This is a genomic window from Caulobacter sp. GW821-FHT12D05 (assembly GCF_058807295.1).
On sequence record NZ_JBXAQO010000002.1, the window covers coordinates 684,362 to 799,704 of the forward strand.

The 115,343-nt window shown below is 68.2% G+C and carries 78 protein-coding genes and 1 tRNA gene (2 of these 79 running past the window's edge); 44 read left to right on the forward strand and 35 right to left on the reverse strand.

Features of this window, described 5'->3' with window-relative positions; genetic code table 11:
* Window positions 1-140: the end of a 5-methyltetrahydropteroyltriglutamate--homocysteine S-methyltransferase gene (gene metE, locus AC1RRR_RS10680; RefSeq protein WP_492812880.1), read on the forward strand. Its footprint begins 2,176 nt before the window's first position; 140 of the gene's 2,316 nt are visible here — the last part of the coding sequence; its start codon lies off the left edge, out of view; its stop codon occupies window positions 138-140.
* Between the two features lie 11 nt (window positions 141-151).
* Here metE and AC1RRR_RS10685 read toward each other — a convergent pair whose 3' ends face one another.
* On the reverse strand, window positions 152-1,576 hold the full coding sequence (locus AC1RRR_RS10685; protein ID WP_492812881.1) for a helix-turn-helix domain-containing protein: 1,425 nt from the start codon (window positions 1,574-1,576) through the stop codon (window positions 152-154).
* A gap of 165 nt (window positions 1,577-1,741) precedes the next feature.
* Between AC1RRR_RS10685 and AC1RRR_RS10690 the strand changes: the two genes are divergently transcribed.
* The 4 genes from AC1RRR_RS10690 (at window position 1,742) to AC1RRR_RS10705 (ending at window position 6,600) form a co-directional block, all read left to right on the forward strand.
* The gene (locus AC1RRR_RS10690; RefSeq protein WP_492812883.1) at window positions 1,742-3,361 is read left to right on the forward strand and encodes an isocitrate lyase; all 1,620 of its coding nucleotides are present in this window, start codon (window positions 1,742-1,744) and stop codon (window positions 3,359-3,361) included.
* Between the two features lie 32 nt (window positions 3,362-3,393).
* Window positions 3,394-3,621, forward strand: coding sequence for a hypothetical protein (locus AC1RRR_RS10695; RefSeq protein ID WP_454717421.1), 228 nt, complete (start codon window positions 3,394-3,396; stop codon window positions 3,619-3,621).
* 159 nt (window positions 3,622-3,780) lie between these two features.
* Window positions 3,781-5,358, forward strand: coding sequence for a malate synthase A (gene aceB / locus AC1RRR_RS10700; protein ID WP_492812885.1), 1,578 nt, complete (start codon window positions 3,781-3,783; stop codon window positions 5,356-5,358).
* A 135-nt stretch (window positions 5,359-5,493) separates the two neighbouring features.
* Complete coding sequence (locus AC1RRR_RS10705; protein ID WP_492812887.1) at window positions 5,494-6,600, forward strand: DNA alkylation repair protein; 1,107 nt, start codon at window positions 5,494-5,496, stop codon at window positions 6,598-6,600.
* Between the two features lie 3 nt (window positions 6,601-6,603).
* On the opposite strand, the gene AC1RRR_RS10710 is transcribed toward AC1RRR_RS10705, so the two are convergent.
* The 3 genes from AC1RRR_RS10710 to AC1RRR_RS10720 all read right to left on the reverse strand — a co-directional run bounded on the left by AC1RRR_RS10710 (window position 6,604) and on the right by AC1RRR_RS10720 (window position 11,027).
* Window positions 6,604-7,533, reverse strand: coding sequence for an esterase-like activity of phytase family protein (locus tag AC1RRR_RS10710; protein WP_492812889.1), 930 nt, complete (start codon window positions 7,531-7,533; stop codon window positions 6,604-6,606).
* Complete coding sequence (locus AC1RRR_RS10715) at window positions 7,530-8,531, reverse strand: LacI family DNA-binding transcriptional regulator (protein ID WP_492812890.1); 1,002 nt, start codon at window positions 8,529-8,531, stop codon at window positions 7,530-7,532. The genes AC1RRR_RS10710 and AC1RRR_RS10715 overlap by 4 nt, the downstream gene beginning before the upstream one ends.
* 132 nt (window positions 8,532-8,663) lie before the next feature.
* A complete protein-coding gene (locus AC1RRR_RS10720) occupies window positions 8,664-11,027 on the reverse strand; it encodes a TonB-dependent receptor (protein ID WP_492812892.1) in 2,364 nt (787 codons plus the stop codon).
* A 199-nt stretch (window positions 11,028-11,226) separates the two neighbouring features.
* Here AC1RRR_RS10720 and AC1RRR_RS10725 point away from each other — a divergent pair, with 199 nt between their 5' ends.
* Together AC1RRR_RS10725 and AC1RRR_RS10730 are read left to right on the forward strand one after the other, a co-directional pair.
* The gene (locus AC1RRR_RS10725) at window positions 11,227-12,480 is read left to right on the forward strand and encodes a NupC/NupG family nucleoside CNT transporter (RefSeq protein ID WP_492812894.1); all 1,254 of its coding nucleotides are present in this window, start codon (window positions 11,227-11,229) and stop codon (window positions 12,478-12,480) included.
* Between the two features lie 77 nt (window positions 12,481-12,557).
* Window positions 12,558-12,926, forward strand: coding sequence for a VOC family protein (locus AC1RRR_RS10730; protein ID WP_492812896.1), 369 nt, complete (start codon window positions 12,558-12,560; stop codon window positions 12,924-12,926).
* Here AC1RRR_RS10730 and AC1RRR_RS10735 read toward each other — a convergent pair.
* Entirely contained in the window at window positions 12,907-13,722 is an 816-nt protein-coding gene (locus tag AC1RRR_RS10735) for a PfkB family carbohydrate kinase (RefSeq protein ID WP_492812897.1), read from the reverse strand. The two genes, AC1RRR_RS10730 and AC1RRR_RS10735, sit on opposite strands and share 20 nt — an antisense overlap.
* A gap of 80 nt (window positions 13,723-13,802) precedes the next feature.
* Between AC1RRR_RS10735 and AC1RRR_RS10740 the strand changes: the two genes are divergently transcribed.
* Both AC1RRR_RS10740 and AC1RRR_RS10745 read left to right on the forward strand, forming a co-directional pair.
* Window positions 13,803-14,459, forward strand: a complete 657-nt coding sequence (locus AC1RRR_RS10740; RefSeq protein ID WP_492812899.1) for a phosphoribosylanthranilate isomerase — start codon at window positions 13,803-13,805, stop codon at window positions 14,457-14,459.
* A complete protein-coding gene (locus tag AC1RRR_RS10745; protein ID WP_492812901.1) occupies window positions 14,456-15,349 on the forward strand; it encodes a nucleoside hydrolase in 894 nt (297 codons plus the stop codon). Before AC1RRR_RS10740 ends, AC1RRR_RS10745 begins: the two co-directional genes overlap by 4 nt.
* On the opposite strand, the gene AC1RRR_RS10750 is transcribed toward AC1RRR_RS10745, so the two are convergent.
* From AC1RRR_RS10750 to AC1RRR_RS10760, 3 genes are all read right to left on the reverse strand, one after another.
* Entirely contained in the window at window positions 15,346-15,732 is a 387-nt protein-coding gene (locus AC1RRR_RS10750) for a MerC domain-containing protein (RefSeq protein ID WP_492812902.1), read from the reverse strand. The genes AC1RRR_RS10745 and AC1RRR_RS10750 overlap by 4 nt on opposite strands.
* Before the next feature lie 108 nt (window positions 15,733-15,840).
* Complete coding sequence (locus tag AC1RRR_RS10755; RefSeq protein ID WP_492812904.1) at window positions 15,841-16,596, reverse strand: DeoR/GlpR family DNA-binding transcription regulator; 756 nt, start codon at window positions 16,594-16,596, stop codon at window positions 15,841-15,843.
* 108 nt (window positions 16,597-16,704) lie between these two features.
* Entirely contained in the window at window positions 16,705-19,722 is a 3,018-nt protein-coding gene (locus tag AC1RRR_RS10760) for a TonB-dependent receptor (protein ID WP_492812906.1), read from the reverse strand.
* Between the two features lie 309 nt (window positions 19,723-20,031).
* Here AC1RRR_RS10760 and AC1RRR_RS10765 point away from each other — a divergent pair, with 309 nt between their 5' ends.
* From AC1RRR_RS10765 to AC1RRR_RS10785, 5 genes are all read left to right on the forward strand, one after another.
* Entirely contained in the window at window positions 20,032-22,002 is a 1,971-nt protein-coding gene (locus AC1RRR_RS10765; RefSeq protein WP_492812907.1) for a calcineurin-like phosphoesterase C-terminal domain-containing protein, read from the forward strand.
* Between the two features lie 73 nt (window positions 22,003-22,075).
* Window positions 22,076-22,681 (forward strand): RNA polymerase sigma factor, encoded by a 606-nt coding sequence (locus AC1RRR_RS10770; protein WP_492812909.1) that lies wholly within the window; start codon window positions 22,076-22,078, stop codon window positions 22,679-22,681.
* Window positions 22,647-23,612, forward strand: a complete 966-nt coding sequence (locus AC1RRR_RS10775; protein WP_492812910.1) for a FecR family protein — start codon at window positions 22,647-22,649, stop codon at window positions 23,610-23,612. The genes AC1RRR_RS10770 and AC1RRR_RS10775 overlap by 35 nt, the downstream gene beginning before the upstream one ends.
* Window positions 23,613-23,705: 93 nt before the next feature.
* Window positions 23,706-26,087 carry a TonB-dependent receptor gene (locus AC1RRR_RS10780; RefSeq protein ID WP_492812912.1) on the forward strand — a complete coding sequence of 794 codons (2,382 nt, stop codon included), beginning with the start codon at window positions 23,706-23,708 and terminating at the stop codon, window positions 26,085-26,087.
* Complete coding sequence (locus AC1RRR_RS10785) at window positions 26,087-27,265, forward strand: ComEC/Rec2 family competence protein (protein ID WP_492812913.1); 1,179 nt, start codon at window positions 26,087-26,089, stop codon at window positions 27,263-27,265. Before AC1RRR_RS10780 ends, AC1RRR_RS10785 begins: the two co-directional genes overlap by 1 nt.
* Here the strand turns inward: AC1RRR_RS10785 and AC1RRR_RS10790 are convergent.
* Complete coding sequence (locus tag AC1RRR_RS10790; RefSeq protein WP_492812915.1) at window positions 27,245-28,837, reverse strand: tannase/feruloyl esterase family alpha/beta hydrolase; 1,593 nt, start codon at window positions 28,835-28,837, stop codon at window positions 27,245-27,247. The two genes, AC1RRR_RS10785 and AC1RRR_RS10790, sit on opposite strands and share 21 nt — an antisense overlap.
* Complete coding sequence (locus AC1RRR_RS10795) at window positions 28,834-30,189, reverse strand: MFS transporter (RefSeq protein ID WP_492812917.1); 1,356 nt, start codon at window positions 30,187-30,189, stop codon at window positions 28,834-28,836. Before AC1RRR_RS10795 ends, AC1RRR_RS10790 begins: the two co-directional genes overlap by 4 nt.
* Before the next feature lie 259 nt (window positions 30,190-30,448).
* On the opposite strand from AC1RRR_RS10795, the gene AC1RRR_RS10800 reads away from it, so the two are divergent.
* Window positions 30,449-32,299 carry a cellulase family glycosylhydrolase gene (locus AC1RRR_RS10800; protein WP_492812919.1) on the forward strand — a complete coding sequence of 617 codons (1,851 nt, stop codon included), beginning with the start codon at window positions 30,449-30,451 and terminating at the stop codon, window positions 32,297-32,299.
* A 63-nt stretch (window positions 32,300-32,362) separates the two neighbouring features.
* Here the strand turns inward: AC1RRR_RS10800 and AC1RRR_RS10805 are convergent, their stop codons facing one another.
* Window positions 32,363-34,594: a TonB-dependent receptor gene (locus tag AC1RRR_RS10805; RefSeq protein WP_492812921.1), complete on the reverse strand. Its 2,232-nt coding sequence runs from the start codon at window positions 34,592-34,594 to the stop codon at window positions 32,363-32,365.
* A gap of 30 nt (window positions 34,595-34,624) precedes the next feature.
* On the reverse strand, window positions 34,625-36,181 hold the full coding sequence (locus AC1RRR_RS10810; RefSeq protein WP_492812923.1) for a carboxylesterase/lipase family protein: 1,557 nt from the start codon (window positions 36,179-36,181) through the stop codon (window positions 34,625-34,627).
* Window positions 36,182-36,347: 166 nt separating this feature from the next.
* Between AC1RRR_RS10810 and AC1RRR_RS10815 the strand changes: the two genes are divergently transcribed.
* The 3 genes from AC1RRR_RS10815 (at window position 36,348) to AC1RRR_RS10825 (ending at window position 40,658) form a co-directional block, all read left to right on the forward strand.
* Window positions 36,348-36,959 carry a TetR/AcrR family transcriptional regulator gene (locus AC1RRR_RS10815; protein WP_492812924.1) on the forward strand — a complete coding sequence of 204 codons (612 nt, stop codon included), beginning with the start codon at window positions 36,348-36,350 and terminating at the stop codon, window positions 36,957-36,959.
* A 95-nt stretch (window positions 36,960-37,054) separates the two neighbouring features.
* Window positions 37,055-37,447 (forward strand): hypothetical protein, encoded by a 393-nt coding sequence (locus tag AC1RRR_RS10820; protein WP_492812926.1) that lies wholly within the window; start codon window positions 37,055-37,057, stop codon window positions 37,445-37,447.
* Between the two features lie 7 nt (window positions 37,448-37,454).
* Window positions 37,455-40,658 (forward strand): family 78 glycoside hydrolase catalytic domain, encoded by a 3,204-nt coding sequence (locus tag AC1RRR_RS10825; protein ID WP_492812928.1) that lies wholly within the window; start codon window positions 37,455-37,457, stop codon window positions 40,656-40,658.
* Here the strand turns inward: AC1RRR_RS10825 and AC1RRR_RS10830 are convergent.
* From AC1RRR_RS10830 to AC1RRR_RS10845, 4 genes are all read right to left on the reverse strand, one after another.
* Entirely contained in the window at window positions 40,655-42,442 is a 1,788-nt protein-coding gene (locus AC1RRR_RS10830; RefSeq protein WP_492812930.1) for a glycoside hydrolase family 9 protein, read from the reverse strand. The two genes, AC1RRR_RS10825 and AC1RRR_RS10830, sit on opposite strands and share 4 nt — an antisense overlap.
* A gap of 23 nt (window positions 42,443-42,465) precedes the next feature.
* Entirely contained in the window at window positions 42,466-45,012 is a 2,547-nt protein-coding gene (locus tag AC1RRR_RS10835; protein WP_492812932.1) for a beta-N-acetylhexosaminidase, read from the reverse strand.
* A 75-nt stretch (window positions 45,013-45,087) separates the two neighbouring features.
* Window positions 45,088-47,697 (reverse strand): TonB-dependent receptor, encoded by a 2,610-nt coding sequence (locus AC1RRR_RS10840; RefSeq protein ID WP_492812933.1) that lies wholly within the window; start codon window positions 47,695-47,697, stop codon window positions 45,088-45,090.
* A gap of 230 nt (window positions 47,698-47,927) precedes the next feature.
* Window positions 47,928-49,181 carry an ROK family transcriptional regulator gene (locus tag AC1RRR_RS10845; RefSeq protein WP_492812935.1) on the reverse strand — a complete coding sequence of 418 codons (1,254 nt, stop codon included), beginning with the start codon at window positions 49,179-49,181 and terminating at the stop codon, window positions 47,928-47,930.
* A gap of 250 nt (window positions 49,182-49,431) precedes the next feature.
* Between AC1RRR_RS10845 and AC1RRR_RS10850 the strand changes: the two genes are divergently transcribed.
* From AC1RRR_RS10850 to AC1RRR_RS10875, 6 genes are all read left to right on the forward strand, one after another.
* Complete coding sequence (locus AC1RRR_RS10850; RefSeq protein WP_492812936.1) at window positions 49,432-50,388, forward strand: carbohydrate kinase family protein; 957 nt, start codon at window positions 49,432-49,434, stop codon at window positions 50,386-50,388.
* A gap of 27 nt (window positions 50,389-50,415) precedes the next feature.
* The gene (locus tag AC1RRR_RS10855) at window positions 50,416-51,627 is read left to right on the forward strand and encodes an MFS transporter (protein WP_492812937.1); all 1,212 of its coding nucleotides are present in this window, start codon (window positions 50,416-50,418) and stop codon (window positions 51,625-51,627) included.
* A 208-nt stretch (window positions 51,628-51,835) separates the two neighbouring features.
* Window positions 51,836-54,109, forward strand: a complete 2,274-nt coding sequence (locus AC1RRR_RS10860) for a TonB-dependent receptor (RefSeq protein ID WP_492812939.1) — start codon at window positions 51,836-51,838, stop codon at window positions 54,107-54,109.
* 82 nt (window positions 54,110-54,191) lie between these two features.
* The gene (locus AC1RRR_RS10865; protein ID WP_492812940.1) at window positions 54,192-55,514 is read left to right on the forward strand and encodes a glycoside hydrolase family 1 protein; all 1,323 of its coding nucleotides are present in this window, start codon (window positions 54,192-54,194) and stop codon (window positions 55,512-55,514) included.
* A 41-nt stretch (window positions 55,515-55,555) separates the two neighbouring features.
* A complete protein-coding gene (locus AC1RRR_RS10870; protein ID WP_492812941.1) occupies window positions 55,556-57,754 on the forward strand; it encodes a beta-glucosidase family protein in 2,199 nt (732 codons plus the stop codon).
* Window positions 57,751-59,277: a carboxylesterase/lipase family protein gene (locus AC1RRR_RS10875; protein ID WP_492812943.1), complete on the forward strand. Its 1,527-nt coding sequence runs from the start codon at window positions 57,751-57,753 to the stop codon at window positions 59,275-59,277. Before AC1RRR_RS10870 ends, AC1RRR_RS10875 begins: the two co-directional genes overlap by 4 nt.
* On the opposite strand, the gene AC1RRR_RS10880 is transcribed toward AC1RRR_RS10875, so the two are convergent.
* Complete coding sequence (locus tag AC1RRR_RS10880; protein WP_492812944.1) at window positions 59,274-61,397, reverse strand: beta-N-acetylhexosaminidase; 2,124 nt, start codon at window positions 61,395-61,397, stop codon at window positions 59,274-59,276. The genes AC1RRR_RS10875 and AC1RRR_RS10880 overlap by 4 nt on opposite strands.
* A gap of 95 nt (window positions 61,398-61,492) precedes the next feature.
* Between AC1RRR_RS10880 and AC1RRR_RS10885 the strand changes: the two genes are divergently transcribed.
* From AC1RRR_RS10885 to AC1RRR_RS10915, 7 genes are all read left to right on the forward strand, one after another.
* Window positions 61,493-61,810 carry a hypothetical protein gene (locus tag AC1RRR_RS10885; RefSeq protein ID WP_492812946.1) on the forward strand — a complete coding sequence of 106 codons (318 nt, stop codon included), beginning with the start codon at window positions 61,493-61,495 and terminating at the stop codon, window positions 61,808-61,810.
* Between the two features lie 57 nt (window positions 61,811-61,867).
* Window positions 61,868-62,467, forward strand: coding sequence for a TetR/AcrR family transcriptional regulator (locus AC1RRR_RS10890; RefSeq protein WP_492812948.1), 600 nt, complete (start codon window positions 61,868-61,870; stop codon window positions 62,465-62,467).
* 171 nt (window positions 62,468-62,638) lie between these two features.
* Entirely contained in the window at window positions 62,639-65,422 is a 2,784-nt protein-coding gene (locus tag AC1RRR_RS10895) for a TonB-dependent receptor (RefSeq protein WP_492812950.1), read from the forward strand.
* Window positions 65,410-66,003 carry an RNA polymerase sigma factor gene (locus tag AC1RRR_RS10900; RefSeq protein ID WP_492812951.1) on the forward strand — a complete coding sequence of 198 codons (594 nt, stop codon included), beginning with the start codon at window positions 65,410-65,412 and terminating at the stop codon, window positions 66,001-66,003. Before AC1RRR_RS10895 ends, AC1RRR_RS10900 begins: the two co-directional genes overlap by 13 nt.
* A complete protein-coding gene (locus AC1RRR_RS10905; protein WP_492812953.1) occupies window positions 66,000-66,986 on the forward strand; it encodes a FecR family protein in 987 nt (328 codons plus the stop codon). Before AC1RRR_RS10900 ends, AC1RRR_RS10905 begins: the two co-directional genes overlap by 4 nt.
* Window positions 66,987-67,116: 130 nt before the next feature.
* Complete coding sequence (locus AC1RRR_RS10910) at window positions 67,117-69,756, forward strand: TonB-dependent receptor (RefSeq protein ID WP_492812955.1); 2,640 nt, start codon at window positions 67,117-67,119, stop codon at window positions 69,754-69,756.
* Between the two features lie 106 nt (window positions 69,757-69,862).
* Complete coding sequence (locus AC1RRR_RS10915) at window positions 69,863-70,891, forward strand: phosphatidylinositol-specific phospholipase C domain-containing protein (protein WP_492812957.1); 1,029 nt, start codon at window positions 69,863-69,865, stop codon at window positions 70,889-70,891.
* A gap of 55 nt (window positions 70,892-70,946) precedes the next feature.
* Here AC1RRR_RS10915 and AC1RRR_RS10920 read toward each other — a convergent pair.
* Window positions 70,947-71,036: transfer RNA gene (locus AC1RRR_RS10920), tRNA-Ser, on the reverse strand.
* 152 nt (window positions 71,037-71,188) lie between these two features.
* On the opposite strand from AC1RRR_RS10920, the gene msrA reads away from it, so the two are divergent.
* Complete coding sequence (gene msrA / locus AC1RRR_RS10925; protein WP_492812959.1) at window positions 71,189-71,842, forward strand: peptide-methionine (S)-S-oxide reductase MsrA; 654 nt, start codon at window positions 71,189-71,191, stop codon at window positions 71,840-71,842.
* Window positions 71,842-72,189, forward strand: a complete 348-nt coding sequence (locus tag AC1RRR_RS10930) for an MmcQ/YjbR family DNA-binding protein (RefSeq protein WP_492812960.1) — start codon at window positions 71,842-71,844, stop codon at window positions 72,187-72,189. Before msrA ends, AC1RRR_RS10930 begins: the two co-directional genes overlap by 1 nt.
* A 77-nt stretch (window positions 72,190-72,266) precedes the next feature.
* Here the strand turns inward: AC1RRR_RS10930 and AC1RRR_RS10935 are convergent, their stop codons facing one another.
* Window positions 72,267-72,917: a TetR/AcrR family transcriptional regulator gene (locus AC1RRR_RS10935; protein WP_492812962.1), complete on the reverse strand. Its 651-nt coding sequence runs from the start codon at window positions 72,915-72,917 to the stop codon at window positions 72,267-72,269.
* 367 nt (window positions 72,918-73,284) lie between these two features.
* On the opposite strand from AC1RRR_RS10935, the gene AC1RRR_RS10940 reads away from it, so the two are divergent.
* The 5 genes from AC1RRR_RS10940 (at window position 73,285) to AC1RRR_RS10960 (ending at window position 81,930) form a co-directional block, all read left to right on the forward strand.
* Window positions 73,285-75,777: a TonB-dependent receptor gene (locus AC1RRR_RS10940; protein ID WP_492812963.1), complete on the forward strand. Its 2,493-nt coding sequence runs from the start codon at window positions 73,285-73,287 to the stop codon at window positions 75,775-75,777.
* Window positions 75,778-75,914: 137 nt separating this feature from the next.
* A complete protein-coding gene (locus AC1RRR_RS10945; RefSeq protein WP_492812964.1) occupies window positions 75,915-77,774 on the forward strand; it encodes a glycoside hydrolase family 2 protein in 1,860 nt (619 codons plus the stop codon).
* A 125-nt stretch (window positions 77,775-77,899) separates the two neighbouring features.
* On the forward strand, window positions 77,900-80,185 hold the full coding sequence (locus tag AC1RRR_RS10950) for a glycoside hydrolase family 3 N-terminal domain-containing protein (RefSeq protein ID WP_492812966.1): 2,286 nt from the start codon (window positions 77,900-77,902) through the stop codon (window positions 80,183-80,185).
* Window positions 80,182-81,474 (forward strand): MFS transporter, encoded by a 1,293-nt coding sequence (locus tag AC1RRR_RS10955; protein WP_492812968.1) that lies wholly within the window; start codon window positions 80,182-80,184, stop codon window positions 81,472-81,474. The genes AC1RRR_RS10950 and AC1RRR_RS10955 overlap by 4 nt, the downstream gene beginning before the upstream one ends.
* 330 nt (window positions 81,475-81,804) lie before the next feature.
* Complete coding sequence (locus tag AC1RRR_RS10960; RefSeq protein ID WP_492812969.1) at window positions 81,805-81,930, forward strand: hypothetical protein; 126 nt, start codon at window positions 81,805-81,807, stop codon at window positions 81,928-81,930.
* On the opposite strand, the gene AC1RRR_RS10965 is transcribed toward AC1RRR_RS10960, so the two are convergent.
* The 7 genes from AC1RRR_RS10965 to manD form a co-directional block, all read right to left on the reverse strand.
* Complete coding sequence (locus tag AC1RRR_RS10965; RefSeq protein ID WP_492812971.1) at window positions 81,927-82,823, reverse strand: TauD/TfdA dioxygenase family protein; 897 nt, start codon at window positions 82,821-82,823, stop codon at window positions 81,927-81,929. The genes AC1RRR_RS10960 and AC1RRR_RS10965 overlap by 4 nt on opposite strands.
* A 62-nt stretch (window positions 82,824-82,885) precedes the next feature.
* Window positions 82,886-84,514, reverse strand: coding sequence for a glycoside hydrolase family 43 protein (locus AC1RRR_RS10970; protein WP_492812972.1), 1,629 nt, complete (start codon window positions 84,512-84,514; stop codon window positions 82,886-82,888).
* Window positions 84,511-85,746, reverse strand: coding sequence for an MFS transporter (locus AC1RRR_RS10975; protein WP_492813546.1), 1,236 nt, complete (start codon window positions 85,744-85,746; stop codon window positions 84,511-84,513). The genes AC1RRR_RS10970 and AC1RRR_RS10975 overlap by 4 nt, the downstream gene beginning before the upstream one ends.
* A 150-nt stretch (window positions 85,747-85,896) precedes the next feature.
* Window positions 85,897-86,391, reverse strand: a complete 495-nt coding sequence (locus tag AC1RRR_RS10980) for a low affinity iron permease family protein (RefSeq protein ID WP_492812974.1) — start codon at window positions 86,389-86,391, stop codon at window positions 85,897-85,899.
* 30 nt (window positions 86,392-86,421) lie between these two features.
* Entirely contained in the window at window positions 86,422-86,676 is a 255-nt protein-coding gene (locus tag AC1RRR_RS10985; protein WP_492812976.1) for a hypothetical protein, read from the reverse strand.
* A 333-nt stretch (window positions 86,677-87,009) separates the two neighbouring features.
* Window positions 87,010-88,854 (reverse strand): hypothetical protein, encoded by a 1,845-nt coding sequence (locus AC1RRR_RS10990; protein ID WP_492812978.1) that lies wholly within the window; start codon window positions 88,852-88,854, stop codon window positions 87,010-87,012.
* A 74-nt stretch (window positions 88,855-88,928) separates the two neighbouring features.
* Window positions 88,929-90,140: a D-mannonate dehydratase ManD gene (manD, locus tag AC1RRR_RS10995; protein WP_492812980.1), complete on the reverse strand. Its 1,212-nt coding sequence runs from the start codon at window positions 90,138-90,140 to the stop codon at window positions 88,929-88,931.
* Window positions 90,141-90,311: 171 nt separating this feature from the next.
* On the opposite strand from manD, the gene AC1RRR_RS11000 reads away from it, so the two are divergent.
* Window positions 90,312-91,073 carry a FadR/GntR family transcriptional regulator gene (locus tag AC1RRR_RS11000; RefSeq protein WP_492812982.1) on the forward strand — a complete coding sequence of 254 codons (762 nt, stop codon included), beginning with the start codon at window positions 90,312-90,314 and terminating at the stop codon, window positions 91,071-91,073.
* Here the strand turns inward: AC1RRR_RS11000 and AC1RRR_RS11005 are convergent.
* Both AC1RRR_RS11005 and AC1RRR_RS11010 read right to left on the reverse strand, forming a co-directional pair.
* Window positions 91,070-91,738, reverse strand: coding sequence for a dihydrofolate reductase family protein (locus AC1RRR_RS11005; protein ID WP_492812984.1), 669 nt, complete (start codon window positions 91,736-91,738; stop codon window positions 91,070-91,072). The genes AC1RRR_RS11000 and AC1RRR_RS11005 overlap by 4 nt on opposite strands.
* A 69-nt stretch (window positions 91,739-91,807) precedes the next feature.
* Window positions 91,808-93,076, reverse strand: coding sequence for an alginate lyase family protein (locus AC1RRR_RS11010; RefSeq protein ID WP_492812986.1), 1,269 nt, complete (start codon window positions 93,074-93,076; stop codon window positions 91,808-91,810).
* A 190-nt stretch (window positions 93,077-93,266) separates the two neighbouring features.
* Between AC1RRR_RS11010 and AC1RRR_RS11015 the strand changes: the two genes are divergently transcribed.
* The 3 genes from AC1RRR_RS11015 to AC1RRR_RS11025 all read left to right on the forward strand — a co-directional run bounded on the left by AC1RRR_RS11015 (window position 93,267) and on the right by AC1RRR_RS11025 (window position 100,616).
* The gene (locus tag AC1RRR_RS11015; protein ID WP_492812988.1) at window positions 93,267-94,424 is read left to right on the forward strand and encodes a glycoside hydrolase family 88/105 protein; all 1,158 of its coding nucleotides are present in this window, start codon (window positions 93,267-93,269) and stop codon (window positions 94,422-94,424) included.
* A 439-nt stretch (window positions 94,425-94,863) separates the two neighbouring features.
* A complete protein-coding gene (locus AC1RRR_RS11020; protein WP_492812990.1) occupies window positions 94,864-97,650 on the forward strand; it encodes a TonB-dependent receptor in 2,787 nt (928 codons plus the stop codon).
* A gap of 182 nt (window positions 97,651-97,832) precedes the next feature.
* Complete coding sequence (locus tag AC1RRR_RS11025) at window positions 97,833-100,616, forward strand: M14 family metallopeptidase (protein ID WP_492812992.1); 2,784 nt, start codon at window positions 97,833-97,835, stop codon at window positions 100,614-100,616.
* A gap of 81 nt (window positions 100,617-100,697) precedes the next feature.
* On the opposite strand, the gene ggt is transcribed toward AC1RRR_RS11025, so the two are convergent.
* From ggt to AC1RRR_RS11050, 5 genes are all read right to left on the reverse strand, one after another.
* Window positions 100,698-102,434: a gamma-glutamyltransferase gene (ggt, locus tag AC1RRR_RS11030; RefSeq protein ID WP_492812994.1), complete on the reverse strand. Its 1,737-nt coding sequence runs from the start codon at window positions 102,432-102,434 to the stop codon at window positions 100,698-100,700.
* 59 nt (window positions 102,435-102,493) lie between these two features.
* Window positions 102,494-105,754 (reverse strand): TonB-dependent receptor domain-containing protein, encoded by a 3,261-nt coding sequence (locus AC1RRR_RS11035; RefSeq protein ID WP_492812996.1) that lies wholly within the window; start codon window positions 105,752-105,754, stop codon window positions 102,494-102,496.
* Between the two features lie 103 nt (window positions 105,755-105,857).
* Entirely contained in the window at window positions 105,858-106,853 is a 996-nt protein-coding gene (locus tag AC1RRR_RS11040) for a FecR family protein (RefSeq protein WP_492812998.1), read from the reverse strand.
* A complete protein-coding gene (locus AC1RRR_RS11045) occupies window positions 106,817-107,410 on the reverse strand; it encodes an RNA polymerase sigma factor (RefSeq protein WP_492813000.1) in 594 nt (197 codons plus the stop codon). The genes AC1RRR_RS11040 and AC1RRR_RS11045 overlap by 37 nt, the downstream gene beginning before the upstream one ends.
* An 86-nt stretch (window positions 107,411-107,496) precedes the next feature.
* Window positions 107,497-109,149 (reverse strand): MFS transporter, encoded by a 1,653-nt coding sequence (locus tag AC1RRR_RS11050; protein ID WP_492813002.1) that lies wholly within the window; start codon window positions 109,147-109,149, stop codon window positions 107,497-107,499.
* Between the two features lie 196 nt (window positions 109,150-109,345).
* Here AC1RRR_RS11050 and AC1RRR_RS11055 point away from each other — a divergent pair, with 196 nt between their 5' ends.
* Entirely contained in the window at window positions 109,346-112,036 is a 2,691-nt protein-coding gene (locus AC1RRR_RS11055; RefSeq protein ID WP_492813004.1) for an AMP-binding protein, read from the forward strand.
* A 29-nt stretch (window positions 112,037-112,065) separates the two neighbouring features.
* Window positions 112,066-112,665 (forward strand): peptidylprolyl isomerase, encoded by a 600-nt coding sequence (locus AC1RRR_RS11060; RefSeq protein ID WP_492813006.1) that lies wholly within the window; start codon window positions 112,066-112,068, stop codon window positions 112,663-112,665.
* On the opposite strand, the gene AC1RRR_RS11065 is transcribed toward AC1RRR_RS11060, so the two are convergent.
* Both AC1RRR_RS11065 and AC1RRR_RS11070 read right to left on the reverse strand, forming a co-directional pair.
* Window positions 112,662-114,209 carry a tryptophan halogenase family protein gene (locus AC1RRR_RS11065; protein ID WP_492813547.1) on the reverse strand — a complete coding sequence of 516 codons (1,548 nt, stop codon included), beginning with the start codon at window positions 114,207-114,209 and terminating at the stop codon, window positions 112,662-112,664. The genes AC1RRR_RS11060 and AC1RRR_RS11065 overlap by 4 nt on opposite strands.
* A 10-nt stretch (window positions 114,210-114,219) precedes the next feature.
* Window positions 114,220-115,343, reverse strand: partial view of a tryptophan halogenase family protein gene (locus tag AC1RRR_RS11070; RefSeq protein WP_492813008.1) — the 3' portion only. It continues 397 nt past the right edge of the window; the window shows 1,124 of its 1,521 coding nt (coding positions 398-1,521); its start codon lies beyond the right edge, outside the window; it ends in the stop codon at window positions 114,220-114,222.

Below are 115,343 nucleotides of genomic sequence, written 5' to 3' on the forward strand. Positions count from 1 at the left end.
CCGCCGCCCAGGCGCGGCTGTCGACCGGCCAGCTGTGGGTCAATCCCGACTGCGGCCTGAAGACCCGCAAGTGGCCCGAGACCAAGGCGGCGGTCGCCAACATGGTCGAGGCGGCGCGACGGGCGCGCGAGGCCGTCTAGCGGGCGCCCCCTTATCGAGCAAAAGGAAACGGCGACAGGGACTTGCTGGTCTCCTCGACCAGCAGGGTCCTGTTGATCGGTGCGGCGGCCCGCTGGGGACAGGCGGGCCGTTCGCAGATCCGGCACGAGGGGCCGATCTCGACGGTGATGGGATTGGCGATGTCCAGCCCCCGCGCCTGCACCAGCTTGCCGGCGTATTTCAGCTCGCAGCCCAGGCCGACGACCAGCTCGTCCTCAAGGCCCGAGTGGAGGCCCGACACCCGGCGCACCGTGCGCGACAGGGTAAAGTAGCGCTCGCCGTCGGGGGTCTCAATCACCTGGGTGACGATGCGCCCCGGGGTCTTGAAGCTGTCGTGCACGTTCCAGCGCGGACAGGCCCCGCCGAAGCGCGAGAACGGGAACGGGCCGGACGCGAAGCGCTTGGAGATGTTCCCCGCCGCGTCCAGCCGCATCATGAAAAACGGCACGCCGCGCGAGCCGGAGCGGCCCAGGGTGGTCAGGCGCTGGGCGGCCTGTTCGTAAGAGACGCCGAAGCGCGGGCGGACCCGCTCGATGTCGTAGCCGCTGGCCTCCATGGCGCTGAGGAACGGCTCGTACGGCATCATGATCGCCGCGGCCAGGTAGCCGTCCAGGAACACCTTCAGCAGCTGGCGGGTGGCGCGGTCCGGGGCCTTGAAGCGGTCAGTCAGGTCCGACAACACCTCGCCGCCTTCCATCAGCCCCAGCTGGTAGCACATGCCGAAGATGCGGCTGGCCGGGGCCAGGGTCTCCGACAGCATCAGGCGCTTGCGGTGATGGTCGTAGCGGCGCAGCGAGCCGGTCATCACCTCGACCGGCATCACCCGGGTCTGGACGCCGAACTTGCTCTGCAGCCGCTCGCGCACGGCCGGGCCCAGGTCCTGCGGGTCGGCCTTCAGCTGGGCGACGATCTTCTCGGCCAGGGTCTCCAGCTCGGCGAAGTGGTTGCGCTGGGCGCCGACCAGGTCGCGGACCCAGTCGGTCGGCGACTGCTCCGAGACCGGCCCCGTGCCGTCCGGCCGCTCAAAGGCGCCCAGGTCGATCATGCGGCCGCGATCCAGATAGGCGCGATAGAGGCGGCTGACCGCCTCGGCCAGGCCCGGCGACAGCTCGGCGACCTCGGCCGCCTCATGCCGGCCGATGCCGAGGTCGGCGAACATCTTGTCGGCCAGCACCTCTTCCAAGCCTGCGCCGCCGCCCGGATCGTCAGCCGACAGACTGCGCAGATCCAGGTCATAGGCGTCGGCCAGGCGCAGCAGCAGTTGGGCGGTGACCGGCCGCTGGTTGCGTTCCAGCAGGTTCAGATAGCTGGCGGAGACGCCGAGCTCCTCGGCCATGCGAGCCTGGGTCACGCCCAGGTCGCGCCGCAGCCGCTTGAGCCGTCCACCGAGAAAGAGCTTCTTGTCACCTGTCGCCATTTCGTCAACTTGTCATGACTTTACAGATTTTACAAAGTCGATCTTTGACAAATCACCTTCAATAGGTTCGACCCATCCCGCAGCGCAGCGTTAGCTCACCAGGACGAGTTTTCCTTGGCCCGCAAAGGCGCAACGCCCCGGGCCCCGTAGTGGGATCGAACGACCATGACGCAGCGCAAGACCTATGCCGACCACCGCGACGCCCTGCTGGCGCGCTATCCGAACGGCGTCGCGCCCGGCGGCGTGGACATCGACGACATCATCCAGCTGAAGCTGCAGAACACCTTCCCGACCCACCTGGACATCGCCCGCGCCATGGCCCCGGTCATGCGCGCCGACATGGCCGCCTACGACGCCGACAGCTCGAAGTTCACCCAATCGCTGGGCTGCTGGTCGGGCTTTCACGCCCAGCAGATGATCAAGTCGGTCAAGCGCCTGCGCGGCACGACCAAGGGCGCCTACGTCTACCTGTCGGGCTGGATGGTCGCGGGCCTGCGCAACCGCTTTGGCCACCTGCCCGACCAGTCGATGCACGAGAAGACCTCGGTCGTCGACCTGATCCAGGAGATCTATGTCTCGCTGCGCCAGGCCGATGAAGTCGGCATCAACGACCTCTTCAAGACCCTGAAGGCCGCCCGCGACGCCGGCGACCAGGTCGCCGAGCAGGCCGCGATCAAGGCGATCGACAATTTCGAGACCCACGTGGTGCCGATCATCGCCGACATCGACGCGGGCTTTGGCAACGAGCACGCGACCTATCTACTGGCCAAAGAGATGATCAAGGCCGGCGCCTGCTGCCTGCAGATCGAGAACCAGGTTTCGGACGCCAAGCAGTGCGGCCACCAGGACGGCAAGGTCACCGTGCCGCGCGAGGACTTCATCGAGAAGCTGCGCGCCTGCCGCCTGGCCTTCGAGGAACTGGGCGTCGACGAGGGCGTCATCGTCGCCCGCACCGACAGCCTGGGCGCGGGCCTGACCCAGAAAATCCCCGTGAGCGCCGGCGAAGGCGACCTGGCCGCCGACTACATCAAGTGGCTGAAGACCGAGGCTATCACGCCGGAAAACCCGCTGAAGGACGGCGAGCTGGCGATCATGAAGGACGGCGCCTTCCACAAGCCCGTGCGCATGCCCAACGGCCTGTTCGCCTTCCAGGACGGAACCGGCCGCCAGCGTGTCATCGAGGACTGCATCGCCAACCTGACCCAGGGCGGCGCCGACCTCCTGTGGATCGAGACCGACACCCCCAATGTCGACGAGATCGCTTCGATGGTGGCCGAGGTCCGCAAGGTCGTGCCGAACGCCAAGCTGACCTACAACAACTCGCCGTCGTTCAACTGGACGCTCAATCTGCGCAAGCAGGTCCGTGACCAGTGGATTGCCGAGGGCAAGATCCACAAGGACAGCTATCCGGAAGGCAACTCGCTGATGTCGGCCGAGTACGACAAGAGCGACCTGGGCCGCGAGGCCGACGAGCGCCTGGCCCGCTTCCAGGTCGATATCGCCGCCCGCGCCGGGGTGTTCCACAACCTGATCACCCTGCCGACCTTCCACCTGACCGCCAAGAGCGTCGACGAGCTGTCGCGCGGCTACTTCGGCGAGGAGCGGATGCAGGCCTACGTCAACACGGTGCAACGCGAGGAGATCCGTTGCGGCGTGTCGGCCGTGAAGCACCAGCACGAGGTCGGCTCGGACCTGGGCGATACCTTCAAGGAGATGGTCGCCGGCGAACGCGCCCTGAAGGCTGGCGGCCACGCCAACACCATGAACCAGTTCGCGGCCGAATAGCCGCCATCCCCTAGCAGAAGAGGACCATGACCATGACCGCCTTCGCCCCCGCCGCCATGCCCGACACCGACGCCCAGAAGCGCGCGGTGGACCGGGTCGCCGAGGCCGCCCACCGCCTCAACGACGCCGTGCAGCGCGCCATCGCCGCCGGCTACTCGGTGGAACTGGTGCGCACCTCGCGCCACCACGACGGAACGGGTAACTGGGGCGACCAGATCGTCCCGACCGTCCGCGAAAAGGGCGCCGAGAAGAGCGCTTAAAAAGTCCGACGCCTTGCGTGGTCCTCGTCCTTCGACAAGCTCAGGATGAGGACCATTGCGGGCGCCGCAGAGAAACGCCCCAGCACTTACGCTTGCAGTAGAACCCTCATCCTGAGCCTGTCGAAGGACGAGGGTTCGCCCCACACCGGAAAGCTTCCCATGCCGCTCGACATCGCCGCCAACATCCAGGTCACCGGTCCGGTCGAAGGCCGAGCTGCGGAAGTACTCACCCCGGAAGCCCTCAACTTCGTGGCCGACCTGCACCGCCGCTTCGACGCCCGCCGTCGCGAACTGCTGCAAGCCCGCCAGGATCGCCAGGCTCGCTTCGACGCCGGCGAGCTGCCGGACTTCCTGCCGGAAACCGCCCATGTCCGCGCCGCCGACTGGAGCGTCGCGCCCGTCCCCGCCGACCTGCTGGACCGCCGCGTCGAGATCACCGGCCCGGTCGACCGCAAGATGATCATCAACGCCCTGAACTGCGGGGCCAAGGTGTTCATGGCCGACTTCGAGGACGCCACCGCCCCCACCTGGGCCAATGTCGTCGAGGGCCAGGTCAATCTGAAGGATCGCTGGTCGGGCGAGCTGACCCATGTCGACGCCAAATCCGGCAAGGCCTACGCCATGGGTCCGACCCCGGCCGTGCTGAAGATCCGTCCGCGCGGCTGGCACCTGATGGAGCGCCATATGGAGGTCGACGGCCAGGCCGTGGCCGGGGCGCTGTTCGACTTTGGCCTCTACGCCTTCCACAACGCCAAGGCGACGCTGGAACAGGGCTCGGGCCCTTATTTCTACCTGCCCAAGCTGGAGAGCCACCTCGAAGCGCGCCTCTGGAACGACGTCTTCGTCCGCGCCCAGGAAGTCCTCGGCCTGCCCGTCGGCACGATCAAGGCCACGGTGCTGATCGAGACCATCCCGGCCGCCTTCGAGATGGACGAGATCCTGTTCGAGCTGAAAGACCACATCGTCGGCCTCAACTGCGGCCGCTGGGACTACATCTTCTCGTTCATCAAGCGCCTGGGCCGCACGCCCGCCTTCCTGACCCCGGACCGCTCGGCCATGGTCATGGGCAAGGCGTTCCTGGGCGCCTATTCGCTGAAGCTGATCCAGACCTGCCACCGTCGCGGCGCCTTCGCCATGGGCGGCATGGCGGCCCAGATCCCGGTCAAGGGCGACGACGCCGCCAACCAGGCCGCCTTCGCCAAGGTCAAGGCCGACAAGGAACGCGAGGCCGGCGCCGGCCACGACGGCACCTGGGTCGCCCACCCCGACCTGGTGCCGGTGGCCATGGAGGTCTTCGACCGCCTGATGCCGACCGCCAATCAGCGCGACAAGACCCTGGAAGGCTTGGACATCACCGCCGCCCAGATGCTGGAGCTGCACGAAGGCGGCCGCACCGAGGCCGGCGTGCGCGAGAACATCCGCGTCGGCGTGCGCTACACCCAGGCTTGGCTGGAAGGCCGGGGCGCCGTGCCGCTGTACAACCTGATGGAGGACGCCGCGACCGCCGAGATCTGCCGCACCCAGCTGTGGCAGTGGATCCGCCTGGGCGCGGCGCTCGACGACGGCCGCGTGCTGACCTCGGAGCTGTTCGTCAGCCTGTTCACCCAGGAGATGGCCGACCTGCGCCGCGACTTCGGCTCGCCGCGCCTGGAGGCCGCCGCCGAGCTCTTCACCCGCATGGTTCTGTCCGACGACCTGGAAGAGTTCCTGACCCTGCCGGCCTACGAACTGCTCTGACCGAGAGAGCGCAGGGCGAGACACAACACCAAAAACCATCCGCCCCGAAGGCCTCGGCGCTCCCCCAGCGCGCCGGGGCCTTTGTCGTTGAGGCTCTTGCCATTATCGGGCGCGGCGTCGGATAGCCGGTAAGCCATGACCGACACCCAAGACGCCCCCGCCCCGCTGCTGAAAGAGATCTTCGACCGCGCCCGACTGCGCCACATCGCGGAGGAGACGGCTGCCGTCTATCCGGCCTTCGACGCGGCTCGGTTCCTGGCGCTGGCCAGCCGCGACCTGGACGCGCTGTCGATCATGCAGCGGCTACGCCAGATCGCGCAGGCCTATGGCGAGACCCTGCCGAAGGACTTCGACGCGGCCGTCGAGATCCTCACCGCCCTGATCCCGCGTATCAATCACCGCTTCGTCACGCTGGTCCCGCCTGAGTACGTCGCCCTGTACGGCCTCGACCACTTCGAGACGTCGATGGCGGCGCTGAAGACCTTCACGCCGTACGGAAGCGCCGAGTTCGCCATACGGCCGTTCCTGCGCCAGGACCAAACGCGGGCGCTGACGGTGATGGAGACTTGGACCCGGGACCCCGACGAGCACGTCCGCCGCCTGGCCAGCGAAGGCTCGCGCCCTCGCCTGCCCTGGTCCTTCCGCCTCGACGCGCTGGTCCAGGACCCGACCCCGGCCCTGCCGATCCTGGACGCCCTGAAGACCGACGACAGCGTCTATGTCCGCAAGTCCGTGGCCAACCACCTGAACGACATCACCAAGGACCATCCCGACCGGGTCCTGGAGCACTTCAAGACCTGGCCGCTGGACGACAAGCGCAGCGCCTGGATCGCCAAGCACGCCCTGCGCGGCCTGATCAAGCAGGGCGAGCCGCGCGCCCTGGCCGTGATCGGCGCGACCGAGGGCGCGGACGTGCGGGCCGAGCACTTCACGATCGCGCCCGTCGCCATCCAGCTGGGCGAGGCGATCGCGCTGTCGACGCGCCTGGCCGAGACCGGCGGTCGCGCCCAGACCCTGGTCGTCGACTATGCGATCACCTACCCCAAGGCCAGCGGCCGCGCCTCGCGTAAGGTGTTCAAATGGAAGGGCGTCCAGATCGCCGCTGGCCAGCGGCTGGACCTGTCGCTGCGCCAGACGATCAAGGACTTCACCACCCGCAAGCACGCGCCCGGCCGCCACGCGGTCGAGCTGCTGGTGAATGGCCAGGTCGTGGCGCAGGCGGCATTCGACCTGACGATCTGAACCTTAGCGCACGCCGAGCACCACGACCCGCGTCGGCGCGGCTGGGTTGAAATTGTCGTCCGACATCAGCACCAGGGTCCGCCGACCTTCGCGCACGGGTCCCCAGGCCATGGCCTCCAGATTGGCGGTCGGCACGCCGGCCAAGCGGTCGAAGTTCAGCACCAGGCGCTTCTCCAGCGGCTTTCGCACGTCCACGACATAGAGCCGGCAGTGATAGGCAAACCGTCCGGCCGCGTCCTCGACGCCGGAGCGCTCCAGCACCAGCAGGCGGTGGGCGTCCAGCGCCAGGATCTCGCTGATGCCGTTGTCGCCTCGCCGGGCCGGGGCGGCCTGGATCGGGTCGAGGCGGTAGGCGTACTGCGCCACGACCTTGCCCTGGCGATCCAGCTTGGTGATCCACGTCAGGCCGCGGGCCGCCACGGTGCTGACCGGACCGTCCTGGACACGCGGGGCCTCCATGGAGAGCCACAGCCAGCGACCGTCGGGTGAGAAGCTCAGGCCCTCATAGGTCAGGTTCGGCCGCGCGCCGTCGCGGAAGCTGAACGGCGTCGGGATCGTCCCCTTCGCCCTGCCCTCGCGATCCATGCGGCGCACCGCCGGATCGAAGCCGCGCGGGGCGTCACCTTCGGTGGACCAGACGAGATCGCCGTTCAGCGGATCGATCCGCAGCGCCTCGGCGTCCGGACGCTCCCCCGCCTCGGGCCTCAGCCGGACCTGGCGGGTCAGGCGCAGGCCCTTGTCGTCCAGCCGCCCGACGAAGAACCGCGCCTTGTCCGAACGGTCGTCGGAGATCATCAGCCACTCGCCGGTCCGGTGGTCGTAGTCGATGCCGGAAACGCCGCCGAACGGCGCGCCGTCGACGGCTGTCCCCGCAGGAACCTCGAAGCTCGCCAGCAGCTTCAGCGCCAGGGCGAGGCCGAGCAGCGCGTTCACGTCAGGACGCGGACGCTGTCACGCGAGACCAGCTCGACATTGAACACCACCCGCCGGCGCGGCTCGCCGCGAGCGCTCATCCGGCGGATCAGGGCCTCGACGGCGGCGGCGGCCATGTCTTCGACCGGCATGTCGATGGTGGTCAGGGCCGGGGTGTGGAGTTGGGCCCACGGGATGTCGTCGAAGCCGATCACCGAGACGTCGTCGGGCACCACCAGGCCCATCGACCGGATGTGCCGCATGGCCCCGATGGCGATCAAGTCGGCCCCGGTGATCACGGCCGTCGCGGTGCGGCTCTCCAAGGCCTTGGCGACCTCGGGCTCCAGGTCCAGCGAGTAGGCGTTGTGGACGTGCCAGACCAGGTTGCCGCGCTCACGCACCGTGGCGATGGCGGCCTCGGCGCGTTGACGGGCGCTGGAGGCGGCGTGGGGGCCGGAGATCACCCCGATGTTCACATGGCCCGCCGCCAGCAGATGCTCGGCCGCCAGGCGCCCGCCGTCGGCATAGTCGGCCTGGATGACGTCGTAGCCCGGCAGGTTGCGGTCCAGCACCACGGTCGGCACGCCCTCGATCAGCTTGCCCACCGGACCGTCGTCGGCGATCGGGAACCAGATCACCCCGTCGACCCCGTGGTCGATCATCAGGTTCACCGCGCGTTGTTCCTCCTCGGTCGAGCCTTCGGTGTCGGTCAGGAAGACGCTGTAGCCGTGCGCCCGCGCCGCCTGGATCACCACCTGGGCCAGGCCCGGGAAGAACGGGTTGGTCAGGTCCGGCACGATCAGGCCGATCGCCCCGGTCTTGCCGGTCTTCATCGCCTTGGCGCTCTGGTTGGGGCGATAGCCCAGCTCGGCGGCGACCTTGAGGATGTGCTCGCGCGTGGCCTCGCCCACCGAGCCGGCGCCGTTGATCGCATAGGAGGCGCTGGCCAGCGACACGCCGGCGGCCTTAGCGACCTCCTTGAGGGTCGCTCTGCGGGGCGGGTCTTCGCTCTTGGCCATGCGGGGATTCCGTCGGGAGATAGCCAGGACGTGAAACCTTTCATGGCCAGCGTCAAGGATCGGGGCGGATCCCAAGGACCCGCCCCTTCCGGAAGCGCCTAACAAGGGGAGAAGACGCCCCCGAACCTGGCCCTAGAACCGCGCCCGCACCGAGACGGTGTAGGTGCGCGGCGCGCCGACGAAGTAGCGGTCCAAGGTGCGGGCGTTCGGGGTCGCGGCGGTGTAGCCGAACTCCGGCTGGGTGGCCGTCGAGCCGCTGACCGCGCCGATGTACTTTTCGTCGAACAGGTTATCGACATTGAACTGGAAGCGCAGATCCGGGACCCCGGCGCGCTTCAGGTCATAGGTCGCCGTCAGCCCGACCAGGGTGTAGGCGTCCAGCATCTCGACACCCAGCTCCTGGAAGGTGGTCGGCGCCACGATGTGGCCGCCGACGCGCTTGCCGACATAACGGACATTGCCGTCGATCTTCAGCCCGCTCAGCGGCTTCCAGCCGATCTGGCCGTAGACGCTGTCCTTGGGGATGTCGCGCACGCCCGCCCCGCCGATCACGGCGACGGCGGCCAGGGCCTTGCGGGCGTCGCTGCCGACGGCCGGGTTGTCGTGCTTGGCGTCCTGGTGCGAGTACGAGCCATAGAGATCGACCACGCCGAAGTCGTAGTAGCCGGTCAGCTCCACGCCCTTGGTCTTGATGCCGGCGATGTTGACCGCCTTGGTCGCGACGTTGCCACGGACCACTTCCTGCGGGTCCAGGGTCGCGGTCGGATCGCGCGGCACGATGCCGACATTGTTCTTCAGGTCGACGTCATAGGCCTGGATCGAGAAGGCCATGTTCGGCTTCACGTAGCGCAGGCCCAGGTCGACGTTCTCGGTCGAAACCGGGGTCAGGTCGTTCGGGTTGATCACCGCCGTCGAGCCCAGGAAGGCGTCTTCCGGGATGCCGGCGAAGTTCTTGGCGTAGCCGCCGAACAGCTCCCAGGCGTCGGCCAGCTGGTAGGTCGCGCCGAGCTTCGGGTTGATGTCCGAGTGCTGCGAGAACTTGACGTTGGCCTTGTATTCCAGCGGCGACTTGGCGTCGTACTTCACGTCGTACCAGGTGACGCCCAGATCGACCTTCAGCTTGTCGTCGAAGGCGCGGAACTCGTCCTGGGCGTACAGCATGGTCGTCTCGACCGAGGCGCTGCGCTCGTACTCGACATAGTTCAGCTTGGAGCGGTCATAGGCGATGCTCTGGGCCGAGTTGATGATCGGGTAGAAATTGCGCTTCTCCGTGGAGTCGCCGCCTTCCCACCAGCCGCCGAAACGCAGGTTGTGGGCGCCGAACCTGGCCTTCAGCTCGCCGGTGACGCCGTAGCGATCCCGGTCGCGGGGCGTGACGCGCATGTCGGCCGGACCGCCGACGACGTTGCTGTTGCGGATCGTGGTCAGCGTCGGGCGCACCGCCCCGCCATTGGCGTTGTAGCCGGTCACCGCGCGCGGATCGCCGCCGGTCAGCACCCGCTGGCGGTCCTGATAGCGGAAGGATTCGCCCTTGAGGGTCTGGTAGTACGGATTGACGTCGAAGCTGATCGCGTCGCTGATCACGAAGTGGCTGTTGGCATAGGCCAGCCAGTCCTTGCGCCAGCCGCCCAGGGCGCCACCGAAGTCGATATCCTTGGCCGGGATGCCGGTGATGGCGTCCAGCGCCCGGTCGCTGCGCGGCGCGGCCTCGAACTCGCCCTTGGTGACGATGTTGAAGTCGTTGTCGGTCTGGTCGTTGTAGGACACGCGCCCCTTCAGGAACGAGCCGTTGTCGAAGTCCTTCACGACCTTCAGCTCGTAGTGGTCACGCTCGCTGCCCCGGCTGGCGCGGCCGGCCCAGACGTCGTTCTCCTGGTGCGAGTAGGTGAAGTAACCCGACAGGCCGGGCGCGATCTCGCCGCTGTCGATGCGGCCATAGATGCGGCGGAAGTCGAACGAGCCCAGGCCCGCCTCGACCGTCGCGCCGAAGTCTTTGCGCGGGGCGTCGGTGACGAAGTCGATGAAGCCGCCCAAAGCAAAGCGCGACGGCGCGCCGATGTCGCCGGCGCTCTGCGAGACGGTGATCTTGCCGACGTTGCTGCTCTCGATGAAGCGCTGCGGCGGCGAGCCGCCGTTGAAGCGGCTGTCGCCCGTGGGGATGCCGTCCAGGGTCAGGCCGACCTGCTCGTCCGACAGGCCGCGCATATAGATCTCGAACGAGAAGCTGCCGCCGCGGCTGTCGCCGGTCGAGACCTGCACGCCCGGCACCTTGACCAGGGCCTGGGTGATCTCGGCGCCCAGCGGACGCTCCTGGATGTCCTCGGCGCCGATCGTGAACGTGGCGCGGGCCAGGCCCGAGCCGAAGCGCTCGGCGGTGACCACGACCTCATCGATGGTATCGGTGGCTGGCGCCGGCGCGGCAGCCTGTTGCGCCATGGCGGGCGCGGCCATGATCAGGCAAAGCGCGCTCGAAGCCAGCCAGATGGACGTCTTCATACTCAAGCCCCCTTCAGGCGACCCGCTCTCGGCGGTGTCGGTACGATTTAGTGAAACGTTTCATATTCGAGTTCAATGACATTTTCATCACATTGGCAGCGTGTTCACTCTCTGCCCACGGCTTAGGCAGGGGTGATATGATGCTATTTCCTTGAAACGTTTCACTCTATAAGCTCCCACCATCGCCGTCGGAGGGGACATGCCGGACAACGAAACCGCACGGGCGCTGCTGGGCGTCGTCGCCTTTCTAGGCATCGGCTGGCTGCTGTCGGAGAACAAGCGCGCCCTGCCCTGGCGGCCAGTGCTGGTGGGCCTGGCCTGCCAGATCGCGCTGGCCCTGCTGCTGACCAAGGTTCCGGCCATCACCGCCGGCTTCGCGGCCGCCACCCACGCCGTCGACGCCCTGCAGGCCGCCTCGCGTGCGGGATCCAGCTTCATGTTCGGCTATCTGGGCGGCGGCCGTGCGCCGTTCAGCATGGCCGATCCCAGCGCCGCCTTCATCTTCGCCTTCCAGGCCCTGCCGGCCATCCTGCTGGTCGGGGCGCTGTCGGCCCTGCTGTGGCACTGGAAGGTGCTGATCGTCATCGTCCGCGCGGCGGCCTGGGCGTTCGGCAAGCTGTTCGGCGTCAGTGGCCCGGTCGGGGTCTCGACCTCGGCCTGCGTGTTCCTCGGCATGGTCGAGGCGCCGCTGCTGATCAAGCCGTTCCTGCCCCGCCTGACCCGCGCCGAGATCTTCATCATCATGGTCGACGGCCTGTCGGTGATCGGCGGTTCGATGATGATCGTGCTGGGCTCGCTGATCGCGGCCAAGGTGCCCAACGCCTTCAGCCACCTGCTGATCGCCTCGCTGATCAGCACGCCGATGGCGATCGGCATGGCGAGGCTGATCATCCCCGGCGAGGCCAGCGCGACCAGCGAACCCATCGTGCTGACCAGCCCCTATCGCAGCAGCCTGGAAGCCCTGACCTTCGGCACGCTGGACGCGGTGAAGATGGTGCTGAACATCGCCGGCCTCTTGATCGTCTTCGTCGGCCTGATCGCCCTGATCAATATGGGGCTGGCGGCCGTTCCCCATGCTGGAGCCCCCCTGACGCTGGGCGGAATCCTGGGCTGGCTGCTGACCCCGATCGTCTGGCTGACTGGCGCGCCGCTCGCCGACCTGCAAGCCGTCGGCGCGATCCTGGGGACCAAGGTCGCCGCCAACGAGGTGGTGGCCTACAGCGACATGATGGCCCTGCCGCCCGGCGCGCTCTCGCCCAAGAGCCTGCTGATCCTGACCTACGCCCTGGGCAGCTTCGGCAATGTCGGCAGCGTCGCCATCCTGATCGGTAGCCTGTCGTCCATGGCTCCGGAAAAGGTCGGCGAGGTCGTCGAGCTGGGCTTCAAGGCGCTGGCGGCGGCGTTCCTGACGACGTGCCTGACGGCGACGATCATGGGGGTGATCGCGGGTTAGGCCATCACTCCTGCCAGCAGGCTGTCAGGAGCGGTGTGGAAGGAATGGCGTGTTCAACCTGGAGAGGGAACAAGCCCATGACCGCGCAAATCGTCTTCACCGAAATCCCCGCCTCGGATCCCGAGCGTGCGTGCAAGTTCTACGAGACCCTACTGCAGGGCGAGGTGACCCGAGCCGACGGCGGCCTCAATCCGATCTGGATGCTGCCGCACGCCGAAGGCGGCCATGCGCCGGGCCATATCTATCCCGGACAGCCAGCGACGAACGGCGCCGGCGCGACGACCCACTTCGCCGTGAACGACGCGCTCAGCGACGCCATGGAGCGGGTTCGGAAAGGCGGCGGAGAGGTCGTGTCGGACGTCATCGACATCCCGGTGGGGTCGTTCTTCTACGCCAAGGACACCGAGGGCAACAGCCTGGGGCTCTTCAAGTACAGGACGGCCTAGCCGCCAGCAGCGCGCCCGCCGCCGCGATCCCGGCCTCCGCCGCCGCGCGCGGCGGATCGCCGGCGATCAGCGCCGCGAGGGCCGCGCCGGCGAAGGTGTCGCCGGCGCCGGTGGCGTCGTCCACGGACAGGGGCGTGACGGGCAGATCGAAGGCCTCTCCGCCCGCCTCAACCCGCACGCCGTCCGCGCCGCGCGTTTCGAACAGGACCTGGCCGACCAGCTTCGGTGCTGCGCGGCCGGCCTCCAGCCAGACGCGTTCGCCGGCGTTGCAGAAGATCACCTCCGCCCGCGCCGCCAGTCGCGCGACGAGGTCGGGCGGAAAGCAGGCCTCGTCGTCCTTGGCGATCCAGGCTAGACGCGGGCCTTGGATGTCGAGCAGGCGGGCGGTGATCTCCGGCGGACCGGCGGCGATGATCAGCCATTCGGCGTCGGCGGCGAGGCGCCGTTGGGCTTCGGTCAGTTCGGCGGGTCCCGGTCGCAGCAAGCAGCCATAGGTCCCGTCGGCGTTGTAGATCAGCAGGCAGCGGGTCGACGGTGCGTTCGTCATCACCGCGATGCCCGCATCAGAGACGCAGCTCTCCCGATAAGCCGCGCCATCCGCATCATCGCCAACCCAGGTCAGCGGCGCAGCGGCCACACCCGCGCGCGCCAAAGCCGCGCTGGCGTATAGCGCCGCCCCGCCAGCGCGTGGCCAGACGGCCTCGCGCATCAGCCGCGTGCCGCGCCCGGTGAAGACGCCCTCGACCTGGACCACGTAGTCGATCGTCGCGAAGCCCGCGACCACTGCCCGCACCATCCGCTCACCTCGTTTGAACGACTTGACTGAAACGTTTCACTAGATAGTTTGCAAGGACATTCTGACCTTCGGATCACCCCATGCAGCCGCCTAGTTTCATCGCGTTCACCGGCGTCGATCGCCTCGAGCTGCTGCCCGGCCTGAAGGCGCTGTCGGCCCGTTATCCAATCGAGTGGGGCGTGCTGGTCGATCCGGCCCAGGAGGGCGATAGCGCCCTCTTCCCGCCCGTCGAGATCCGCGACGCCTTGCTGGCCGAGCGCGCGCTGCGCTGGGCCGCCCATGTCTGCGGCGACGCGGCCAAGGCCATCGCCGCCAGCCCTCTGACCGCGCCCCTGCCCCCGGCCGGGATCCAGCGCGTCCAGGTCAATCACAGCTTCAAGGGCAGCACCCCGGCCCAAGTCGCCGCCGTCCGCGACTATGGCCGCCGCCTGGGCGTGCGAGCCGTGCTGCAGTGCTCGGCCGCCTTCCCGCTGAACCAGACCGGCGTCGACTGGCTGTATGATGTGTCGTTCGGCACCGGCGCGCGGCCCGACCGCTGGCCGGCCCCGCCGCCGGCCGAGGGTCCGTTCTGCGGCTATTCGGGCGGCATCGGTCCCGACACCGTGACCGAGATCCTGGCCCGCATCGCCGCGCCGGACGGCGCGCTCTACTGGATCGACATGGAGTCGGGCGTGCGTTCCGACGGCGCCTTCGACCTGGCCAAGTGCGAGGCGGTGTGCCGCGCGGTCTACGGATGAGCTTGCTGATCCTGGACACCGATCCCGGCGTCGACGACGCCCTGGCCCTGCTCTATCTGCGCGCCCGACCGGACCTGAAGCTCCTGGCCATCACCACGGTGTTCGGCAATGCCGATGTCGAGACCACCACCCGCAACGCCCTGTGGCTGCGGGCGCGGTTGGGCCTATCAGCGCCCGTGTATCGGGGCGCGGACAAGCCGCTGGAACGTCCGCGTGGCCCGTCGCCGACGCACGTCCATGGCCAGAACGGGTTGGGCGACATCGACCTGTCCGACGTCATCCTGTCGCCAGCCGCGTCCGGCGCGGCGCACGACCGGATTATCGACCTGGTCCGCGCGCGTCCCGGCGAGATCACCATCGTCGCGATCGGCCCGCTGACCAACCTGGCCCTGGCCCTGCGCGCCGCGCCTGACATCGCCGGCCTGGTCGCGGGCGTGACGATCATGGGCGGAGCGTTCACGGCCGGCAATGTCACGCCCTTCGCCGAGGCCAATATCCACAACGATCCCGAGGCGGCGGCCGAGGTCCTGGCCGCATCGTGGCCCGTCACCCTGGTCCCACTGGACGCGACGATGTCCTGCGTCCTGACCAATGCCGACGCCCGCGACCTGGCCGAACAAGGCGAGGCCGGCCGCTTCGCGCACGACGTCACGCGCGGCTACGCCAAGGCCTATGCCCAGCTGGACGGCTGCGTGTTGCATGACGTTGTGGCCCTGGTCAGCCTGACCCAGCCGGAGCTGTTCGAAACCCGCGCTTCCCCCGTGTCGGTGGCGATCTCGGGCGAGCGCCTGGGCCAGACGGCCTGGGCCGATAGCGGCCCCGCGATCAGCGTGCGCCTGCGGGCCGACGGTCCGGCGCTGGCCCGGCACTTCCGCGAAACGGTAGCCTAGCAGTCCTGGCAGACGTGCCCGCGCCGACGCCAGTTGGCGATATGCGCGCCGGCCAGCAACAAGCCGCCCAGCACTGTCAGCGGGCGCTCATAGCCGGCGACGGGAAACTCCAGCGCCCCGGCCAGCATCAGGGCCAGACCCGCGCCCGCCACCGCTATCATCGGCCCGGAGCGCGGCCGCCAGGTCTTGAGATCGATGAAGGCCAGCACCGCCACCGGCGCGGCCACCAGGATGAAAACGACGTGGACCCACTCGGCCTGCGCCCAGAACCCCAGCACCGGCAATAACAGCGCCAACCCCGGCAAGGCCAGGCAGTGGACCAGGCATAGGGCCGACAGACCGACGGCGGACAGGTCCAGCGCCTTGGCTTGGGACGGGGTCATGGAAAGCTCCGAGTCTACGCTTACGGCCTCGGCAGCTCAGATATTGTTATATTATAACATTGCAAGACCACGTCGGCGATTTTCCGGCGCGACCCGGCGTCGCACGCCTTAGGCGATCACCACCTCGGCATGGGCGAAGCCCTCCTCGAACCCGGGCGTCAGCGGCGCGTCGGTGACCAGAACATCGACGTCCTTGAGCGCCGCGGTATGCACCAGCCCGACCCGCCCGAACTTGCCCTGGTCCACCGCCAGCAGCACCCGACTGGCCGTCGAATAGGCGATGCGGCTCATGAGCGCTTCGCTGGGAGAATGGTCCATCAGGCCGTGCTCCAGGCTCACCGCGCCAACGGTCAGGACCGACAGGCTGGGCCGGAAGCCGGCCACGAAGTCCTGGGCATGGCGGTCGGAGAACGACTGGTAGGCCGCGTTCAGCTCGCCGCCGGCCAGAAACAGCGTGTGGCCCCGGTCCTTGCGGACCGCCTGGGCCACGGCCAGCGAATTGGTGATGATCTTCAGCTGGCGATGCTCGGCCAGGGCCTTGGCCACGAAGCAGGAGGTCGAACCGCTGTCCAGGAACAGGGTGTCGCCGTCGGCGATGAACTTGACCACCGCCTCGGCGATGCGGGTCTTGCCAGCCACGTTCTTCTGCATGCGCAGATCGAACGGCCCTTCGATCTCCTGCGGCGGCAGGCGGACCGCGCCGTGCAGGCGCACGATCGTGCCGTTCTCCTCCATCACCCGCAGCTCGCGGCGGATGGTCTCCTCGGACACCGACAGCGCCTTGGCGATATCGGCGATCGCGCGCGTCTGGTTGGGCTCGAGCAGGTTCAGGATGTCGCGCTGACGATCGTAGCGTTTGAGCATTCTTGGTCCGTCTATGCGGGTCTGACGACAGTATGCCGTGAGTCCCGGTGTATCGAAGTGCGCCCCCGGCCGGCGGGGATGGGGTAACCGGCCGGGGACGAGCGGTCGCTAGAAAGCGACGCGCAGCTGGATCCGCGCATAACGCGGGGTCTGGTACTCGACCGGCTTGCGGAAGTTCGTATCCGCCACGCCGCTGCCGCCGACGTCGCCGAACTCGTGGTAGGCCGTCACGGCGTGCGAGTTGAAGATGTTGAACACGTCCAGGCGCAGCGTGGCGTCCAGGCGGTCGCCCGGCGTCGGGAGGGTCACCACGGCGCTGGCGTTGAACTGGGTGACCCAGTCGCCGTCGAAGGCCGAGCCGCGCTCGACCACCTTGCCCTGGCAGTAGAAGCCGTAGCCCTGGTAGCCGTAGGCGGTGGCGTCGACGTCCTTGGGCACGATGCCCATGCAGCTGTACTTGCGCGGCGACTGGACCAGGCCGTTGCCGCCCAGGGTCAGCCACTTGTTGACCGCGTAGCTGCCATAGGCCTTGAACGTGTGGGCTCGGTGGTTGGGCAGGTAGCCGTCGGCACCGTTCAGGAAGCCCGGCGAGTCGAAGTCGGCGGTGGTGTTGATCGCCGTCTGGCCGTTCTCCGAGCGCACGCCGCCCTCGTAGTTACCCTTCAGGCTGGCCCAGGTGTACGAGCCCGACAGCGACCACTTACCGTCGAAGGCGCGGTCGAAGGTGGCGGTCAGGGCGTTGTAGTCGCGCTTGGGCTTGGGATAGGTCAGGTCCTTGGCCGACAGCGTCACGATCGGCTTGGAGCCGTCCGGCAGGCTGTTGAGACGGATCTTCACGTCCTCGCCCGGATTGACGATCACCCACTGGCGGCCGCCGCCGAAGCTGGACTGGCACTGGGCGGCGCTGAAGCCGGCGCGGACGCAGTAGGCGCGCGCGCCGGTGTCGATGGCCACGTCCTCGACGATGCTGTTCAGCTCGCGGTGGGTGAAGTAGGCGCCCACCTTGATCAGGTCGCCGAAACGACGCTCGTAGCCCAGCACATATTCGTCGGCCGATTGCGGCTTGAGGTTATGGGCAATCGACTCGGCGGTGTCGGCCACCAGGCCCGAGGCCGAGACCAGGCAGTTCGACACGCCCGTATCGGGGCAGGCCGAGACGCCATTGGCCGTGGTGATCGCCGCGCCGATGGTCGGATCGCCGTTGGCGCCGACGCCATCCAGGCGGTTGTAGCGGGTGTAGGTCACCAGCGAGCCGGCGAACTTCAAAGAGAGGTCGCTGGGCAGCGGCAGGTAGTAGCGGCCAAAGAAGCCATAGAGCTTGGACTTGCCGTCGCCGAAGGGGTCTCCGGAGATCGACAGGCGCGGCGCCCACTGGTTGCCCGGATCGTAGAAGGTCGAGTTGTCAGCGTTGCGGTTGTCGAAGCGGTCGTTGCGGATGCCGGCCTCGACCTGCAGGCGGTCGCCCAGCAGCGACCACTGGTCCTGGGCGTAGAACGCCTGGTTGACGGTGCTGAAGCTGCCGCTGTTGCGATAGACGCGGGTGGTCACGTACTCGACGCCGGCCGGCAGGTTGCTCTGGTCCGAACCGGTCGAGCGATACAGCTTGAAGGCGCCCCGGCCGATGGTCTCGAAGAACTGGGTCGCGGTGTTCTCTTCGTGGTCGTAGCCGATCCGCAGGTGGTGGGCGCCGAACAGGTCGAAGTTGAAGTCGGCGTCGGCGCGATAGAACGTGCGCTTGTCGTCGTTGAACGACTGGGCGTCGGTGACCTTGTTCAGGCCGATGTTCACGCCGGCGGTGTTGCTGCGGTAGTCGACGACCTGCTCGTGGGTGGTGTCCAGCGGCAGCTGGCCGTCGCGGAACTTGTTGACGCCATAGGCCGCCGACAGGGTGAACCAGGGCGTGAAGGTGCCGGTATAGCGGCCGATATAGTTCTCGCCGCCCGAGCGTTGGTTGGTGCCGCCCGTCTCGGCGCCGACCGTCTTGGTGGTCGGGTCGTAGTTCAGGCTGCGGTTACGCACGTCCTTGGTGGTGTCGAAATAGGTGAACTCCAGGTGCTGCTTGGAGGTCAGCCAGCCGTCCAGCTTGCCGCCCCAGAACGGCGCGTCGTCGCTGACGCGGGTGGCGTTGTTGCCGGTGGCCTGGGGCGTGAAGGTCTTCAGCTTGCGCTGGTTGTACAGGCCGTAGAAGAACAGGCGATCCTTGATGATCGGCCCGCCCAGCTCGGCCACCCACTCCTCGCGCTCGACCGTGGCGTCCTGGTAGTTGTTGCGGAAGGTGTTGGGCGCGCTGTCGCGCAGGTCGCCCGGCTCCCAGGTCGCGGTCAGGCCGCCGTGGAAGCTGTTCGTGCCCGACTTGGTGATGGCGTTGACGAAGCCGCCGGTCGAGCGACCGAACTCGGCCGGATAGCCGCCGGTCTTCACTTCCACCGACTTGTAGAAGTCGAACGGCACTTCCACGGGCAGCAGGCCCATGCGGAAGTTGGTGATGTTCAGGCCGTTCACGAAGAAGGCGTTCTCGATGAAGCTGGCGCCCGAGATCGAGATCTGGTTGGCGAAGTTGCCGTTGGCCGAGGACGAGCCCTGCACGACTCCCGGCGACATCAGGGCGATGTCACGCAGCGAGCGGCCGACCGGCACGCGTTCGGCCAGCTCGCCGATCTCGATGGCCGCGCCGGTGGTGGTGATCTCGAAGTCCGGCGTGCGCATGCGGCCGGCTTTGATGACCACGGCTTCGACCGAGCCGGCCGGCGCCAGGGTGAACTGGTTCGACGCGCCCGACCGGCTGATCGCCACGCCCTGTTCGGCATAGTCGTCATAACCCGCGGCGGTGACCGAGAAGGCATAGGCGCCCGGGGCCAGCTGCGGGATCACATAAGCCCCGCTGGCGTTGGTGACCGCCGAGCGCTTCACGCCCAGGGCTTCCGAGGTGACCCGCACGGTCGCGCCGGCGATCGGCTTGCCATCGGCGCCCTGCACGCGGCCCGAGGCCTGGACGTTGGTGTAGTCCTCGGCCGCGGCCGGGGTCGCCATCAGGACGACGGCGGGAATGCTCGCGCTGACCAGGGCCAGAGCCCTCAGCGCCATCATGCCGCGCCAGCGACGCCCGGCTGGAATTTGATGCCTCACGACCTGCTCTCCCGAGAAATTGTGCCCGACGAGTCCTGACGCCGCTTCCGCGGTCGCCGCCCCCTCGTCGACGTCTCCCTTAAGCGCAGTTTGTGGATGTGTTGTGACATTTGTGGATTTTATGTTCATGTCACGAGAGTTTCGTTTGCACTATGTGAGCATTTTGACCACAAACTCTCAGAAACCCTCACGGACCCAGGTTGCGGCGCGGTGAAACGCTCACCCCGCGCGGCAGGGCCCGCGGGGTTCATCCAGCTGTGTCAGACGTCGGCCAGAACGGGCCCGACCTCACGGACGAAGGGGCTTCACGTGACCAAGACTTCCCTGCCGATCGCCATGCTGCTGGCGGCCAGCCTGCTGGGCGGCGCGGCCCATGCGCAGAGCGCGGCGTCGCCTTACTTCGCCAAGATCGACGTGCGCCGGGACGGCCGCGTCTCGAGCAAGACCATTGCGGGCGTGGTGTTCGACGACGCCAACCGTAACGGCCGCCTCGACGCGGGTGAGCAAGGCGTGGCGGGGGTCAAGGTCTCCAACAGCCTGGACGTCGTGGTGACCGACAAGGCGGGCCGCTACGCCCTGCCCGTGCGTCCCGACATGGCGGTGTTCGTGATCCAGCCCAGCGGCTGGCGCGTGCCGACCGACGCGCGCTGGGTTCCGCAGTTTGCCTACCAGCACAAGCCGAAGGGCTCGCCCAAGGCGCTGCGCTATGGCGGCCTGCCGCCGACCGGCCCCCTGCCCGTTTCAATCAACTTTCCGATCATTCCCACAGAAACCGGTCAAAACTTCGAATGCGCCGTGCTGGGCGATGTCCAGCCGGCGTCGAACATCGAGGTCGGCTATGTCCGCGACTCCCTGGTGCGCGAGCTGGTCAATGCTCCGAAGAAGCCGGCCTGCCTCTTGGCCCTGGGCGACATCGTCAGCGACGACCTGAACCTGCTGCCGCGCACGGCCGAGGTGATGGGCGTGCTGGGCATCCCGCAGTGGTGGGTGCAGGGCAATCACGACTACGACCACGACGCCGATCACGACATCGACAGCTCCGACACCTGGCGGCGGTCGTACGGCCCCAACAACTACGCGTTCGAGATGGGAGAGGCGCTGTTCATCGTGCTGGACAACGTCTCGTTCCCCTGCGGCGAGGATCCGGACGAGGCGCGCGAGCGGCCGTTCTGCAAGCAGTACTGGAAGACCTATAACGGCCGCCTGCTGCCCGACCAGATGACCTTCATCGCCAATGTGCTGAAGGCGACCGATCCCAAGAAGCTGGTGGTGTTCGCCGCCCACATCCCGTTCGCCGGCTTCGACAACGCCGAGTCCCAGCCGCACCAGACCGACAACATGGACAAGCTCTATGCCCTGGTGAAGGGCCGCCCGGCCCTGTCGCTGACCGGCCACAGCCACACGCTGGAGAACCTGGCGGCCGGCGACTCGATGGGCGGCTGGAAGGACACCATCGGCGTCACGACCATCCCCTTCCGCCACCTGGTGGCCGGCGCGGTGGCCGGCGATTGGTGGGGCGGCGACTATGATATCGACGGCACGCCGATGAGCATCCAGGGCGACGGCTCGCCGCGCGGCTATGTCGACTTCGCGGTTACCGGGACCGACTATACCCTGGACTACCGCGCCAGTGGCCTGCCGCGCGATCGGGCCATGTGGCTGTCGGTCAGCACCCCGCGTTTCCGCGATTGGGCCGACAAGATCTTCGCCTGGCGCGACGCCCCTGAGGATAAGCGTGACCCCGTCCCGCCGCTCAGCGTCCAGGACCTGCCGGACGTGAAGCTGCTCTCGCCCGCTGACCTCCAGGGCAGCTGGCTGACCGCCGACGTCTGGATGGGCGACTCGACGACCAAGGTCATGGTCGCCGTCGACGGCGGCGCGCCGGTCCCGATGACCCGCACCCAGGAGATGAAGGGCGAGCGCGTCCTGAGCGGCTCGGCCTATTCGGACCCCTTCGCCCTGCAGCGCCAGCTGACCATGGCCCGCACGGCGATCCAGAGCCGTTCGGGCGATCCGGAGACGCAGGGCTACGTCCAGGGTCGCCAGAAGCGCCTGCCGCCGATGCCGCCCCAGCCGCGTGGCTCGCGCGCCGACCACTCGCCGCACATCTGGCGCTACGACCTGCCCAAGGACCTGGCCGAGGGCATGCACACGGCGGTCGTGACGGTCACTCGTGACCAGGGCGAACCGGCCCGTGACACCCTGGTGTTCGAGGTCCGCAACGCTCCCCTGAAGCCAACCTTCGACTTCCAACACTGGGACAAGTTCAAAAACCAGTAGCCAAGACGCTGATTTCAACCGACCGGGGTGGTGGGCCTTGATTGTCACAAATCATCGCTACCACCCTGGTCTTATGACCTTGGCCACCCAACAGCGGGCGATCTGGCTGGCGCGCAACGCGCTGCCGCACGAGCCGGCCTTGCGCGCGTGGCTGGCCCGTCGCCCCCTGGCCGGGCTGGAGGTCGACGACATCGTCCAGGAGACCTACGCGATCCTCGCGGCCCTGGAGAGCGTCGACCACATCCTCAACGGCCGCACCTACATGTTCGAGGTCGCCAAGTCGGTGGTGCTGCGGTCCCTGCGCCGCAGCCGCATCGTCGCCTTCGAGGCCCTGGCCGAGGCCGAGGGCCTGGAGCCGCCCAGCGACGAGCCCTCGCCCGAGACGGTGGCCGCCGACCGCCAGGAACTGACCCGCATCGCCGCCCTGATCGCGGGTCTGCCGGCCAAGTGCCGCGAGGCGTTCACCCTGCGCAAGGTGCACGGCCTGTCGCAGCGCGAGGTCGCCCGCCGCATGGGCGTTTCCGAGAACACGGTCGAGAAGCACGTCGGAAAAGGCATCGGCGTGCTGATGAATGCATTGGGACGTGGCGGAAACGGACGCTTCCAGGCATCTAGGACCCGTACCGACCAGGACCAGAGTGAAGTTGAGCACGATCCGAGAGAGCAGCGCCGATATTGACGCCGCCGCGGCCGCCTGGGCCGCGCGCGTCGATCGGGGGCCGCTGTCGGATCAGGACCAGGCCGCCCTCGAGGCCTGGGCGGCGCAGGATCCGCGCCGCGCGGGCGCCTATGCCAAGGCCCTGGCCGTCAGCGCCCACCTGGACCGCGCCGCCGGCCTGGGCGCCGACTTCGCGCCCGCTTCGCACCCCGCCGCCAAGGCCGCTGACCGCCGCCGGCTGCTGGCCACTGGCGGGCTGCTGGCCGCCGCCTCGGTCGTGGGCGCGGTCGGCTATGGCGCGCTCAGCCTCAAGGGCCGGGTGACCACCGCCAAGGGCGATATCCGCCGCGCGCCGCTCGAGGACGGCTCGGCCGTGACGCTGAACACCGACACCACGATCCGCTCGGCCTTCGACGGCAAGATGCGACGGGTCGACCTGCTGCGCGGCGAGGCCCTGTTCGATGTGGCCAAGGACCCGGCCCGCCCGTTCGTCGTGGTGGCAGGCGATGTCCGCGTACGGGCCGTGGGCACCAGCTTCACGGTCCGCACCCATGCCGACGGCCAGGTCGGCGTGATCGTCCGCGAAGGTGTGGTCGAGGTCTGGCGCGGGGCCGAAGGCAAGCCGGTGCGCCTGGCCGCCGAGCACGCCGTGCAGGTGGCCAGCGCCGGCGCCCTGACGCCCACGACCGTCGGTTCCGCCGCCGTCGACCGGGCCATGGCGTGGCGGCAGGGCCAGATCGACCTGGACGGCCTGACCCTGGGCCAGGCCGCCGACGAGTTCGCCCGTTACTCCGACCGCCGCATCGTCATCGACGATCCCACGGTGGCCAAGCTGAAGATGACCGGCCTGTTCTCGGCCAGCGACCCTGACGGCTTCGCCAAGGCCGCGGCGCTGAGCCTGGGGCTGACCGCTTCACCGCGGGCGGACGGCGTCCTTCTGACCCGAGGCTGAAACTTTTTTCGAGGGCGGCATGGCGGGAGTTTCGACATCGAGGCTCCACCCCGATGAGGCCGGCGCGGGACCGGCGACTTTCGGGGCGATCACATGATGCGGAAGACAACCCTGGCCAGCGGCGCGGCCGCCGCCCTGGCCCTCCTGGCCTGCGCCATGCCGGCAGCGGCCCAGCAGCGCGCGTTCGACGTGCCCGCCCAGGGCGCGGCCTCGGCCATCTCGGCCTTCGCCCGGCAGGCCGGCCTGCAGGTCGTGGCTCCGGCCGACGGCCTGGAAGGCGTCCGCACTCAAGCGCTGAAGGGCCCGATGGACGCCCGCGCCGCCCTGCGCAAGCTGATCGAAGGGACGGGCCTGGAGATCGTCTCCGACAGCAACGGCGTCATCGTCCTGCGCCGCGTCGCGACCCCGGCTAGCGCCCCCGTCGAGGCCGAGCCGACCGCCCTGGACACCATCATCGTCACCGCCCAGAAGCGCGAGGAAGCCGCCCAGGGCGTGCCGATCTCGCTGACCGCCTTTTCCGGCCGCGCGGTCGAGACCTATCGCCTGGAAAGCCTGCGCGACATCTCGCGCCTGACGCCGGGCCTGCTGGTCTCGGCGTTCAGCCAGTCCAGCCCGACCATCGCCGTGCGCGGCGCGACCAACACCTTCACCCAGATCGGCGCCAACAAGCCGGTGGCCGTGGTGATCGACGACCTGTTCATCCCTCGCAACAGCGCCGCGACCTTCGAGCTCTACGGCCTGAATTCGGTGCAGGTGCTGAAAGGCCCGCAAGGCACCCTGTTCGGCCGCAACGTCACCGGCGGCGCCATCGTGCTGGACACCGGCAAGCCGGCCTATGGCGACACCTCGGGTTCGGTGCGGATCGGCGGCGGCAATTATGATCTCAAGCAGTTCGACGGCCGCGTCGATATCCCGGTCGGCGAGACCATGGCCCTGCGCCTGGCCGGCTCGCTGAAGCAGCATGACGGCTACGGCAAGGACCGCCTGACCGGCCGCGAGCAGGACGACCTGGACAGCAAGAGCCTGCGCGCCCAGGCCCGGCTGCAGGCCAGCGACGACGTCGAGGTGCTGCTGGGCGCCGACTACAGCGAGGACCACAACGGCGGCCGCACCCTGTCGTCAAAGGCCACCGGTTCGGACGGCGATCGCCGCACCTCGGAACTCGGCTACGTCCAGGGCTTCGCGCGCAACCAGTGGGGCGCTTCGAGCAGGATCTACTGGAACGCCCCAGTCGGCCAGGTCACCGCCATCACCGGCTATCGCTGGTCGCAGTCGGGCGAGGACTATTCAGGCACCGGCGCCAGCTACCGCTTTCTGACCGGCACCAACACCCAGAGCGTCAATCGCGACGTCGACGACGTCGGCCTGTTCTCGCAGGAGGTCCGCTGGGCCAGCCCGAAATGGTCGCGCGGCGACCTGGTGGCTGGCGTCTATTTCGCCGACGAGGACGCCAAGCGCCAGCTGCGCACGCGCGGCCTGGCCGCCGTCACGGGCGTGGCCTCGTCGGACGTGCTGACCGACCAGGCGGTGAAGACCAAGAGCTACGCCGCCTTCGTCGACGGCACGCTGCACCTGCCGGCCGCCTTCGACCTGACCCTGGGTGCGCGCTACACCCACGATGAGAAGACAGCCTCGCTGGTGCGCACCGACTTCATCCGCCCGGCCACCGGCAGCTTCACCGCCCGCGACCTCAAGGCCGACTGGAGCGAGGTCACGCCGCGCGCCGTCCTGTCGTGGACGCCGCGCGAGGACTTCAAGGTCTATGGCAGCGTCACGCGCGGCTACACCGCCGGCGGCTTCAACACCGACGCGGCCGTGATCACCGCCCTGGCCCAGCCTTTCGATCCCGAGACCGTCACCAACTACGAGCTGGGCGTGAAGTCCCAGTGGCTGGCCGACACCCTGCGGATCAACGCCTCGGTCTTCCACATGGACTACAAGGACAAGCAGGAGCTGTTCTTCAACAACGTCACCCGGGTGCTGACCATCACCAACGCCGGCCAGGCCACGGTCGAAGGCGCCGAGGTCGAGGTGGCGTGGCGTCCGCTGCCCTGGCTAAACCTCAGCGCCAACTACGGCCTGCTGGACACCGTCTACGACGACTTCGTCATTCCGGGCGGGGCGGTGAACACCGGCAACCCGCTGGGCTCATCGCCGCGCAATAAGGGCTCGGTGGCCGCCGACGTGCGCTTCCCGCTGAACGGCAAGGGCTACGTCACCGGGTCGGTCAGCTGGGCCTATACCGACAGCTACTACACCGGCGCGACCAAGGACCCGAACCTGCACATCGACAGCTACGCCCTGACCAACCTGTCGCTGGGTTATGAGAGCCAGGACGGCCGCTGGATGCTGACCGCCTGGGCCAAGAACCTGGGCGATGTCGACTTCCTGCTGACCCCGTCCACCCAAGGCGTGCTGGCCGAATATCTGGGCGAGCCGCGCACGGTCGGCGTCATGCTGTCGGCCAAGTTCTGATGGCGGCGGTCGTGACCCGGCGGGGGCTGCTGCTCGGCGCCGCGGCGCTGGGCGCGGCCGCTCCGCTTCCTACCGACGAGGATGTCGTCGGCCAGCCGCTGCGCCCCTGGCGGCGCGGCGGCCTGGACATCCACCACATCAGCACCGGCAAGGGCGACTCGACGCTGATCATCGGGCCGGACGGCTCCAGCCTGATGATCGACGCCGGCGCCTCGACCACGCCGACGCCGGCCAGCCTGGATGCTCGTCCGAGCGCCGACCGCCGTCCCGGCGAGTGGATCGGTCGTTACGCCCGCCGGCATCTGGCCGCGACCGGCGAGCCCAAGCTGGACGCCGTCCTGGTCAGCCATCTGCACCCCGACCACATCGACGGCCTCTACGACGTCGCCAAGGCGCTGCCGATCGGCAAGCTGGTCGACCGCGCCTGGCCCGACTACGCCTATCCCAAGCCCTCGGACGCACCGTTCCTGAAGGCCTATGTCGCTTTCGTCCGTGAACGGATCCAGGCTGGCGGCAAGGTCGAGCGGTTCCGGGTTGGGGCCGCCGACCAGCTCGCCCTGCCCGGCGCCGAGATCCGCAACCTGGCGGCCAATGGCGAAGTCTGGACCGGGCGTGGGACCGAGACCCGCCGCCTCTTCCCGGCCATCGACACGCTGGCCAAGGACGACGTCCCCGACGAGAACGCCTGCTCGGCCGCCATCCGCCTGCGATACGGCGCGTTCGGCTATTTCGCGGCCGGCGACCTGACCAGCAACAGCTTCGACGGGACCCTGCCCTGGCGCGACGTCGAGACGCCCGCCGCTCAAGCCGCCGGCCCCGTAGACGTCGCCGTCGCCGCCCACCACGGCATGTTCGACGCCACCGGCGCGGACGTGGTGCGGGCGCTGAAACCCCGCGCCTGGATCATTCCCGCCTGGCACGTCGCCCACCCCAGCAGCGACGTGCTGGAACGGATGCTGAGCCAGCGGCTGTACCCCGGCCCGCGCGAGGTCTTCGCCACCGGGCTCTCGCCCGCCAATGAGATGGCCCACAAGTGGCTGACCGACCGCCTGGCAGCGCGCGAAGGCCACATCGTGGTTCGCGTCGCGCCCGGCGGCGGCAGCTACCGGATCGTCGTCACCGACAACAAAGACGAGACCGACATGGTGCGCTCGATATCAGGTCCCCTTACGGCCTGACGCCACGCAGCTGAAGCTGGCCGCCGCGTCGGGCGAGCCCTTGCCGTCCCACTGGGCGACCTTGGGATAGGCGCACAGCGGACGGGTGCGCACGGCCTTGGCCGGCATGCCCAGCAGGTCGGCGTAGTCGTTGTCCTTCTTGGACGCGATCACCCGGTCCGGCGCCGCGCCGCCCTCGACCCAGGCGTCCAGCGTCGCCAGCATGTCGAAGCTGTTGGGACCCGGCCCGCCGAAGCAGTGCGACATGCCCGGCACCATGAACAGGCGCGAGAAGCTGTCGGCGGACGTCACGCCCATCTTGCCGCGCACGGCGTCGTAGTACTGGATCGTCGCCAGCGGGGTGATGGCCGCGTCCGACCAGCCGTGGAACAGGATCAGCTTGCCGCCCCGCGCCTTGAAGGCCGAGAGGTCGGGATTGTCCGAGGCCACGGTCGGGGCGATCGCCTTGGCGGCCTTCAGGTCCTTGTCCAGGTTCAGCTGGGCCAACTGCCAGCCGGTGTTGGAATAGACGAAGTTGGCGAAGAACGAGCGCGCGAACGACGGATGCTGGGCCTTCTCGCCGCTGATCCACAACGGCCAGGCGCCGGGCGTGGCTTCGCCGCCGGCCGGATAGCCGGGCAGGATCGACTTGCCCTTCCCGTCGCGTGGCCCTTGGTACAGCTTGCGCAGGCCCGCGACCTGGGCCGGGGTCAGGCACTCCTTCGTCTGGCCATCCTTGCACTGGACCACGACGGGATCGAAGCGGCAGCGGCGGGGATCCTCGATCACGCCGTCGGCGATACCGTCCAGCTTGTCGCACTGGGCCAGGGCGGCCTTCTGGATGACCGGCAGCAAGGTGTCGGGGATGCGGCTCTCGGGGACCTCATGCACGGCCTTCCACGACCAGGCGAAGCTGCCCATCAGGCGGGTCCAGGCATTGGCCGGCGCGCCGGCGACGATCCCGTCGAAGTCGTTCGGGTAGCGCTGCGCCTCCATCAGCGCCTCGCGGCCGCCGTCCGAGCAACCGGTGAAATAGGCTCGGCGCGGACCCTTGCCGTAGTGGGCGGCGATCAGGGCCTTGGCGAAGACGGCGGTCTCGTGGTTGGCGCGATGGCCCCAGTCGACGATCTTCTCAGGCTGGTTCAGCGCCCATTCGGCCGAGCCGCCAGCGCCGTCCTCGGTATGGCCCATGTCGGTGCCGGCCACGGCGTAGCCAGCCTTGACCGCCGGGCGCATGGCCAGGCGCGGTCCGCCCAGCGTGCCGCCATAGCCGCCATTGCCGGTGGCCATGAACTTGCCGTTCCAGGCTGCTTCCACCGGCAACCAGACCTCGACCTTGATCGACGAAGCCGGGGTCGGCGACAGGGTGGCGTTGACCCGGCAATAGGCGGCCGAGGTCGGCAGCGGCGGGATGCCGAACACCTCGATCTCCTGCGACGCGCCGATCGCCATTGCCTTAACGGCGGTGATCTTGGCGCCGTGGATCTGGACCTTGGCCAGGTCGTCGCAGGGCGTGGCGGCGTGGGCCTGGCCGGCCAGGGCCAGCGATCCCAGAACGGCCAGGGGAGCGGCCAGATAAGCGGCGCGGGTCATTGGATCACCGTCTCTTGGAGCGAAAGCTTGGTGGGGGCGACCGGCGCGTCGGCCGAGCGGGCGGCGATCTCGGCCACCATCTTCTCGTGCGACGCGCGGGTGATGGGATAGAGGGCGATCAGGCCCGCCGAGGCGACGCCGCCGACCAGCGGGATCCAGAACATCATCGCCTTGATGCCGGCCAGGGTCTCGGGGCTCTGGGTCGCATTGGGGGCATAGCCGACATGGGTCAGGGCGATGCCGAGGAACCCCGCGCCCAGGCCCAGGGCCGCCTTCTGCCCCAGCACGACCAAGCCAAAGACCAGCGACTCGGTGCGCACGCCGGTGCGCCATTCGCCGTACTCGACGGTGTCGGGCAGCATGCCCCAGAAGCAGACGACGTAGGACGCCAGCCCCATGGCCTGCAGCGCCACGGCGGCGAACAGCAGCGTGACGCCGTGGCCATCGGCCAGGTGCCACATCACCAGGCCCGCCAGGCCCGGCACCGCGCCGATCAGCCAGGCCGCGCGCTTGCCGGCCAGCCGCACCACGACCGCGAAGGCCGGCACGCAGATCGCCGCCGTCAGGGCGCCGATGGCCAGGGCCGCGCTGCCCAGCTTGGCGTCGCCGACCACGTACTTGAAATAGTAGAGCAGGTTCTTGGAGAACATGGTCCCCGAGAAGGCGCTTAAGACCACCGCCCCCAGCACCAGCATCAGGGCGCGGTTGGCGGCCAGGCTGCGCAGCACGTCGCGCAGCGGGCGCGGCGGCAGGGCCTCCTCGTCGGCGACATCCAGACCGCGCGCGGCCCAGGCGGTGGCCAGCAGGCACAGGGCGGCGATGACGCCGTAGACCGCCGCCAGGATCAGCCAGCCCCGGCGCGGCGCTTCGGGCGTCGACAGGGCCTGGGCCACCGGCAGGGTCAGGGCGGCGACGGCGATAGCGGCCAGGGTGCCGAACACCATCCGCACGCCGGCCATGTCGCCCCGCTGGGTGCTGTCGCGGGTGATGCGGGCGAACAGCGCCGCATAGGGGATCGAGACCACGGCGTAGAGGGTGCGGAACAGCAGGTGGGTCACCGCCGCGAAGACGATCGCCCCCGCGCCCGGCCAGACCGGTCCGGCGAACACCGCCACGAACCCGAGCGCCAGCGGCGCTCCACCGAGAAGCAAGTAAGGCCGATAACGACCCATGCGGGTGCGGGTGCGATCGACCAGCACGCCCAGGATCGGATCCAGCGCCGCGTCCCAGATCAGGGCCGCCATGTAGATGAAGCCGGCGGTCGCCGCCGGCAGGTCCAGCACGTCCGTATAGAAGAACAGCAGGTACAGCCCGGCCGTCTGCCAATACAGGTTGAAGCCGAAATCGCCCATGCCGATGGCCGCCTTTCGGACAGCCGTCAGCCTCGGGACATCACTCCCCGCAACGCTTGGAATTCCCAACTCCGCCTCCCCGTTCGGGGCTGGACCAACCGGCGCGCCCCGTTTATTCACCACTTGTATAACGAAATCACAATGCCCCCGGGGGAGCGGAATGTCAAAGCCGTCGATCGATGTTCTTGGAAGCCGTTTCGTGGACGCCCACGGACGTCACGCTATCCTGCGCGGGGTCAATCTGGGAGGCGATTGCAAGGTGCCCTGGCCCGACGGCGGCACCGACCGGCCCAGTGACTTTTCCGACCATCGGACGGTCAGTTTCGTGGGTCGGCCCTTCCCGCTGGAAGAAGCCGACACGCACCTGGCGCGTATCGCCCGCTGGGGCTTCAACACCCTGCGCCTGCTGACCACCTGGGAGGCCGTCGAGCACGCCGGTCCTGGCCAATACGACGAGGACTACCTCGACTACTTCACCGCCATCGTGGAGCGCGCCCAGGCCCATGGCCTGTTCGTCTTCGTCGACTTCCACCAGGACGTCTGGAGCCGGATGAGCGGCGGCGACGGCGCGCCCGGCTGGGTGTTCGAGGCCCTAGGCCTGGACTTCACCAAGTTCGACGCCGCCGACGCCGCCCACGTCATGCAGCACCGCTATGACTACACGAGCGAGGAACGGCGGCAGGAAGACCGCTATCCGATGATGAGCTGGGCCAGCAACTACCGCCTGGCCGCCAACGGCATCGCCTGGAGCGCCTTCTTCGCCGGCGAGATCCTCACGCCGGACTGGACGATCGAGGGCCGCAACGTCCAGCGCTTCCTGCAGGACCACTATTTGGGGGCCATGGCCGCCGTGGCACGCCGCGTCGCACACCTGGACAACGTCATCGGCTTCGACACCTTCAACGAGCCGGGCTTGGGCTGGGTGGGCCTGCCGATGAGCCAGCCGCGCCTGAAGGCGACGCCCGAAGATCCCCTGCCCGTCTGGCCCGGCGCGGCCTGGACGCCGCTGGACGGCCTGCGCGCCGCGCGGGGCCGCACGGTCGAGGTGGCCAATCTGGGCTGGGGTGACGCGCGCGGCGTGCTGCGCCTGATCGACCGTCAGATCGCTAATACGGCCGGTGTCTCGATCTGGCGGGACGACGTTCCGGATCCCTTCGAGCAGGCCGGCGCCTGGCGGCTGGATCCTGATGGCGACCTGGTGCTGGACGAGGACTTCTTCCGCCTCAAGGACGGCCAGCCGATCGACCACGAGAACCAGTGCATGGGGCCGTTCTTCGCGCGGGTCGCCGAGACCGTCCGCGCCGTGCGGCCCGACTGGCTGCTGTTCGCCGAGCTCTGCCCGTATCTCGTCGGCACCGGCCGGTTCTTCCCCGACACCATGCCCGAGCGCAGCGTCAACGCCAGCCACTGGTACGACATCGACATCCTGCGCAAGAAGCGCTTCGACTCCGACCAACACGACGCGCCGCTGAAGGCCAAGTACTTCAACCAGATGGCCTATATCGCCTGGCTGGGCAGCAAGTTCGGGACCGAGGGCGCGCCGACCCTGATCGGCGAGTTCGGCATCCCCTACGACCTGAACCACGGCGAGGCCTTCGAGGCGTGGGCGCTGGGCGAGCGCGGCGAAGACGTCTGGACCGCCCACGCCCAGGCCCTGGCGCTGATGTACGACGCCCTGGACGCCCTGAAGCTGTCCTCGACCCAGTGGAACTACACCGCCAGCAACCGCAACGACCTGCGGGTGGGCGACGGCTGGAACCAGGAGGACCTGTCGATCTTCTCGCCCGACCAGGTCGATGGCGACACGCCCAACGATCCCGACGCGGGCGCTCGCGCCCTGCTGGGCTTCTGCCGTCCCTACGCGCCGCTGGCCCAGGGGGTGATCACGACGGCGCGTTACGCCGACGACCGGTTCGAACTAGAGTTGGAGGCCGATCCCACGATCGACGCCCCCACCGAAATCTACGTGCCCGAAGCTCGCTTCCCCGGCGGCGTAAGCGTCACCGCCTCGCAAGCCGCCGCTCGCTGGACCCACGATCGTGCGGCTCAAAAGGTGCTCGTCTGGGCCGCCGAGGCTGGGCCGCTGTCGATCATCGTCGAGCCCGCCTGATCAAACGAAAAAGGCCGGAGGGGAAACCCTCCGGCCAGTCGTTGCGCCTGATGGAGTAGGATCTCAGTAGCGCAGGTTCAGGGTCACGCCGTAGCGACGGAAGGCGTCCCCGGTCAGCACCTGGCTGTAGTCGCCCTTGCCGCCGAACGGGGTGGTGAACAGCGCGCTGGGGAAACGCTTGTCGGTCAGGTTCTTGCCCCACACCGCCAGCCGCCAGCGGTCGTTCTCGGCCCCGATGCCGATCGTCCCGCCCAGGATGCCGTAGCTCTTGATCGCCGTGCTGGGATCACCCGTGGCCGAGGCGTTGTAGCCGTCGCGCCAGCCATAGTCGGCCGAGGCGTTGACCTGCAGGCCATGACCGATCGAACGCTCATAGACGGCCGCCAGGCTGGTCTTCCACTTCGACACGCCGCTCAGCGACTTGCCCGAGGCGTTGAAGCCGTAGAGGCCTGGCGCGATCAGCACGCAGCCCGACGGCGTGGTGACCGGATCGCACGAGATCGGCGCGAAGCTGCCGTACTGGGCGTCGATATAGGCCGCCGAGGCGGTGACCAAGAGGCCCGGCGCCAGCACGGCGGTCAGGTCGCCCTCGATCCCCTTGGTCTTCAGCTCGCCCGCGTTGATCGTGCGGAAGGCCGGCGGAGTCAGGGTGAAGTCGACGGTCTGGGCCTGATAGTCCTCGAACTTGGTCGCGAAGGCCGCCAGGTTCAGCACCGCCAGCCCGCCCAGCAGGGTGGTCTTCACGCCCAGCTCGTAGCTGGTCGGGATCTCGGGACCAACCTCCTGGGAGGTCGTGGCGTTGCTGACGCCGGTCTGGTTGAAGCCCGGCCCCTTGTAGCCGCGCGACACCGTCGCATAGCCCATGGCGCGCTCGGCCAGCTGGTACTGGACCCCGACCTTCCACGAGACATTGGTCTCCTTGGCGGTGTCGTCGAAGGTCACCGTCGGGTTGATGCCGAAGAAGCCCGGCCGGGTGAACTGGCGGAAGTCCAGGCTGACCTTGTCCTTGGTCAGGCGCGCGCCGCCGATCAGGGCCAGCTTGTCGGTCAGCTGGTAGCTGGCCTGGCCGAAGATCGCGTAGCTCTGGGTGTCGACCAGGCTGTTGATCGTCGAGTTGATGATCGGCACGGGCGAGACGCCGAAGGTGCCGGTCTGGTCGGTCACCTGGTTGGTCTTCTGGCGGTAGTAGTAGAGGCCCGCCACGTACTCGAGCTTGCCGCCGGTCGGCGAGGCCAGGCGCAGTTCCTGGCTGACCTGGCGCAGGTCCTGGTTGGAGATGTTGTTGTTCAGGATGTTGATCGGCAGGCTGTCGGAGTCGCCGTTGCTGAAGTCGAAGTCGCGACGGCCGGCGGTGATCGAGGTCAGGGTCAGGCCGCCCGGCAGGCTCCAGCCGACCTGGGCCGCGAAGCCGTAGTTCTCGCGGTCCTTGTACTGCGGTCCGTCGATGCACAGGTCGGCGTTCTTGGGCGAGCCCTTCACCCCGCAGGCGCCCAAGGCCAGGCCCATGCCGCCGGTCGGGTTCAGCAGATAGGGCGACCAGGTGATCGACTGGTCCTGCTTGGCGTAGTCGGCGGTGATCAGCACGTCGACCGTGTCGGAGGGCCGCCACAGCAGCTTGGCCCGCGCGCCCCATTCGTCGTTGCCGTTGAACGTGCGGCCGTCCTTCTTGTTGGTCAGCACGCCATCCAGCTTGTTGACGAAGCCGCCCACCCGCAGGGCCGCCTTGTCGCCCAGCGGCAGGTTCACCGTGGCGTCGGACTTGTTGTAGCCGTCCTGGCCCAGGTTCAGATTGGCGATGGCCTCGACGCGGCCGAGCTTCGGCGCGTTGGTGGTGATGCTGACCAGGCCCGCCGAGGCGTTCTTGCCAAACAGCATGCCTTGCGGGCCGCGCAGGATCTCGACCCGGGCGACGTCATAGAAGCTGCCCAGCGCCATCTCGGGCCGGCCCAGCACCACGCCGTCCAGCACGGTCGACACCGTCGGCTCGATCGAGGTCGAGAAGGTCGAGGTGCCCACGCCGCGCACCGACACGCCGAACGAGGTGGCCTCGAAGCTGGGGACCAGCAGCTTCAACTGGTCGATATTGCCGATGTTGCGCCGCTGCAGGTCGGTCTCGCCGACCACGCTGACCGCGATGGGCACGTCCTGCAGCTTCTCCTCACGCTTCTGGGCGGTGACGACCACCTCGGTGATCATCATCGTCTCGTCAGGCTTGGTCGTTTGGGCCATCGCACTACCGGTCGCCAGGGCGCTGATCGAGGCCCCCAGCACCAGGGCTGTCTTCAAGCTTTTCATTTTTCTCCCTCCCCTTTTTTGTTTGATGTCTCAGCGCGCCTGGGCGTCTCGAAGAGCTCCCAAGGCGCGTATGCGATCGGGCGTCGCGGCCAGGGCCGCGCCGTCGTTGGTCACGGTCATCCGCTGGTCGGTCGCCGGGTCGTAGCGGGCCCAGCCCGGATCGCCGGTCTTGGCGAAAGTCGCCCACGCATCGGCCCACCGCGTGGCGACGGCCTGGTCGGCGGGCGAAGGCGGATCCTTCAGCTTGCCCAGGGTGTCGAACACGAAGCCCAGGTCGCCGGAGTGCGGCGCGCCGCGCCAATCCTTGCGCTTGGCCAGGGCGACGTAGCCGAAGCTGTAGCTCCAAACCGGTTGTCCGCCCTTGGCCGCCAGCCCCGCCAGGGCGTGGGCCGGCTCGACGAAGGTAGCGTCGCTGGGCAGGTCGTTGTTCAGCGCCGACTTGGTCCCATAGATCGCCAGCAGCTTGTCTTCGGGCAGCCCCAGCTGGGCGATGGTCTTGCCGGCGAACATCCCCTTCAGGAAACCGGGGATGATGCCCAGCTCGTCGCTGTTGGCGCCGATCAGCAGCGGGACCTTGGCCTGGCGTCCGGCCGCGAAACCCTCGACCGCCGAGCCCGTCACCAGGCGGCCATCGACCACTGGGCCGGAGAAGGTCGCCTCCTCCATGTTCAGCAAATCGAGCTTGCCCAGCAGCTTGGCGGCCGGCAGGGCGCGCAAGGCGGCCGCGTCCTTGGCCCCCGCCTTGTCGGCGAAGGCGACACCGATAGCCTCGGCCGAGACCTTGCCCGGCCGGTCAGTGGCCAGCAGCGGCCAGACGTCCCGACCGCCGCCCGACTGGGCGATGGCCTGCTGGAAGAGACCGCGCGCCTGCGGGATCAACATCATCTGGCTGACCGAGCCGCCACCGGCCGATTGGCCAAAGATCGTCACCCGCGCCGGATCCCCGCCCAGCGCCGCGATATTGGCCTTCACCCAGGCCAGGGCCGCGATCTGGTCCATGAAGGCGTAGTTGGCCTTGGGTTCGTCCGGATGCTCGGCATCGAGGGCCGGATGGGCGAAGAAGCCAAAGCGCCCCAGGCGGTAGTTGAAGGTCACCACGACCACGCCGCGCCGGGCCAGGGCCGCGCCGTCGAACACCGACTGGCTGCCCGAGCCCATCACGTAGCCGCCGCCATGGATCCAGACCATGACCGGGGCGGCTTTCGCGCTCGCCGGCGTCCAGATGTTCAGGGTCAGGCAGTCCTCGCTGACTGGCAGCTTGGTCTGGGTGTCGTCCCAGCCCACGCGATTCTGCATGCAGTCTGGTCCGAAGGCTTGCGCCTCGCGCACGCCCGTCCAGGCCTTGGCCGGTTGCGGCGGCCGCCAGCGCAGATCGCCGACAGGAGCCTGCGCATAGGGCACGCCCTTGAAGATCCGCACCCCGTCCTCGACATAGCCGCGCAAGGCCCCGCCCTGCACGCCGGCCTCAACGGGCGTCAACGGCGCCGACGGCGCGGGTGTCTGGCCTTGCGCGCCACAGGCGGTCAGGCAGGTCGCGGCGACCAGAAGCGGCGCGAGGCGTTTGGCGGTAAGGCCCATTGCGAGCATGGCGTTTCCTTCGGACTCTGTCGGCCCGTCTCAAGCGTTACGTTATGCAGTTGCATAATGAAATGTCGAGACTGATTCACCGATCGGTGAACCAATTTCCATTCCTGTGTGACTGTTGCTAGTGTCCCGCCCCTTGGGCTCAGCCACTCCGACGAAGGACGACCTCTTGAATCTGCGCGCGCGTCAGAAGGCGGCCACCCAGGCCAGCATCCTCCAGGCGGCCCTGGAGATCTTCTCCGAGCAGGGCTTCGAAGGCGCCTCGACGCGGGAGATCGCCGCCAAGGCCGGGGTGCACCACGCGCTGATCAAGTATCACTTCGACAACAAGGACGCCCTGTGGCGCTCGGCCGTGACGTTCCTGTTCCAGCGCCAGGCCGAGGAGCTGAAGCTGCCGGCCCCGGACGATCCGGCCTATCAGTCGTACCGCGACTTCGCCAAGGCGGTGATCCGCTCGGTGGTGATGTACTCGGCCCGTCATCCCGAGCACGCGCGGCTGATGGTCCAGGAGAGCGTGCGCGACAGCGAGCGTTTCCGCTGGGCCGCCGACGAATTCATCGTCGAGACCCGCAAGGCGGCCGAACGCTTCATCCTGCTGTGTCAGAGAGAGGGCATCCTGCCCAAGGTGTCGGTGGCCGCCAGCGTCTACATCTTCGTCGGCGCGGCCCAGCTGTTCTACACCTTAGCGCCGGAGGTGCGGCAGGTCTGGGGCCTGGACCCGTCCGATCCCGAGGTCATCGAACAGCACGCCGATGCGCTGGTCGCGATCATGGTTCGCTGAACCCTCTCGACTTTCGTTATGCACTTGCATAACGTGAACAGCGATAACCCATGCGGCCACGAGAGGCGAAAGCATGGGGATCGGGGAGTGTAACGATGAAGCGTATGACGACGCGCGCCGCCCTGCTGGCGACCGCCCTGTTCCTGGCCCCGCTGGCCACGGCCCAGGCGCGGCCCCAGGCTTCCGCGACCGCCGCTCCGGCCCAGCCCTACTACACGCTGGACACCAAGATCGCCGACATCTTCGCCGATCCCAAGGCCCGCGACGTGTTCGGCGAGTTCTTCCGCAAGCGCGGCGAAGCGGCCGGCCAGCCCGAGGCCTCGGCCGAGGAGCAGGCCAACATCGCCCAGGTGATCAAGAACTTCACCCCGCGCCAGCTGGCGACCTTCCCGCAGGCCAATCTGGACGAAGACGGCTTGAAGACCCTGAGCGACGCGCTGGCCAAGGTGCCGGCGCCCGCTACCCCGCCCGCGCCCGCCGCGAACTGATACCGCCATGTCCGGTCCCACCCGGCGCGACGCCCTCTCCGGGGCGGCGGCTCTGGCGGCGTGCCTGACGGCCAGCTCCGGTCGCGCGGCGGCAGCCCCCGCTTCGCCTGGAACCCTCGCCGCCGAGCACGCCGCCGGGCCGATCGGCCTCGACGCCCCCCGCCCTCGCCTGTCGTGGCGGCCGCCGGTCGCGCGGCAGAGCGCCTGGCGGGTGCAGGTCGCCGCCTCCGAGGCCGACCTGCTGGCCGGACGCGTGACGTGGGACAGCGGCGAGGTCGCCGACGCCTTCGCGGTCGAGGCGACCTATGCCGGACCGCCCCTGCCCGCTCGTGCTCGGCGGGTCTGGCGCGTGCGGCTGTGGGACGGAGCCGGCCAGGCCGGCGCCTGGAGCGCGCCGGCCGTCTTCGAGATGGGCCTGTTGGCGCCGGAGGACTGGGGCGACGCCGCCTGGATCGGGCGCCACGCCGCGCCGCCCAGGGGCTGGGCCGACCAGACCCTCGACATCGACTTCACGCTGAAGGGCCGCTTCTTCGACGTCCTGTTCCGGGCGTGTCCCGAGGGCAAGACCTATGGCGAGGCCTACATGCTGCGGGTCGGCGAGATCGATGGCGCGCCGTCCCTGATGCTGCAGGTCCGCCAGTATCCGGGCGGGGCCAGCTCGCAGGTGAAACTCAAGCGCCTGCAGGTTTGGCCGCTGCCGGCGGATCTGAAAGGCCGCCGTCGCCGGCTGACCATTGAGGCGCGCGGGACCAGCCTGCGCTTCAGCCTGGATGGCGCATTGGTCGGGACGCTTGAGGACGCCACGCAGGCCGAAGGAACCTTCGGTTTCCTGGCCCCCGAGGCCGAAGCGGCCTTGATCCACGCCGTCAGCCTCAAGGCGCCCGACCGCCCCGACTTCGAGAGCGACTTCAAGGATGGCGACAACCCCTTCACCGGCGGCGACGTTGGCGTGGACGGGCTGATCCTGGCGTCCGGCGTGCCGGGCAAGGACATCGTCGTCCCGCTGGCCCATCCCGCCCCGCTGCTGCGCCGCGCCTTCGCCGTCGCAGGCCCGATCGTCCGCGCTCGTCTGCACGTCGCCGTCGGCGGTTTCGCGGACGTGAGCTTGAACGGCGCGCCCGTGGGCGAGAGCGCGATCGCGACCGGCTGGACCGACTACGGCAAGCGCGTGCTCTACCGGACCCACGACGTCACCGCCCTGCTGAAGGCCGGCGACAACGTCCTGGCCGCCGAGCTGGCGCGCGGCTGGTACGGGATCGCCGAGCCCAACGAGTGGTACTTCCACAAGGCCCCCTGGACCGCCGAACCGACGCTGAAGGCGCGGCTGGAGATCACGCTGGCCGACGGCTTGACCCAGGTGCTGGTCAGCGACGCAACCTGGCGCACCGCCGACGGCCCCTGCCTGTGGGACTCGATCTACGCCGGCGAGCGCCGCGACGCTCGGCGCGAGCCGACCGGCTGGCGCGCGCCCGGCTTCGACGAGCGCACCTGGGATGCTGCTCTGCCGGTGAAAGGTCCCGCCGGCCGCCTGGTCGCCGCGATCCACGAGCCCATCGCCCCGATCGCTCGCCATGCGGCCGTATCGGTGAAAGAGGTCAAACCCGGCGTCTGGCTGTTCGACTTCGGTCGCATCCGCACCGGTGTTCCCGAGCTTTCCGTCACCGGCCCCGCCGGTCGCACCGTCTCGATGGTCCTGGCCGAGAAGCTACGCAAGGACGGCGCGATCCAGGTCGCCAGCGGCCTGATCGACGCCCAGCTGATGACCTGGCGCTACACCCTGGCCGGCAAGGGTCGCGAGACCTGGCGGCCGGCCTTCGGTTATGGCGGCTTCCGCTATGTGCAGGTCACGGGCCTGGATGGAACGCCGGCGCCCGACACGATCACGGCGGTCGAGATCCACTCGGCCGTCGCCGCGATCGGCCAGTTCGAGTGCGCCGATCCGCTGGTCAACCAAATCCACGACGCCGCGCGCCAGGGCCTGCTGAACAACCTGCACGCGGCCCAGACCGATACGCCCAGCCTGGAGAAGAACGGCTGGACCGGCGACGCCCAGGCCTCGTCGGCCGCCGCCGCCATCAACTTCGACGTCGTCCGCACCTGGGAGAAGTGGCTGGGCGATTTCGTCGACGCCCAGGCGGCCAGCGGCGAGCTGCCCGAAATCGTGCCCTCGACGCCGCAATACGGCTTCGAGAACTCGCCGGGCTGGAACTATGTCTGGGGTCCAACCCCGGCCTGGGATGTCGCCGCCTTCGTGCTGCCCGAGGAACTGGAACTGCGGTTCGGCGTCCGCGCGAGCGAGCCCGTCCGCGCCTTGCAGAAGCGCCTGGCCGACTACACCGCGCGGTTCCTGAAGGCGCCCGACTACCGCTACGACCACGGCCTGGGCGAGTACGCCGCCGCGGGTCCGACCGGCCCGGTCGACGCGACCTCGACGGCCTATGTCTTCCACATGCTGAAGGTCACGGGCCAGGCCGAGTTGGCGGCCAAGGTCCGCGCCGCCTACAACGCCCGCTACTGGGACGCGGCCCAGCGCCGCTATGTCGCCCCGCCCGAGGGCGGTAAGCCTTCGCCCTACATCCAGACCATGAACGTGCTGCCGGTGGCGCTGGGGCTCGTGCCCGACGGCCAGGCGCAGGCGGTGATCGACGGCCTCGCCGCCGACATCACGGCCAAGGGCTACAGGCTCGACGTCGGCGTCTACGCCCTGCGCTACCTGCCCCGGCTGCTCAGCGACCATGGTCACGGCGACGTGGTCTGGAAGGTCGTCACCCGCACCGACGAGCCCAGCTGGGGCTTCTGGCTGAAGAACGACATCCGCAGCATGCCGGAAGGCTGGGGCCTGGGCTCGCGCTCCTGGAACCACCACTACTTCGCGTCGATCAGCAGCTGGTTCTACGAAGGCCTGGCGGGCATCCGGCCGACCGCGCCGGCATATGCCAAGCTCCAGGTTCGCCCGGTCCTACCGACGGGCCTGGCCAGCGCCAGCGCGACCCAGATGACGCCGCGCGGCGAGGTGAGCTCGCAGTGGCGCCTCGACTCCGGCCGCGCCGTGCTGGAGGTGCGCATCCCCGGCGCCTGTGAGGCCGAGATCTGGTTGCCCAATGGCGGCCGTCGCCTGGCCCGTGCGCCGGCCGGCGCGCGCTGGTTGGGCGCCCGCGACCGCCACGCCGTCTACGCCGCCGGACCGGGATCGCTGACGTTCGACTTCTAGGTCGCCGCGACCGCCAAGAGCATCCACGAGGTGTGCGGGATCCACTGCTCGATCCAGCGCCAGTTCTGCTCGTCCGGCCCGGCGGCCCAGCTGATGCCCCGCCCGGAGTCGCTGTCGGGCGCGCCGGTAATGCCGTTGGAGATGCCGCCCTTGACCATGTCGCCGGCGCTGTCGGCGTGCGGCGGGTTCTTGGCCCCGAAGCCGTAGAGCAGGCTCATGTCGTAGGGGTTGCGGCCCAGGGTCCAGTCGAAACTGCTCTGAGCAAAGCGCGCCAGGTCCGGCGACACGCCGAAGGTCTGACCCGGCGCGGCGTCGACCACGCGGCCGCCGACCAGGGCGGCGTAGGACAGCGAAGCCAGCCGCGCGCTCTCGCCCTGCCACCAGTATTTGGTCTCGTTCAGGTGGGGCATGAAGAAGCCCTCCTGGATGCCGCCGACGGCCTTGCCGTCCTTCCACATCCGGAAGGTCTGGCGCGGGTAGTCGTAGGGGTTGGCGACCTTGGCGTTGAGGGCCAGCTGGGCCTTCAGGCTTTTGGCGATCACCGTCTTGGCCGAGGCCTGGCGCGCGGCGTCCTTTTCGATGTCGAGATATTCGGTCAGGGCCAGCACCGGGAAGCCGGCCTCGGCGCCGTGATAGTAGGGACGGTCCTTGTCGTCGCTGCGGAACCAGCCCTTCTCCGTCCAGCGGCCCTCCAGCGCCTTGGCGCGAGCGCGGGCGGCTTCCAGATAAACTGCCTTGCCGGTCGAGCGATGCAGCTCCACCGCCGCCAGCAGCAGGGTGTAGTCGTCGATGATGTTCTCGCGGCCGTCGTCGACATAGCGCCGGTTGTTGGCCTGCATGTGGGCGAAGGCGCGCTGGGCGTCGGCCAGGTACTGATCGGCCGAGAACGCGCCCGCCACGCCGCTGGCCTTGGACAGGCGCGCGGCCCGGGCCAGGGCGGCGATGGCCACGGCCCCGCCCTCGCGCGCGGCTGCCTGGTAGTTCTTGGTGTAGACGCCGTCGACCCCGACATAGCCGGTGACCACCCGCTCGGCGCCGGGCGTGGCCCAGCGGTCGAAGACGGTCATGTAGAAATAACCCTCGGGCGCCAGCAGCCGATGCAGGTAGTCGGCGCCCCACATCACCTCCTCGATCAGCTGGCGATCCAGGCCCGCCTTGGCGAAACGCTGCGGGGCCATGTCGTAAGCCTTGGCCAGCGACCAGGCGGTGAAGGCCGTCTGCTGCGGATTGAAGAAGTTGGCGTAGGACAGGTGCGACAGGTACTTGCCGTTGTCGCCGCCGGCGTCCTTCCAGCCGCCCCAGACGTCGACGACGCGCTGCGTGCCATAGACGCGGATCTTGTGATCGGCCGGATCGGTGTGGCGGCTGAGCTTGAAGTAGTTGACCAGCGCCCCGGCCGTGGTCGCGAACAGGGCGTCGTCGGCCACCACGACCGGCGCGGACGCGGCGCTGGCGTTGGGGGCCTCGATCTTCAGCTGATAGGTTCCCGCCTGGGCGAGGTCGGAGAAATCGGCCTGCCAGTAGCGCTTCGCCCCCCACTCGCCGAAGGCCGGCAGCGGGGTCAGGGCGCCCGACCGCACGACCGCGCCATCCTTGACCACAGAGAAGCCCGACGGCGCGCCGGGGCCGGCATACTCGACCACCGCGACCTTGGGCCCGGCGCGCTCCAGCGCGACCTGGTTCAGGTGGACTTTCAGGTCTTGGGCGCCCACGCCACCCGCCAGCATCGAGCCGGCCAGCAGCACGCCGGCCAGGATCGAAAGTCGCTTGTTCTCGGCGGTCATGACGCCCTCCCCGTTTGTTGTTCTTACTGAAGACTGAGGCTGCGGCCGGCGCGTTTGCCGTCGGCCGAGCGGGCGCGGACCTCGACGCGGCCCGACACCGGCGCGTCCTGGACGTAGGGCCGCCAGGCGCCGCCCTCGACGCGGTACTCGATGAGGAGGCCGGGGAACTCGACGTTGGCCCGCAGCTTGCCGTCCTGGACCACCGCCCCGACCGTCGGCACACGATAGGCCACGCCCGCCGCGTCCAGCCGCGCCAGTTCGCGCTGACCCAGCAGGTTGGCGAAAGCGTTCCACTCGGCGTCGCGGCGGCCGCGCTGGTCTTGGGTGAGCGCGCCCGTGTCGTGGGCATAGGCCTTGCCGGCCGTGTATGGCGCTTCCCAATCGGCCGCGCGCCAGGCGCGTTCGGCCAGGGCCAACAGGCGCGGATAGAGCATGTAGTCGACCTGGGCGTCGGAGCGCACGGTCTCGCTCCACAGCTGGCCTTGCAGGCCCACGAAACGCACGCCCGGCTTTAGCGGCTGGGGGTCCTTGGTCGTCTGCGGACGGCCGTCCAGCCCCGCATAGACCTCGGCATGGACCGGCAGGTTCTCGGGCATGAAGGCGAACACCTTGCGGGTGTCGGTCGAGCGCGAGGGCCAGTCGTAGCCGCGCTCCTTGGGGTCGGCGGCCTGAGGGCTGTCGAAATAGAGGACGTTGGGCGTGGAGATGATCACCTCCCAGCCCTGGTTGGCCTGGCTGTGGGCCGCCACGCTGCCGTCGCCGCCCAGGTCGCCCCAGTAGTTGGAGTGCACGCGGGCCGGCATGCGCTCGGCCTTGGCGTGGGTCATGCCGTCGCTCCAGCCGGCCGGGACCACGCCCCGCGCCGCGACCATGGCAGAAACCTTCTCGATGAAGTGGCCGCCCAGATCCCTCGGCTTGATCCCGGTCTTGGCCTCATAGGCCTGGCAGGCGGGCGAGCCGCTCCAGGCGCCGGGCGTCTCGTCGGCGCCGATGTGGTAGCGCTTCAGCGGCGCGCCGGCTTCCTTGTGCAGCCGAGCCATCTCGTCGATCACCTTGCCGATGAAGGCATAGCTGCTGGGCAGGCACACATTGATGGTGTTGTCGGTGTAGTGCTGGATGCTGCGATAGGCGCTCTTGTCGGCCGCCTCGCTGAGCAGGTAGCGGCCGGCCTCGGCCTCCGGCTCGCCCTCGGCGCGCAGGCGGGCGGCGCGGGCTTCCATGGCCTTGATCGCCGCGCGCGAGTGGCCGGGCATGTCGAAGGACGGGATCACCTCGATGTGGCGCGCCTTGGCCGCCCGCACGATCTCGATGTAGTCGGCGCGCGAGAAGTAGCCGTTGACCGGTCCGGTCCCGTCGAGACCCGCGCCCAGCTGCGGGATCAGGCAGGTGCGTTCGGACAGGTCATGGCAGCGCCGGCCGCCGATTTCCGTCAACTCCGGCAGGCCGGCGATCTCGACCCGCCAGCCTTCGTCGTCGCCCAGATGCAGGTGCAGCTTGTTGAGCTTGTAGCCCGCCATCTGGTCCAGGATCGCCAGGATCTCGGCCTTGGAGTGGAAGTTGCGGGCGACGTCGATGTGCATGCCCCGGAAGCCGAAGCGCGGGGCGTCCTCGATCGTCAGGCGCGGGACCGTGCGGCCGGCGTCGACCAGTTGAGCCAGCGAGGCCAGGGCGTTGGCCGCGCCCTCCCCGTCACCGGCGGCAATGGCGATGCCTTGGCCGTCGATCGTCAGGCGGTAGCCGCCGGGCTCGGTCTTGGCCTTCGAGATCCGCAGAGGCGCACCGCCCTTGGTCTCGGCCACGCCGAGGCGCGCGAGGGCGATGGCGACGTCCGACTTCGCAAAGCCGCTCAGTGAGACCGTTACGCCGCGCGACAGGTCCAGGCTGCCATCGGCCATCTGCGTCTTCAGCGGCGTCGGCAGGATCGCCCCGCGCGGAATCGGCTGCAGCGTCGCGCCCGCATTGGCGGCGTAGAGCCTCGGCGCGGTCGCCCAGACCGTCAGGTCGTGCGCCGAGCGGCCCGCCAGCTTGGCCTCGTCGGTGAACGGGATCACGAACGGCAGGGTCTCGAGCCCCGTCTCGGGATCGACCACGGGCCGGGTGCTGTCGATGGTCCGCGCCGTCAGGCCCTCGGCCGCCACATAGGCGTTGGGCATCGGATAGAGCTCCGACAGCTGCTGGCCCTCGATGCGCAGCGGCACGACGATTGGCTGGCCGGGCTTGAAGCCCGTGAAGCTGGCCGTCGGGGTCAGGCGATAGAGGTCGCCATTGATGTTGGTCAGGGTGAAGTCATCGCCGCCGGCCGCCAGCACGCGGTTGACGTTGCTGAAGTACAGCGACCACCCCGCCGCTGGCACACTCGGCGCGGCCAGGGAAATCTGGGCCAGCATGCAGGACGGATCGGGCTTGCAGGCCTCGGGCGCGGGCCGGTTGTCCAGCACGCGGTAGGTCAGTTTGAGATCGGCGGCGAGGCGGTCGAGATCGGCCTGACGGGGCTGGGCCAGGGCCGAACCAGCCAGCAGAACGGCGAGGCCAAGCCCGCCCGCGACACACGACTTCGATCTTCCGACCATCAACGACCTCAAGGAAATTGGGAGGACGGGACCTTGGCCCCGCCCTCCCCAGGGGTTCCGACGAATGGGGTTACGTCAGAAGCTATAGCCCAGTCGCACGCCCCAGGTGCGCGGCGGATCGTAGGTTCCGCGGATCACGCCGCGATTGAACCCACCGAAGTTCTTGGTGTCCTTGTTGGTCAGGTTGTCGCCGAACAGCTCGACATAGAACTGGTTCTGCGGCGCCGAGAGCTTCAGGCTGGCATTGACCTTGGCATAGGCGGCCTGGCCGTTGGTCAGGTGCGGCAGGTCCAGGTTCTGGACGTCCATCCACATGCGGTCCTGCCAGCGGACCTGGACATAGGGCTGCAGGACGTAGCCGCCCTTCAGGTCGAAGCTGTGCTCGTAGGTCACCGACATCGAGTACTTGGGCGCGAACGGCAACTGGTTGCCGACGATGGTGTCGTAGCCCGGCGCGCCGCAGTGGGCGACGTTCAGGATCTCGCGCTCGGCGCACGCGAAGCCGTCGGTGAAGGTGCCGCCGTTCTTGATCTTGGTGTCCAGGAACGCGCCGTAGCCCGACAGGCGGCCGTGGGCCCAGGGGATGATGTCGAACTCGACCTCGACGCCCTGGATGCGGGCGCTGTTGAGGTTGTCGGTCGTCCAGGCCAGGACCGGGTCGCCGAAGTTGGCGCTGAGCGGGTTGGTGTCCTTGCCGACCACCTTGTCGCCGGTGTTCTGCATGTCGGTGTAGTCGCTGTAGAAGCCGGTCACCGACAGCCGCATGCGGCCTTCCAGCAGGGTCGCCTTGTAGCCCAGCTCGTAGGTCTTCACCTTCTCGGGGTCATAGGTCAGCAGGCTCAGGCACCCGTTGTTGCAGGTGTCGAACATCTCGTACATGCCGCCCATCTTGTAGCCGGTGGCCAGCGAGGCGAACCACATCACGTCGTCGCTCTGGAAGAACTGGGCGCCCAGGCGATAGGTGCCCTGCTTCCACTTCATGGCCACGTTGTTGGGCGCGCCGCCCGGCACGACCACGCCCAGGGGCGCCTCGCCGCCCATGTCAAAGTTCAGGTCGTTGGACTGGTGGCCCCGGATACTGTCAGGCGTGTGGTGGCCGTTGTACCAGGCGCTGGTTCCCTCCCAGAAGGCGTAGGTGACGCCGCCCTGGTCGGTCTTGCGATCCCAGCTGTAGCGATAGCCGGCGGTCAGGTTGACCTTGGGCAGCACGCGGTAGTCGAACTGGCCGAACAGGGCCTTGGACTCGGTGGTCCGCTTGTTCTGGTCGAAGATCCAGGTGTCGGGCAGGCCGTCAGGCTGGAAGCCCAGGTGCGGATCATACGACGTGGCGTGGGGATCGTCGGTCCAGGTCTTGTTGGCCAACATCTCCATGTCGTAGCGGATACGCTTGTTTTCCTTCAGGTAGTAGGCGCCCAGCACGTACTGGAACTTGGACGCGCCGTTCGATTTCAGCTGCACCTCGTGGCTGGTGGTGCGGTAGCGGCTGCCCTTGGTGGACCAGACCTCGTCCCAGATCGGGTAGTAGCCGGTCAGCTCGGCCTCGTGCGAGGTCAGCGACGGGTCGCCGATCGAGGACCACTGGGCGTTGGGATGGGCGCCGCCGTCGACGTCAGAGATCTGGTCGCGCTTCTGGTCCTGGTAGGCGCCGCGATATTCCAGCGTGGCCTTGTCGAAGACGTCGTAGGCGACCTTCAGCTGGACGTCGTCGACGGTCATGTCGCGGCGGCCGGGCACGTTGATCTTGGCGTAGCGCTGCGGATGGTTGCAGGCGTTGATCGTGCCGGCCGCCTGCTTGCAGTCGACGAAGTCGAGGTCACCCGCGCCCTGGTCCGAGAAGCGCGAGACCGTGCCGGTGAACTCCAGCTTGTCGGTCGGACGCCAGCGGCCGATCAGGCGCGCGGCCCACTGGTCGGCGTTGTTGTAGTAGTCCTTGGGTTTCACCAGCCGGTTGCGGCGCTGGTCGACGTCCGGGATGCCGTCCTTGTGGATGCCGTAGGCCGGCGACTCGATGTCGGTGAAGTCCTGCTCCTGGATCATGTAGCCGTCGTGCTGCTCGACCATGAAGGCCGCCCGCAACGCGAAGGTGTCGCTGACGCCCCAGTTGAAGCTGCCGCGCAGGCCGCGGGCGTTGTAGTTGCCCAGCTCGCCCTCGACCTTGCCGAAGGTGTCGTTGAACGACGGCTTGGCCGGGATGATGTTGATCGCGCCCGCCGGCGAGTTCATGCCGAACAGCGTGCCCTGCGGGCCGCGCAGCACCTCGACCCGCTCGACGTCGAACATCAGGGCCAGGGCGCCTTGCGAGCGCGGCGAGTAGAAGCCGTCCTGGTGGATGGCGACGGCGCCTTCGCCCACCTCGGTGAAGTCGGTGGAGGTCACGCCCCGGATGCTGGCGGCCGTGCCGCTGTCGGCGCCCGTGCTGAGCTGCACATTGGGCATGGTGGCCGACAGGTCGCGGGCGGACTTGATGCCCTGGCGGTCCAGGCTTTCCTGCGTAAACGCCGAGATCGCCAGCGGCGTCTGCATCAGCTTGGTTTCGCGCTTGGAGGCGGTGACGACCAGCTCCTCCAGCACGCCGACATCAGAGCCGGCGGCAGCGTCTTGAGCGGCGGCCAGGCCCGGCAGGGCGAAGGCGGCCAGGGCCGAGGTCATGAGCAGACCAGCGCGGCGGGTAGGCAATAGAGACACGGATACTCCCCCTTATCTTGTTGGCCGCGCGTCAGCCCGGAACTTGAGGTTCCGGCTCTCCCGCCTTCGCGCTGGCAATTCGACCGTTTTTGTCCGGACGCGGCGTGTCTCGCCCCTTCCGACAGCCTGACGATAGGCGCCGGTTTTTCGGGGTGTCAATATATACTTCTATTGGATGTTTTTATTTAATGAGCCGCTGAACGGGCAGCGGGCGCCGTGCTCGAAATCGATCAGATGGCGGTCACGCGGCCTGTCGAACGGGCGCCCAGGAAGGTCTCGACCTCGGCCCGGCCTTTGCGTTCCTGCAGCAGCACCTCGTAGCTAGGCGACAGCATTTCGTGGATCGGCAGCACCGCCGCGCCCAGGATCGAGCTGTCTTCCTGACGGTCGGACAGGGTGATGCGCGAAGCCCCCTCCCCGCCCCGGCCGCGCACCGAATGGCGCAACGGCATGGCCAGGGCGACTAGCCGCTCGACCAGCGCGCGCGGGGCCGAGCCGCCGATGACGATGGTGGCCGGGTCTAGCATGTTCTCGATGATGCAGACGGCGTTGCGCAGGTGGCTGGAGGCCTGACGGCACCAGTCCATCAGCTTCTCATCGTCGGCCTCCAGCAGAGCCAGGATCTCGGCGTTGGAGAGCTCGACATCGGTGCGGCCGGTGACGAATTCCGACAGCGAGTGCAGCGACAGATACCGCTCCAGGCAGCCGTGATTGCCGCAGTAGCAGGCCTTGCCGTGCGGCACGATCGGGATGTGGCCGATCTCGGTGGCGTTGCCGCCCGCGCCCTTGTAGGCGGCGCGATCGACGATCAGCGCCCCGCCCAGACCGACGCCGAAATGCAGGTAGAAGAAGCCCGTCAGGTCGCGCGCCACGCCAAACAGCGACTCGCCTAGCGCGCCGGCGGCGCTGTCGATGCTGTAGAACACTGGCAGGCCCGTGGCCTTCTGCAGCTCCTCCAGGATCGACAGATCGGTCCAGCCCTCGAAGGCCGTGGGGCCGGTAAAGCTGAAACCCGGCACATCGAACGGCCCCGGCAAAGCGACGCCCACGCCCCACAGCCGCTTGGCGTCGGACGAGCGCGCCGCCAGGTCGCCGACCAGCGCCACCACCGCCTTCAGGGTCGCGGCCTGGTCGCGGGCGTCGATCTCGACCTCGTCGCGATGCAGCACCTCGCCGACCAGATTGACCAGGGCCGCATAGGCCCGGCGGGGCTCCAAGCTGACGCCGATCGAGTCGCCGCCGCGCGGGTCCAGGGCGAAGGCCATGGGCGGTTGGCCCCGCACCTTGTCGCCCTTCAGCCGCTTGGAGACGACAAGGCCGATCTCCTCCAGGTCCTGGGTGATGTTGGCCACGGTCTGGGGGCTCAGCGCCACCAGGTCGATGATCTCCTTGCGCGACACCTCGCCCCGCCGCCGGATCACGTCCAGCACGATGCGGCGATTATAAGGGGCGCTGGACTGCTGGGTGGCGCCGCGGGTGGCCATGGACGATCGTCGAACTCCCTGTTCCGAGGTCTGATCTGCCATCGCGGCCCTGGCCGGACAAGGGATACCCGGCTCGGGTCAATTTCTTCCATCCATTGGTTTTAATAATTGACAGCCCGCGACAAGGTTCGCATGTTCATCGTCAACGACGGCGAGACGAACGCCGTCCAAGATCCGGGGGCGGACAACGGGACGGCGATCCAAGCGGATTCCGGGCGGCCGCGCCTCGGCCACAGCGCACGAGCACTCGATGGACCACCTGAACCACGCCCCGCCCAGCCTGACCATCATCGGCGACGTCGCCGTCGACCTGGTGCTGGGCCCTGTCGCGGGCTGGCCCAAGATCGGCACCGAGACCATCATGCAACGCAGCGAACTGCGGGCCGGCGGCTCGGGCGGCAACACCGCCTTGGCCATGCGCCACCTGGGCGCGCCCTGCCGCCTGTTGTCTCAAGTCGGCGGCGACACCTTCGGCGGCTGGCTGGCCGAGGAGTTCAAGGGCGTCGACGCCCAGCTGGGCGTCACCCAGACGGCCACCACCATCTCGACCGGCGTCATCCACGACTGCGGCGAGCGGACCTTCTTCACCACCAAGGGCCACCTGGAGGCGCAGAGCTGGGACGAGATGCGCCCGCGCCTGGGTCCGCCGCCGGCTCCGGGCTCGATCGCCCTGCTGACAGGGGTGTTCCTGCTGCCCCGCATGCGCGAGGCCTATGCCCGGGTGCTGGATGACCTGTCGGCGCTGGGCTACCAGATCGCCATCGACACCGGCTGGCCGCCCGAGGGCTGGACCTTCGAGACCCGCGCGGCGACCACCGCCTGGCTGACCCGCTGCGACCACATCCTGCTCAACGAGATCGAGATCAAGGGCCTGGCCGGGGTCGAGGACCTGGACGACGCCCTGCTGGCCCTGGCCCCGATGATGCGGCCGGACGCGACCCTGGTGGCCAAGACCGGCGCCAAGGGCGCGGTGGCGACCTATGGCGGCGCCCGCTTCAAGGTCGCCGCGCCGCCGATCGCGGTGTTCGACACCATCGGCGCGGGCGACTCGTTCAACGCCGGTTATCTGGCCGCCAAGCTGTCAGGCCTGGGCGTGCGCGAGGCGCTGGACCAGGGCTGCCGCACGGCCTCGGCCGTCATCGGCCATTTCCCGCGCCAGTCGATCGCGCCCGGCCAGTTGGCCGCGCTGGCGGTCGCGGCGCGCTAGAACAACAACAAGAGGGGGAGAAGGCGGATGCGCAATCGGGGCCTGGTGATCGGCTACATCCTGGCAGTGTGGTTCGTGATCTCGTTCGTGACCAACATCATCGGCCCGCTGATGCCGCTGATCATCGCCGACTTCCACCTCAGCCTGACCCTGGCCGGCTTCCTGCCGTTCTCGTTCTTCCTGGCCTATGGCGTGGTTTCGATCCCCGCCGGGGTGCTGATCGAGCGGGTCGGACCCAAGCCGGTCCTGCTCGGCGCCTTCGCGCTGAACCTGCTGGGCGCACTCGCCTTCTCGGCCGTCCCGACCTACGGCGTGGCGGTCGGGGCGCTGTTCGTGATCGGCCTGGGCATGGCCATGCTGCAGGTGGTGATCAATCCGCTGATGCGGCAGGCCGGCGGCGAGCAGCACTTCGCCTTCTATTCGGTGATGGGCCAGCTGGTGTTCGGCCTGGCCTCGTTCGTCAGTCCGCTGGTGTTCTCGAGGCTGATGACGACCACCCTGCCCTTCGCCGCCCACCCGGCCTGGATCTCGCTCTACTGGCTGTTCGTCCTGATCTTCGCCGCCGTCATCGCGGTAACCGCCCTGATGCGCCTGGGTCCCGTGGCGCTGAAAGACGACGAGAAGGCCGGGGCCGCCAGCGCCTATCTGGAGCTGCTGAAGGACCCGAAGGTCATCCTGTTCTTCTTAGGCATCGCCGCCTATGTCGGGACCGAGCAGAGCCTGGCCAACTGGATGAGCCAGTTCCTGGCCACCTATCACGGCTATTCGCCCACGGTTGAAGGGGCCCGCAGCGTGGCCAGCTTCTGGGGCCTGATGTCGCTGGGCTGCCTGGCGGGCCTGGTCGCCCTGAAGCTGCTGGACTCCAAGATCGTGCTGGCGGCCATCACCGTGGCGGCCATGGCCTGCCTTGGTGTCGCGCTGTTCGGCGACCGCCATGCCAGCCTGCTGGCCTTCCCGATCTGCGGCTTCTTCCTGTCGGCGATGTTCTCGATCGTCTTCTCGCTGGGCCTGAACTCGGTCCCGCGCCATCACGGCGCGCTGTCGGGCATCCTGTGCTCGGGCATCCTGGGCGGCGCGGTCGTGCCGCTGCTGGTCGGCGCCCTGGGCGAGCATATCGGCCTGCGCCTGGCGATGCTGGCCGTGTTCGCGACCCTGGGCTTCATCCTCAGCGTCGCCTTCTGGGCCAAGCCCCTGGTGCGCAACGAGACCATCGCCTGGCGTAAGCGAGCCGAGGCCTAGCTCCCACAACGCACCACCCACCGACCGTTCCGGGCCAACTTCATCCTTGCCTTTCATTTACAAGCAGTATTGACTGCTTGTGTCGATGAGACAGGAGGAAAGGCTTGCCAGGCCGTGCGCGCAGGAGCGGACGGTCAGCGCGGACTCACGCCCCCTCCCGCCCTCGCCGGCCACGCAAGAAACGACAAGAACTAGGGGGTACAGAACAATGCAGGCACTTATCCGCCGCACCACCAAGGCCGCGCTGCTGGCTTCGGCCTTCGGAGCCGCCTTCGCCGCTATGCCGGCCATGGCTCAGGAACAGAAGTCCGACGTCGTCCAGCTGGACGACATCATCGTCACCGCCACCCGCCGCGAGCAGCGTCTGCAGGACGTGCCGATCTCGGTGACCGCCGTCTCGGGCGAGGAGCTGGCCAAGTCGGCCTTCCGCGAAGTGACCGACATCCAGTACCTGGCCCCGAACGTCAGCTTCTCGGCCACCAATCCCACCGCCAATGGCGGCGGCTATCAGATCCGCGGCGTGGGCACGCAAGCCTATGCCGGCGGGGCCGAGCAGACCGTGGGCCTGGTGGTCGACGGCGTGGTCATCGGCCTGTCGCGCGATCCCGGGGCGACCGGCTTCAGCGACGTCGAGCGAGTAGAAGTGCTGCGCGGTCCGCAGGGCACGCTGTTTGGCAAGAACGCCTCGGCCGGCGTCATCCAGATCGTCACCAAGGCCCCGAAGATCGGCGAGACCTTTGGCGACCTGTCCTATTCGTTCGGCGAGCGCGCCGAGCAGATCGTCAAGGGCAACGCCAACGTTTCACTGGGCGAGAAGGCCGCCTTCCGCCTCTCGGCCTTCCACCAGGAGCAGGACGGCGCGATCCCCAACCTGCTGCACGACTGGCATGTCGGCGACCGCGAGAACAAGGGCGTGCGCGGCAAGCTGCTGGTCCGTCCCAGCGACAAGCTGTCGATCCTGATCGCCGGCGACTACCAGGAGGGCTTCAACCGCGACGCCCACACCATCGAGAGCCTGGGAACCAGCGCGGCCCTGAACGCCCAGTTCGCCCGCTTCACCGAGAAGCCCGGCCACGGCGTCTTCAAGAGCTTCCAGGACGGCGACTGGACCGCCTACACCACGATCAAGGGCGCGCAGGTCCAGATCGACTATCAGCTGGGCGAGCACAGCCTGACCTCGATCACCGCCTGGCGCGCGGTCAAAACCACGCAGTTGTCGGACATCGACGCGGCCCCGATCAACGTCTTCAACAACAGCGACGGCGGGGTCGACAGCAGCCAGTTCACCCAGGAGATCCGCCTGACCTCGCCCACCGGCCGCAAGCTGGAGTACGTGGTCGGGGCCTACTACTACAACACCGACCTGGCGGGCTGGGTGACGCAGAAGGGCGCCTATTACGGCGCGTTCGGCGCGCCGGTGGTGCTGGGCGGCGGCCGTCGCGACGAGACCGGCGGCACCCGCAGCGCCGCCGTCTTCGGCCAGGGCACCTATGCCCTCAGCGACGTGCTGAAGGTAATCGCGGGCCTGCGCTACACCAACGACAAGGTCGACGGCCAGTTGGTGGTCACGCCGATCCCGGGCACGGTCCCGCTGGGGACGCTGGCCAACTACAAGGGCTCCAGCAAGGCCGACAATGTCTCGGGCCGCATCGGCCTGCAGTACCAGCCCAGCCGCGACCTGATGGCCTATCTGACCTACGCCACGGGCTACAAGGGTCCGGTGATCGACAACGCCGGCGGCGGCAAGCCGCGCGAGGTCGATCCCGAGCACGTCAAGAGCTACGAGGCCGGCGTCAAGTCGACCCTGCTGGATGGCCGCCTGCGCCTGAACGGCGCGCTCTACTGGTCGGACTTCCGCGACTTCCAGGCCCAGGCCCTGGACAGCTCGACCACCCCGCCCAGCTTCACCTTCACAAATGCCGGCCTGATGCGCGCGCGCGGGGTCGAGCTGGAGTCCCTGCTGAAGGTCAGCCGTGAGTTCACCCTGACCGTCAACGGCAGCTATTCGGACGCCAAGTTCAAGGACTACACCAACGCCTGCTACGCGGGCCAGCCGGTGTCTTCGACGGTGGGCGTGGGCTGCTATGTCGATCCGGTGACCAAGGCCACCGTCGCCAACTATGCCGGCCAGCGCCTGACCAACGCGCCCAAGTGGACCTATTCGATCCGCGGCTCCTACGAGCGTCCGGTGGCGGCCAACCTGCTGGTCGACGCCTCGCTCAGCTGGTCCTGGCGCAGCGAGGCCCAGACCGTCGCCGGCGACCCGAAGTCGGTCGTCGACGCCTACGGCATCCTCAACCTCAACGCGGGCCTTGGCCGTGACGATGGATCGTGGCGGATCGGCATCTACGCCCGCAACCTGCTGAACGAGCACTTCTACGCGCCCTACGCCTCGGGGACGCTGAACCCCGGCGGCTACTACCGGATCATGAGCCCCGACGCGTTCCGCACCGTCGGCGCCAGCCTGAACCTCAGCTTCTAGGCGCTTCTCCCCGAAGAGCTTGGCCTTGCGGGCCGGACCTCGGTTCGGCCCGCCTTTTTCCCGAATATCGAGAGACGTCTCCATGACCGTTTTCGACCGCCGCGCGGTGCTGCTGGGCGCTAGCCTGGCCGCCACGGCCTCCGCCGCCGAGGGCGCCGCCAAGAAGCCTACCACCAAGAAAGACGGCTTCCTGTGGGGCACGGCCGGCGCGGCCTACCAGATCGAGGGCGGCAATTTCGCGTCCGACCTTTGGGTCATGGAGCACGTCAAGCCGACCATCTTCAAGGACCCATCCGGCGACGCCTGCGACGCCTATAACCGCATGGACCAGGACATCGCCCTGGCCGCCTCGCTGGGCTTCAACACCCACCGCTTCTCGATCGAGTGGTCGCGGATCGAACCCGAGCCGGGCCAGATCTCGCTAGCCGCCATCGCCTATTACCGCCGAGTGCTGCAGACGATCCGCAAGCACGGCATGACGCCGTTCGTCACCTACAACCACTTCACCACGCCGCGCTGGTTCGCGGCCGCCGGCGGCTTCGAGACCCGCGACGGGATCGCGCCGTTCGTGCGCTACTGCCGCATCGTCACCCAGCACCTGGGCGACCTGATCGGCATCGCCGCCACCTTCAATGAGCCGAACCTCGGCGCCCTGGTCAGCTGGTCGCCGGCCGTGCGCCCGCTGCGGCCCTATATCGAGATGTCCAAGAGGGCCGCCGCCCAGGCGATGGGCGCGCCGAAATGGTCGCCGCCGGTGCTGGGCGACTTCCGCGTCCAGCAGCCGATCATGATCGAGGCCCACGAGGCGGCCTGGGCGGCGATCAAGGAGGTCTCCGGCGGCCGCTTCCCGGTCGGCGTCACCCTGTCGCTAAACGACGAACGTCACCCCGAAAAGGACAGCGGCGTCACCGCCAAGCAGGCCCAGGTCATGCTGCCCTGGGTCCAGGCCAAGGGCGACTTCATCGGGGTGCAGAACTACACCTACACCGTCGTCGGCGCCGACAGCGACCTGCCCAACCCGGCGGGCGTCGAGCTGACCCAGATGAACTATCCGTTCGCACCCGACGCCCTGGAGGGCGTCATCCGCGCGGTCGCCCAGCACACCGACAAGCCGATCTATGTCACCGAGAACGGCGTGGCGACCGAGGACGACAGCCGCCGCATCGCCTTCATCGACCGCGCCGTGCCCAGCGTCTTCAAGTGCCTGAAGGACGGCATCGACGTGCGCGGCTACATCCACTGGTCGCTGCTCGACAACTGGGAATGGTTCTCGGGCTACGGCCCCAAGTTCGGCCTGGTCAGCGTCGACCGCAGCACCTTCGCCCGCACCCCCAAGCCCAGCGCCCACCACATGGGCCGCCTCGCCCGCGCCGGCCTGCCCGCCGGCCTGACGTCGCGCGCCTGATCGGAGCCCCTGTTGTGAAGCGTTTCCTCGGTATCCTGTTGATGACCACCGCCCTTTCCACGGCCGCTCCGGCCATGGCGCAAGCGCCCGACAACGCGGCCAAGGCCAAGGCGCTGGTCGCGTCCATGACCCTGGACGAGCGCATCGTCCTGCTGCGCACCCAGTCGGGCTTTGGCCTGCTGTCGCTGGGCATCCCGCTGCCTCCGTCCGTGCCGGAGATCATGCGCAAGCACACGCCCAAGGGCGCGCTGGGCTCTGCGGGCTTCGTCGAGGCGATCGACCGGGTCGGCATCCCCGCCCAGCAGATGTCGGACGCCAGCCTGGGGGTCGGCAATCTGGGCGGCTTCCTGCGGCGCGGCGACGAGGCCACCTCGCTGCCCGCCACCCTGGCCCTGGCCGCGAGCTTCGATCCCGAGCTGGCGCAACAGGCCGGCGACATGCTGGGCGCCGAGGCCCACGCCAAGGGCTTCAACATCCAGCTGGCCGGCGGCGTCAACCTGACCCGCGAGCCGCGCAACGGCCGCAACTTCGAATATGCCGGCGAGGATCCGCTGCTGGCTGGCCAGATCGTTGGGGCCCAGGTGGCCGGCATCCAGGGTCGCCACGTCGTCTCGACCCTCAAGCACTTCGCCCTCAACGCCCAGGAGACCGGCCGCTTCGTCCACGACGCGACGATCGACGAGGCCGCGCTGCGCGAGAGTGACCTGCTGGCCTTCGAGATCGCGTTGAAGCGCGGCAAGGCGGGCGCGGTGATGTGCGCCTACAACAGGATCAACGGCGACTACGCCTGCCAGAACGACTTCCTCCTGAACAAGGTGCTGAAGACCGACTGGGCCTTCCCCGGCTGGGTGATGTCGGACTGGGGGGCCAACCACGGTCTCAAGAGCTCGCTGATGGCCGGCCTGGACCAGGAGTCGCCGCAGGACCGTCCATGGTTCGACCAGCTGAAGGCCGCCGTCGAAAGTGGCGAGGTCCCGGCCGAGCGGGTCGATGACGCCGCCCGCCGCATCGTGCGCGCCATGCTCGACGCCGGCGCCATCGACAACCCGGCCAAGGCCGGCGGCGCGATCGACCAGCAGGCCCACGCCGTCGTGGCCGAGCGTGTCGCCCTGGGCGGCATGGTGCTGCTCAAGAACGACGGCCTGCTGCCCCTGGCGGCCAAAGCTCGGAAGATCCTGGTCGTCGGTGGCTTCGCCGACAAGGGCGTGCTGTCGGGCGGCGGCTCGTCCCAGGTCATGCCGTTCGGCGGCCACTATACCGACCGGCGCGGGCGCGAAGGCGTCGCGGCCCTGCTAGCCCCGGTCTATGGCCTGAACGCGCCGCTCGAGGCCCTGCGCAAGCTACGGCCAGACGCCGAGATCACCTATGACGACGGAACCGATCCGGCCCGCGCCTCGGCCCTGGCCCGCGAGGCCGACATCGTGCTGGTCTTCGCCGTCCGGCCGGAAGAGGAAGGCATGGACGCCCTCTCGCTGTCGCTGACCGACGGCCAGGACGCCGTGATCGCCGCGGTCGCCGCCGCCAATCCGCGCACGGCCGTGGTGCTGGAGACCGGCAACCCGGTCGCCATGCCGTGGCTGTCGGATGTCGGCGCTGTGCTGCAGGCCTGGTATCCGGGCCAGCGCGGCGGCGACGCCATCGCCAAGATCCTGACCGGCGCGGTCGCCCCCTCGGGTCGCCTGCCGATCACCTTCCCCGCCGACGTCGCCCAGCTGCCGCGCCCGGCCATTCCGGGTTTTGATCCCGCCAACCGCAAGCCGCTGGGCGTGGGGGTCAAGGTCGAGCCGTTCGAGGTGGCCTTCACCGAAGGCGCCGACGTCGGCTATCGCTGGTTCGAGCGGAAGGGCGAAAAGCCGCTGTTCGCTTTCGGCCACGGCCTGACCTACACGACCTTCGGCTACAAGAGGCTGAAGCCTCAGGGCGGCGAGGCGCTAACCGCGACCTTCACCCTGACCAACACCGGCCAGCGCGCCGGGACCGAGGTCGCCCAGCTCTATGTCGCCCCGCCTGGCAAGACTCATCGCCTGGCCGGCTGGGCCCGCGTCGAGTTGAAGCCCGGCGAGAGCCGACAGGTCACCATCACCGCCGATCCGCGCCTGCTGTCCTCGTGGGACGCCAAGGCCGGCCAGTGGTGGCGCGAGGCCGGGACCTATGACCTCTATGTCGGCAAGGCCGCCGGCTCGCGCGACCTGGCGGGCAAGGCCAGCCTGACCGCCCAGACCGAAAGCGCCCGCCGATGAGCATGCTGGCCCTGCTCGCCGCGGCCGCGATCGCCGCGCCCTCGACCGTGACCACCGAGAGCGGCGTCGTCGCGGGCCTGACCTCGGATGGCGTGCTGGCCTTCAAGGGCCTGCCGTATGCCGCCGCGCCGGTCGCCGACCTGCGCTGGCGCGCGCCGCAGCCGGCCAAGGCCTGGAGCGGCGTCCGTGACGGGGCGGTGATGGGTCCCGACTGCGTCCAGGGCCGCATGCCCGGCTCGCCCCCGCCCAGCCCGCAGGCCGAGGACTGCCTGTTCGCCAATGTCTGGCGGCCGGCGCAGGCGTCGAAGCAGCCGCTTCCGGTCATGGTCTGGATCCACGGCGGGGCCTTCGTGAACGGCGGCTCCTCGTCGGCCGAGACCTTCGGCGACGCCATGGCCAAGCGTGGCCTGGTATTCGTGACCTTCAACTATCGCCTGGGACGCTTGGGCTTCTTCGGCCATCCGGCCCTGACCGCCGAGCATCCGGACGAGGCGACCGGCAACTACGGCCTGATGGACCAGGCCGCCGCCCTGCGCTGGGTTCAGCGCAACATCGCTGCGTTCGGCGGGGATCCCAGGAACATCACGGTCGTCGGCGGCTCGGCCGGCGGCATTTCGATCAATCTGCTGACCGCGACGCCGCGCGATGTCGCACCGTTCGACAAGGCGATCATCCAGTCCGGCGCCGGCCGCAAGGCCCTGGCGCGCGAGCGGCGGCTGTCGCAGGACCTGCCCGGTATGCCCTCGGCCGAGAGCCTGGGCCTGGCCTTCGCCCAGAAGCAAGGCGCGCTGGATCTGGCCGCCCTGCGCGCCCTGCCCGCCGACAAGATCGCGGACAATCTCAGCATGGCGACCCTGGTCTTCATGGGCGACAAGGCGCTCTATTCCGGTCCCGTCGTCGACGGCCGCTTCATCACGCGGATGCCCGAGCAGACCTACGCCAAGGGTCTGCAACGCAAGGTCCCGACCATCGTCGGCGCCACCACCGCCGACCTCAGCCTGGACTTCGCCCGCACCAAGGACGAGGCCTTGGCCCGCTTCGGTCCCGACGCCGAGGCCGCCCGCCAGGCCTATGACCCGGCCGGGACCATTCCGCTGAACGCCCTGAACGCGGCGATCGGCGGCGACCGCAACATGGTCGAACCGGCCCGCTTCATCGCCCGCGCCACGGCCAAGCGCGGCGCGCCGGCGTTCGAGTACCGCTTCGGCTACATCGCGCCCGAGGCGCTGCCAGGCTCGCCGTTCGGAGCCAACCACTCAACCGAGGTCGCCTACGCCTTCGACCGGCTGGCGGCGGTCTACAAGGACGTCACCGCGCAAGACGCCGCCGTCGCCGCGCGCCTGGCCGACTATTGGGCCAACTTCGCGCGGACCGGAAACCCGAACGGCCCGGGCCTGCCCGCTTGGCCGCGCTATGACGCCAAGGACCAGTTGCTGGACGTCCAGCCGGACGGCGCCCTGGTCGGCAAGGGCGATCCCTGGCGCGCCCGACTGGATGTCGCCGAGCGCACCGCCACGCGCTAGGGCCCGACCAGCGCCCTGACCCCCGGCGTGATCTTGATGATCAGGTCCGCCGGGGGCTGCTTGCCCAGGAAGGCGAACAGCGGCTTGGCCGACGCGGCCTCGAACGCCTCGGCGCGGGCCAGCACGGCCTCGGCGCGGGCCTTCACCGTCGGATCCAGGGCCCTACCCGTCTCGCGCGCCGCGATCACCGCCAGAGCCACGTCGGCCAACTCGGCGATGTCGGCCGAGACGGGCAGCGCCGCCTCCAAGTCCCCTCGTCCCTTGGCCACGACTCGGAACGCCGCGTCATTGGCGCGCCAGGATACGAGCCGCGCCTTCAGGCTCTCGGCGCCGGAGCGATCCCCCGCCGCATAGGCCTTGGCGTCGGTCTCAAAGCGGCGCGCCACGAGGCTGTCGACCGGCGCGGCGTCGGCCAGGCTGGTCAGCGGCTGGTCGATGACCTTGCCGGCCAGCATCGCCTTGATCCGATGGTCGTGGGCCATGTTGCGCACCGGCCCCACGACCTCGAGCAGCGTCCGCACCGGTCCCGCCTGGCCCGGCGCCAAGCGCCCGGCCATGGCGGCGTTGTCGCCCTTCAGACCTTGCAGCCGCAATTGGTCCTCGACCACCGGCAGGCGGCGATAGAGGTCGGCGACGTCCCGCGTCTCGCGCGGCGACCAGAAGCGCTCGGCCATGGCGGCGGCGCGGGGCCACAGGCGGCTGTCGATGATCTCGTCGCTGACCAGCTCGGCCCACAGCGGCGCCTCGCCGCCCAGGATCAGCGCCTCCTGCTCCGGCGTCAGCGGCGGCAGCGGCTTGGCGACCAGGGCGTCGGTCAGGATCTTGGCCAGGATCGGATGTAGCTTGCGGCCAGCCTCCGCCTCGGCGGGGGTGAACCCGGCGGCCGACGTATCCAAGGGGTCCTTGAGGTAGGAGAACTCGGCCGGCATCAGCAGGTCCAGGTAGTAGCCGGCCGAGACGATCGTCCGGTGCCCCTTGGCGACCGCGGCGGCCGTGGCGTTCGAGGTCTGCCAGGCCTGGATCACCACGTCGCCGGGCGCGCCGTTGGCGGCGACCTCCTCCCAGCCGATCATGGTCTTGCCGTGCTTCTTGAGGATCTCGCACACGCGGCCCTGGAAGTGGGCCTCTAGCGCGGCCTTCGAGGCGATGCCGTTCTCCTTCATGAAGGCCTGGACGTGCGGATGGTCCAGCCACACCGCGTCGCTGACCTCGTCGCCGCCGGCGTGGAAATAGGCGTCCGGGAACAGGCCAGCCATCTCGCCGAACAGGCCGTCGATGAAGCGGTAGGTCTCGGGCTTGGTCGGATCCAGCGCCCGGTCCAGCGCCGCCGAGATAGCGTTGGCCGGCTTCAGCGGCGCCAGGCCCAGTTCCGGATAGGCCTCGGCCCAGGCGCGGGTGTGCCCAGGGACATCGAATTCGGGCACGATCCGCACGCCCCGGTCGGCGGCATAGGCGACCAGCTCGCGCACCTGCGCCTGCGTATAGAACTGTCCGTCCCCCGTGGCTTGGAGCTTCGGATAACGCTTGCTCTCGACCCGGAAGCCTTCGTTGTCGGACAGGTGCAGGTGCAGCACGTTCAGCTTCACCCGCTCCATGGCGTCGATCTGGCGCTTGATCGTCTCCAGGGCCATGAAGTGGCGGACCGTGTCGATCATCAGGCCGCGCCAGGCGAAGCGCGGCGCGTCGTCGATGCGGGTCAGCGGCAAGCTGGCGCGAGGTCCCGCGACCTCGACCAGTTGGCGCAAGGTGGCCAGCCCGCGCAGCACCCCGGTCGGCCCGTCGGCGTCCAGTGTCACGCCCGTCGCCGTCACGGCCAGACGATAACCCTCCGCCGTCGGATCTTTCCCGCAAGCGATCGCGAGACGCGGCCCCGACTTGCGGCGCAGTTCCAGTCCCGTGAGCTGGCCGACATCGGTCTGGAAACGCGCGACAGCGCGGTCCAGCCGCGCGTCACGACAGCCATTCCAAGCGGTGACAAACGCCCCATCCAAGGCCAAGCTTCCCTCGGACCAGGTCGCGACCTTCGGCTGAGGCGTCAGCACGGAGGCGGCCAGGGCCGGCGAGGACACCGTGATCAACAAGGCCGCCAGCAGCCCTCGTGCGAAACCCTTGCGGCCCATGATCACCCTCCCAAGCAACTTACAAGCAGTCTTGACTACATGTTAATTGTCCCTACCGTTCACGCAAGCCCTTCTGACCCAAACGGAGCTTCCTGATGCGTATCGCCGCCGGCCTCGTCATGGCCGCCCTGCTGACCACCCCGGCCCTCGCCCGGGCTCCCGCCGACCCGCCGGCCGCCGCCGCCAAGGCTCCGGCCTTCTCGGCCGACACGCCGCTGGAGGCCGTCATCGCCGACCCGGCCGCCAAGGCCGCGCTGGACGCCACCCTGCCGAACATCGCCACGCATCCGTCCTTCGACCAGTTCAAGTCGATGAGCCTGCGTCAGCTGCAGCCCTATGCCGGCGGCAAGATCAGCGACGAGCAGATCGCCAAGGTCGACGCGGCCCTCAAGGCCTTGCCGACCAAGCCCTAAGCATTGACGGACGGGGCGCCGGCCCCGACTGTCGGCCCCCGTCTATCCATGAGTCTCATGACCGAACGCCCCCGTCGCCGCACCCAGGCCGAACGCAGCGCCAGCACCCGCGCCACCCTGCTGGACGCCGCCATCCGCTGCCTGCACGAGAAGGGCTATGCGGCGACCACGACCCTGCTGGTCGCCGAGGAGGCGGGCCTCAGCCGGGGCGCGATGCTCCACCAGTTCCCGACCAAGGTCGACCTGATGACCTATGTCGTGCAGTCGGTGTTCGACGAGGAGATGGGCATCTACGACGCCAAGCTCAGCGCCTTCCCGGACGCCAGGCAGCGCATCCAGGCCTTCCCGGAAATCGTCTGGGAGGTGCTCAGCCGCCCCTCGGGCGTGGCGGTGCTCGAGATCCTGCAAGGTTCGCGCAGCGACCCCGACCTGGCGGCCCGCCTGGCCCCGATCCAGGCCAAGATCGAAGAAGACGCCCTGCAGCGCGTCGACCGCTGGTCGGAAGCGTCCAACTCCAAGGCGGCCATGCGGCTGGTGGTCTGGGCGGCGCGAGGCTTGTCGATCGCCCAGGTGCTGGCTCCGGATCCCCAGGAGATCCCCAAGTCGATCACGCTGCTCAGCCGCATGTTCGCCGCCTATGCGGATCGGCCTCGCTAGCGCTTGGGCCAGTGAAGGCGAAGAACCCGTCTCCAACCGTCGCTGTCGCCCGACTGTCATGAGCGGTCGCTAAGGAAACTGCAGTTTCAGCCTTGGGCCGCCACGCCGGGCATGTCGTCCTGTCTCCGCACCTGTGTGATCGGGGTCGCCCTCTTGGTCGCACCCGGGGCGATGGCCGGTACGCCCGCCAGCCTTGGTGAGAGCCTCACCCGGCTGGCCGCCCAGCGCGACGTGCTGATCCTCTATGCCCCCGATCTGGTGGCCGGACGCCCCGGCAGGACCGTCCCGCCGCCGGCCTTGTCACCACGCGCCGCGATCGAGGCGCTGCTGGTCGGCACGGACGCCCGGGTGCGCGAGGTGCGTCGAGGCGTGTTCGTCCTGGAACGGACGGGGTCGCCGGTCAGCGCCGCCCCATCCATCGCGCCCGCTCCGGATCCGCAGCCCACCGAGGTCGAGGCCCTGACGGTCACGGCGGCCTATGCGGCCAGCCTCGACAACTCCCTGAGGGCCAAGCGCGCCGCGGCCTATGTGCTGGACGCCGTCAGCGCCGAGGATATCGCCCGCCTGCCCGCCGCCAACGCCGCCGAGGCTCTGCAGCTGGCGCCCGGCGTCAGCCTGGAGCGGCACCGGGGCGTGGGCCTCTATGTCAGCGTCCGAGGCCTTGGCCCCCAGTTCCAGAACGTGCTGCTGAACGGCCGCCCGATCGCCCTGAACGACCTCGTCGAGAACGGCGGCTTCCGGGGGCGGCAGTTCCGCTTCGAGGTCCTGCCCGCCGACGTCATCGACCAGATCGAGATCGCCAAGTCGACCACCGCCGACATGGACGAGGGCGCCTTGGGCGGCAATATCGACGTGCGCACCTTCAAGCCTCTGGAGCGCGGGCGGCGATCGGTGCTCTCGGTCCGCGCTTCCCAGGGTCAGGTCCGCAAGCCCGATCCGTCCGTGTCGGGCGTGTGGAGTTGGGTCGACGACAGCGGGCGCCTGGGCCTGCTGGCGGGCGGCGTGGTCGATCGGCGGCGCATCCGCAACGACCGCCTCTACCAGACCGGCTGGAACCTGAACCGCTTTGCCTCGGTGCTGGGGCCGGGTCTCTACACGCCCACCCGCACGCGGCCGACGATCGAGCTGGAGGACCGCCGCACGGTGTCGGGCGACTTCACCCTGCAGTGGCGGCCCTCGCCGAACTGGCGGCTGGACATCGATCTCTTGGCGACGCGCCTGGACGCCCACTACGAAGAATACGGCCTGGACATCTATCCGGACGACGCCTCGGTCTCGAGCCCCCGGTTCGTGGCGGGGACCCAGGTCGTCAAGGGCGACACCGTCCAGGCCGGGGTGATCGACGGCGCCCGCTGGATGGCCTCGCAGGAGCGCAGCCTGAACCGCCACGACCTGGCGGCGCTGGGCATGCACCAGCAGTGGCTGCACGGCGCCTGGACGGTCGACGCCGACTACGCCTTCTCCCGCGCCCGCAGCTATCACCCGGACGGCCGTGGCACGGTGCGCGCCCGCGTGGCCTTCTTCGCGCCCCTGCAATACGACTTCAGCCACGGCCTGAGCGGCGGTCCCACGCTGCGCACGACGGTCGACTACGCCAATCCCGCCAGCTTCGTCGGCCAGACCTTCGACTACACCTGGAAGGACTCGCGCGACACTGACCAGCTGTACCGGATGGATGCGCGCCGGGACCTCCACGGCGGCAGCCTGTCGTTCGGCGCCGAGGCCCACATCCGCAAGCGCGACTACCGCCGGCGCGACTGGAACCTGAACACCCTGGTCGGCGTGCCGCTGGTCAGCCTGGGTCCTGACTTCTACGGCCAGACGCCGTTCTCGGACTTCCTGTCGGGGACGCCCGCCGACCTGCCGCGCCGCTGGGTCGCGCCGGACGCCCGGGCCTTCTATGACCGGCTCTACACGCCGACCATCGCCGCCCAGGCGCCGTCCCTGGCCGACCTGCGCAACTCGTTCGTGGTGCGCGAGGCGATCCGCTCGGCCTATGTCCGCTACGACTTCAAGACCGCCCTGCTGACCCTTCCGGTCAGCGGCGACATCGGCCTGCGCCATGCCAGCACCCGGCAGACCTCGGTCGGGGTGGTGTCCAGCGGCGATGATCCCCTGCCCGCCCAGTGGCGCAAGGACTACGGCAACTGGCTGCCCAGCGCGAACCTGCGGGTCGACCTGGCGGACGACGTCCTGCTGCGCCTGGCCGCCTCGCGCGTGGTCAATCGGCCCAATGTCATCGACAACGCCCCGCGCATCAGCCTGGCCCGCGACACGCCCACGGCCAATGGCGGCAATCCCGACCTGGCGCCGTTCCTGGCCACCCAGCTGGACGTGTCGCTGGAGTGGTACATCCCCAAGGGCGGCGCGGTCAGCCTGGCCGTCTTCGACCGGCGGCTGGACAACTACATCACCGCCCAGAACACCTTCATCGAGGTGCCCGGCCGCGGCCAGATCCTGCTGTCGACCAATGTCAACGGCGGCCAGGCGCGGATCCAGGGGCTGGAGGCCTCGTTCAGCCGCGTGTTCCGCGAGGCGCCGGCCCCGTTCGACGGGCTGGGCGTCCAGGCCGCCGCCACCCTGGTGCGCAGCCAGGCCAACTATTTCGCCGGCGACCGGGTGATCCGCAACGCCCTCCTGGGCCTGTCGCGCGCCACCTACAGCGCCGTGGTGTTCTACGAGAAGGGCCGCGCCTCGGTGCGCATGGGCTACAACTGGCGCGGGGCCTATCTGACCTCGATCGGCAGCTCGATCACCGCGCCCTCGACCACCGCCGCCTTCGGCTCGCTGGACGGCGCCGCCTCCTGGCAGGTCAATCGCGCGACCACCCTGTCGCTGGAAGGCGTCAATCTGGCCGACGCCCGCCGGTTCGTCTATGGCGAGAGCCAGGACCAGCCGATGGAGATTCATCACTGGGGCCGCTATCTGTCCGCGAGGCTGCGATGGGCGTTCTGACCTTCGAAGACGGCGCGCCGATCCAGGGCGAACCGCCCGGCGACGCCGCCGCCGCCGCGCCCGAGAAGGACGCCGCGCGCGACGCGCCGCGCTTCGACAGTCTGGTCGCCCGCTACCGCCGCCCGCTGCTGCGGTTCTTCCGGAGACGATCCCTGGGCGTCGAGGACGCCGAGGACCTGACGCAGGAGGTCTTCATGAGACTGTCGCGCCGCTTCTCCCACTTCCGCTGGGACAACCCGGACGGCCTGGTGTTCACCGTCGCCTCCAACACCCTGGTCGACCACGAGCGCCATCGCCGCTCGCGCCGCCATGACCACCATGTCGAGGTCGATCCGGGCCTGCCTACCGACGAACCCTCGGTCGAGACGGCCCTGGCCGGACGCCAGCGGCTGGCGCGGCTGGTGGCGGCGCTGGACGACCTGCACCCCAACGCACGCTCTGTTTTCGTGCTCTGCCGCTTCGAGAACCTGACCCAGGCGGAGGCGGCCAAGCGGCTGGGCCTCTCGGTCAGCGCGGTCGAGAAGCACATGATGAACGCCTTGGCGCGACTGCGCGAGGCGATCGAGGCCAACCCAGAATGACGACGACCTACGACAACGACCCGCCCGAGCCGGGCCAACTTCTCGCCGCCAGCCTGACCCGCCCCCTGACCTCGGCCGAGCAGGCCGTGCTGGACGCCTGGGCCCTGGAGTCGGCGGCGGCGCGCGAGGAGATCGCCCGCACGCGCGAAGCCTGGATGGCCATGGGCCTGGCCGCAGACGACCCCGCCGTGCGCGCCATGCGCCAGTCGGCCCGCCGGCAGGCCGGACTAGACCGCCCGACCTCGTGGCTGGGCCGCCGGCCCGTCGCGGCGGGCCTGGGCTTAGCGATCGCCGCGTGCCTGGCCGTCGGCGTGGCCATCAGCCTGCAACCGCAAACCCGCCTCTATACGGCCCCCGAGCACGAGGCCGCCCGCCTGACCCTGGCCGACGGCAGCCACGTGGTGCTCAGCCCCGGCGGCCGCCTTGAGACCCGCTTCGCCCGGACCGCGCGCGACGTCTCGCTGCAGCGTGGCGACGCCTATTTCGAGGTCAACCACGACGCCAAGCGGCCGTTCGCGGTGGCCGCCTCGGGCCGGACCCTGACCGTGCTGGGCACCCGCTTCAACGTGGCCGGCGGCGACCGCCTGACCGTGTCGCTGGTCGAGGGCTCGCTGCGCGTCAGCCAAGCCGGCGCGCCCAGCGTGATCCTGCGTCCCGGCCAGCGCTATGTGGAAACCGCGCCGACCGCCGGCGCCGTCCAGCCGGGCGACGTGGCCGGCGATGCGGCCTGGACCAACGGCCGCGTCGTGCTGTCCGGCGTGACCCTGGCCCAGGCGGCCGAGCGCCTATCGCGCGCGGCCGGCCGTCCCGTCGCGCTGACGGACCCGAGCCTGGCGAACCTGCGCCTCTCCGGCTCGCTGCGCATCCAACGGATGGACGATGTCGGCGCGGCTTTGGAGGCCCTGCTGCCGGTGCGAGCCCAACCGACGCCCGAAGGCGGCCTGACGATCTCGCCGGCCGCCAGGTCATCCGGACGCGGATAAAAGCCGAGACTTTTCAACAGGTCGTCGCAAATAATTCACCGACGACGGACTGAGGTGGCGCGACCGCGCCTCCGTTCTTCTCCTCCGACCCGCGCCTCCCCGCGGGCCACACAGAGAGATCGGGGGATACATGATCCGCTCCACCAGACCCGCGCGTTGCGCGGGCGCCGTCGCCATCCTGGCCTTCGCCGCGCTGGGCGCCGGCCAGGCCTTCGCCGCCGACGCACCGGCCCCGGCCCCGGCCGACGCGTCCAACGCCGTCGACGAGGTCGTCATCACCTCGTACGGCAAGAGCCTGCAGGCCGCCGCCCAGCTGAAGCGCTCGGCCGACTACGGCCTGGACGCCGTCAACGCCGAGGACATCGGCAAATTTCCGACCCGCAACGCCGCCGACGCGCTGCAGCTGGTCACCGGCGTCACCATCGACCGCCAACGCGGCGCGGGCCTGTATGTCAGCGTCCGGGGCCTGGGTCCGCAGTTCCAATATACCGAGCTGAACGGCCGCTCGATCGCCGTCAACGACCTGATCGAGAACGGCGGCGCCAAGGGCCGTCAGTTCCGCTTCGAGGTGCTGCCCACCGAGCTGATCTCGCAGATCGAGGTCGTGAAGACCCCGACCGCCGACATGGATGAAGGCGCCCTGGGCGGCAACATCAACATCAAGACCTTCAAGCCGTTCGACCTGGGCAAGAAGGCCGCCTTCTCGGTGCGCGAGACCTATAGCGACGTGCGCAAGAAGGCCGATCCGTCGGTCTCGGGCCTGGGCAGCTGGACCAACGCCGACAAGACCATCGGCATCCTGGCCTCGGGCCTCTATGACGAGCGCCACGTCCGCAACGACCGCCTGTATCAAGTCGGCTGGAACCTCAACAAGTTCACCTCGGTGCTGGGCAGCGGCTTCTACACGCCCTCGCGCACCCGTCCGACCATCGAGACCGAGCACCGCAAGCTGTATTCGGGCGCCGTCTCGGGCCAGTGGAAGCCAAACAGCGACTTCCAGACGGAAGTCGACCTGCTGGTGACCCGCCTGGACGTCGACTACGACGAGTTCGGCCTGGACATCTATCCGGACGACACCACCTTCGCCGTCCCGCAGTTCGTGGCCGGCAGCCAGAAGGTCGTCGGCGACACGGTCGTGGGCGCCACGATCAACAACGTCCGCTGGATGGGCTCGCGCGAGACCAGCCTGAACCGTCACGACCTGACGATCTTTGGCATCAAGCAGGCCTGGACGCCCGGCGCCTGGTCGTTCAACGCCGAGTACGGTTATTCGCGCGCCCGCAGCTATCACCCGGACGGCAAGGCCACGACGCGTAACCGCATCGCCTTCTTCGCGCCCCTGACCTACGACTTCTCGCGCGGCTACACGGCGATCCCGCAGCTGACCACGACGGTCGACTACAACAACCCGGCCAACTATGTCGGCCAGGCGTTCGACTACACCTGGAAGGACTCGCGCGACAGCGACGAGACCTTCCGTCTGGACGGCGCGCGGGTGTTCGACAGCCCGCTGACCAAGATCGCGTTCGGTGTCGAACAGCACAACATGAACCGCACCTACCTGCGTCGCGACTGGGTGCTGAACGACATCCTGAACGTGCCGCTGAGCACGCTGGGGTCCAGCTTCTACGAGCCGATGCCGTTCTCGGGCTTCCTCAAGGACTTCGCCGGCAACACGCCACGCGCCTGGGTCAGCCCGACGCGCGACGCCTACTACAACCGCCTCTACACCCCGACGGTCGCGGCCCAGCCGTGGTCGACGGCCGACCTGCGCAACTCGTTCATCGTCGACCAGAAGATCCACAGCGCCTATGTGCGCGGCGACTTCAAGTTCGACCTGGGCGCCGTGCCGGTCAGCGGCAATGTCGGCGTGCGCTATGCCGAGACCAAGCAGCTGGCCAGCGGCACGCTGACCAGCGGCTCGACCCCGGTGCCGGTCGGCTACCTGAAGGAATACAAGAACTGGCTGCCCAGCCTGAACGTGAAGTTCGACCTGCGTGACGACCTGGTCGGCCGCCTGTCGGCCTCGCGCGTCGTCAACCGTCCGAACGTCACCGACAGCGCCCCGCGCATCAGCGTCAGCCGCGACTCGCCGACGGCCTCGGGCGGCAACCCGGACCTGGATCCTTTCCTGGCCGACCAGTACGACGCCTCGCTGGAATGGTACCCGGCCCCGACCACGGCCGTGACCGCCGCCGTTTTCCTCAAGACGATGGACAACTACATCACCGCCCAGAACGTCACGATCCAGGTGCCGGGCCGCGGCGACGTGCTGCTGTCGTCCAACGTCAACGGCGGCGACGCCGAGGTGCGCGGCTTCGAGGCGGCCTACAACCAGTCGCTCTCGTTCCTGCCGGGCCTGCTGGACGGCCTGGGCGTGCAGGCCTCGGTCACCCTCGTCGACAGCAAGGCGAACTACTTCGCCGGCAACCGTCAGATCAAGGACGACCTCGTTGGCCTGTCCAAGACCAGCTACAATCTGGTCGGCTACTATGAGAAGGGCCCGATCAGCGCCCGCCTCGGCTGGTTCTGGCGCTCGCGCTATCTGCAATCGATCGGCAGCACCACCACCGCCCAGTCCTATATCGACGCCTACGGCTCGCTGGACGGCTCGCTGTCCTACCAGATCACCCCGCAATACGCGGTGACCCTGGAAGGTTCGAACCTGACCGACGAGGTCCGCTACACCTACGGCAAGACCAAGGACCAGCCGATGGAGATCTATCACTGGGGCCGCACGGTCTCGCTGACGCTCCGCGGCAAGTTCTAGACCCCCCGATCCCCGACGGCCCTCTCCGCAGCAGGGCCGTCCACTTCAACGCGGGCTGGTCGGTCACCGTCCGGCCCGCGTTTTCTTTTCAGCTCATGAGGTCGTCATGCGTTCGCTGTTCCTCGCCGCCGCCGTGTCGGCGCTGGCGTTCTCCATCTCGGCTCAGGCGGCCGAACCCAAGATCAACAGCCTGCACTGGCTGGGCTCGCACAACAGCTATCGCCCCGACCTCGATCCCGCCGCCCTGGCCCACCAGCGCCAGGTGATGGGCGAGCGTTCGCGCGGCGTCGAATACGGCCATCCGCCGATCCAGGCGCAGCTGGACCTGGGCGTGCGCCAACTGGAATTCGATCCCTACGCCGACCCGGCCGGCGGTCTCTATGCCGCGCCCTACGCCAATGATCCCGCCAAGGCTGCGATCATGAAGGCGCCCGGCGCCAAGGTGCTGCACGCGCCCGTCGTCGACGCCCGCACCCTGTGCCTGCGCCTGTCCGACTGCTTTGCCGAGGTGGCCACCTGGTCCAAGGCCCATCCCGGCCACCAGCCGATCATCCTCTTCATCAACACCAAGGAAGAGCGGCTCAACATCCCGGGCGTCCAGGACCCGCCGCTGTGGACCGAGGCCGATCTGGCGGGCGTCGACGCCAGCGCCATCGCCACCTTCGGCCGCGACCACATCATCACGCCCGACGACGTCCGCGGCGTCCAACCCACCCTGCGCGACGGCGTCCTGGCCGGCGGCTGGCCCACCCAGGCCAGCGCGCGCGGCAAGGTGCTGCTGGTGCTCGACTCCAATCCCCGCACGGCCGAAGCCTATCGCGCCGGCCATCCGTCGCTGAAGGGCCGCGTGATGTTCGGCCTCTATGCTGAGACCGAGGCCGAGGCGGCCGTGTTCAACATCCAGAACCCCAAGACCGAGGAAGCCCGTATCGCCACGCTGGTGAAGCAGGGTTTCCTGGTCCGCACTCGCAGCGACGCCGACACCACCGAGGCCCGCGACCACGACCTCACCCGCCTGGACGTCGCCGTGCGCTCGGGCGCCCAGGTGATCAGCACCGACTACTACCCCGGCGCGCCCGATCCGCTGGGCCTGAAGTTCGTCGTGCGGCCGCCGTGGTTCGCGCCAGGACGATAGGCGCGAAGGCGCGGGCCGACCACAACATAAACTACTGAATTTATTGAGAAAGGCGTGGCGGTGAGAGAGGGATTCGAACCCTCGATAGAGTTTCCCCTATACACGCGTTCCAGGCGTGCGCCTTCAACCACTCGGCCACCTCACCAGCGCACTCGAGTCGGGGGTGGTTGAGACCCCCGGCGCGGGAAGGCGCGCAATATACTCAGGGACCGGCCGGTAGCAAGCGCGTTCCCGGATGAAACTGGCGGCGCGAGCGTTTATATCGAGGCGCAAGAATTCCCGCCTCGAAAGACCGCCATGTTGTCGACGACCAAGACCCTCGAGATGCCCACCGCCGACACGGCCCTGCCCGGTCGTCCCGAGCCGATCCCGACGGCGGAAACCCACTTCGTCAACGGCCACCCGCTGAAGGGGCCCTACCCTGACGGCCTGGAGACGGCGATCCTGGCCATGGGCTGCTTCTGGGGCGTCGAGCGGGTGTTCTGGCAGGTCCCGGGCGTCTACGTCACCGCCGCCGGCTATGCGGCCGGCATGACGCCCAACCCGACCTATGAAGAGGTCTGCACCGGCCGCACGGGCCATACCGAGGTGGTGCTGGTGGTGTTCGATCCCAGGGTCGTCACCTATGAGGCCCTGCTGAAGACCTTCTGGGAGAACCATGACCCGACCCAGGGCATGCGCCAGGGCGGCGACATCGGCACCCAGTACCGCTCGGGGATCTATGTCACCAACGACTTCCAGGCCGCCGCGGCCGTGGAGTCAAAGGAGGCCTACGCCCAGGCGCTGTCGGCCCAGGGCCTGGGCGACATCACCACCGAGATCGCCGCAGCCGGCCCGTTCTATTTCGCCGAGGACTATCACCAGCAGTACCTGGCCAAGAATCCGGACGGCTATTGCGGCATCGGCGGCACCGGCGTGGTCTGCCCCATCGGCCTGGGTGTAGACGCCTGATGACACCGGAAGCCTTCGACAAGGCGTGCCTGGCCCTGCCGGGCGCGACGCTCTCGATCCAGTGGGGCGACGACCACGTGTTCAAGGTCGGCGGCAAGATGTTCGCCGTCCGGGGCAACGCCGTGCCCAAGGGCGGCATCTCGTTCAAGGTCTCGGACGTGGCGTTCGAGGTCCTGACCGAGACCGGCCGCGCCATCCCCGCGCCCTATCTGGCCCGCGCGAAATGGGTGCGGTTCGAGGATCTCTCGGACCTGGACGCCGATGAGGTCGCCGACTGGCTGAAGAGCGCCCACGGCCTGATCGCCGCCAAGCTGACGAAGAAGGTCCGCTCGGAGCTGGGCCTCTAGCTCACTGCGTGATCCTCGTCCTTCGACAAGCTCAGGATGAGGATCATGGCGGGTTCAGTAGAAAACCTCATCCTGAGCTAGTCGAAGGACGAGGTTTTCGGTCCCGCCGACAACCCCTGGAGCGCGGTCGTCTCGATCGCCTCCAGCAGGCGCTCGTTGGTCAGGCCGGGCGTGCCGGGCGTCCACTTGGTCAGCCAGATCAGCATGCCGACCAGCAGTTGCACGACCAGCGGCGGCTCGCAGGCGACGATCGTGCCGTCGGCCATGCCCTCCTCCAGGAACCGCTCCAGCCGCTTGGACAGACGCGCCGTCCAGGCCTCGATGGCCTTGCGCTGGTCGTCGGCCAGATACGAGCTGTCGCCGAAATAGAGCTGCGGCCCGTTAGTCACCGCGTCGTCCAGCAGCGCCATGAAGAACCGCCGCAGCTTGCACAGCCCCGTGCCGCCATCGGCCTCGACCACCGACAGGATCGACTCGAAGCGTTCCAGCGAGCGCTCGTGGCCCGCGAAGGCCAGGGCCTGCTTGTTGGGGAAATAATAGTAGAGCGCCGCGTCGCGCAGATCGATGGCCGCGCCGATCTCAGTCATGGTCGCGGCGGCGAACCCCTTGGCGTTGATGGTCTCGATGGCCGCGCGCAGGATCGCCTCCCGCTTCTTCACCGACTTCAGGCTCTGCGCCATCGGCCTGGTCTCTTCGACCAGAACCACGGGATCCCCCACCTTCGCCAACCGCGCTCTCTCCTCCGGGACGTCCTCGATTCTTCCGTCGGGGAACGTCGATATTTCACACTTGTCACGAACGGCGTCGGGATCAATCCGTTAAATTCTAACTTGCGTTAGAATATCGAGTTCATATTAAAATCAGCGTCAGTTACGTGCGGCATGCAAGGTCGCACGGGCTGGGGCGGAAACATGACGCAAAGCGTCTTCATCCAGGACCAGGGTCAACCGACCGCGTCTCGCGGACCGGTCGGCCGGCCAGGATCGCCCTTCCCCTACGTCACAATGGTCGTCCTTCCCCAAAAGAAACCCGCGATTGCTCGAGGCGGGATGGGAAGAAACGCGGCCGATAATAAAGAAAAACAGGGAGTTAGTTATGAGAAACGTCCATCTGCTGGGGGTCTCAGCCCTGGCGCTCGCCATCGCCTCTCCGGCCTTCGCTCAACAATCCACGCAGGCCGATAGCACCTCCATCGAAGAAATCGTCGTCACCGCCACCAAGCGTGAACAGACCCTGCAGGACGTGCCGATCTCGGTCGCCGTCACCGGTCAGCAGACGATCGAACGCGCCCAGGTCCGCGACCTGATCGACCTGCAATCGGTCGTTCCGTCGCTGAAGGTCCAACAATTCAACGCCGCCGGTCAGACCAACTTCGTCATCCGCGGCTTCGGCAACGGCAACGGCAACGACGGCATCGAAAGCTCGGTCGGCATCTTCATCGACGGCGTCTATCGCTCGCGTTCCGCCGCCGCCCTGGATGACCTGCCGGAAATCGAGCGCGTCGAAGTGCTGCGCGGCCCGCAATCGACCCTGTTCGGCAAGAACGTGTCGGCCGGCGCGATCAGCATCGTGACCAAGAAGCCGCAGTTCGAATTCGGCGGTAAGGTCGAAGGCACGTACGGCAACTACAACACTCGCCAGCTCAAGGGCACGATCACCGGCCCGCTCAGCGACACCGTCGCCGTGCGCCTGTCGGGCAGCGTCAACAAGCGTGACGGCTACTTCACCAACCTGACCACCGGCAACGACGTCAATGACCGCGACCGCTGGTCGATCCGTGGCGACCTGCTGTGGGAACCGACCGACAAGACCTCGTTCCGAGTCATCGCCGACTACAACAAGATCAACGAGACCTGCTGCGGCGTGACCTCGATCTTCAACGGTCCGGCCACCCTGGCGATCGGCGGCATCCTGAAGAAGCCGATCAGCGACACCACCAAGATCTTCGACCGCGACGTCATCTTCAACACCGACCCGGCCAACAAGCTGTCGGGCAAGGGCGTGTCGGGCCAGCTGGATCATGACTTCGGCATCGCCAAGCTGACCGCCATCACCGCCTATCGGAACCAGAAGAACGCCTCGTTCCAGGACATCGACTTCACCGGCGCGGACATCTCCAACAACCGCACGGCCAACGCCATCAAGACGTTCACCCAGGAAATCCGCCTGGCCTCGAACGGCGAAGGCCCGTTCAACTGGCTGATCGGCGGCTTCTACCAGAATGAAAAGCTGGATACCGGCCGCACCATCACCTACGGCAGCGACGTCCGCGCGTTCGCCGACGCGCTGTCGGGCGTGGTCAACACGGCCACCCTGCCGGCCGCGATCCGCCCGGCCCTGACCGGCCGGTCTAACATCTACACGCTCGAATTCCTGCAGAGCCTGGTGACGCCGTCGATCCGCCCCGGCTCGACCTACTTCCAGGCCGGCCAAGGCCTGAGCGACTACTACAAGATGAAGCAGGACTCGTACTCGCTGTTCAGCCAGTTCGACTACAAGGTCACCGAGAAGCTGACCCTGACCGGCGGCCTCGCCTACATGAACGACACGAAGAAGGCCCGCTCGAACGTGGTCATGAACGACCCGTTCTCGGCGCTGAACCTGAGCGCCGTGCCGCAGTTCCCGGCCCTGGGTCTTCCGGCCAACGCCTTCAGCGCCCTGGGCGCCCTGCAGTTCTTCTACGGCAATGACCCGACCCACGGCCCGGTCAACTATCCGAACGCCAGCGAGTCCGGTCAGCTGAAGGGCGACAAGATCACCTACGCCATTCGCGCGGCCTATGACTTCGGCGCGATCAACGCCTATGCCAGCTACTCCACGGGCTGGAAGGCCGGCGCGTTCAACCTGTCGTCGGACAGCCGTCCGCCGAACGCCAACGGCGTGGGCCGCAGCGCTCAGCCGGAGAATGTCGACGTCTACGAACTGGGCGTGAAGGCCAGCTTCCCGGGCGGTTACGCCAACGTCGCGGTGTTCAAGCAGTCGATCAAAGGCTTCCAGTCGAACGCCTTCACCGGCCTCGGCTACAGCCTGGTCAACGCCGGCGAGGAGTCCGTCAAGGGCTTCGAGGTCGACAGCGCCTGGCGCCCGGTCCAGTGGCTGAACCTGGCGGCTTCGGTCACCTATCTGGATCCGAAGTACGACAGCTTCACCGGCGCGGCCTGCGTGGCCTACGACACCGTCCGCTGCCCGCGGGATCCGGTCACCACGCGCATCCCGAACTTCCGAAACCTGACGGGCGAAACCCCGGCCGGCATCGCGAAGTGGTCGTTCTCGACCTCGGCGACGATCAACCACGACATCAGCGAAAACTGGAACGGCTATGCGCGCGTGGAATATGACCACAGCAGCAAGGTCCAGCTGACGGAAACGGTGTCGCCGGCCCTGGCCAGCTATGACACCAACATCGTCAACGCCAGCCTGGGGATCATCAACACCCCTCGCCAGCTGGAAATCGGCCTGTGGGCGCGTAACCTGACCAACGACGAAAGCCTGATCTCGGCCTTCCCGACCGTGGCCCAGGACGGCAGCTACAGCGGCTATCCGAACGCCCCGCGCACCTACGGCGTGACGGTCCGCAAGAGCTTCTAAGGCTCACGCACTGAACGGAGTTGGGGCGGCTCGATCTCGGGCCGCCCTTTCTTTTGCACCAAGTGGCCTGACCAATTTAGTTTGCGCCCTGACCACTCGCCGTGCTTCAACTGCGCCAACCAAAAGTGGAGGACGCGATGGGTACGGGTTTGAAGGCTCTGGCGAGCGCGACGTGCGCGTTCGTCCTGCTGGCGCCGATCGGGGCGCTGGCCTCCTCGCCCACCCTGACCCGGGCCGACAATCGCGACGGCCAGGACCTGTCAGGGACCTGGCATTATTCGGTCGACCCGTATCGCGACGGCCTGGCCGGCTTCCACCGCGGCGCGCCGGGCGCGGGTCATCGGCGCTATGACGACGTCGATGTCGACGCTTTGACCAAGGCCAAGCCAACGGCGCTCTACGAGTACGACATGGACCGCGCGGCGACGGCGACCTTGCCCCAGGGCTGGGTCGGCCACGATCCCAGCCTGCGCTACTACCAGGGCCTGATGTGGTACACGCGCCGCTTCGACACGCCGGCGCTAAAGCCCGGCCAGCGCGCCTTCCTGCGCTTCGAGGCGGTCAACTACACCGCCAAGGTCTATCTGAACGGCAAGGCGGTCGGCGAGCACGAGGGCGGCTTCACGCCGTTCTCGATCGAGGTCACCGACACCGTACGGGCCAGCAACAACCAGCTGACGGTCGGGGTCGACTCCACGCCCCAGGCCGACGGCGTGCCGCCGCCCGTCACCGACTGGGAGAACTATGGCGGCATCACCCGCCCCATGCGCCTGGTCATCACGCCCGGCACCTTCATCGACGAAGCCTGGGTGCGCCTGACCAAGGACGGCAAGATCGCCGCGACCGTGAAGCTGGACGGCGCCCAGGCGGCCAACCAGGAGGTCCATGTCCGCGTCGCCGAGCTGGGTCTGGACGTCACCGGCCGCACCGACGCCAAGGGCGTGCTGACCGCCTCGGCCGCCGCGCCCAAGGGCCTGGTCCGCTGGTCGCCCGAAAAGCCCAAGCTCTATGACGTCGTCGTCCAGACCGGCGACGACAAGCTGACCGACCGGGTCGGCTTCCGCACCATCGAAACCAAGGGCCGCGACATCCTGCTGAACGGCAAGCCGATCTTCCTGCGCGGCATCTCGGTGCACGAGGAGGAGTTCGGCGATAATCCCGCCCGCACCATCACCGAGGCCGGGGCCCGCGCCCTGCTGTCCGAGGTCAAGGACGGCCTGCACGGCAACTTCGTGCGCCTGGCCCACTATCCGCACAGCGAGGTCACCACCCGCCTGGCCGACGAGATGGGCCTGCTGGTCTGGAGCGAGATCCCCGTCTACTGGCTGGTCGACTTCGGCAATCCGCGCACCCTGAAGCTGGCGCGCGACATGCTGGCCGACAACATCCGCCGCGACCGCAACCGCGCCTCGATCGTCATGTGGAGCGTGGCCAACGAGACCCCGGTCGAGGGTCCCCGCAACAGCTTCCTATATCAGCTGGTCGACGACGTCCGCGCCCTGGACGACAGCCGCCTGGTCACCGCCGCCCTGCTGACCGAGCGCAAGACCGTGGACGGCCACCCGCTGACCAGCCTGAACGACCCGCTGGCCGACAAGTTGGATGTGCTGTCGATCAACACCTACAACGGCTGGTACGGCAATGACGCCCTGGACGATGTGCCCAACATCGCCTGGAAGCCCACCGACAAGCCGATGGTGTTCTCCGAGTTCGGGGCCGACGCCCTGGCCGGCTTCAGCGACCCCGTCCTGATGCGCAAGTTCTCCGAGGACTTCCAGAAGAAGTACTACGAGAAGACCCTGGCCATGGCCGCGAAGATCCCGAGCCTGCGCGGCATGTCGCCGTGGATCCTCAAGGACTTCCGCAGCCCGCGCCGCCAGCATCCGGTCTATCAGCAGGGCTGGAACCGCAAGGGCCTGGTCTCGCCGACCGGCCGCCGCAAGCCGGCCTTCTGGGTGCTGCAGCAGTTCTACAAGGACAAGGAAGCCGGGAAGTAGTCGCCCGTCCCGCAGGCTCTCTACGACCAAAGTCGCAGAGGGCGGGCGCGGCTTTGCGATAGCGCTCCCATGGCGGGGGCGTTATCCCAAAAGCCGGCTTACGCCCAAGAATAGCGGGGAATTGAATGACGACGCGGCGCGATGTGATGGCGGGCGGCTTCGCCCTGGCGACCACGCTGCTGGCGCCCCGCCCCGGCCGCGCCGCGCCTGTCACCAAAGCCCATGCCCAGCGGGTCAAGGACCTGCTCTCGCGCATGACCCTGGACGAGAAGATCGGCCAGATGCACCAGCCGGCCGGCGGTCGGCAGAAGGCGCTGAATTCCAAGATCGACGCGGCCGCGCTGGACCTGGTCCGCAAGGGCGGCGTCGGCAGCTACCTGCACGTGGCCGGCGCCCAGTTCCTGACCGACCTGCAGAAGGTGGCCGTCGAGGAGTCGCGGCTGAAGATCCCGCTGCTGTTCGCCATCGACGTCGTCCATGGCTACCGCACCCTGTACCCCGTGCCGCTGGCCATGGCCGCGACCTTCGATCCCGACAGCTATCGCGCCTGCGCCCGCATGGCGGCGGTCGAGACCAGCGTGGCGGGCCTGCACTGGACCTTCGCCCCGATGGTCGACGTCGCCCGCGACCCGCGCTGGGGTCGGGTGGTCGAGGGCGCGGGTGAAGACAGCTATCTGGGCTCGGTGATGAGCGTCGCTCAGACCGAAGGCTTCCAGACCAAGGACCTGGCCGGCAAGGACACGGTGCTGGCCTGCGTCAAGCACTTCGGAGCCTATGGCGCGGTCGCGGGCGGCCGCGACTATGACAGCGCCGACCTGTCGGAGCGGACGCTGAACGAGGTGATCCTGCCGGCGTTCGAGGCTGGCAAGACGGCGAGCGCGGGCTCGTTCATGACAGCCTTCAACGACATCGGCGGCGTGCCCACCACCGCCAACGCCGCCCTGGTGCGCGGCCACCTTCGGGAGAAGTGGGGCTTTGACGGCATCGTCGTCAGCGACTGGAACGCCATCGCCGAACTGGTGTCCCACGGCATCGCCGAGACCCCTGCCCAGGCCGCCGCCCTGGCCCTGAAGGCGGGCGTCGACATGGACATGGCCGGCGGAGTCTATGCCGCGCACCTGAAGGCCGCCGTCGCCGAAGACCCCTCGCTGCTGCCGCTGATCGACCAGGCCGTGGGCCACATCCTGCTGACCAAGGCGCGCCTGGGCCTCTTCGACGATCCCTACCGCTTCGGCGACGTAGCCCGCGAGAAGACCGTCATGGTCAGCGCCCCGCACCGCGCCATCGCGCGCGACGCGGCCCGCAAATCGGTCGTGCTGCTGAAGAACGACGACGCTCTCCTTCCCCTCGCCAAGACCGCCAAGGTCGCCGTGGTCGGGGCCCTGGCCGACGACGCCCGCAGCGCCATCGGCTCGTGGAAGGCGCGCGGCGAGGAGACCGACGCGGTCACCCTGGTCGCGGCGCTGAAAGCCCGCCTGCCGGGCGTGACCTTCGTCTCCGGCGCGGCCCCGCGCAGCGACGACCTCTCGGGCGTCGGTGCGGCGGTCGCAGCAGCCCAGGCGGCTGACGTGACCCTGCTGGTGGTCGGCGAAGACTTCGACCACAGCGCCGAGTCCCGCAGCCGCTCTGACCTCTCCCTGCCCGGCGCGCAGAAGGCCCTGGCCGACGCCGTACTGGCCACCGGCAAGCCCGTGGTGCTGATCGTCATGGGCGGCCGTCCGCTGGCCATCCCCGACCTGCTGGCCAAGGCTCCGGCCTCGCTGATGACCTGGCTGCTGGGCGTCGAGAGCGGCCCGGCCCTGGCCGATATCCTGCTGGGCGAGATCTCGCCCGCCGGCCGCCTGCCGATGGGCCTGCCGCGCACCGCCGGCGCCCTGCCCGAGACCTACGCCCACTACCCCACCGGCCGTCCCGCCGATCCGGACCTGGCCAAGGACACCGCCCGCTACCACGACGTCGACGTCGGCCCGGTCTATCCGTTCGGCCATGGCCTCAGCTACGCGACCTTCGGCTATTCGGACGTGACGCTGGACAAGGCCGAGATCGGTCCCGCCGGCACGATCGCCGTCACCGTGGCGATCACCAACACCGGCAAGGTCGCCGCCGACGAGGTGGTGCAGCTGTACATGCGCGACCCGGTCGCCGCCGTCGCTCGCCCCGTGAAGGAGCTGCGCGGCTTCCAGCGCCTGGCGCTGAAGCCCGGCGAGACCAAGCGCGTGACCTTCAAGCTTTCGGCCCGTCAGTGCGCCTTCTGGGACGCCGGCAAGTGGCGGATCCAGAAGGGCCGCATCGAGCTGATGGTCGGCGCCTCGTCCGACGACATCCGGGCGCGCGCCGCCTTCGCCATCACGTCCGACGGCTGGAGCGATACGCCCGCCGCCGCCCTCCTGACCCCGGTGACCGTCGCATGAGCCTGGAAGTCTCCACCGTCCGCCGGGTCACCGCGCGGCTGATGCCGCTGTTCTGCGTGATGTACCTGATCGCCTATATCGATCGGCAGAACGTCTCGTACGCCAAGCTGGAGATGGTCCAGGCCCTGGGCCTATCCGAGGCCGCCTACGGCCTGGGCGCCAGCCTGTTCTTCATCGGCTACTTCCTGTTCGAGGCGCCGTCCAACCTGATCCTGGCCCGGGTGGGCGCGCGGGTCTGGTTCGCGCGGATCATGTTCACCTGGGGCCTGGTCACCCTGGGCCTGGGCTTCACCCAGAACGCCACGATGTTCTACATCCTGCGCTTCCTGCTGGGGGTGACCGAGGCCGGCTTCTTCCCCGGCGTATTGTACGTCCTGACCCTGTGGTTCCCGCAGGCGCACCGGGCGCGGATGGTCGGCCTGTTCATGGTCGCCTCTGCGCTCGCCAACGCCGTCGGCGCCATGGTCGGCGGGGCGCTGCTGGACCTGCACGGCCTGGGCGGCCTGGCCGGCTGGCAGTGGGTGTTCCTGGCCACCGGCGCGCCGGCCGTGCTGATGACCCCCTATGTCCTGTGGAAGCTGCCCAACGGTCCCGAGCACGCCCCGTGGCTGGAGCCCGAGCAGAAGGCCTGGCTGGCCGACACCCTCAAGGCCGAGAACGGCGGCGCCGAGATCAGCCATGCCGGGGCCTGGAAGGCCATCCTGGACCCGCGCGTGCTGCTGCTGGCGGTGCTGTATGTCGGCATGCCGCTGGGGGCCTATGGCCTGAGCTACTGGCTGCCCACCATCGTCAAGGCGTTCGGCGTGTCCAATACGATGAACGGCCTGATCAATATCATCCCGTGGATCCTGGTCGGCGCGGCCCTGTGGCTGGTGCCGCGCCATGCGGCCCGGCGCGGCTTCACGGTCTGGCACGTGGCTGGTCCGCCGCTGATCGCCGCCGTCGCCCTGGTGCTGAGCGTCGTCGTCCCCGGGACCTGGGCCAAGTTCGCCCTGCTGTGCATCGCCGCCCCGGCCATCTTCGCTGGCCAGCCGGGCTTCTGGAGCCTGCCGCCGACCTTCCTGACCGGCGCCCGCGCCGCGGCCGGGATCGCGGCGATCAACGCGGTCGGCAACCTCGGCGGCTTCGTCGCCCAGAACGTCGTGCCGATCATCCGCGACCGGACGGGCAACAACCTGGCGCCCATGCTGTTCCTGGCCGCCTGCCTGACCGTCACCGCCGTCATGGTCTTCGTCGCCTTCCGGGTGCTGAAACCCGTTGTCGGGACGCCGCGAACCCAAGTCGGCTAAGCCTCTGCGCGCGTTTGTCGCAGGAGTGCGACAGAACGGAACGTTGCCATAAGTCGCAGACTCGACGATGGTCAGATCACTCGGCGCACCCCACCGCGTCCGACACCTTTTTGTGCTAAGCCGGCTGGCCGGGCCCGATGTGGCAAGACCAGCCGGTTTGTTTTCCCGGTCATGCTCAAACCTTCCCTGGGATCCGTCCCGCACGAAGGCAAAGCCAACCCAAAACCCAGCACGCGATTAAATCGCGCAACTGGAAATTGCTTGAGAGTTACGCCCGACACCGCTCTTATGAACGCCCGCATGAAAACGATTGCGAACCGGAAGCCCGCCATGTCGTCCAAGACCGCCGCCTACAGCTTCGACGCCCGCGCTACGCTTGAGCGTCGCGTGTTGCCGCTGACGGCTACGCTGGTGCTTTGGATCGCCCTGATCGAGGCCGCTCGCCTGGCGCTCTAAGCCGCTAGAAAAGGCTTATCGCCCTTGATCGTCACGCGCTCGACGATCCGCTCCTGGGGCCAGTAGTCCAAGATCGCATAGTGTTGCGTGGCGCGATTGTCCCAGAACACGATGGCGTTCGGGGTCCAGCGGAAGCGGACCTGATATTCCGGCGCCTTCACCCGATCCAGCAGATCCGCCAGCAGCGTCTTGGCCTCGTCCTCGGGCAGGCCCAGGATCCGCGTCGTGAAGACCTTGTTGACGAACAGGTGCTTGTCGCCGGTCTCCGGATGGGTGCGCACCACCGGGTGGATCATCGGCGGATAGGCCGCCCGCAGCTCCTGCCTTTTGGCCTCGTCGACCCGGTAGCCGTAGCTCTGGATGATGTCGTGCTCGGCCGTCAGGGTTTCCAGCTGGTCCTTCAGCTTCTGCGGCAGGTCGGCATAGATCGCCGCCGTATCGGCGAACAGGGTGTCGCCGCCCAGCGGCGGCATGTGCCGCATGCGCAGCACGCCGCCCATCGAGGGCGCCTCGCGGAAGGTGACGTCGGTGTGCCACTTGTTGGCGGCGCGGACGATCGGGACGATCTCCTCGCGCAGCTTCATGCCATCGGCCGCCTCGATATGCAGGATCTCCGGGAAGCCCGGGACGTGGGCGGTAACCGGATGGCCTTCCAGCTCGCCGAAATAGCGCCCGAAGCGGACATGGTCCTCGTAGGCGATGTCCTGGTCGCGGAAGAACACCACCTTGTGGCGCAGCAGCGCCGCGCGGATGGCCGCGACGATCTCCGGCGTGAGCGGCTGCGTCAGGTCCAGGCCGGAGATCTCGGCCCCCAGCACCGTGCTGACGGGGGTGACGGTCAGGCCGGCATAGTCGACGGCGTCTTGCTGCGAGATCGAGACCGGAGCGTTCATGGCGTCCTCCCTGGACTTTCCAGAACCCTACGACTGAACGCCGTTCACTCAATTCACAATTTCTAGGGGCGGTATTCCCGTTCCTCGTAGTCGAACCAGTCGAAGTCGGCCGGCGCGGCCATGCCGGATGCGTCCTGACAGGCCATGCCGACGAAGGCGCCGGTGAAGGCCGGCGCGCCGGGGATGGTGGCTTCGTCCGACAGGATCGAGGCGTCGAACACCTCGGGCAGCCAGGTCCAGGCGCCCTGCCCTTGCCGATAGCCGAAGCGCAGACGCTCCAGATCGACCTCGACCCGCAGCTCGACCGGGCCGGCGGCCAGCAGGATCTGGGTGGTGAAGCTGTCCGCCGAGGGGCTGTCGGGCGTGCAGGTCATGACCCGCAGGTGCTTGCCGGCATCCTCGTCGTGGCTGACATGCAGATAGTGGAACTTGGCCCCGTTGTAGTAGCAGATCAGCCCGGCGGCCTGCTGATAGTGCTCGGGCTCGAAGTCCAGCACCGTGGCGGCCGAGTAGCAGTGCGCCTGCTGGCGGCGGGCGACCAGGGCCTGGCGGAACACGCTGCCCACGCTTTCCCGGCCGTAGAGGCGCAGGGAGCCCGACTTGGCGGTCAGGCTGAAGATCTCGTCCGGACAGGGCGTACGCAGCCACTGGAAGTCGATCGGCAGGTCAGGCCCGTCGAAGTCGGCGCGCACCGGCGCGGCGGGCCAGATCTGTTCGGGCAGGTTCGGCGCGGGCGTTTCCAGCGTGGGGTCGCCCGAACCGTCCAGGGTGCGCGGCCAGCCGTCCTCGCCCCAGACCAGCTTCTGGATCGCCGTCTCGCGCCCCAGGGTGCAGCGGCCGCGATTGGGCAGCGGACGACCGCACAGATAGACCGCGTAGGTCTCGCCGTCGGCGGTCTCGACCAGGTCGGCATGACCGGCGCGTTGCAGGGCCACGTGCGGACGATCGCGCGAGGTCAGGACATAGGTGTCGGGGTGCAGTTCGTACGGACCGTCGATGCTGCGCGAGCGGGCCATGGTCATGGCGTGACCCCAGCCGGTGCCGCCCTCGGCGGTGACCAGATAGTACCAGCCGTCACGCTTGTAGAGATGCGGGGCCTCGGTGAGCCCGATCGGCGTGCCCTCGAAGATCACCTTGCGCTCGCCGACCAGTTTGCCCTCGGCGGCCGAATATTCCTGCAGCACGATGCCGGCGAAACGGTTCTTGCCCGGTCGGTGATCCCACAGCTGGTTGACCAGCCACTTCTTGCCATCGTCATCATGGAACAGCGACGGGTCGAAGCCGGAGCTATTCAGATAGACCGGCTCGGACCACTCGCCATCGATCGTGTCGCAGGTGACCAGGTAGTTGTGGAAGTCGCGCAGGGACGCGCCAGAGGCCCCGCCGACCGTGGTGCGGCCGTAACGCTTCACGTCGGTGAAGATCAGCCAGAACTTGCCATCGGCATGGGTCAGGCACGGGGCCCAGACGCCGCAGCCGTCGGGATCGCCGCGCATGTCCAGCTGGCTGGCGCGGACCAGCGGCCGGCTGAGTAGTCGCCAGTTCTTCAGGTCCCGCGAATGGTGGATCTGCACGCCCGGGAACCACTCGAAGGTCGAGACGGCGATGTAGTAGTCCTGCCCCACCCGCACGATCGAGGGATCGGGATTGAAGCCGCGCAGGATGGGATTGCGGATCACAGGCGTACTCATGACACGGGAAGCTGACTGACCGGCTCGGCCTTGGGCTCGATACGGTCCTTGATGAAGGTCCAGACGACGATGGCGCCCAGGATGTCCAGTACGCCCAGGGCGACGAAGAACGGATCATAGCCGATCGTGCTGACCAGCCCGCCGATCAGCAGCGAGAACAGCAGGACGCCCAGATTGCCCATCATGCCGGCCAGGCCCGCCACCGTGGCGACCTCGTCACGGCGGAAGAGGTCCGAAGCCATGGTGATGACGGTCACCGACAGGGTCTGGTGGGCGAAACCGCCCAGGCACAGCAAGGCGATGGCGGCATAGGGGCTCTCGACCCGGCCCACGAACGCCATGCCGGTCATCATCGCCGCGCCGACCGTGACGGCCCAGCGGCGGGCGTTGATCAGCGACACGCCGCGCTTTTGCAGGAAGTGGGCGATGACCGGCCCGAACATGCAACCCAGGTCCGCGGCCACGAACGGCAGCCAGGCGAACATGGCGATCTGCTTAAGGTCGAAGCCCCGCGTCTGCGACAGGTACAGCGGCACCCAGAACGACAGCGTGCCCCAGGTGGGGTCAGCGAGAAAGCGCGGCAGGGCGATGCCCCAGAACTTCTTCTGCTTCAGAATCGAGATCACCGAGGGCTTCGTGCCGGCGTCAGTGAGATGCGCCTCCTGCCCGGCGGCGATGCGTTCGCGCTCCTCGTCGGTCATCGACGGATGCTGGTCGGGCGAGCGGTAGAAGAAGAGCCACAGGGCGACCCAGAAGAGGCCCAGAACCCCGGTCAGCACGAAGGCCGCCCGCCAGTTCCAGCTCAGCACGGCCCACACCACCAGCGGCGGCGCCAGCATCGAGCCGATCGACGAGCCGATGTTGAACACCCCGCCGGCGAAGCCTCGCTCCTTGGCCGGGAACCAGGTGGCGACGGTCTTCATGCCCGCCGGCTGGGCCGAGCCCTCGGCCAGGCCCAGCAGGCCGCGCAGGAAGGCGAAGGCCTGCCAGTTGTTGGCCAGGCCGTGGGCCATGGCCACCAGCGACCAGGCGGCGGCGAAGACGGCGAACCCGGTGCGCAGGCCCAGGGTGTCCAGCACATAGCCGCACACCGGCTGCATCATGATGCCGATCTGGAAGGCGCTGGTGATCCAGGAATATTCCTTCACCGAGATGTCGAGGTCCTTGAGGACCGTCGGCGCGGCGACGCCCATGGTGGAGCGGGTCAGGTAGTTGACGATCGCGCCCAGCATGACCAGGCCGATGATCCACCAACGCAGCGCTTTCAGCTTCGGCAAGGCGACGCTCCCCCGTCGGGCGTCCTTGGTCGGGGCCCGTTGGATGTTACCGCTATCGCCGATGAGGTCTGACGTCCACCCTACGAAGGTCTGATGTTGACACCGCTATTGGGGATGCCCTGCCTGCAAAGCCTTGGCCCGGCTAGCCGCGCGAGAACGGGCCGAGGGCTCCTTCTTGTCGCCCTTGGCCGCCGTCTTCTTGGCCCGCGCGTCATGCTCGGCGGCCACCCGCTGGAACGCCTTCATGTGGCGATCCGCCCGCGCCTTGCAGTGGGCGTGCATGGCCTCCAGCTCCTTGTCGGTCAGCTTCTCGATGCCGATGAACTCGTCCTCGGCGTCGGTCGAGGCGCGGATCAGCTCGTCCAGCTTGGTCTGCAGCGCGATGCCGTCGCGGTTCTGGGTGTTCTGGATCAGGAACACCATCAGGAAGGTCACGATGGTGGTGCCGGTGTTGATCACCAGCTGCCAGGTCTCGGAGAACTTGAAGACCGGCCCGGTCACCGCCCAGGTCAGCACCAGGGCGACGCAGATCAGGAAGGCCGGCGGACTGCCCGTCGCCTTGGCGGTGACATTGGCGAATTTGGCGAACAGCTTGTCCACGGGCGACTCCTGAAGGTCGCCCAATAACGCCTAGGCTGAGACGGAAGCTCCAGCGGACGTTTTTTCATGCCACGTCTCGCCGTTGTGGCGATCCACTTCACCGACGAAACGGTCCTTGCCCTCGGCGGCGGCCGCGGGCTCCCACACGAACACGCCAACGCAGTCGTGGGCCGATGCGATCTCACCCGCCAATTCCAGGGCGTCGCCATCGTCCTCGGCGGTTTCGGCGATGAAAGTCAGGGACACGCCGTCGGCGCGTCGTGGGTAGAAAAGGAAGGTGGGCATGTGGGTGCTCCGCCTCTATCGAGCGGGAGCGGAAGCCGAAGCTCCGTCTCTCAGCCACCGGCGCTCGAGAGACCGTGCCGATGATGCTTGGACGTTAACACCCCGATTCGGGGATAGCGAGTAAATAGCAGCGCTCGGCGGAATAAATGTTAGTCGTAAACTCGACATTCATTGCCGAACACACACATAAACCATGGAAATACATCATAAACGCACAACATTGCAGCACCGATGCCACAACAACAATTCTACGTCACCTAGACGACAAAGCTTTGTGAGAACTGTTGGTTTTTCCGTGACTACAAGTGGTGAACTCGGTCGACTTGTCGCCACTCACTTGTAGGCGATTGTCCAGCTGACCGTGATGGGGCCGGTTGCGCCAGCAGCGCCCGTGCAGCTGGTCAGCGCAGTCATCGCCCCGGTTGGCGCGCGATAGGCCTTGTCGTCGTTCAACGCCCTGGTCGAGCAGGCCAGACCCTCGACCTTGAACCCGGTGACGTCGCCCGCTCCGAAGGTCGTCGCGCCGCCCTTGGTGGTCGCTTTACCCGAGAAGCTGGCGAACGCCAGGTCGACCGTCTCCACCGCCACGCCAGGCTTGGGCGTGAAGACGTCGGTGCGGCGGATACGGCCGGGCTCCAGGACATAGGTCGTCTTGGCGCTGAAGCGGTCATCGGCGACCGGCGCCTTGCCGCCCAGGCGGTCCAGCTTGTCCTGGTCGTAGGTGATCGTCGTCGTCGCGCCCTGCTCGGCGATCTTCACGTGGGCGGCGTAGGCCAGCGGCGCCAGCTGCGCGCCATCGGCCAGGGTGATGCGCGGCAACAGCTGAGGGAACGTCGCGTCGGCCACGCCTTGCAGCATCCCCGGCGAGAACGGGATCGGATAGTAGGGCGTGTTCTGGTGCTGGCCGTCGCCGCCATTGATGATCGGCAGGCCGATGACGCGGCCCCTATCCCTCACGGTCACGACCAGCCGGTCGTTCTGCCCCCGCGCGAACCAGGTCACCGTCCGCTTGGGCAGCTTGTCCAGCCAGGCCGCGTAGCCGGCGTCGGGCGCCTTGTCCTTGAAACCCAGCTCGTTCCAGATCGCGCTGGTGTAGATGTACTGCCGGCCGAGGCTCAGGTTCTCGCCCAGGATCCGGTGCTTGCCGCGATAGGCGTCCGTCCGCCGCCCATGATCCCACAGGTTCACCGAGCCCATCTTGGGGTCGAACCAGAAGTCCATGTAGCGGGCCGCGACGCGTGAGCTGAACGCGTAGCCCATCGCCTTCTCTTCGGGCGTCAGGACGTCCAGCTTGGCCGCGGCGGTCAGCACCTCCAGGAAGGCCGTCTCGCCATAGGTCCCGATGCTGCGGCCGTATTCGAAACCTTCGCCGCGCAGGTTCAGGCGGAGCAGCATCAGGTCGACCGAACGGCGCAGCCACTGGCGCACCTCGGGCGTCGCGGGCATGCCGGCCTCGATCAGGCGGTGGCTGATCTCGCCGATCAACAGGACGGAGTAGCGGTCGAAGCGCCCTTCTCCATCGGTCTCGTCGGCGAAGCCGTATTCGCCCGAATATTTCCGATAGTGCTCCAGCGTCTTGCCCAGCAGAGCCTCGCTGGCGCTGGCGTCCTCCCAGCCCAGGCGATAACGCAGCCTCGCCACGCTGAAGGCGACGCCGTAATAGTTGTTGGGCAGGTTGATCAGGGTCAGGTCGTCGGTGCGCACGAAGCGGCGCCAGTCCAGTTTGGCCTTCAGCTTGGCCAGCGCCTGCGGCGAGACCGCCTGGTCCAGCAGCCTGGCCTCCTGCAGCATCAGCAGAGCCTGGCAGTAGTAGTAGATGCCCCAGGTGTCGTTGGGATCGTCGACGGTCATGTCGGCGATCTGGCGATAGGCGGCCAGGTACTCTGCGAACTTGGGATTGGTGCGCGGCGTGTCGACGATCAGGTAGGCCAGGCCAATGGCGATCTTGCCGGGCAGGAACTTGTCGTCGGCCTCGAACACCTTGACCCCGTCCAGGGTCATGTCGCGCTTTTCGCCCAGCAGCTTGTGCAGCAGGACGGCGGTCTGGGGCAGCAGGCGCTTCTCGACCGTCTGGTTCATCGGCGCGACCGCGCCGGCATAGATCGGGCCACGCTGGGCCGCGACGGGCGTGGCGGCGGCGAGAGCGGCCGTCAAGAACAGAAGAGTGCGCAGTCGCATGGATCGCTCGTCGGCGGCAAAATTGGCATGACCAATCTTGCCGTCGACGGATAGTTGTCAAGCCAATTTAAGGCTTACCAGTTGAACATGGTCCCATCTTGGAGACGGTTCACCGGCAGGTAGGCGCGCTTGTACTCGTACTTGCCGGCCAGTTCCTCGTCGATGTCGACGCCCAGGCCCGGCTTGTCGCCCGGATGCAGCATGCCGTCGTTGAAGGTGTAGGCGTGCGGGAAGACCGCGTCCGTCTCCGGCGTGTGGCGCATATATTCTTGCAGGCCGAAGTTCGGAATCGCCAGGCCCAGATGCAGGGCCGCGGCCATGGTCACCGGCGACAGGTCGGTGGCGCCGTGGCAGCCGGTCTTGACGTGGTGCAGGTCGGCGAAGGCGGCGATCTTCTTAAGGTTGGTGATGCCGCCGGCGTGCAGAACCGTGGCGCGCAGATAGTCGATCAGCTGCTCTTCAATCAGGGTCTTGCAGTCCCAGACGTTGGAGAAGATCTCGCCCACGGCCAGCGGCGTGGTGGTGTGCTGGCGGATCAGGCGGAAGCCGGCCTGGTTCTCGGCGGGGACCGAGTCCTCCAGCCAGAACAGGCGATAGGGCTCCAGATCCTTGCCCAGGCGCGCGGCCTCGATCGGGGTCAGGCGGTGATGGACGTCGTGCAGCAGGTGCACGTCCCAGCCCAGCACCTCGCGCGCCTTGGCGAACAGCTTGGGCGCATGCTGCAGATAGGCCGAGGTCGACCAGACGTTCTCGGTCGGCAGGTTCCCGTCGGCCGGCTCGTAGAACATCTTGTCGCCCGAGACGCCGTAGGTGCTGGCCAGGCCCGGCACGCCGGTCTGCAGGCGAATGGCCTTGTAGCCCATGGCCTTGTACTTCACGGCCTCGGCGATGGTGTCCTCGATGGTCTCGCCATTGGCGTGGCCATAGACGGTGACGCCCACGCGGCTGGCGCCGCCCAGCAGCTGGTACAGCGGCAGGCCCGCGACCTTGGCCTTGATGTCCCACAGCGCCATGTCGACGGCGGCCAGGGCGCTCATGCCCACCGGGCCGCCACGCCAGTACGAGCCACGGTAGAAGAACTGCCAGGTGTCCTCGATCTGGTGCGCGTCGCGACCGATCAGGCACGGAATCATGTGATCTTTGAGATAACTGACCACCGCCAGCTCGCGGCCGTTCAAGGTGGCGTCGCCGACGCCGGTGGTCCCGTCCTCGGTCGTGATCTTCAGCGTCACGAAATTGCGGCCGGGGCAGGTGACGATGACCTTGGCGTCGATGATCTTCAACATGGACCTAATGCGCTAAGCGGAACCGTAAAGTGGCCTGACCACTTCTATAGACATATCTGGCAAGATGCTAGTGGTCTTGCCACTTAGGGCGAATGTGTGCGCTGTAGCGCGCTCGCGGCCCTTGCAATAGGCTGCTGGGCGCCCGACGCAGCGTCGGATGGATAGTAGACGATGACCACGACGACGGCCGAAACCCGCAAGCTCTACCAACAGGTGGCCAACTCGATCGCCGAGGCGATTCGGGATGGCGTGCACCGCCCTGGCCAGCGCCTGCCGTCGGAACGTGATCTGGCCGAAGACTACAAGGTCAGCCGCCCGACCGTCCGTGAAGCGATGATCGCCCTGGAAATCCGCGGCCTGGTCGAGGCCCGCCACGGCTCGGGCGTCTATGTCACTGAGGCCCCGCGTCCGGAGAGCCCGGAACCCGACCTCGACATCGGCGCCTTCGAGCTGACCGAGGCCCGCCGCCTGATCGAGGGCGAAGTCGCCGCCCTGGCCGCCGCCACCATCACCGAGGACGAGCTGGCCGAGTTGGCCGAGATCCTCGACGACATGGTCGTGGAGAACGACAACAACGTGAAGGGCGACCGCGCCGACCGTCGCTTCCACGTGACCATCGCCAGCGCCAGCCGCAATAGCGCCCTGGTCACCGTCGTCGAGAACCTGTGGGACCTGCGCTACAAGTCGCCCCTGTGCCGCGCCATGCTGGAACGCGCCCGCCAGGTCGGCGTGCGCCCCCGCATCGACGACCACCAGGAGATCCTGATGGCCCTGCGCGAACGCGACCCCACCGCCGCCCGCAACGCCATGCGCGAGCACCTGGGCCGGGTGATCGACAACCTGCTGACCGCCACCGAGATCGACGCCCTGGAACGGGCCCGCAACGAGGTTGCCGCGCGGCGGACCGAGCTGGCCCGCCGCTCGGCGATCTAGCCCTCCGCCGCCAGCTTCTTCTGGCGCTCGAGCTCCAGCGCGCTCGGCTCGGCCAGCGCGAACGAGCCGGTCTCGACCGCGCCCGCGCGGACATAGCGACTGACCACCACGCCCGACGGCGAGGTCTGGCTCTCCGTCAGGCGATACGTCCGCGGCGCCGCGCCGGCCTGGAACAGGCGCTTGCCCCGGCCCAGCACGACCGGGAAGGTCAGGGTGTGCAACTCGTCGACCAGGTCGGCGGCGAACAGGGTCTGCAGGAAATCCGCCGAGCCCTGGGTCAGGAGGTCCGGGCCATCCTCGGCCTTTACCCGCTTGAGTTCGGCGACCGGGTCGGCGCCCAGCCAGCGGCTGTTCTGCCAGGTCAGCTTGAAGCCGGGATCGCGGGTGGCGACGAACTTGGTCGCCTTGCCGAACACCTGGCCGATCGGGTCGTCGGCCCCGGCGAACGGCCAGTGGGCGGCGAAGATCTCGTAGGTCTTGCGGCCCAGCACCAGGTCGAAGGGCTTGTCGAACATCCCGCCGATCGCCTGGCCGGTCTCGTCGTCGAACAGCGGGGCGGTCCAGCCGCCGAACTTGAAGCCGCCGGTCGGATCCTCGGTCGGCCCGCCCGGAGCCTGCATGACGCCGTCCAGGCTGACGAAGGCGGCGACGATCAGCTTTCTCATGTCTCTTCTCCCTGAGTGACGCCCCAAGGAACGGGCGGCCGTCGGCGGTTCCGACAGCCGCCTCGCATTTTATTTCCTATACGGCGCGATGGTCAGGCGGCTCGCCGCGCCGGGCGTCTGCTGGGCGATCTGGTCGGCCTTGGCCGCAAAGCCCGCGTCGCCATAGGCCCAGGCCGCCACGTCATACAGCGGCAGCGCCTCCTTGGTCGCGTCCTCGGGCTTGAGGTCCTTGTAGGGGAAGGCTTTCTCGTTGCCGACGAACTGGGCCAGGTAGTCGTAGGCCGCGCGGATACCCTGCCCCTTCGGCCCCTTGTAGCCCCACAGGTCGACGCCGACGCAGGGTCCCAGCTCGGCCATGCCGACCAGCGGCTCCAGGGCGAAGTAGCTGTAGTGCAGCCCTCTGGTGCGTGCGAGCTCCTCGGGCAGCTTGCCGTCGGCGTCGATCTGCGGGTCGATCCGGCCCTTGCCGACGCCGGCCAGAACCTCTTTCGCCAGCTCCGGCTTGCGCGCGAACAGGGCGAAGGTCGCCAGCTGGTAGTCGTACCAGATGCCGTGATTGTTCTTGGCCGCCCGCTCTTCCTTGCCGGTCGCGGCGGTCTGCATCCACATGGTGTAGACCTCGAACCAGTGCTCAAGCGCCTTCTGCTCGGCCGGCTTGATCGCGCCCGAGGGGGCCAGGAGGCCGATGGACTCGACCACGCGCAGCAGGCGGAAGGTGTCCAGCACGCCCTCGGCGCGGCCCAGGGTGCGGCCGGGCACGCCCTGCGCATAGGTCATGTGCGGGCGCATCCGCGTGTCGGGATCCAGGAACCAGACGTACAGCAGCTCGGACGCCTTGGTCGCGTACTTGGTCTCGCCGGTGAAGTAGTAGGCCAGCGACAGGGCTTCGACGGCGCTGGCCATGTTGTCCATGCGCACGGCGTCGAAGGCCTCGGTATTGCGCTCGGGGTTCACCTCGCCGTCCTTGCGGATATAGGGCTCGCCGTTCGGCTTGCTGGCGTCCGGCCACCAGTACGGGCCCATCGAGATGTAGTCGTGCTTGTCGCCGCTGGGCGGGGTGCGGGTCTTTTCGGTGACGGCGTAGTAAGGGCCGGCCAGGGCCTTGTCGGCGCGGGCGATCAGGGCCTTGTACGCCGGGGCCAGCGACGGGTCGGAGAGGTTGGCCTTGGCCGCCTGCAGCCACTGCGGCTTCCAGCGGAAGGTGCGGCGGCCGTCGAAGGCGCTGGCATAACCGTCGTCGGCCTTGCACACCGGTCCTTGCGCCAGGGCCGGCGCGGCGGTCAGCGCAGTGGCCAGGCCGGCGGCGAGCGCCAAGGCGCGGATCGAAGCGGAAATCATGGGCCCCTCCCAGGGAACTGAAGGCGCGCACCTTAGCGTGGCCGGCCTCCAGCGCAAGGATTGGCCTGACCAAATTGGTAAGCCCTATTTCCGCATTTTGCGCTGGCCTTGCCGGGACCGGTAAGACAACCTCCGATGATCGACAGCGCCCGCCAGAGGCGCGGAGAACGAACTTCGAGGGGAGAGAACGATGCGCGCACTGGTCGCCGCCGCCTTGGCTTGCCTGGCTTTCAGCACATCCCAGGCCATCGCCGCGCCCGCGCCCTCCCAGACGCCGCAAGTGGTCGACCTGCCCTCTTCCGCCCTGACCCTGGGCCGCGCCGTCGCCGACTGGCAGCTGTGGCACATGGACGGCCAATTCGACTATGTGAAGACGCACCGTGAGAACACGCAGAAGCCGCGCGGCTGGATCCAGGGGGCCTTCTATGTGGGCCTGACCGCCTTCGCCGAGCGGACCGGCGACCTGACCTATGCGGGCGCGATCTGGAACCATGGCGACGAGGAAGGCTGGGGCCTGGGCAAGCGCCCGCTGCATGCCGACGACCACGTCATCGCCCAGGCCTGGCTCTGGACCTACGCCCGCGACCACAACCCCGCCGAAATCGCCCCGGTAAAGGCCCGCTTCGACGCCATCCTGGCCGATCCGCCGACCGCGGACCTCAAGTTCATCGACGGCACCGAGCAGCAACCCTGCCAGGCCCGCTGGTGCTGGAGCGACGCCCTGTTCATGGCCCCGCCCACCTGGACGGCCCTGTCGGCCGCGACCAAGGACCCGCGCTACGCCGCCTATGGCGCCAAGGAGTTCTGGGCCGCCACCGACTACCTGCTGGACAAGGACGAGAGCCTCTATTTCCGCGACAGCCGCTTCTTCGATCGCCGCGATGACCAGGGCCGCAAGATCTTCTGGAGCCGGGGTAACGGCTGGGTCTATGCCGGGATCGTCAACATCCTGAAGACCCTGCCCGCCAACCACCCGGAGCGCCCGCGCTACGTCGCCCTGTTTCGCAAGATGTCGGCGCGGATCTCGTCCCTGCAGAAGCCCGACGGCTACTGGTCGGTGTCGCTGCTGGCGCCAGAGCACAGCCCGCCCGAGAGCAGCGGCACGGCCTTCTTCGTCTACGGCCTGGCCTGGGGCGTGAACCAGGGGCTGCTGAAGGACCAGAAGTACGCCGCCTCCGCGCGCCTGGGCTGGTCGGCCCTGGCCCGCGCGGTGCAGCCGGACGGCAAGCTGGGCTGGGTGCAGCAGGTCGGCTACGCGCCCGATCACGTCGAGGCCGGCGACACCCAGCTGTACGGATCCGGCGCCTTCCTGCTGGCCGCCTCGGAAGTCTCGCGCGGGCGCTTCTAGCCTCGCGCAATCCCGTCGCTTCGAAGCCCGCAACCCCCGGCGCATATGCGATTTCGGGTACGCTGGCGCTTGCCGATATGAACGTCGTTATTCAATAGAATCAACTATTCGAATCTTGATGAACACAACATTTAAAGCTTCACCGTTCTTCGAACAGCGTAATTTCAGTTATGTTCCATGACCAGCGTTATAGATTTCAACCTTGTTTCAGAGATGAGATGCGAATGACTTATTCGCGCCTCATTTGATTTGTGACGTTGCCTTAAAGAGACAGCTTCAAGACAAAACCATTACACTTCTATGCGTGCGATTGACCGCTTCTGCCTGCGAGTCCTAAGCCGCCCGCCAACCGCCGGATCGTGGCGGGAAACATCATCTTGCATCGGGCTGTAAGGACGTCGGCGTTCGCGCTGGCGAGGGCGGCCCGGAAGGATCGACAATGAAGTATCAGCTTACCCGGGGTCGGTTGCTCGCCACCTCGATGATCGTCGGCGTGGCCACCCTGGCCGGTTTCGCCGCGAACGCTCAGACCGCCGCTGCTCCGGCTGCTCAAGACGACAACTCGGTCGAGGCCGTCGTCGTCACCGGCTCGCTGCTGCGCCGCACCGACACCGCGACCCCGTCGCCGGTGACCGTCCAGACTCAAGAGTCGCTGAAGGCCCAAGGCATCACCACGGTGGCCGACGCCATCCGCAGCCTGTCGGCCGACAACTCGGGCTCGGTCCCGGCCGCCTTCGGCAACGGCTTCGCCGCCGGCTCGACCGGCGTCGCCCTGCGCGGCCTGACGGTCAACTCGACCCTGGTCCTGGTCGACGGCCTGCGCAACGCGTCGTACCCGCTGGCCGACGACGGCCAACGCAGCTTCGTCGACCTGAACTCGATCCCGTTCAACGCGGTCGAGCGCATCGAGACCCTGAAGGACGGCGCCTCGTCGCTGTACGGCGCCGACGCCATCGGCGGCGTGGTCAACATCATCATGAAGTCGAACTACCAGGGCATGGGCGCTGACCTGTCGGTCGGCACCTCGCAGCACGGTGGCGGCGACCAGTATCGCTTCAACGGCGACGTCGGCTACGGCGACCTGAACACCGACAAGTTCAACGTCTATTTCGACGTCGAGTACCAGCTGGACAAGCGCATCCGCATCGACCAGCGCGGCTATCCGTACAACACGTTCGACCTGTCGGGCATCCCGGGCGGCACGAACGACAACCCGGGCGCTGGCGGCAGCACCTTCTACGGCCAGATCAAGCGCGCCACGATGGGCACGCCGGGCGACATCTCGACCGGCCTCGCGGTTGACGGCGAGCTGTGGCAGCCGCTGCGCACCTGCGCCAGCGACTCCCCGCTGACCACCTCGGCCGGCGGCACGTACTGCGCCCAGAACACCGGCCTGTTCGGCGACGTCCAGCCCAAGCAGGAGCGCATCGGCACGTACGGTCGCTTCACGGTGAAGCCGAACGACAACTTCCAGGCCTACCTGGCGGCCAGCTTCGTGCAGTCCAAGACCTCGACCACCGGCGCCCCGCGCACGATTTCGTCGTCGACCCCGCACAACCTGTCGAACATCGTCCTGCCGGCCCTGCTGTCGAACGGCCAGCTGAACCCGAACAACCCGTTCGCGGCGCAAGGCTATGACGCGCTGATCCGCTATCGCTTCAGCGACATCGCCAACACGGCCAACTACACCAACCGCATGCTGCGCCTGACGGGCGGCGTGGAAGGCTCGGCGGCCGACTGGAACTACCGCGCCAACGTCGTGATCGCCCACGGCTGGCTGGAAAGCGTCAACAACGGCTTCATCAGCTACAACGCGCTGATCGATGCCGTGAAGAACGGCACGTACAACTTCGTCGACCCGTCGAAGAACAGCCAAGCCGTCCGTGACGCCCTGGCCCCGGCCCTGGCCAAGACCTCGACCAGCGACCTGGACTCGGTCAACTTCCAGGCCTCGCGCGACGTCTTCACCCTGCCGGGCGGCCCCGCCCAGCTGGGTATCGGCGGCGAGTTCCGCTACGAAGCCGTCAACGACCCGGCCCTGAACCCGGTCAACGACGCCCAAGGCCTGGGCAACGCCCGCACCATCGGCAACCGCACCGTCGCCTCGGCCTTCGCCGAACTGGGCCTGCCGGTCCTGGACAACCTCGAAGTCAACGTCTCGGGTCGCTACGACCACTATTCGGACTTCGGCGGCAACCTGTCCCCGAAGATCGGCGTGAAGTACACGCCCATCCGGACGGTCGCCCTGCGCGCCACCGTCTCGAAGGGCTTCCGCGCCCCGTCGTTCTCGGAATCGGGCGACTCGGCCAGCCAGGGCTTCACGAACTTCTCGTTCGCGAACTACCCCGACTTCGTCGCGGCCCACGGCGGCAGCGAGTACACCAAGACCTACTCGCTCTCGAACATCACCGTGGCCAACCCGGACCTGAAGCCGGAGAAGTCGACCAGCTACACCTTCGGCGCCGTGTGGGCCCCCACGCGCTCGTTCAGCATCTCGCTGGACTACTATCACATCAAGAAGAACGACGTGATCGCGCAAGCCTCGTCGGGTGACGCCATCGCCGCCTACTACGCCGGCGAAGCCATCCCGGCCGGCTACACGGTCATCGCCGACCTGCCGGATCCGGACGCGCCGAACGCCCTGCCCCGCATCCTGTCGGTGGCCTCGCCGTACATCAACGCTGACTCCCTGCGGACCAGCGGCATGGACCTGAACGTCCAGAACACGATGTACCTGCCGGCCGACATCAAGTGGACCAGCAACCTGGACGCCACCGTCCTGTTCGACTTCAAGTACACGCAAGGCGGCACGACGTATAACTACGTCGGCAAGCAGGCGCCGTATGTGCTGTCGTCGGGCGCCGGCACGCCGAAGTACCGCGCTTCGTGGAGCAACACCTTCACGCGCGGTCCGTTCACCACCACGGGCACCCTGAACTATGTCAGCGGCCTGCGCTCGATCGACGAAAGCTATGTCGGCGACCAGAGCTGCCTCTACGGCACGGCCGACTTCAAGTGTCATACGAAGGACTTCATCAGCGTCGATCTGACCGGCGGCTACGACGTCAACGACCACACCACGGTCTATGCCGACGTGCTGAACCTGTTCGACGTCGGCCCGATGTTCAACCCGGCCAACTACGCCGCGGTGAACTGGAACCCGACCTACTCGCAGTCGGGCGCCGTGGGTCGCTACTTCCGCGTTGGCGTTCGCCTGAAGTACTAGGCGCCAAGCGAGAGCTATCTCGCGTACGGACCGCGTGAGTATGGTCCGATGAGATGGAAGGGGCCGCCCGCGAGGGCGGCCCCTTTTGCTTTGGGACTCGAAAAAATGGGCTGATCCGGCCGTTGCCGCAGGTGCGGAAACGCTCTCAGCTTACGTCAGTCTAGGGAGGAGCTGACGCGTCGATGCGTCCGCCGAGGCTTACGGGGTTGGAAATGACGCGTAGCGGAGCGATGGCCGGTGCGGCCTTGGGCGTGTTGCTGGCTTTCAGCGGACTGAGCGGCGCGATCGCCGCCGATATCACGCCCCCGGAGAAGGCCTTCGCGCAACCGGTCGGCAGCGACTACTTCCTGGCCGACTACACCGCCTATGAGGCTTATCTGAAGACCCTGGCGGGCCAGTCCGACCGCATGAAGCTGGTCGACATCGGCAAGACCGAGGAAGGCCGCACCCAGTGGATGGCGATCGTCTCCTCGCCGGCCAACCTGGCCAAGCTGGACGACTACAAGGCCATCGCCCGCAAGCTGGCCAAGGCCGAGGGCGTCTCCAAGGACGAGGCGCAAAAGCTGGCCGCCCAGGGCAAGGCCGTGGTCTGGATCGATGCTGGCCTGCACGCCAACGAGACCATCACCACCCAGGGTCAGATCCAGGTCCTGTACCGCATGCTGACCCAGACCGATCCCGAGACGATGCGGATGCTGGACGACTGCATCATCTTGTTCGCGCAGGACAATCCGGACGGTCTGGAGATGATCGCGGACTGGTACATGCGCAACCAGGATCCGAAGAAGCGCGAGTTCAACTCGCTGCCGCGCCTGTACCACAAGTACATCGGCCACGATAACAACCGCGACAGCTTCATGTCGGCCATGGCCGAGACCACCAACGTCAACAAGCAGCTGTTCCGCGAGTGGTATCCGCAGATCGTCTACAACCAGCACCAGACCGGCCCCAACGGCATGGTGGTGTTCGTCCCGCCGTTCCGCGACCCGTTCAACTTCAACTACGACCCCCTGGTCATGACCGAGCTGCAAGAGGTCGGCATGGCCATGCACAGCCGCCTGGTGGCCGAGGACAAGCAGGGCTCGGGCGCCCGCAGCGCCGCCCCCTACTCCACCTGGCACAACGGCATGGAGCGGTCCGTCGCCTACTTCCACAACGCGATCGGCCTGCTGACCGAGATCATCGGCGGCCCGACCCCGACGACGGTCAATCTGGTGCCCGAACTGCAGCTGCCCAGCAACGACCGCCCAGCCCCCATCGCGCCGCGTGAATGGCGTCTGCAGGACTCGCTGGACTACCAGTGGACCATGAACCGCGCGGTGATCGACTACGCCTCGCGCAACAGGGAGCGCCTGCTCTTCAACATCTGGAAGATGGGCGACAACAGCATCCAGCGCGGCGGCAAGGACAGCTGGACCATGACCCCGACCAAGGTCGACGAGCTGACGGCCGCCGGCAAGGGCAAGCCCGGCCCGTTCGGCCAGGCGGTCGATCCGACGCTGTACAAGTCGGTGATCCAGACCCCCGAGAGCCGCGACGCCCGCGCCTATGTCATTCCCGCCGACCAAGCGGACATGCCGACCGTGGTCGCCTTCCTGAACGCCCTGATCAAGACCGGCGTCGATGTCGACAAGGCGTCCAAGCCCTTCGTGATCGCGGGCAAGACCTATCCCGCCGGCTCCTACGTCGTGCGCACGGCCCAGGCCTATCGCCCGCACGTGCTGGACATGTTCGAGCCGCAGGACCACCCGCACGACCTGGAATATCCGGGCGGCCCGCCCAAGGCGCCGTACGACGTCACCGGCTACACCCTGGCCTACCAGATGGGGATCAAGTTCGATCGCATCCTGGACGGCTTCGAGGCTCCCACGACCCGCGTCCCTGACCTGATCACGGTCGCGCCGGGCGCGGTGAAGGGTTCGGGCGGCGCGGGCTGGCTGGTCAGCCACGAGACCAATGGCAGCTTCACCCTGACCAACCGCCTCTTGAAGGCCGGCGCGCCGGTGTTCTGGGTCAAGGACGGCGCTAAGGCCGGCAAGACCGCATTTGGTCCCGGCGCCATCTGGGTGCCCGCCTCGCCCGCCGCCAAGGCGGTGATCGCGGCCGGCGTGAAGGATCTGGGCATCGACGCCTATGCCGTCGGCGCCAAGCCCTCGGGCGCGACCATCGCCCTCAAGCCGGTCCGCATCGGCCTGGTGGACGTCTATGGCGGCTCGATGCCCTCGGGCTGGAACCGCTGGATGTTCGAGAAGTTCGAGGCGCCCTTCCAGGTGGTCTATCCGCAGCGCCTGGACGCCGGCGACATCGCCAAGGACTATGACGTGCTGGTCTTCCCCGACGGCGTGGTCCCCGCCCCGGCCGACGGCCCGTTCAAGGCCGGCCGCCCCTCGACCCAGCCCAAGCCGGAAGAGATCCCGGCCGAGTACCGCGCCTGGCTGGGCCGCGTGACCGACGAGAAGACCCTTCCGCAGATCGCCGACTTCGTGAAGGGCGGCGGCACGGTGGTGGCCATCGGCGCCTCGACCCGCCTGGCCACGGCCCTGGGCGCGCCGGTCGAGGTCGCCACCGCCAAGCTGGAGGACGGCAAGCTCAAGGCCCTGACCAACCGCGAGCTCTACATCCCCGGCTCGGTGCTGCGCGCCAAGGTCGACCCGAAACAGCCCCTGGCCTATGGCGCGGGTAGCGACGTCGACGTCTTCTTCGACCGCAGCCCGGCCTTCACCGTGAAGCCCGACGTGAAGGGCGTCTCGCGCGTGGCCTGGTTCGACACCGACAAGCCCCTGCGCAGCGGCTGGGCCGTCGGCCAGGACAAGCTGAAGGGCTCGACCGCCATGCTCGACATCGACATCGGCAAGGGCAAGGTCTTCGTCTTCGGACCCGAGATCACCCAGCGGGCCCAGTCCTGGGGAACGTTCAAGTTCCTGTTCAACGGGCTGCTGTACGGGCCGGCGGTGAGCCAGAAGTAGAACGAAAATCGGCGCCGAGGGGGCAGCCTCGGCGCCGATGGATCGTGTCCTTCGAGATCTCTCCGGTGGGAGGATCGACCTCTAGGGCGCGATCGCCTCGGCGCCGGGTCGACGCGGATCCGCGCCGCCCAGATAGAGGCCATTGTCGATCATGATCGACTGGGCGGAGCCCATGGTCTCGTCCGAGGTTATGGGGTGGCCCATGCCCTTCAGCAGGGCCACCGTGTCGGGATTAAAGTTCGGCTCGACGCGCAAGGTATCGGTGGCGTCCTGGAAGATGCGCGGCTGGTGCGTGGCCTCGGCGACGTTCAGCTTGAAGTCCACCGTGTTGACGATGACCTGCAGCACCGTGTCGATGATCGTGCTGCCGCCCGGCGTGCCGGTGATCAGCCACGGCTTGCCGTCCTTGAAGAGCATGGTCGGCATCATGGTCGACAGCACGCGCTTGCCGGGCGCCAGGGCGTTGGGCGGCGGCGCCTTGCCGGTCTTCTTCGCCCAGTACGCGGCCGTGTGCGAGTAGTTGTTCATCTGGTTGTTCAGCACGAAACCCGCGCCGGCCACCATCACGCCCGAGCCGAAGTCCGCCCCCAGGGTGAAGGTGTTGGACACCGCATTGCCCTCGGCGTCGGCCACCGAGAAGTGGGTGGTGTTGTGGCTCTCGAACGCCCAGGGATCGCCGGCGCCCAGCTCCTTGGCCGGCGTGGCCTTGTCGGGATTGATCAGCTTGGCGCGCTCGATCCCGTAGGCTTTCGACGTGAAGCCCTGCAGTGGGACCTTCACGAAGTCGGTGTCGCCCAGGAACTTGGAGCGGTCGGCATAGGCCAGCTTCATGGCCTCGGCCTCGAGGTGCAGGGTCTTGGCCGAGGTGGGTCCCGAGGCCTTCAGGTCGAAGGTCTCCAGGATGTTCAGCATCTCCAGCAAGGTCGCCCCGCCGGCGCTGGCGGGCGGTGAGGTCATCACCGTCAGGCCGCGATAGGTCCCGGTCAGCGGCTGGCGGATGGCGGGCTTGTAGGCGGCCAGGTCCTCGGCGGTGATCAGGCCGCCATGGGCCTTCATGTCGGCGGCGAAGCGCTGGGCGATCTCGCCCTTGTAGAAAGCGTCGGCGCCCTTGTCGGCGATCTGGCGCAGGGACCAGGCGAGGTCCGGCTGCTTCAGGGTCTCGCCGGCGCGATAGAGCTGGCCGCCGGGCTTGTAGAAGGCGCTCTTGCCCGCCTCGCTCTCGGACAGGCGCTGCTTGCCCCAGCTGAACACGAAGGCCTCGTCGGGGGACAGCACCACGCCGTCATGAGCCAGCTTGAAGGCCGGCTCGACCAGCGCCTTCCACGGCAGCTTGCCGTACTTCTGGTGGGCCATGTAGAGGCCCGCGACGGTGCCCGGCACGGTCGAGGCGCGGTAGCCCTTGGAGGCGACCTCGTCGATCTCCTTGCCCTTGTCGTCGACGAAGGTCTCGAGCTGTGCGGCCTTGGGGGCGACGCCGCGATAGTCGATGAAGATCGTCTCGCCCGTCTTGGCGATGTGGACCATCATGAAGCCGTCGCCGCCGATATTGCCGGCGCGCGGCAGGGTCACGGCCAGGGCGAAGGCGGTGGCGACCGCCGCGTCCACGGCGTTGCCGCCCTGGCGCAGGATCTCGACGCCGACCTTGGTGGCGATGGCGTTCTGGCTGACGACCATGCCCTTCTCGCCCACCACCGGCGAGTGGATGCTGGGATATTCCAGCAGCTGCTTCTTCTGGGCGAAGGCCGGCGTCGCGGCGATCGGCGTGAGCAGCAGGGCCAGCACCGAGGCGGCCGTCGTCAGCAGGCGGAAGGGTTTCAAGGCGAGCCTCGCACGCGAAAGCGGGGCGACTCCGGAGAGCCGCCCCGCTGGGGGATGTCCTAGAACTTCTTGCTCAGGTTCATGTACCAGTAGCGGCCCGTGGCGTTGTGCAGCGCGCCCAGGTAGCCGAAGTTCGACGAGGCGATCGGCGGGTCCTTGTCGAACACGTTGCGCGCACCGATGCGAATGGTCGAGCCGTCGAAGATCCCGTCCTTGAAGGCGTACTGGCCGTACAGGCTGACCGTGGTCCAGTCCTTCACCGGGAAGTATTGGCCGTTCACCTGGGCCGGACCAGTGTCATAGACCTCGCCGACATACTGCACGAAGGCGCCCGCGCCCCAGCCGTTGTAGCGCCAGGTCAGGTTGGCCGTGCCGCGGAACTCGGGGAAGCCATCCATCTTGATCTGGTTGCCGGCCGACGAGATCGTCAGGCCTGGCAGCTCGCCGGCGGCGACAGCGGCCTGGAGCAGCGACTCCACCGGGCTGGGCGCCTGGTCGTACTTCAGCAGCTTGGCGACGTTGACCGAGAAACCGAAGTCGCCCCACGGGGTGTCGTCCAGGTCGTAGTCCAGGCTGAAGTCGACGCCCTGCACCATGCGCGGCTGCAGGTTCTGATAGGTGTCGTTGACGTAGGCGATGTTACCGACCGCGACCCCGCCGACCGGCGCGTCGCGCACGACGTTCGGGTTCGACGAGCCGTGCAGGCGCAGATAGTAGTCCAGCGCGATGGCGTTGTAGCCGCCGACCACGCCGATGACGCCCTTCTCGCGGATCGACCAGAAGTCGGTCGTCAGGGTCAGCTTGCCGAACGAACGCGGGATGAAGGTCGGCTGATAGACGAAGCCGACCGTGGCGTTGTCGGCCTGCTCCGGCTGCAGGTCCTTGTTGCCGCTGCGCGACTCGATGGTGCTGACGCTGGTGCAGGTCGTGTTGTTGATCCGGCAGGCGCCGTAGTCGATGCGGCTGTTCGAGACGGTCGCGCCGTCGCTGTAGAACTGCGGCAGGTTCGGCGCGCGGAAACTCTGCGAGACCGAGCCGCGCAGGGCCAAGCCCTGACCGACCTTCCAGTAGATGGCGCCCCTGGGCTTATAGACGCTGCCGAAGTCCGAATAGTCCTCGCCGCGGGCGGCGATCTGCAGGCTGACTTCCTCGACCAGCGGGATGTTCATCTCGGGCGAGATGATCGGCACGGCCAGCTCGAAGAAGGCCGACTTGACCGAGCGGCTGCCGTGCACGTCCGGCGAACCCGAGGCGCCCAGCACGTCGGTGCCGTAGGTCACGCCGGTGACGCTGTTGGTGTACTTGATCTTGCCGTCCAGGCGGTCGTCGCGGTCGTCGTCATAGGTCTCGCGGCGCCACTCGACGCCGGCGGCCATGCCGACGTCGCCGCCCGGCAGGCGGAATAGGTCCTTCTTGGAGACCTTGAAGTCGGCCAGGGCCAGCGAGGTCTCGCTGATCCGATAGACGTTGACCAGGAACGAATTGATCGTGGCGCGGTCGTTCGGCGTGGCGTCGCCGATCGAATAGTTGTCCAGGCTGCCGCCGTTGAACGGGTTGTAGGCCGTGGCGTCGGTGCGGTTCAGGGCCTGCTGGAACAGGGTGTTGCTGATCGCATTGTGCGTCATGTCCTTGGTGCGGGCCTTGGAATACAGCAGCGCCGAATCCCACTTCCAGCCGTTCCACGAGCCCTTCAGCCCGCCCAGCAGGCGGTAGCTGTCGTCGGTCACCGTGTAGGTGCGCGGGCCGGTGTCGACCACGCGATAGGTAGTGATGTTCATCGCCACGCCGCCGGTCGGCACGCCGGTCAGGTTGGCCAGGCGATTGGGGCTGCCGACCGGTCCGAAGGGGTTCCAGTAGGCGTTGGCCGCGATGGTGATCGGGGCGGTCGTCAGCGGGGCCGACTGCTCGCGGCTGCCGGTGAACAGGGCGTGGTAGTAGCCCGCCTCGCCATAGGCGGTGACGTCGCCGAAGTCGTGCTCGACGGTCGAGAAGAAGTTGGTCCGCTCGACGCCGCCGCGCAGGGTGCGGTCGGGGTTCTCGTCGTAGCGCAGCACCCGGTCGGTCGTGCCGGTGATGGTGCCCGACTTGATGCAGAGGCTGCCGGTCAGGACGGTGCTGGAGCAGCCGGCGGCGGTGTTGCTGACCGGCTCGATGTGGAACACGCCCGAGGTCGTCAGCGCGGTCGTCCCCTGGCGCACCGTCGTGGTCGACGGGATCAGCGTGAACGAGCCCCAGGGGCTGGAGGTCGAGCGGCTGTCGAAGGTGGTGTTGTCCGCCCACGGGGTGTTCGCGATCTGCCAGCGGTGATCCTCGCTGGCGGCGTAGTCGCGCTCGGTCGCCATCAGGCGGCTGCGGCCGGTGTAGTTGCCAAAGAAGGTCAGGCGCGTGCCGTCCTTCAGCCGCGTGCCGGCCTTCACGTTGAACGAGCCTTCGCGATAGCCCGTGCCTTCCGAGCCGCCGATCTGGGTCTCGATCTTCAGGCCCCGGAACTTGGTGTCGAGCACGGTGTTGACCACGCCCGCCACCGCGTCGGTGCCGTAGATGGCCGCGGCGCCGTCGCGCAGGACTTCGATGCGCTTGACGCCCGCGACGGGGAACGCGTTGGTGTTGACGGTCTGGACCGGCACCAGGTTCTCGGTCTGGCTGCCCGGCGCCAGCACGGCGCGACGGCCGTTCAGCAGGGCCAGGGTGTTGCCGGTGCCCAGGCTGCGCAGGTTCAGCGAGGCCACGTCGCCGCGCGCGTCGTTCAGGTTGCCGGTGGTGCGGGCTTCCTGGAACTGCACGTCGCCGGCTTGCGGGATGGCGCGGAACAGCTCGTCGCCCGACACCGCGCCCGTGGCGATGATGTCGTTCTCGCCGACCACCGTGACCGGCAGGGCCTCCGTCGTGCGGGCGCCTTCGATCTGCGAGCCGACCACGATGACGGCTTCGACGATCTGGGGCTCTTCATTCGTCGCGCCGGCCCCCGCGCTCTGGAACTGGGGGGAGGATTCAACCGGGGCCTGGCGCAGCGTGATGGTCTTGCCGTCGTCCGAGGCGACGACCAGGCCGGCGGCCTTGGCCAGCTTGGCCAGGGCTTCGGCGTCGGCCACGTCGCCGCTCACCGCCGGGGTGCGCTTGCCGCTGGCGGCCTCGAACGGGAACAGCACCTGCTTGCCCGACTGCCTGGCGAAGGCCTGCAGCGCGGTCACCGCGTCGCCAGCCGGGATGTTGAAGCTGTGACGCGCCTCCTGGGCCAGCGTCGGACCTGCCAGGACCAGGACGGCGGCGGACGCCATCAGGAATCCGCGGACAGCGCGGCGGCGGGTGTCGATCGACATCTCTATTGGTAACCCCTCGGGGCGCCATCCATCCCCATGGGAAGGCGCCTTCACCATCACCGACGATGATGGCTCAAACTTCCGCCATCAGGACGCGAACTTTTTAACCCCGGCGCGACAGCCGAATACCGCCGTCGCTGTCTTCGGAGGCGCGCACCGGAAACGTGCTGGTCACGGCGGTGACGAAGCTCTTGGGCTCGGTCGTCTGGAAGTAGCCGGCCAGGCGCAGGCCCGAGATCGACGGGTCGGCGATGCTGATCTGCTGGCGATTGTAGCGGTTGAACTCGGCCACCGCCTGCTCCAGCGACTGGCCGTTCAGGGCGATGGCGCCCTGACGCCAGGCCAGGGCCCGGTCGATCTCGCTGTCGGACACCACGCGCGAGCGGTGGCCCGCCGAGCTGTAGATCGCCGCGACGCCGGCCGTCAGGCGCACCTCGTCCTTGCGCTCGGTGGGCTCCGGATCCAGGGCGACAGCGCCGCGCTTGACGGTCACGGCCGCGCCGTCCGAGCGCAGGCGCACGGCCATCTCGGCTCCGGCGTCGGCCTGCATCACCGCGTCGGCGGCCTTGATCAGGAAGGGCCGCGAGTCTCGGGCGGCCTCGAACACCGCCTCGCCGCGCAGCAGCTTCACTTCGCGCACGCCCTTGCGGTAGCGGACCACGACCTTGCTATCGGTGTTGAGCTCGATGCGGCTGTTGTCGCTGAGCACGACCACCCGGCGCTCGCCGATGGCGGTGGCGTAGGCGGTGCCGGAGCCGAAGGTCATGACGCCCGCGCCGACCACCGCGGCCAGGGCGACGGCGGCCATGCCCCGCGCCCACGGCGAGCGGCTGAACTTCGGCAGGGTCAGGCGGCGCTCGGGGGCCAGCAGGTCACGATCAGGCCGCTCCATACCCGGACGCATGGCGCGCAGGCGGTCTAGGCGCGCCCAGGCGGCGGCCTCGCGTTCAAAGGCGGCTTCGTTCTCGTGGCTTTCGTCGCGCCAGGCCTCGAAGGCGGCGCGGTCGGCGGCCGAGCACGAAGGATCGTCAAGCCGGACCACCCAGAGGGCGGCCGCCTGCCTCACCGTTTCGCGTCGTGATCCCGTCTCGCGCTCCATGAGCGTCCTTCGTCGACCTTATTCTTGCGCCCGATACGACGTCCCAGCTTCTCGGAACAGTACCGAAGGCCCTTCACCAAGTGCTTCTCTACAGTAGAGACGGACAGCCCCAACCGAACCGCTATCTCGTCCGGCGAGAGACTATAAACTTTTCTCAACGTGAAGACGCGGCGGCATTGCGTCGGAAGTTCGGCGATCGCGTCGGCCAGGGCGCGAAGCTCTTCACGTGATTCGAGCATCATGTGGGCGCCGGGCGTCTCGTCGATCGGTTCGATCCGGTCGAAGTCGGCGACGGCGGTGATGGTCAGCACCTTGCGGCGGCGCAAGGCGTCCAGGGCGCAGTTGCGCAGGATGCGGGTGGCGAAGCCGGCGGGATTTCCGATCTCCCGCCAGGTTTTGCAGGCGATGGCGCGGGCGAAGGTCTCGTGGACCAGGTCCTCGGGATCGGTCTGCCCGTCACGGCAGAACTGCCGCGCATAGGCCAGCAGGTCCGGCTCCAAAGGCAGGATCTCCCGCCGGAACCAGGCGCGCCTGTGTTCGTCGTCTTGCGTCATCAACGCTCCCCTTAAGGAGCAGCCAAGCCCATCGAACGACGGATGGCAACCCGGCGGCGACGCGGCCGCCGGGTTGTTCGCCCGACTGCCTAATCGTCGATCACGTTGTTGCGGGTGTCCTTGAGGAACAGCCCACCGATGATAGCGGTCACCCCGGCAATGATCACCGGATACCAGAGGCCCGAGTAGATGTTTCCGGTCGCCGCCACGATCGCGAAGGCCGTGGTTGGCAGGAAACCGCCGAACCAGCCGTTGCCGATATGGTACGGCAGCGACATGGCCGTGTAGCGGATCCGGGTCGGGAACAGCTCGACCAGCATGGCCGCGATCGGGCCGTAGACCATGGTCACATAGATCACCAGCAGGGCCAGCAGGCCGATGACCTTGGGCTTGTCGACCTTGGCCGGGTCGGCCTTGGCCGGATAGCCGGCGGCCTTGAGCTGGTCGCCCAGATCGGCTTCCCAGGCCTTGCGGGCGTCGGCGAAGGCCTTGCCCGTCGCCCCCTTGGCATCGAAGCCTTCCAGGTTCACCGCGCCCACCTGCACCGAGGTCGGCGAGCCGGCCGAACCGGCGTGGACGCTGTAGCTGACGCCTGCCTTGGCCAGATAGGCCTTGGCCACATCGCAGGGCGTGTTGAACTTGGCCTTGCCGATCAGGTCGAACTGGAAGGCGCAGGTGGCCGGATCGGCCGACACCACCACCGGGGACGAGGCCTCGGCATGGGCCAGGGCCGGATTGGCGTAGGTGGTGATGCCCTTGAAGATCGGGAAATAGGTCGCCGCCGCCAGCAGGCAGCCCAGGATGATGATCGGCTTGCGGCCGATCTTGTCCGATAGCCAGCCGAAGATCACGAAGAACGGCGTGCCGATCAGCAGGGCGATCGCCACCAGCGTGTTGGCGTGGGCCCCGTCCAGCTTCAGCGTCTTTTCCAGGAAGAACAGGGCGTAGAACTGGCCGGTGTACCAGACCACCGCCTGGCCCATGGTCAGGCCGACCAGCGACAGCAGGACGATCTTCAGGTTCTTCCAGTTGCCGAAGGCTTCGGCGAGCGGCTTCTTGGTGCCCTTCCCCTCGGCGATCATCTTCTGGAAGGTCGGGCTCTCATGCAGCTTCAGGCGGATCCAGAGGGACACGCCCAGCAGCAGCATCGAGACCAGGAATGGGATGCGCCAGCCCCAGGCCTTGAACTGCTCCTCGCCCAGCTGGGTGCGGGTGACCAGGATCACGGCCAGCGACAGGAACAGGCCCACGGTCGCCGTGGTCTGGATCCAGCTGGTGTAGAAGCCGCGCTTGCCGGGCGGGGCGTGCTCGGCGACGTAGGTCGCGGCGCCGCCGTACTCGCCGCCCAGGGCCAGGCCCTGGACCAGGCGCATCACCACCAGGGCGATCGGCGCGGCCACGCCGATCTGGGCGTAGGACGGCAGCAGGCCGACCACGAAGGTCGAGACGCCCATCAGCAGCATGGTGATCAGGAAGGTGTTCTTGCGGCCCCAGATGTCGCCCAGGCGTCCGAAGATCACCGCGCCCAGCGGCCGGATCGCGAAACCGGCGGCGAACGCCAGCAGGGCCAGGATGAAGCCGGTCGTCTCGTTGACGCCCGAGAAGAAGTGATTGGTGATGATCGCGGCCAGCGAGCCGTAGAGATAGAAGTCGTACCACTCGAACACTGTGCCCAGGGACGACGCCCCGATCACCAGCGCGTCGCGCCCTTTAGCGGGCGCGGCTTGGCTGTCAGCCCCCATTACGCTTGTCCCTTCCCTCGATGCGCCGTGCTTTTTCCGCCGGTCGCTTAAAGCCTAACTCACAGAACGGGATTCATAGACCGAGGATTTCCGGTAGCGCTACCACGTTTTGAAGAACGCTGGTTTCCTGGGCGGAACGGGTTCTTAAGGTCGCAGCGGCAACATCCGGCAACCTTCCGCAACATAGCGCCGCCCGATGCCCGCGTCCCTGATCCACAGCCGGTTCGAAGCCCAGGCCCGCGCTACGCCGGATTTCGTCGCCCTGTCCCATGCGAAGGGCGAGCTCACCTATGGCGCGTTGGAGAGCCTGTCGCGCGCCTTGGCGGCGCAGCTGACGCCGGGCGTGCTAACCGGGATTCTCGCCACGCGCGGCCCGCGGCTGGTCGTGGCGATGCTGGCCTGCGCCCGCGCCGGCGCGCCGTTCGTGGTGCTGGACCTGGCCTATCCCCTGCCCCGCCTGCGGAGGATGCTCGACATCTGCCGCCCGGGCCTGCTGCTGGAAGCCGGCCCCGCGCCGGAGGATCTTTCGGGCCTGCCGCGTCTGCCGGTGTCTCTGACCGCCGAGGCCACGGACGCCGTCCTGCCGACGGTCGATCCCGACGCCCCGGCCTATCTGCTGTTCACCTCCGGCAGCACCGGCGAGCCCAAGTGCGTGGCGGTCTCGCATCGGCCGCTGGTCAATTTCGTCGGCTGGCAGGCGCGCACCTTCGACCTGGGCGCGCCGGACCGCTTCACCCTGCTGTCGGGCCTGTCGCACGATCCGGTGCTGCGTGACGTCTTCACGCCGCTGAGCCTGGGCGCGTCCCTGCACATTCCGGATCAAGCGACGCTCACCGCCCCTGGCGGTTTGGCGACGTGGTTTGCGCAGGTGCGCCCGACCGCCGCCCACATGACCCCGCCGCTGGGCCAGCTGCTGACAGCCGGCAAGGCGCCGGCCCTACCCGATCTGCGCTACGTCTTCTGGGGCGGCGACGTGCTGCGCCGCAGCTTGGTCGACGCGGTGAGCGCCATCGCGCCCGAGGTCGAAAGCGTCAATTTCTACGGCGCGACCGAGACGCCCCAGGCCGCCGCCTTCTACCGCGTGCCGCGCCACGCCGACGGTGAAGAGCGCCTGCCGATCGGCCGCAGCACCGACGGCTTCGAGGTCGAGGCGCAAGAGGACGGCGCCATCGTCATCCGCTCGTCGTTCCTGACCCTTGGTCCGGTGCTCGACGGCCGTCTGCCGCCGCCCGCCCCGCCCAGCCCGCAGACCTACGACACCGGCGACCTAGGCGAGCGTCGCGCCGACGGCGCGGTGATGATCCGGGGCCGCCGCGACGACCAGGTCAAGATCCGCGGCTACCGCGTCGAGATGGCCGAGGTCACCGCAGCTGCGTTGCGGGCTCCATACGTTTCCCAGGCCGTGACCCTGAACATCGGCGCCGACACCGCGCGCCTGGCTTTGTTCGTGCAGCCGCTGAACGGCGAGCTGTCCCTGAATCCCGAGGCCCTGCGCACGCGCCTAGTCGCCGGCCTGCCCGACTACATGGTCCCGGACACCATCCTGGTCCTGCCCGCCCTGCCCCTGCTGCCCAACGGCAAGGTCGACCGCCAGGCGCTGATCGCCCAGGCTCAGGCCAAACCCGCCGCCGCGCCGACCCGCGCCGCGACCAGCCCGCTGGAGAAGACCCTGGTCGCCGACTGGAGCGACCTGTTCGCCCGCGAGGTCGGGATCGACGACAGCTTCGCCACCCTGGGCGGCGACAGCCTGTCCTACGTCACCGCCTATCTGTCGCTGGAAGAGGCCCTGGGCCAGGTCCCCGAGAGCTGGACCACCATGACCCTCGCCGAGCTGGCCGCTGCCAGCGGCGGCGAAGCGACAAAGAGAGGCCTCTTCGGCTGGATCGAGAGCGCCATCCTGCTGCGCGCCGTCGCCATCTGCGGCGTGGTCGCCAGCCACTTCCAGCTGATCTTCACCGGCGGCAGCGCCACCAGCGCCCTGCTGTTCGTCTCGGGCTACATCTTCGGCACGCTGCAGCTGAACGAGATGGACCATCAGCGCTCCCTCAAGCCCATGGGCCGGCTGCTGAAGGGCCTGCTGCTGCCGCTGTTCGCCTACGAACTGGCCAACACCGTCCTCAAGCTCGTCACCCACGACCCGGTGCGGCTGTCGAGCCTGCTGCTCTACACCGACTTCCTCGACTATCGCGGCCTGCCCGCCGACGGCCCCAACGCCTATGGCGGCCACGATCCGGTGATGTGGTACATCCACTGCACCTTCCACGTCATCCTGCTGTACGGCGCGGTGTTCTGGCTGCTGGACCGGGTGCTGAAGGTGGCCAAGCCCGCCCTGGCGACGGCGATCACCGTCCTGACCGTGGGCCTCCTGGGCCGCTTCATCCTGCCGTTCTTCTTCGTGCCCGACTTCGGCCGCGCGCCGCTGGACATGATGTCGGTGTTCAAGCACGCCCCGACCACCCACATGGCGACCTTCGCCCTGGCGGCGCTCGCCGGTCTGCTGAAGGGCAAGGGGCGCATCGCCTTCACGATCGCCGCGGCCGCCTACGCCATCGCCAGCTCGCCGTTCTACACGATCGGCGACGCGGCCGTGCTGGCCCCGATCGCGGCGCTGGTCCTCTTCGTGCCCAAGATCCCGTGGCCGCGCCTGCTGTCCAAGCCGGTCTACATGATCGCCGGAGCGTCGCTGTTCATCTACCTGCTGCACTTCAAGGTGATGGGCGTGTGGACGCGGGTGACCGACGCCTCGCTGGTCTTCGCCTGGGCCGGCGCCATCATCGCCGGCGTCGTGGCCTGGAGCTGCTGGAACTTCGCGATGAAGCTGCTCCCGTCGTTGCCGGGCCTCCTGCATCCCCGCCGGCTCTTCACGCGGGCGCCGGCCATCGGCTAGGGTCCGCCTCCGAAACTCGGAAGGACTCCATGACCCAGATCGTCCGCCGCGCCATCGTCGGCGCCGCCCTCGCCCTGCTGGCCGCCTCGCCCGTCTTCGCCGCCGGCAAGCCGCGTGTCGCCATCGAGACCGACAAGGGGACGATCGTCGTCGAGCTGGAGGACAAGAAGGCCCCGATCACGGCAGCCAACTTCCTGGCCTATACGGATCGGCATCGTTTCGACGGCGGGCAGTTCTTCCGCGCCAACCGGGCCAAAGGCGCGCCGGGCGCCGGCTCGATCCAGGGCCAGCCCAAGCCCTATTCCCGCCGCGCCCCGCCGATCGCCCACGAGAGCACGCTGAAGACGGGCCTGAAGCACAAGACCGGCGCCATCTCGATGGGCCGCGACGCGCCGGGCTCGGCCACCGCCGACTTCTTCATCTGCGCCAGCCCGCAGCCCTATCTGGACGCCAAGCCGGGCAAGTCCGACGCGGCCCAGGGCTATGCGGTGTTCGGCTATGTCGTCTCGGGCATGGACGTCGTGAAGAAGATCCTGTCTGGCCGCACCGACGGCCCGACCAATGTGCCGTCGATGAAGGGCCAGATCCTGAACCCGCCGGTGAAGATCATCTCGGTGAAGCGGCTCTAGGCCACCGTCTTGAACGGCGCCGCCACGGCTTCCGGCGGCGGCGCTGGACAGTTCTGGGCCAGGAACTCGCCGTGGCCGGGCAAACCCGCGACCTGGGCGGCCAGCATCGGCTTGGACTGGTCCAGGGTCTGGCGGATCACCTCGTAGGGCACGGTGTCGACCAACTGCTGGTAGCGGTCGGGCCGCACGCCCATGCCTTCCATCACCGACTGCCAGGACGGGTTGCGGAACATCTCGTCGACGCCCTCACGCAGCACGGCGTGGGCCTTGAAGAGCTCGATGCGGGTCTTGAGGGTCTCGGGGACCGGAGCCTCGCGCACCGCCTTCCAGAACGGCGTGTCCTCGCGCTGGGTCGTGCAGTAGTGCAGCACGATAAAGTCGCGGATCTCCTCGTAGTCGGCGGTCACCCGGCGATTGTACTCGGCCGCCAGCGAGGGGGCGAAGTCGCGGTCGGGGAAGAACCGCAGCAGGTAGTCCATGCCGCGATAGATCAGGTGCAGCGCCGTCGATTCCAGCGGCTCGATGAACCCTCCGGCCAGGCCCACGGCGACCACATTCTTCTCCCACGGGCGCTGGCGCATGCCGGTCTTGAAGGCGATGAACATGGGGTTCATCAGCATCTGGCCCTCGACATTGCGAACCAGCGTGTCGCGGGCCTCGTCGTCGCTGAGGTGCTTTGAGCTGAACACGTAGCCGTTGCCGGCGCGGTGCTGCAGCGGGATGCGCCAGCGCCAGCCGGCGTCCTCGGCCTTGGACAGGGTGTAGGGGTGCGGCGGGCCGACGTTCTCGGTCTGGACGACCACGGCGCGGTCGCACAGCAGCACGTCCGACCAGTCGACGAACGGCACGTCCAGGGTCTTGCCGATCAGCAGGGCGCGGAAGCCCGAGCAGTCGATAAAGAGGTCGCCCTCGACCTCGTGGCCGTTCTTCATGATCACCTTGGCCACCCCGCCGTCGGGGCGCGTGACCACGTCGGTGACGATGCCCTCGGTGCGCTTGACGCCGCGCGCCTCGGCGAAGTCGCGCAGGAACTTGGCCACCAGCCGCGCGTCGATATGCAGGGCGTAGCCGGCCCCGGCGATCAGGGTGCGCTGGGCCTTGAACGGCAGCATGAACTTCCACTGGTCGGCCATCACCGTGCCGGGCGCGAAGTCCTGCAGGCCCGAAGGGTGGCCGTTGGCCTTGGCCCGCAGCCAGCACTGGTAGAACTCGTGCGCGCCGATCTGGCCGCCGATGGCGCCGAACGGGTGGTAGTAGTGCTCGTCCTTGCACTTCCAGTCCTCGAAGCGGATGCCCAGCTTGAAACTGGCCTGGGTGGCCTGGATGAACTCGCGCTCGTCGATGCCTAAGCTGGAGATCAATTGCAGGAACGGCGGGATGGTCGACTCGCCCACGCCGATGGTGCCGATCTCCTCGGACTCGATCAGCTCGACCTCACAACCGCCGTCGTTGAAATAGTGGCTGAGCATCGCCGCCGAGATCCAGCCGGCCGAGCCGCCGCCGACGATGACGATCTTCTTGATGGCGTTGGGGTTGGTATTCATCGTCATGGTCCTATTGCGCGGCCATCGGAGCCGGGCGGCAGTACTGGTCGAGGAAAGCGCCGTGCGGCGGGGCGGCGGCGACCACCTCGCGGATGGCCTTGCGCATCTCGGCCAGCGGGGCGCTGAGCGTCGCCGGATCGATGCCGTCCAGGGCTGGATCGACCATGTCAGGCAAGAGCTCGAAGCCGGCATAGATCGCCATCCAGCTGGCCGGCTGGAACATCTCCCAGCGGTAGCGGATGAAGTGGCCACGCTGGGTGAAAAGGTCGACCTTGTGCTGCAAGGTCTCGGGCAAGGTCACGGCGTTGCAGTCGCGCCAGAAGGCCGTGTCACCCCGCTTGTTGGCCCAATAGTGCAGGATGATGAAGTCGCGCACGCGCTCCATCTCGCGTTTGGACCAGTCGTTGAATTCATCGACCAGCGCTGGGGCGAAGTCCTTGTCCGGGAACAGCATCTTGATCTTCTCGATGCCGGTCTCGATCAGGGCGATCGAGGTGCTCTCCAGCGGCTCCAGGAAGCCGGACGCCAGGCCCAGGGCGATGACGTTCTTGTTCCAGACCTGCTTGCGGCGACCGGGGTTGAAGCGGATCTGGCGGGGTTCGTGCAGCAGCGGATCGGGGATCGCCGCCTTCAGCTCAGCCAGGGCGTCCTCGTCGCTGATGTGGCGCGAGGAATAGACATAGCCGTTGCCGTAGCGGTGCTGCAGCGGAATGCGCCAGCGCCAGCCGGCGCTTTGGGCGGTGACGTCGGTGTAGGGCATTGGGTCACCGACGCCTTCGCTCTGCACCGCATAGGCGCGGTCGCACAGCAGCACGTCGTTCCAGTGCTCGTAGCCGGTCTGGAGGGCCTCCTCGATCAGCAGGCCCCGGAAGCCCGAGCAGTCGATGAAGAGCTCGCCCTCCACCGTCTCGCCGGTGTGCAGGTCCAGCGAGACGACGTGGCCGTCCTCGGGGCGCAGATTGACCTTGGTGATCTTGGCGTCGATGCGGCGCACGCCGTTGTCCTCGGCCACCCGGCGCATCAGCTGGGCGAACAGGGCCGCGTCGAAATGCAGGGCCCAGTCGAAGATCGACAGGGTCGAGGGCGGGTTGCGCGACGGGGCCATGAACTTGCCCGCCGCCGCCAGCGAGGCGC

What these genes read in the sequence shown, in the direction of transcription:
- AC1RRR_RS10685 (WP_492812881.1), bottom strand. Translation starts at nt 1,576, where the DNA reads ATGGCGACAGGTGACAAGAAGCTCTTTCTCGGTGGACGGCTCAAGCGG.
- AC1RRR_RS10690 (WP_492812883.1), top strand. Translation starts at nt 1,742, where the DNA reads ATGACGCAGCGCAAGACCTATGCCGACCACCGCGACGCCCTGCTGGCG.
- AC1RRR_RS10695 (WP_454717421.1), top strand. Translation starts at nt 3,394, where the DNA reads ATGACCGCCTTCGCCCCCGCCGCCATGCCCGACACCGACGCCCAGAAG.
- aceB (WP_492812885.1), top strand. Translation starts at nt 3,781, where the DNA reads ATGCCGCTCGACATCGCCGCCAACATCCAGGTCACCGGTCCGGTCGAA.
- AC1RRR_RS10705 (WP_492812887.1), top strand. Translation starts at nt 5,494, where the DNA reads ATGACCGACACCCAAGACGCCCCCGCCCCGCTGCTGAAAGAGATCTTC.
- AC1RRR_RS10715 (WP_492812890.1), bottom strand. Translation starts at nt 8,531, where the DNA reads ATGGCCAAGAGCGAAGACCCGCCCCGCAGAGCGACCCTCAAGGAGGTC.
- AC1RRR_RS10720 (WP_492812892.1), bottom strand. Translation starts at nt 11,027, where the DNA reads ATGAAGACGTCCATCTGGCTGGCTTCGAGCGCGCTTTGCCTGATCATG.
- AC1RRR_RS10725 (WP_492812894.1), top strand. Translation starts at nt 11,227, where the DNA reads ATGCCGGACAACGAAACCGCACGGGCGCTGCTGGGCGTCGTCGCCTTT.
- AC1RRR_RS10730 (WP_492812896.1), top strand. Translation starts at nt 12,558, where the DNA reads ATGACCGCGCAAATCGTCTTCACCGAAATCCCCGCCTCGGATCCCGAG.
- AC1RRR_RS10735 (WP_492812897.1), bottom strand. Translation starts at nt 13,722, where the DNA reads ATGGTGCGGGCAGTGGTCGCGGGCTTCGCGACGATCGACTACGTGGTC.
- AC1RRR_RS10740 (WP_492812899.1), top strand. Translation starts at nt 13,803, where the DNA reads ATGCAGCCGCCTAGTTTCATCGCGTTCACCGGCGTCGATCGCCTCGAG.
- AC1RRR_RS10745 (WP_492812901.1), top strand. Translation starts at nt 14,456, where the DNA reads ATGAGCTTGCTGATCCTGGACACCGATCCCGGCGTCGACGACGCCCTG.
- AC1RRR_RS10750 (WP_492812902.1), bottom strand. Translation starts at nt 15,732, where the DNA reads ATGACCCCGTCCCAAGCCAAGGCGCTGGACCTGTCCGCCGTCGGTCTG.
- AC1RRR_RS10755 (WP_492812904.1), bottom strand. Translation starts at nt 16,596, where the DNA reads ATGCTCAAACGCTACGATCGTCAGCGCGACATCCTGAACCTGCTCGAG.
- AC1RRR_RS10770 (WP_492812909.1), top strand. Translation starts at nt 22,076, where the DNA reads ATGACCTTGGCCACCCAACAGCGGGCGATCTGGCTGGCGCGCAACGCG.
- AC1RRR_RS10780 (WP_492812912.1), top strand. Translation starts at nt 23,706, where the DNA reads ATGATGCGGAAGACAACCCTGGCCAGCGGCGCGGCCGCCGCCCTGGCC.
- AC1RRR_RS10785 (WP_492812913.1), top strand. Translation starts at nt 26,087, where the DNA reads ATGGCGGCGGTCGTGACCCGGCGGGGGCTGCTGCTCGGCGCCGCGGCG.
- AC1RRR_RS10790 (WP_492812915.1), bottom strand. Translation starts at nt 28,837, where the DNA reads ATGACCCGCGCCGCTTATCTGGCCGCTCCCCTGGCCGTTCTGGGATCG.
- AC1RRR_RS10795 (WP_492812917.1), bottom strand. Translation starts at nt 30,189, where the DNA reads ATGGGCGATTTCGGCTTCAACCTGTATTGGCAGACGGCCGGGCTGTAC.
- AC1RRR_RS10805 (WP_492812921.1), bottom strand. Translation starts at nt 34,594, where the DNA reads ATGAAAAGCTTGAAGACAGCCCTGGTGCTGGGGGCCTCGATCAGCGCC.
- AC1RRR_RS10810 (WP_492812923.1), bottom strand. Translation starts at nt 36,181, where the DNA reads ATGCTCGCAATGGGCCTTACCGCCAAACGCCTCGCGCCGCTTCTGGTC.
- AC1RRR_RS10820 (WP_492812926.1), top strand. Translation starts at nt 37,055, where the DNA reads ATGAAGCGTATGACGACGCGCGCCGCCCTGCTGGCGACCGCCCTGTTC.
- AC1RRR_RS10825 (WP_492812928.1), top strand. Translation starts at nt 37,455, where the DNA reads ATGTCCGGTCCCACCCGGCGCGACGCCCTCTCCGGGGCGGCGGCTCTG.
- AC1RRR_RS10830 (WP_492812930.1), bottom strand. Translation starts at nt 42,442, where the DNA reads ATGACCGCCGAGAACAAGCGACTTTCGATCCTGGCCGGCGTGCTGCTG.
- AC1RRR_RS10835 (WP_492812932.1), bottom strand. Translation starts at nt 45,012, where the DNA reads ATGGTCGGAAGATCGAAGTCGTGTGTCGCGGGCGGGCTTGGCCTCGCC.
- AC1RRR_RS10845 (WP_492812935.1), bottom strand. Translation starts at nt 49,181, where the DNA reads ATGGCCACCCGCGGCGCCACCCAGCAGTCCAGCGCCCCTTATAATCGC.
- AC1RRR_RS10850 (WP_492812936.1), top strand. Translation starts at nt 49,432, where the DNA reads ATGGACCACCTGAACCACGCCCCGCCCAGCCTGACCATCATCGGCGAC.
- AC1RRR_RS10855 (WP_492812937.1), top strand. Translation starts at nt 50,416, where the DNA reads ATGCGCAATCGGGGCCTGGTGATCGGCTACATCCTGGCAGTGTGGTTC.
- AC1RRR_RS10860 (WP_492812939.1), top strand. Translation starts at nt 51,836, where the DNA reads ATGCAGGCACTTATCCGCCGCACCACCAAGGCCGCGCTGCTGGCTTCG.
- AC1RRR_RS10865 (WP_492812940.1), top strand. Translation starts at nt 54,192, where the DNA reads ATGACCGTTTTCGACCGCCGCGCGGTGCTGCTGGGCGCTAGCCTGGCC.
- AC1RRR_RS10870 (WP_492812941.1), top strand. Translation starts at nt 55,556, where the DNA reads ATGACCACCGCCCTTTCCACGGCCGCTCCGGCCATGGCGCAAGCGCCC.
- AC1RRR_RS10875 (WP_492812943.1), top strand. Translation starts at nt 57,751, where the DNA reads ATGAGCATGCTGGCCCTGCTCGCCGCGGCCGCGATCGCCGCGCCCTCG.
- AC1RRR_RS10880 (WP_492812944.1), bottom strand. Translation starts at nt 61,397, where the DNA reads ATGGGCCGCAAGGGTTTCGCACGAGGGCTGCTGGCGGCCTTGTTGATC.
- AC1RRR_RS10885 (WP_492812946.1), top strand. Translation starts at nt 61,493, where the DNA reads ATGCGTATCGCCGCCGGCCTCGTCATGGCCGCCCTGCTGACCACCCCG.
- AC1RRR_RS10890 (WP_492812948.1), top strand. Translation starts at nt 61,868, where the DNA reads ATGACCGAACGCCCCCGTCGCCGCACCCAGGCCGAACGCAGCGCCAGC.
- AC1RRR_RS10895 (WP_492812950.1), top strand. Translation starts at nt 62,639, where the DNA reads ATGGCCGGTACGCCCGCCAGCCTTGGTGAGAGCCTCACCCGGCTGGCC.
- AC1RRR_RS10900 (WP_492812951.1), top strand. Translation starts at nt 65,410, where the DNA reads ATGGGCGTTCTGACCTTCGAAGACGGCGCGCCGATCCAGGGCGAACCG.
- AC1RRR_RS10905 (WP_492812953.1), top strand. Translation starts at nt 66,000, where the DNA reads ATGACGACGACCTACGACAACGACCCGCCCGAGCCGGGCCAACTTCTC.
- AC1RRR_RS10910 (WP_492812955.1), top strand. Translation starts at nt 67,117, where the DNA reads ATGATCCGCTCCACCAGACCCGCGCGTTGCGCGGGCGCCGTCGCCATC.
- AC1RRR_RS10915 (WP_492812957.1), top strand. Translation starts at nt 69,863, where the DNA reads ATGCGTTCGCTGTTCCTCGCCGCCGCCGTGTCGGCGCTGGCGTTCTCC.
- msrA (WP_492812959.1), top strand. Translation starts at nt 71,189, where the DNA reads ATGTTGTCGACGACCAAGACCCTCGAGATGCCCACCGCCGACACGGCC.
- AC1RRR_RS10930 (WP_492812960.1), top strand. Translation starts at nt 71,842, where the DNA reads ATGACACCGGAAGCCTTCGACAAGGCGTGCCTGGCCCTGCCGGGCGCG.
- AC1RRR_RS10940 (WP_492812963.1), top strand. Translation starts at nt 73,285, where the DNA reads ATGAGAAACGTCCATCTGCTGGGGGTCTCAGCCCTGGCGCTCGCCATC.
- AC1RRR_RS10945 (WP_492812964.1), top strand. Translation starts at nt 75,915, where the DNA reads ATGGGTACGGGTTTGAAGGCTCTGGCGAGCGCGACGTGCGCGTTCGTC.
- AC1RRR_RS10950 (WP_492812966.1), top strand. Translation starts at nt 77,900, where the DNA reads ATGACGACGCGGCGCGATGTGATGGCGGGCGGCTTCGCCCTGGCGACC.
- AC1RRR_RS10955 (WP_492812968.1), top strand. Translation starts at nt 80,182, where the DNA reads ATGAGCCTGGAAGTCTCCACCGTCCGCCGGGTCACCGCGCGGCTGATG.
- AC1RRR_RS10960 (WP_492812969.1), top strand. Translation starts at nt 81,805, where the DNA reads ATGTCGTCCAAGACCGCCGCCTACAGCTTCGACGCCCGCGCTACGCTT.
- AC1RRR_RS10965 (WP_492812971.1), bottom strand. Translation starts at nt 82,823, where the DNA reads ATGAACGCTCCGGTCTCGATCTCGCAGCAAGACGCCGTCGACTATGCC.
- AC1RRR_RS10970 (WP_492812972.1), bottom strand. Translation starts at nt 84,514, where the DNA reads ATGAGTACGCCTGTGATCCGCAATCCCATCCTGCGCGGCTTCAATCCC.
- AC1RRR_RS10975 (WP_492813546.1), bottom strand. Translation starts at nt 85,746, where the DNA reads ATGCTGGGCGCGATCGTCAACTACCTGACCCGCTCCACCATGGGCGTC.
- AC1RRR_RS10985 (WP_492812976.1), bottom strand. Translation starts at nt 86,676, where the DNA reads ATGCCCACCTTCCTTTTCTACCCACGACGCGCCGACGGCGTGTCCCTG.
- AC1RRR_RS10990 (WP_492812978.1), bottom strand. Translation starts at nt 88,854, where the DNA reads ATGCGACTGCGCACTCTTCTGTTCTTGACGGCCGCTCTCGCCGCCGCC.
- manD (WP_492812980.1), bottom strand. Translation starts at nt 90,140, where the DNA reads ATGTTGAAGATCATCGACGCCAAGGTCATCGTCACCTGCCCCGGCCGC.
- AC1RRR_RS11000 (WP_492812982.1), top strand. Translation starts at nt 90,312, where the DNA reads ATGACCACGACGACGGCCGAAACCCGCAAGCTCTACCAACAGGTGGCC.
- AC1RRR_RS11005 (WP_492812984.1), bottom strand. Translation starts at nt 91,738, where the DNA reads ATGAGAAAGCTGATCGTCGCCGCCTTCGTCAGCCTGGACGGCGTCATG.
- AC1RRR_RS11010 (WP_492812986.1), bottom strand. Translation starts at nt 93,076, where the DNA reads ATGATTTCCGCTTCGATCCGCGCCTTGGCGCTCGCCGCCGGCCTGGCC.
- AC1RRR_RS11015 (WP_492812988.1), top strand. Translation starts at nt 93,267, where the DNA reads ATGCGCGCACTGGTCGCCGCCGCCTTGGCTTGCCTGGCTTTCAGCACA.
- AC1RRR_RS11020 (WP_492812990.1), top strand. Translation starts at nt 94,864, where the DNA reads ATGAAGTATCAGCTTACCCGGGGTCGGTTGCTCGCCACCTCGATGATC.
- AC1RRR_RS11025 (WP_492812992.1), top strand. Translation starts at nt 97,833, where the DNA reads ATGCGTCCGCCGAGGCTTACGGGGTTGGAAATGACGCGTAGCGGAGCG.
- AC1RRR_RS11035 (WP_492812996.1), bottom strand. Translation starts at nt 105,754, where the DNA reads ATGTCGATCGACACCCGCCGCCGCGCTGTCCGCGGATTCCTGATGGCG.
- AC1RRR_RS11040 (WP_492812998.1), bottom strand. Translation starts at nt 106,853, where the DNA reads ATGGAGCGCGAGACGGGATCACGACGCGAAACGGTGAGGCAGGCGGCC.
- AC1RRR_RS11050 (WP_492813002.1), bottom strand. Translation starts at nt 109,149, where the DNA reads ATGGGGGCTGACAGCCAAGCCGCGCCCGCTAAAGGGCGCGACGCGCTG.
- AC1RRR_RS11055 (WP_492813004.1), top strand. Translation starts at nt 109,346, where the DNA reads ATGCCCGCGTCCCTGATCCACAGCCGGTTCGAAGCCCAGGCCCGCGCT.
- AC1RRR_RS11060 (WP_492813006.1), top strand. Translation starts at nt 112,066, where the DNA reads ATGACCCAGATCGTCCGCCGCGCCATCGTCGGCGCCGCCCTCGCCCTG.
- AC1RRR_RS11065 (WP_492813547.1), bottom strand. Translation starts at nt 114,209, where the DNA reads ATGAATACCAACCCCAACGCCATCAAGAAGATCGTCATCGTCGGCGGC.